Below are 115,343 nucleotides of genomic sequence, written 5' to 3'. Positions count from 1 at the left end.
CTGCAAATCAATCAGACTTTGAATGGGGCTCCGTTCCAGACGCTGCGGTTCCCCTGGGCGCGGATCGGGTATAACGCCCGGGCGATGCTCAAGGGGAAATTCGAACCCCGCGAGGTGGTGATCGCGCAGCCCACCCTGCGGCTCAAACAGCGGAAGGATGGGACCTGGAATCTCCAAGGGTTGCTCGCCGATCCCTGGCCGGGCCCGATGATGAAGACCCCGCCGATCCGGATCCAGAACGGGACTGTCGAACTGATCGACGGCGACGTCACCCGGTCTCCCGTGATCCTTCGCGACGTGGCGATTGACATCAAGTCACCCGGCGGCAAGCTCCTCGAGTTCGAGGGCTCGGCCAAGGGAGACGCGTTCAGCCGCCTCGCCCTCAAGGGGACGATCGACCTGGCCACCGGCAAGCTCAGCCTTGGCGGTGACGTTTCCCGACTGGCGATCTCCGCGACCCTCCGAAGCCGGCTTCCCGCCGAGCTTCGCTCGGCGTTCGAGCAGGTGGGGATGACCGGCGGCGAGATCGACTTGCGCGTTGGCCAGGTGTCCTATGACCCGACCGCCAACCCTTTGATTCGTTACGACGTCGGGATTCAGATTCGCTCGGGGGTGTGGGACTGCGCCCATCTCCCGTTCACGATCAACGACGTCGCGGCCAATCTCTCGGCACGCGACGGCGTGATCCGGATCGACCAAGCCACGGGGGCGAACGGACGGACGAAGTTCACGATCGAGGAGAGCTTGATCGTGCTCGGCGATCCCGAACGCGCTCCGCTCAGTCTTCTGCTCCGCGTCGACGAACTCGAGCTCGACAAGCGGCTCCGCGCCTGGACTCCGTCCGAGTTTCTCCCGCTCTGGAAGGACTTTTCCCCCTCGGGACGGATCAAGGCGGCGGTCCATCTCGTCCGCGAGCGCGAAGGGGGACCGCTCGGGTTTGGCTGGACCGTGGATTGTATCGATGCGTCCATGATCTATCGCTTCTTTAAGTACCCGCTCGATCATATCCGAGGAAGGCTGGTCTGCGAGAACAACCAGATTCGCGTCAACTTGCAGACCTTGGTCGGAGGGAAGCCGCTCAAGGCGACCGGCACGATCGATAACCCGGGTGACGACGCCCACGTCAAGCTCCATTTCGAGGGGGAGGCGATGCCGATCGACCAGGCCCTCTTCGACGCGATGCCTCCCGAGATCAATAAAGTGGTCGGCGAGTTCCATCCGACCGGCTCGGTCCGCGGCAAGGCCGACGTCGAGCGAACGCGCCGGACCAGTCCGGACGATCCGCCCGAGGGCAAGGTGACGGTCGATGCGTTCCTGAGCCTCAATGAAAACTGCTCGATCAGGTGGGACGGTCTGCCGTATCCCGTGTCGAACCTGACCGGCGACCTTGAGCTCCACCCGGACAAGTGGATCTTCCGTAAGATGAAAGGCCGCAACGGGCAAGCGGAGATCACCGGCAGCGGGGACGTCGAGAAGCTGCCAGGTCCCGGCCCCGGTGATCGGTTGGCCGTCAAGCTGAAGATGAGAGCCGAGAAGCTCCCGTTCGACGAACAGTTATATGATGCGCTGCCGCCGGCCTGGCGGAAGTCGTGGGAGACGCTCAATCCCAACGGATCGAGCAACGTGGAGGCGGAAATCCTCGTTCATCCCGACCGGCGCGAGCAGTATCACCTTGTGATCGATCCCCGGCCCGAGACGGCCGTCCAACTCAAGTTTGGTCCGCCCCGCCAGCCGGGGGGGAAGGACACCAGCGGGATCTACTCACTCCGTATGGATAAGGTCAAGGGGCGGTTCGTCTCCGACAACGGCGTGGTCAAGATGGAGGACGTGGGCTTCATGTTTTACGGCTCGCCCGTGAAGTTCGCGAGCGGCCAGGTCCTGGTCGCGGACAGCGGCCAGTTCAAGCTCAACGTCGAGCAGGTCACGGTCGAAAAACTCCGGCTCGACCACGAAGAGCTGGTCACGATCATGCCGCCGGTGATGAAGGATTTTGCGCGGCGGCTCGATCAGGGGCGGCCGATTGCCAAGATCAATGGGGACCTCGGTCTGAGCTGGTCGGGCAGGCCTCAGGATTCCGTCCTCTGCGACTGGAAGAACGTGCTCGTGGTGCTCAACGACAACACGATCCAGGCCGGAATTCCGCTGGAGCACCTCCAGGGGCAGCTCGACAACGTCCACGGTCGGTTCGACGGCCAGAGCCTCGAGGTCGGAGGCGCGTTGAACCTCGCCAGCGTCAGGGTGCTCGGCCAGCAGATTACCTCGCTCGAGTCGCCGTTCACGGTGCACCATGGCAAGGCCGAGCTCACGAATATTCGCGGCAAGCTTCTCGGTGGCGTCGTGAGCGGCCGGTTCGGGGTCACCCTCGATGCCACGCCCCAATACGAGACCGAGCTGGTCGTTCAGGAGGCCGACCTCTTGCGCTATGCCGAGACGCTGAGTGGCCACCAGACTTACCGTGGCCTGGTTTCCGGTCAGCTCTCGCTTAACGGCATGGGCAACGACCTGAAGACCCTGCAAGGCCATGGCGAGGCCCACGTCGTGCGCGGAAACCTTGGCGAGCTGCCGCTCGTGTTCCAGCTGGTCAACGACCTCAAGAGGCTCAAGTTCTCACCAGGGAACAAGGATGCCTTGTTCGACTCGGCCGACGTCGCCTGGAACATCGAGAACGGCGACTCGAGGCTCGACGCGATCAAGCTGACCGGCAATGTCATCAGTTTTAAGGGCCGAGGGACGATGGACGTCCAGGGCCGCCTCAACCTGGCACTCAATCCCCTGGCCGGCCGTGACCGATTTCATGTGCCGTTTCTCAGCGATGCCATCCGCGAAGCGAGCGGCCAACTCTTCGTCGTCAGCGTCCGAGGCCCACTCGCCTCCCCGAAGTTCGAGTTCACGGCCCTTCCCAGAGTCGCCGACAGCGTCCGTTCGATCTCGGTCGGCAAGGGCCGAAACAGTCGCGAGGAATCCGACGTGCGGTAGCGCGGTCGGATTGAAGCTTCGAGGCGAGCGAAAACTCTTTGGTGGGCCGTGCCCACTCGACAAAATCTTGGGATATGTGGTGTTGACGGTTACGGGTGGACGCCCCGGTCACCGGGGGGGGCGGCGCCCCAGCCGAGCTTGTCGCGGAGGGTCCGGTAGAAGCTGTGGCCGGGAAGGCGGACCATCGGGAACGGAGTCTGGCCGCGGCGGACGATCACGCGGTCGCCGCTGCTGACCGGGAGCTGGACCTGGCCGTCGATGACCAGGACGGTCGCGACTCCGGTGGCCAACGGGATCATCTCGTAGACCTTGTGGGTGCTGTCGACCAGCGGGCGCTGGGTCAGGGTGTGGGCACAAAGCGGTGTGACCACGAACATGTGAGCATTCGGAGGGAGGATCGGCCCCCCCGCCGAGAGGCTGTGCCCCGTCGAGCCGACCGGCGTGGCGAGGATCAGGCCGTCGCCCCGGTAGGTCATGACGCTCTCGCCGTCGATCGAGAGGCCGATCTCGAGCAGGTGAAAGACCGGCGCGGCCCGGAGCACGACGTCGTTGAGGCCGCGGAACTCCCGGGTCGGGCCCGACCGAGGCGCCAGCGTGCAGGCCAGGGTCATCAGGTTCTCGACCGTGTACCGCCGCTCGGCCAGGTCGCCGAGCCGTTCCAGGAACGCTTCGGGAGTCAGCTCGGCCAGGAAGCCGAGCCGGCCCACGTTGATGCCGAGCACCGGCGTGGGCCGATCGCCCATGCGTCGGGCGGTGTGCAGGACCGTCCCGTCCCCGCCCAGCACCAAGGCCACGTCGGCCGAGAGGCCGGACAGGTCGGTGTCGGGGGCCAGGTCGAGGCCGACGAGATGGAGCGTGGGATGCTGCTCGATCGCGCCGGCCAGTCGCTTGGCCTCGATGTGGACCTCCGGCTTCGTGCCGTTGCCCAGAATCACCACGTTCAAGACGGGCAAGGACAAGGGGCTCGCAGTCGTTCCCGGCGAGGCGGGGTGATTCCCCATAGAGAATGGCCTTCTTTTTGCCCGTTACGGAGAGGAGGGACCCCAGGCCGGGCGTCAGGTGGCGCAGGCCTGGCCATTCTCGGCGAGCACGGCGGGCAGGCCGGCCGCGCGGGCCAGTTCGAGCGCGGCCCGGGCGATTCCGTCGACGTCGAGGCCGACCTCGGCGAGCTGCTCGTCGCGTTCGGCGTGAAGGATATAGTGGTCGGGCAGGCCGAGCCGCCGCACGTTGGCCGTCGAGAGGCCGGCGTCGCTGGCCACTTCGAGGACCGCCGAGCCGAAGCCGCCCGCCAGACAACCTTCTTCAACCGTGATGACGAAGCCGCATTCCTCGACCGCCTTGAGCACGACCGTCTTATCGAGCGGCTTGGCGAATCGGGCGTTGACCACGCCGATCCGGAGGCCGTACTGCTGCCGGAGCCGCTCGGCCGCCCGCAGGCAGGAGCTGACCAGGGTCCCGCAGGCGAGGAAGATGCCGTCGGTCTCCCACTCGAGGACTTCGGCCTGTCCCAGCTCGATCGGCTGCGCCTCACGCTCGATCGTCTCCAGGTTCGCCTTGGGGTAGCGAATCGAGACCGGCGCGTTGTGCCCGAGCGCGAACTCGAGCATCGGCGCGACGTCTTTCTCGTCGCCCGGGGCCATGACGACCATGTTCGGGAACATCCGCATGTAGGCCAGGTCATAAGACCCGTGATGCGTCGGCCCGTCGGACCCGACCAGGCCCGCCCGGTCGAGCGTGAATACGACCGGCAGGTTCTGGAGCGAGACTTCCTGGAAGATCTGGTCGAACGAGCGCTGAAGGAACGTGCTGTAGATATCAACAATCGGCCGGGCCCCGGCCTTGGCCATGCCGGCGGCGAAGGCGACGGCGTGGCTCTCGCAGATCCCGGTGTCGAAGAAGCGATCGGGGAAGACCTCGCGGATCTTCTGAAGCTTGTTCCCTTCGCACATCGCGGCGGTCAGGACGGCCACCTTCGAGTCACGCTCCATGGCGGCGAAGATCGCCGCGCTGACGGCGTCGGTGAACGCCTTGTGGCTCGACGTCTTGAGCGGGATGATCCCGTCCTCGACCCGCTGAAACGGCGCGGGGGCGTGGTACTTGACCGGATCCTTGACGGCCGGCTCGAACCCGTGCCCCTTGTCGGTCAGGACGTGGAGCAGGACCGGGCCGTCCATCGCCTTGACCTTCTCGAGGTAGGTCCGCAACGTCTTCAGGTCGTGGCCGTCGATCGGGCCGATGTAGGTGAAGCCGAGCTCCTCGAAGAGCATGCCGCCGTGGACCGACGCCTTGATCGCGTCCTTCATCTGCTGGAGCCAGCGGTCGGCCTGGTCACCGACCAGCGGGATCGCCGGCAGGAGCTTGCGGACCCGCCGGTTCCAGTCACTGTACATCGGCGTCATTCGGGCTTTGTCGAAGTAGTAGCCCAGTCCGCCGACCCGTGGGCAGATCGACATCTGATTGTCATTCAGGACGACCAGGAACTTCTTGCGGAGCCCCCCCGCGTTGTTCAAGGCCTCGAAGACGATGCCCGAAGGGAATGCGCCGTCGCCGATGACCGCGACCGAGTGCCGCTCGGGATGGCCGACCAGGTCGTCCCCCGCCTTCAGTCCCAGGGCGGTCGACGGAGCGCAGCCGGCGTGGCCGGTCATGAACAGGTCGTACAGGCTCTCAGCCGGGTTGGGGTAGCCCATCAGGCCCCCCTTGGTCCGGATCGAGTGCAGCTCGGCCGCACGTCCGGTGATCAGCTTATGCGGATAGATCTGGTGCCCGGTATCCCAGATCAGGCGGTCCTGGGAAAAGTCGAACGCCAGGTGGAGGGCCAGGCAGAGTTCGACCACACCGAGGTTGCTTGCGAAGTGCGCGGATCGTCGGCCGACGATTCCGATCAACTCCTCGCGCATTTCCGCCGCCAGCCTCTCGAGGTCCTTCTCGGAGAGCGAGTGTAGGTCGGCCGGCGACTCGATCTTGGGCAACATCGTGCTGCTCATCAGCAGTCCCTTTCCAATAGATCCAGGGCCAGAGCCCGCAACCGATCACCGCAATCTCCCAAGGGGGCCAGAGCCGCGACGGCTTCGTCGGCCAGTTGCCTGGCACGCTGGCGACTCCCCTCGATTCCTAATAAACCGGGGTAAGTCCACTTTCCTAACCCGGAATCTTTGCCGACCCGCTTGCCCAGCTTGGTTTCGTCGCCCTGGACATCGAGCAGGTCATCAATAATTTGGAACGCCAAGCCCACAGCGCCGCCGTAGACATCCAGGGCGTGCAGCTTCGTCGCATCGGCGCCGGCGACCAGGCCCCCCATCCGGAGCGAGGCACGGAGCAGGGCCCCCGTCTTGCGGCGGTGGATCGACTCCAGCGCCTCAAGGCTCGCGTCGGTCCGCCCTTCGGCCTCAAGGTCGGCCATCTGGCCCCCGACCATGCCGCTCGGCCCCGACCCCTCGGCCAACGCCCGCACACAGGCGACCGCCGCTTCGGCGGGCCGGATGTGCTGGGCCAGGATCTCGAAGGCAAGCGTCAGGAGACCGTCACCCGCCAGGACCGCCGTTGCCTCGTCGAACGCCTTGTGGCAGGTCGGTCGCCCGCGCCTCAAGTCGTCGTCGTCCATGGCCGGCAGATCGTCATGGATCAGGGAATAAGTATGCACTAGTTCGAGAGCGCAGGCTGCGGGGAGCGCGGCCGAAGGTTTGGCCCCACACGCCTCGGCTGCGAGCAGGCAGAGGATCGGCCGGAGCCGCTTGCCGCCGCCCAGTACGCTGTAGCGCATCGCCTCGGCCAGCCGAGGGGGGCAGAGCGCGCCCGCGTCCTCACCGGCCGGTAGGTAACCCCTGAGTGCTTCATCGACCTGACGCCGAGCCTCCTCGATTAACGAGGCGGGCGGGGAACTCTCGACTGACCTAGAAGTCATCATGGGCAAGTGATTTCGAGCAGCGAGCCGATGGCGGGGCGGCACGCCGTCCATGCGCACCCCTGAACATCCCACCACGGGGGCCACTTAAGCCGGACAGTGCTCATTGTTGACAAACTTTTCGAGATTGTCCACATGGCTCCGTCAAAAACTTTGCAACGCAAAGTGAGGGGAGAATCAGAAGGGAATTCCGTCATTCGGTTTGGGGGTTTTAGGTGTTTTGGGGCCTGGGGAGTCGCCCCGGTCGCGGTCGGCGGTGGCGGTGGTGTCGAAGGGGGTGGTCAGGGGTTGACCGTTGCCGTCGACGCCGGTGAGCAAGGCGACGGTCCGATCGGCGCCATCGAGCAGGTTCTGGCAGTGGGCCAGGAGGTGAATCCCCCGTTCGTACCTGGCCAGGGCCTCGGCCAGGGCGGGCTCGCCGCCTTCGAGTTGGCCGACGATTTGCTCGAGCTCGACCAGGGCGGCTTCGAATTCCAGCTCAGGTTCCACGATCAGGATCTCCCTTCGACACGGCTGGTGATTTGTTGGCCCGAGGCGAGCCGGGTTTGCAACTGGTCGCCGACCTGGACGTCGTCGGCCGAGCGCACCAGGGTGATGCCGTCGGCCTGGAAGGTCAGGCTATAGCCGCGGGCGAGGACGGCGAGCGGGCTGAGTGCCTCGAGGGCGGTGGCGAGCCGGCCGAGCCGGTGCCGGCGGCCGTCGAGGTCGCGGCGGACGGCGCGGTCGAGTCCCTTGGAGGCGGCGTCGACCTGGGAGCGCGCCTCTTGCAGCCGGAGCCGGGCCGACAACGCGATCCGATCGGCCAGGCGGCCGAGGGTCCGGCGAATCTCGACCGCATCGGGCACGCAGAGCTCGCCCGCCTCGCTCGGCGTGAGGGCGCGGCGGTCGGCGGCGAGGTCGGCGATCGTCAGGTCGACCTCGTGGCCGATCGCCGTCATGACCGGCAGGGCGGAGCCGACGATGGCTCGCGCCACGACTTCTTCATTGAACGCCCAGAGGTCCTCAAGGCTCCCGCCCCCTCGGGCGAGGATGACCAGATCGGCGCCGGCGACGCGGTTGGCCAGGGCGATCGCCTCGGCGACCTCTTCGGCGGCGCCGACGCCCTGGACCCGGGCCGGTGCGATCAGAATGTCCGAGGCCCGCCAGCGCCGGCTGATGACTTGCAGCAAGTCGCGGACCGCCGCGCCGCTCGGGCTGGTGACGACCACGATCCGCCGCGGGAACCGGGGTAGAGGGCGCTTCCGCTCGGGGTCGAACAGCCCCTCGGCCGCGAGCCGGGCCACCGTCTGGCGGAACGCCAGCTCGAGCGCCCCGATCCCTTCGGGCTCGATCTTGCGGATCGTGACCTGGTACTCGCCCCGGGGCGCGTAGACCGCCAGCTTGCCCCAGACCGTGACGGCCAGGCCGTCGACCAGGTCGAAGACGAGCCGCTGGGCCTCGGCCTTCCAGAGCACCGCGCGCACCTGCGCCCCGTCGTCCTTGAGCACGAGGTAGATATGCCCCGACCTCGGCCGCGCGACGTTGGAGACCTCGGCCCTGAGTGCGACCTCGGAGAATCGCCGCTCCAGGGTCGATTTGATCCGACCCGTGAGCTCCGACACCGTTTCGAGCGGTGGCCCAGACGGTTCATCGTCGCCGAGGTCAAACAGTGACAAGCTGGTCATGAGGCGAGAATTCCGGGCCACGCGGGAGGTCGGGACGGTTCCTTACGCCTTTTGCGTCGCCTGTCCCGCAGCCCTATCCTACTCTCCGCCGGCGATCTCAGCAATTCGGGCAGTGAACATCCCGAGGCCACGTCGCCCGGCTGGAATGAACCTTGTATTGGTAAAAAAGCCATGGATGTCGATATTTCGTAGGGTGGGCACGGCCCACCAGCCTTTCCCACAAAACCTGGTGGGCCGTGCCCACTATACGAAACAGCGACATGTTTGTGAGAGAGAATGAGTTGCCCGCTCACATGTCCAGCCGACGAACCGGGCGTTACGGAGTCGTTGCTCGTGGGGTGGATTCACTCGCCGCTGGGTTTGGCTCGGCATCGTTTGGTTGGTTGTCATCGGGCGCGTCGATAATCGCGCGGAGATCGACATCGCTCCACTTGCCAGTGTCGTTGTCGAAGGTGTAAACGTGGCCGTCGCCCTCAATGGAAGCCATTCCGATGGCGGCGAGCGGACTCCCTTTTGTGCCATTGGGAAGTTCCACGACGTCCCAACGCTGCAGCTTGGGGCTGAAGCCATAAGCGTATCGACCGAGAAGGTAGACGACGATATCGGTGCCACCGAGCGGTGATACAACACCATTAACGGGTTCGCGTAGGTCCTGCGTGATCCACTTTCCGTCGAGAGAACGGGAGGCGGCGATGCGAATGATATTCGACCCCTTCAACCTGAGGGCTCCAGCACCCGGTGAGGCAATGGGAATGACCTCGAGTGGAAATTCCTTCGAGGCGGATAACTGGAGTGACTGAGTCTTGTTGGTTCTCGTGTTATAGATCTTGATTTTATCCCCCAGGGGAGACACAACGATCACTGAGTTTTTGAAGGTGTGATGTTTGTATTGATTCGAACCTCCCTGGAGGGCAAAACCTGTGTGAGCGTTCATGCCGAAACCCTCGGCGGGCAGCCTGATTGGCGTCGCCGTTGCGGCTTGATTAGGCTTGGCTTCTTTGGTTGAGGCTGGTGTCGGGTTGGCCTGCAAGGTCTTCAACTCGGCCTGGATCGCTTGCAACTGCTTTTGCAACTCGGCATTCCGCCGATTCGCCTCGTCGAGTTCCGTCTGAATCTTGGCCACGGATCGGGTCAGGGCCGCTTGCCGATCGTCGGCGACCGGCTTGACTGCGGGGGCCTCGTCGGTCCCACCGATGCCGCCGAACTGAGCGAAGGCGCGGAGGCTTCCCATGGCGAGGACGCAGGCGAGTGTCGCCGCGCCGAAGGTTTTCCACTGTGAGAGAGTCATGGCGTAAAGTACCCCCCGTGCCAGGCCGACCGCCGTGGTCGAGGCCAGCGCGGCCCCGGCTGCTTGTCGCGCCGTGAAATTCAAAGACGCCCGCACCGTCGTTTCGAGCAAGGCCGCCGGCACCGCCAACGCCACGTCCGAACCCCACTCCGCCGCGAGCACGCCGGCGGGCACGGCGACGCCGCGGCGGGTCAAACTCCTTCGCAATCGTTCCTTCGCCCGTGAGAGCCGGGAGAGGATCGTCCCCTGGGGACAGCCCAGCCGTTGCGCGGCCGCCTCGGTGGTCAGTCCTTCGAGGTAACAGAGCACGACCGGCTCACGGTATCGCTCCGGCAATCGAGCGATCTCCTCGTGGAGCTCGGGCCAGGATTCGCTCTGGCCCTGGTTGTCCTCAGGGGAATGGGCCGCGGCGACGATCGCGGCTTGGCGTTCTTTGATCCGCCGCCGGGTGGCGTCGGCCTTGGACCTGAGCGCGACGCGGCGGGCGACGCCGTGGAGCCAGCCGGCCACCGAGTCTTGATTACGGATCGCATGGGCCTTGCTGGCCAGGACGAGGAAAGTGGCCTGAAACGCATCCTCGGCCTCGTGGCGATCGTGGAGCATTTGCCGACAGACGCGGAGGACCATCGGTCCGTGCCGCTCGGCCAGGCACGTGAACGCGGCCTCGGCGGTGTCGTCCCGCCCGGCCACGACGCGTTCCCCGAGTTCGCTGTCCGACAGCCCTCCGATCGCCCCCACGCTGTAGAGCGTTTGGAGATGCTTCAAGATGATGCCGTCGGTTGATTCGCCCATCGTTCGATCCCCTCGTGCTCTTGCTTCTCAATAAAGTGCCGGGAAGCGAGTGGGCGATTCCAACTTTTCTCCGAACGCGTCCCCTTTTCTTGGCCCTGGCATTATCAACGGCCCACGCGACCCTGTACTGCGTCCTCGCCTTAGAAAGACAGGACGCTGACGCTCCTCGCGACTCGTTCCCACGGTCCCCCGTGGGAACGAGGGTGATTCCTCGCTCGATGGCGGGTCGTGGTTTTCATGAGGCCCCTCGTGCCTCAAAACAACGTGTAAATGAACGGTGCCGCCGCGGTGGACGCCATCGCCAGCAGGACGCCGAACACGCCGAGCACCAGCAGGATCGGCAGCAGCCACCACTTCTTGTTGTACTTCAGGAAATCGAGCAGTTCGGCCGCCAGGCCTGGCTGCGAGGACTGGGCCAATTCGTCGAGACTGTCGGTTTTCGGGTTCTCGATCCGGTCGTTTGCCATCGTCTTGTCCCGAGCGGAGAGGGTCTGCGCTGTCGCCCCGATAAAAAATTAGAATTGACGCAAGTATTGATCGGTTCCGCGGTCAGGGTCGTACGGTTCCCAGTAGGTTGTGGCGTCGCGGTCGAAGCGCCGGGTCAGCGGGTCGCGGCCGAGCAGGCGGAAGACGAGGGCGATTGGCGTGATGACTCCATAATAGACGACGGCCAGGGCGAGGTGCGAGACCACCCAGCCGATCGGCCAGGTGGCCAGGGTCAGGCCGAGGTAGACCGGCTTCAACGCGGTCGGCCGCCAGGCGCCGACGATTCGGCAGGCCACCGCCGCGACCCAGAAAGTGGCCGCGAGCGTCGGTTGCCCGCGCAGGGAGGCCAGCGGGGCGGCGACCATCCCCAGGAAGAACAGGCTGATTTCGGAGAACTGGGCGAGCGTCTTCGGTTCGGGCCGCCAGTCGATCGGGGTCAGGGACATCGCCGGGGTCCTTTTCTTGTTTTCTTTCTTCGGTTCGTTCAGTCGAGCGGGAATCGCGCCAGGTGAGCGACGACTTCGGCCTGGGTGAGCGGGCGCTGGCCGGCTTTGCGGACCACGCAACGGCCCAGGGCCAGAAGGTCGATGTGGGTGGCGACGAAGCCGCGATAGGCGTCCGCCGGCGTGCAGACGACGGGTTCGCCGCGGACGTTGAAGCTGGTGTTGATGAGTGCCGGGCAGCTCGTTTGCGTCGCGAAGGCGCGGAGAAGTTGGTGGAAGAGTGGGTTCCGTTCGGGATCGACCGTCTGGATTCGCGCGGACCGGTCGACGTGAGTGACGGCCGGAAGCTCGGTCTCGGGGCGAGCCGCGAAGGTGAGAAGCATGTAAGGACTCTCATCTTCTGGGCGCATGTCAAACAAGTCGGCGGCTCGGTCGCGGAGCACGGCGGGTCCGAACGGGCGGAACGACTCGCGGAACTTGACCTTGAGATTCATGACCGCCTGCATCTCGGGGTTGCGGGGGTCGCCCAGCAGGCTCCGTGCGCCCAAGGAGCGGGGGCCGAACTCCATCCTTCCCTGGAACCAGCCGACAACCTGGCCACCAGCCAGCGCTTCGGCGACCGCCTGGCAGAGTTCCTCGTCCGACCCGTACCGGGTGTATTCCGCCCCTTGCTCCTGGAGGAACCGCTCGATGGTGGCGTCGGAGAAGGCGGGGCCGAGCAATGACCCCTGTTGTGAGTCCGTCGGCTGAGGGGTCCTGGGGTGCCCGAGGAGTTGATGCTCGATGAACAGGGCGATGCCGAGGGCTCCGCCCGCGTCGCCGGCCGCGGGCTGGATCCAGATCTCCTCGAACGGCCCTTCGCGGAGGATCCGGCCGTTGGCGACGCAGTTCAGGGCGACACCTCCGGCCAGGCAGAGTTGCTTCGCTCCGGTTGCCTTGTGAACGTGCCGAGCCATCCGGAGGAGAATCTCCTCGGTGACGGCCTGGAGCGACGCGGCCAGGTCCATCTCGCGCGGGGTGACCGGCGACTCCGGGCGGCGGGGCGGTCCGCCGAAGAGCCGGTGGAACTTCGCCGAGGTCATCGTCAGACCATGCGTATAGTTGAAGTACGACATGTCCATGCGAAACGAGCCGTCGTCCTTCAGGTCGAGCAAGTGCTTCAAAATGAGGTCGGCGTAGACGGGCCGGCCGTACGGGGCCAGTCCCATGACCTTATGTTCGCCGCTATTGACGCGGAACCCGGTGTAATAGGTCAGGGCCGAGTAGAGCAGGCCGAGCGAGTGGGGAAAGCGGAGCTGGTGCGTCAAGCCAATCCGATGGCCTTGGCCCATCCCAAAGCTGGCGGTCGTCCACTCGCCGACCCCGTCGACGGTCAGGATCGCCGCCTCCTCGAACGGCGACGGGAAGAATGCGCTGGCCGCGTGGGACTCGTGGTGCTCGGCGAAGACGAAGCGACGGTGGTAGCCGCCGAGTCCCCGGGCCATCGCCTTCGGCAGGAAGAGCTTGGTGCGGAGCCAGACGGGCATCGCCCGGCGGAACGACCGAAACCCGCGTGGTGCGTAGGCGATGTAGGTCTCGAGCAACCGCTCAAACTTCAGAAGCGGCTTATCGTAGAATCCCACCCAGTCGAGGTCGGCCGGTGTCAGTCCCGCTTCGCCCAGGCAGTAGGCCACCGCGCCGGCGGGGAAGCCGGCGTCATGCTTCTTGCGGCTGAATCGCTCCTCCTGCGCGGCGGCCACGATCCGGCCGTCAACCACGACCACCGCGGCCGAGTCGTGATAGAACGCGGAGAGCCCGAGGATTGCGGTCATGCGTCGGCTGTCACGGTGACCGTGGATTGGGAAATCAAGCGAGTCTGTCGCCAGGAAACCGGGCCGTCTGTCTGTCCCAGAGGCCGAAATTCGCGGGAGAAACTCGTTCCCAGGCTCGGCGTGGGAATGCCGTTCTGGCCGCTCTGCGACCCCACCTGCCGGAGAAGACGACGCGGAGCGTCGCAGACGGCATTCCCACGCAGAGCGTAGGAACGAGATTCCAATATCCTTGCTACAGTCTCAATAAAGCTCATGGTTTGGGTTGCAGTTGATTTATTGTTCAAGTGGTGGTGGATCCGTTGACATGATCGCCGTCCCATTGGTCTACATCGCCCTCCCCCCCTTAGTTATACGGATCGCAGGTGCCAGGTGATACAATGATCGTGCCATTGCGGTTGTCTCATGCATGAGGGACGGTGAGATTCCGCGTTGGCATTCTCGAGGTTTGGATTTGCGGAGGAGACGCCCTCTCCTTGAACTCTCGGGGCGACCATCCCGATACGTACCATTGGATTCGAACGCCAGCCCACTCGACGAGTCGTTTCGATGAACATGATGCCTGCGATGGTCCGCACACCCTGGTGGTTCGTCGGACTGACCCTGTTGATTCTGGCCGGCGCCGACGGATGGGTTCACGGGGGTGAGCCTGAACCTGAATCCGAGCCGCAACAACCGCTGGTCTGCCAGGTTCGCCAGCCGGTCGGCCTCTGCCTTTCCCCGGACGGAAGCCGATTGTACGTCGCCAATCGGCGGAGCGGCAGCCTCTCGATCGTCGCGACGCAATCGGGTCGGGTGGTGGCCGAGCCGCAGGTCGGCCGCGGACTGGCCGACGTCGTGGCGGTTGCCGACGGGCGCCTGCTGGCCGTCGACCGGGTTGGCAACGCGCTGCTCTTGCTGGAACCGAGCGGGGACACGGTTCGGGTCGTCGCCCGCCAGGCCGTCGCGGCCGACCCGGTCAGTCTTGTGGTTACGCCCGATGGCGGCTCGTGTGTCGTCGCTTCACTCGAGTCCCGCCGGCTGACCTTTTTCGACTTGCCCCGCCATGAGGATCACGGTCAGGGACGTGTGACCGGCGAGCGAACCCTCGACTTGCCCTTCAGTCCCCGCAACATGGTCTTGGTGAACGCCGGCTCCAAGCTGGTGGTGGCCGACGCGTTCGGCGGCAAGCTTGCCGTGGTCGACCGCGAGCGGGCCACGTTGGATTCGGTCCGCAATCTGCCCGCGCACAATCTCCGGGGTTTCGCCCTGACGGCTGACGGCCGGACCCTCATCGTCGCGCACCAGCGGCTCCATCGTCAGGCCCGGACCGACTTCGAAGATGTGTTTTGGGGACGGTTTGTGACGAGTCACGTTCGTTACCTGAACGTCGACGCCGTGCTGGCGCTCGGATCCGACGAGGACCTGCTTCGCGACAGTGACCTCATGAATCTCGGCGAGCCGTACAGCGGCGCCGGCGACCCGGCCAGCCTTGTCTGCGGCCCGGGCGGTTCCGTGGTGGTGGCGCTCGGCGGTGTGGGCGAGGTTGCCGTCGAACGGAGCCGGCTCGGCCAGTTCCGGAGGTACGGCGTCGGCACGAGGCCCTCGGCCCTGGCCTTGACGCCTGGCGGCAACGCCGTCTATGTCGCCGACGCGGTCGGCGATCAGGTGGCCCTGGTCGACCTTTTCTCCGGTAAGACGCTCAAGACGATCCCCCTTGGCCCTCGTCCCGATCCGACACAGGTCGAGCGGGGCGAACGGTTGTTCCACGACGCGACCCTTTCGCTCGACGGCTGGATGAGCTGTCACAGTTGCCACACCGACGGCCACAGTAATGGCCAACTCGGCGACACCTTGGGAGACGGAGCCTACGGCGCACCCAAGCGGGTCCCCTCGCTCCGAGGCGTCCACGCGACCGGCCCGTGGACCTGGACCGGGTCGATCGATCGGCTCGAGGACCAGATTCAAAAGTCGGTCCAGCGAACGATGCGTGGATCGGAGCTTACTGGCAATCAGGTCGAGTCATTGACCGCCTATTTGCGTTCACTGCCGCCCCTCCAGGCGATCGCGGCGCCAAGCCGGCACGACGCCGTCGATCGTGGTCGCGACCTGTTCCGTTCGCAGGGCTGCACGAAGTGCCACACGCCCCCCGCTTACACCTCAACGGGTCGGTACGACGTGGGTCTCATGGATGAGGCAGGCAATCGCAAGTTCAATCCCCCCTCGTTGCTCGGCGTCGGCCATCGTGAGCCGTTGCTGCACGACGGTCGGGCCAAGACGCTTGAAGACGTGTTTCTTCAGCACCGGCACCCTCAAGAGACCGAGCTGACGCCGGAAGAGGTCTCCGACCTGTCCGCGTTTCTCAAGACCTTGTAACGGCGGGAAGCACCGCGTTCTGGTTGCGCTCGCCCTTGGGGCGAGCGAACTGATGGAGGCTTGTCAGGGAACCGCGGCTACGCGCCGGCTGGGGCGGGCGGTCGAGTTGGTGACGGCCTGGTCCGTTGAAGGGCCGTAGCAGGGCCAGAGCAGGTGGGCGACGGCGTCGGCGGGGTGGGCCTTGATCTCGGTTTCGAGACGGGTGAGGTAGCGGGTCAGGGCGGCCGACTCTTCGCCAGCGGCGAGGGTCCAGGGGGCTTCGATCGTCAGGGCGTAGCGGCCGCCGGGACGATGGGTGCAGAAGAGGAGGAAGACCGGGACGCGGGTCAGGACGGCCAGGTCGGCCCAGACCGAGAGGAACGTTCGCGTTTGGCCGAGCAACTGGCCGGACCGGGTGTTCGGGCCGTTCCACGGGATATCGCCCGAGAGGTATACGGCCAGACCGTCCCGAAGCGCGGCACGGGCGTGGAGCAAACGCTCGGCCGCCACGGCGGGGGACAAGTCCCGGCGCAGGAAGAAGTCGGATTGCGGGTGCGGTTCGTCACGGTCGAAACGACGGTCGAGCTCGCGCGAGACGTGCCGGGGCCGCTGGACCAAAAGGCGGAGCGGAACTCCGCGGCGGTAGAGCCAGTGCAAGGCCGCGATGTGCCCCCCCAGGTGGCAGCCGACCACGATCGCTCCCCGGCCCCCGTCGAGCGCGGCTTGAAGGCCCTCGAACCCATTGACGTCGAACCGGGCGAGGATTTCCTCGTCAGGAGCCGAGTCGAGCGGGTAGTCGCGGGCCGCGAACCGGAGCATGTTGGCCGCCAGGGCAGGGTGGACCGTTGTCGGGTTCCAGTCGGCCTGGAGGGCCGTCCCCGCGCGATCGATCGCCTTGGCAAGCAGCTTGCGCCTCGGGGGCCAGGCCGCGGCGGACAGCCGCCCCAGGCCGCCGATGATCGCATCGCAGCGCGCCGGGCCGAGGCGGCGGAGCGTCGGCAGGAGCATCTCGTAGAAGCAGGTCTTCCAACTCATGAGGTGGCGGAAAGTCACGATGGCTCCGAGGACGGAGGAAGACGATTCAATTCAAGATGCGATAAAATGGACGCGTTTAGTGGTTTTGCGTTGTGTGGATTTTTGTAGGGTGGGCATGGCCCACCATCTTCATCGTTGCGCTCACCGCCGCTCGCTCCCAGGTTCCCGGACGCGGTCATCCCGGTCTCACGCATTGGCCGAGGCCAGCCGTTTCAAACCTTGGTAATCGACCTTGTCGGTCGAGGTCGTCGGCAGGGCCGAGACGAAGGTGATCGAGTCGGGCACCATGTAGTGGGGCAGATGGGTGGTGCAGTGCCGCTTCATGGCGATGATCGACTGCTTCTGCTCGGGCTTCATGGCGATGAACGCGGCGATCGAGACGCCCGCGTCGTCGGCCTTGGCGATCACCGCCGCGCGATCGACACCCTCGTGGCGGTAAAGCGCTGACTCGATCTCCCCCAGCTCGATCCGGTAGCCACGCTTCTTGACCATCCGGTCGCGGCGGCCGTGGAACGCGAAGCAGCCGTCGCCGTCGTCAACCACGAGGTCGCCCGTGTGGTACCACGAAACGCCGTCAGCGCCCTGGAGGAAGGCCAGTCGGGTGAGCTCGGGCTGACCGAAGTAGCCGCGCATCACGCCGGGGCCGGCGATGACCAGCTCGCCGACCGACCCGGGAGCGACGTCGTTCCCTTGTTCATCGACCACCCGCGCCTCGAGCGGCGGGCAGACGTTGCCGATCGGGAACGGTCCGGTGCGGTCGTCGGGGATGGTCGCCGGGATCCGATGCGCGGTGCAGACGTTGGTCTCGGTCGGCCCGTAGAGGTTCCAGAGGGTCGCGTTCGGCCAGCACTCCCTGAGCCGCCGCAAGGGCGTGATCGGGAAGACCTCGCCGGCGAACAGGACGAGCCGAGGGGCCGGGTAACCGGGGGCCTCGATGCCGCCGTGCCTGGCCAGGAGAGTCAGGATCGATGGGGCCGAGTACCAGACGCTGATCCGCCGCTCGGCGATGAACGCGCCCAGTCGCGCGGGCTCCTTGCTGAGCGTCTCGCCGATCACGACCAGGGTCGCCGCGTTCCGGCACGAGACGAAGAGGTCGAAGACGGACAAGTCGAAGTGGAACGGGGCATGCGAGGAGAATCGGTCGTCGGTCGAGGTGCCGAGGTCGTGATCGCACCAGTCGAGGAAGGTGAAGGCGTTGGTGTGCGAGAGCATCACCCCCTTGGGCTGGCCGGTCGACCCCGAGGTGTAGAGGATGTAGGCGAGGTCGTCCGAACCGCGAGGAGGGGCGAGCGGAGTCGGGGCGTCGTCCTGGTTGACTTCGTCCCAGGACGCGTCGCACGGGGCCGATTCGCCGGTCGCTCCCACCACGATCAGGCGAGGCGCTGGGCCGGGCCCTGGCCATGTCTTCTGGAGTTCACCGGCAAGCTCGGCGGCGACGACCACGGCCTTGACGCCGCCGCTGGCGAAGATGCCGGCTCCGCGAGTGACGGGCGCGGTGGGATCGACCGGAACGTAGGCCGCGCCGGCGCGGAGGATCCCGTGGATCGCCGCGACGGCCTCGAGCCCTTTGGGCAGGAACAGGCCGACCCGGTCGCCTCGGCCGACGCCCCAGCGGGCCAGGCGAGTGGCGAGGCGGTCGGCCGTTCGGGCCAATTCTGCATAGGTCAGCGATCGGCCGAGCTCGTCTTCAACGGCGGGGTGGTCGGGGCGCCTGGTGGCGGCCTCGTCGAGTAACTGACTGAGGTGGTTTCCATCCATGGTTGTGCTCGAATCTAAGTCATTCAGGGTTGGTCGTGACCAACGTCCTTCGGAGCGGGCGACTGAGAAGGCAGTCCGGCCGGTCCATGTTCATCGAAGTCGGGACGTCGGGCCGATTCAAAAAGAAGTTCATACAAATCGTCGTTGACTAAAGCTCGGGCCAGCGCCCGGAACAGGCGGTGATGGCCCAAGGCGTTGGGATGGTCGTCGAGGGGGCCGATCTCGAGGTCGGCCGGGTCGAGGTCGTCGAACGTGCCCGACAGGTCGAAAAGGGGCTTGGTGTGCGGGGTGAGGACCGCCCGTAGCGCCGCGAGGGTCTCGTCGCGGGCGATGGGAGCGTCGGCCTTGCCGACCCGGGGGATAATCATGCTGGCCAGCGGGATGCCCGCCGAGCGGCATTCCGCGGCCAGGGCGGTCATGGTGGCGTTGTAGATCGACCAGTAGTGCGGGCGCAACTTCGCTTTGATCACGTCCTTGTCACGCAGCTTCTCGTCGGCATTGAGCCGGAGGTCGCGCTCGGTGATCCCCGCCTTGGCCACCGCCTCGCGGAGGAAGTCGTAGGTCATGTCCACCCGGCACTGAAACATGTCGCAGAGGTGGATCTCGATCAACCGGATATCAAGCATCGTGGCCGAGTAGAGCACCAGGTCGGGATCAAACTCGACGGCCTTGCGCCGGAACGACTCGAACCGTTGCATCGGGCTGTACGCCGGGACCGCGAAGTTGAGGACCTCGAACCGGCGCTTGAGGCCGAGCTTCAGAGCGTGGTCATTGAGCCACTTTTCCAGCTCGTTGACGTACATGGTTTCGGAACCGACTCCCCAGCCCATGTCGATGGATGAGCCGAGCACGGCGATCCGGAAGGTCTCCGGAGGCTTTTGATGCGGATGGGAACGGCCCCGCATGCCGAAGCCGTTGGTGATGAACGGCTCGCCGTAGAGCGTCTGTTTCACGTTCGGCCGGAGCTCGAACATGAGGAAGTCGCCGTCCAGGCTCCGCTTGAGGTCGGTAGCCCGCGGCCGTCCCCAGCCTCTCGGCTTGCCGATCAGGCAGAGCGTCAGCTCGCTCGGCCCGCCTTGCGGCGCATCGGTTCCAATCAAGCCTTCGTAATAACCGCCTGCGTTGATCTCGCGGTCGGTCCGATTCATCTCGTTGGATCGGGCGCTATCCACCGCCGATCGGGCGCGGACCCACCCCGCGGGGAGCGGGAGCAAGCCGAGCAGGAGGATGGCGAGGGTCTTCGCGAAGCAGGTGTGCGCGGATCGCATCTTGGGTTCGTGGTTCGTCATTGTCGGCCACCCTTCTCACCAGGTCCGAGCTTTGGGGGCCGAAGCAAGTTGGTCTGCGTCTGTAAGGCGGCGTCGAGCCGTTGGGCCAGCATGGCATGGCCTTTGGCGTTGGGGTGGTAGTCGTTCGGGCCGACCGCCAGGCTTTTGGGGTCGATGCCGTTGTAAGTGTCCGAGAGGTCGACGATCGCCGTGAACCCGGCGTCACGCGCCAGGGCGATCAGCCGTTGGATCTCGGCCTGATCGGCCGTTTTGCCCACGCGCGGGACCATCACCAGGACGATCGGCACACCCCGGGCGCGGCAATCGGCGGCGGCGGTTCGGAAGACGCCGGCCGCGAATTCTTCACGATAGGGCCGAAGCACTTGCTTATAACTCTCAATCGTCCCGCCCGGCCGGGCGTGGGCCCGCGTCAGGACGTCGCGATACATCGGTGAGTCCCAACCGATCCCGCGCGGTAAGAGCCCGCGGAGCCGACGCTCGTCCCAGCCCGAGTCGGCCTGGGTGGATTCAAACAAGACGAGGTCGGGTTCGGTGGCCCAGCCCACGCGTTTGAAGTGTTCCCACCGCTGGCCGGGGCCGTGCCCCGGGATCGCGAAGTTGAGGATTTCCACCGCGGAACCCCCGCCTGCTTTCGATCGTCCGTCGAGCTGACGCTCCAACACGGCTTCGAATGCCTGGCCATCGCCCACTCCCCAGCCGGCGCCGATCGAGTCACCCACGAAGGCGATCCGGAGCGTGTTGGGCGGCTTGGTCGATTCGTAGGGGCGGTCGCGCATCCCCAGCGCGTTGGTCGTCCAGCGCGCCCCGGCATGGTCGACCGACAGGTTCGGCTTCAGCACGAATTCCCGGAGGTCGTCAACGCCTTGCGCCAGGGGCCCTCCCTCGAACGGCACCGACTTGGCCTGGGACCGGTTGTGGCGTGGCGACTCCGGTTCGACCGCGTCCGAAGCGCCGAGCTTGCGCCCCGCGTCGAGGATCTGCTCGTAATAGCCCCGTTCCATCTTTTCGTAGTCGGCCTGGCTCAACTGGTCGTTGCGCAGCGTCTCGCGGAGCCGCCCCGGCGTCCCCAACGCCAGACGACCGGGCGCCAACCCCCAGGCGAGGATCGCCGCCGTCGCTACGATCTGAACGGTCTGCGACGAGCAACGGGCCATGATACGCTTACCTCTTGAACAATCCGTCGGCCAAGCGACCCAGAATCAGGTTCAGACTCAGATTCCGGTCCCGCGACGCATCAGGTCCACCCATGCCCCGATGGTCGGGCTCGACCAGAGCGACCAGAGCAGTGCGATCGTCGTGAACGTGGCCGCAACCTTCGCCCCACGCACCAGATGCCCCCGCGCTGTCAACGGACCCTTGCCTGCCCGAGTGCGGGCCCGCGACCGACGCGCGTCCAACTGCACGTTGACCAGCACCAAAGCTCCCAGGATTCCCCAGAACAGGGCGTCCGGACCACTGATCCCCCATGAACCCCGCAGCCAGTACGATTGATACGCGTGCAACGCCCAGGTCGCCACGAACACCACCACCGTCGCGATCGCAAGCGCCGCCGGTTGCGGCCACCGCTTCAACCGAAACACCACCGGGTTGAACACCAGGCGGACCATGAAGTCTTTCCAGTAAATGTTGATCCGACGCCAGTAGTCGGTGAACCCGGTCGCCAGCAAGTAGTGATGATGCGTCGGGGGAAGCTGGAACCCGAACAGGTGGAGCATCCCGCAAGCCATGTGGAACTGGCCCGAGACGCGAAGATAGAGCAGGTAGTTGCAGACGAGGTATCGCACCAGGCTGGTGGCGCCCTGGACCTCTTCGGCCGGGATCAGCCACTCGTGGTAGACCAGGCGGTAAAGGAGCAGGTGGATCGTGCCGTCGAAGATCATCTGGAGACCGGCACGCTGGGTGACGTGGATCTCGCGGGAGAAATAGCCGCGGTGCAACGTCCGGTAGTCGACCACCGGAAAGTGGAGGAAGCAGTAGTTGGGTAAGAGGAAGAAGTAGCTGAGCGTGTCGACGATCGTCTCGGGGGCCTTGGCGTGCTTCAATTCATAGAGATAAATCAGGATTCGGAACATGAACATCGTGGCCAGGATGGGCCAGACGCTCTCGGGGACTGCCGACGCCAGGCTTTCGGGCCGGATCCGGGCGATGGCGACGGCCACGACCGCCAGCGTCGTGACTCGAGTCCACCAGGGGATCGGCAGGCGGCAGACGCCGATCAGGAGCAGCGAGAGTGCGACGACGTATGAGGCGGCCAAGGGGCCGAAGACGAGGGCCAGGCCGGTGATCGAGACGGCGACGAAGAGGGGTTTCTTCCACCGATAAGGGAGCAGGTAGTGAACGGGCAGGGCGGCCAAGGCGACGGTGACCAGGATCTGGAACGCCCGACCCTCGACGCGAAAGACCTTGAAGACCGCGAGAAAGAGGCCGAGATGGGCGAGGATCGGCAAGAACTGCCGGTAGTCGCGGCGGCAGGCCTCGGGCTCGCCGGGATAAAGTCCGGGCCGAGCCGGCTCGGCCGCCGCCGGGGCCGGGTTGGACCCTGGCTCCGGCGCGGTGTATTGGCGATGAGGTGTGGGCCGCAAAGCGGTCGGGCGTTGAGTCTCAGGCCGCATGCGCCTGCCCCTTCGTTTGTGGCATGCCGGATCAGTTGCATTCGACCTATGTCGCGATTTAAGCGATAGGCCGGGCAACCGGCGGCGGGTCTCGATTCGCGTCAAACTGGGGAAGACGTGGGCGCCGGGGAGGAATCGACCCGGAAAAAAAATGAGTGCGGGGGCTAGCCCATCCTTGAGCCAGTTGCCCCCCCGCGGCGGCCGCGACATCCCTGTTTCGCTACGTGTTCCGCTGAGAGTCAAATGCGTTCGTCGCAGAAGAAGGGGAGCGACTTCGTGGCTTGGAAAAAGCCTTCGGAGTCTTCCCTCCCTCAGAGGACGCCAGGGTATACCCGATCTTCCGAGGAACTGTCAACGCGAATGATCGAACCCCAAACGGCCGGTTTCGGAGGGTCTCATGGGGCGGCATCCACGCCGACCGGGATCCGATTTTGCTCGTGACCCGAGGGCAAACGGCGTATCCTTTGAGGGAGCGAAACGCCTCGAAGTCGTTCCCGTCGGTCCGTACCGCTGAGGCGAGGGCCAACCATGATCCGACCGCACGACGGAGGGCTCGGAGCCGCGTTCGCCTGGTTCCTCTTTCCGCTGGCTCCGGCCTTTTTGGGACGCACCTACTACGAGACCTGTCACCTCTCGTTTGGCTCCACGAGTGCTCCCGATCCTCGCGATTGGGAGTGGCTCACCTGGGTGATCCTCGTGGGCCCGCTCTTGGGTTATGGCTTTCTCGCGGGAGCCACGCTTGATCTCCCGGAAGACTCGGGGCGTCGAGGGTTCCGGGGGTGGATGTCCCATCGGGCGATCTGGGTCGGAATCGGCCCTTGGTCGGGGTTCCTGGTCGCGGGGGCACTCCTCTTTCTGCTTGGCGCAGTTGACAAGCTGTTGCCCGGGGTCCGGCAAGCCATCCCGTCACCTCCGCCTCAGTGGGGGCAGACCTGGTGGTGGGGGATTCTCATGGGAGCTGGGGTTATTGGGATGGTTGGGTTCGTTGGCTATGGGTGGTTATTTGTAGCATTGGCGGCGCTTCGCCGCGCTCGGCGGCTGGGGCGGTGCCGCCGGGTGATCGAGCGCGGACTGGCGGGAGCGTTGGCGTTCGTCGGCTCGCTCTTCGGCAGCTTCTGGGCGATCACCGAGGTCTGGCGGAGCTACTTCTTTGATTCCCGGCTTGTCCCGTTGCTGATGGTGTGTCTGGGCCTGGCGTTACTCAGTCTGAGTGGCTGTGCGTCGCAACTGACCTACGGAGAGGTCCGTCGCCGCGAGCTCTTCAGCGCCATGCTGATGGCCTGGCTGGTGGGCCTGGCCTTTGCCTGGCGGTGGTGGAGTCGGCCTCGCGGCAAGACGTAGAACGGAGGCCTCGGCTTGTCGGATCGGGCCATCTCGGGTATTTTCCCGCGCCGTCTCAACCGAGATGGTGCCGCGATGGAGTACGAAACCGTCGGCCCAAAGCTGCGAGGCGAGGCGATTCTCAGGGAGGGGACGATGCCGACGTTGGCCATAAAGGGGTGGACTCAGCGCTGGGGAATGGAGGCCGTGCTGGCCGTCCTGGCGGGCTTGGTATTCCTGGGTTGCCTTGGCGCGGTGGACATCTGGGGCAAGCGGGAGCAACGCGCCTCGGCCGAAGCGCTCGACACGGTCGACCACAATCACTGGCGGATCGCGCAGATCCAGGGGCGGCCCCGGCTCGAGAAGCCCCCGCTGCCGCGCTGGACGATCGCGTCGTTGATCACCTTGACTGGCCGGCGTGACGAATGGATCGTTCGCCTGCCCAGCGCCCTGGCGGCGATTGGGACGGTGGCCTTGGTCTACGGCCTGGGCTGCCGGCTCGGGGGCCGCGCGGTCGGTCTCTCGGCGGGCCTGGTGCTTACGTCGATCGGCTTTTTCATCAGCGAGCTCCGGCAGGCGGGCAACGACGGGCCGCTCGCCTTCTTCACGACGCTCGCCCTGTACGCGGCCTGGCGGCGCCTGAACGGGAATGCCCCGGAAATGGGCGAGAGCCCTGACCCGGCCCCGGAGGGGCTCGAGGCTGAGGTTGAGGCCGTTGGGTCGCCCGTGGGGGGGCGAAACTGGAACTTGCTGTTCTACGCGGCGCTCGGACTTGGGTTTCTGACCAAGGGCCCGATCATCCTGATCCTGGCCGCCTTGGCGTTGGCCCCTTACATGGTGGTCTCGGGTCGATTCCGCGAGAGCCTTGGCCTTCTGACCGACTGGCGGGGCGTCCTGGTGTTCCTGGTGCTGGCCTTGAGCTGGCCGGTGCCGGTCTTGCTCAATGATCCGCTCGCCGCGCGGGTCTGGTATCTGGAGATGGGCCAGAAGGCGGGGACAGCCGGGGTCACGCATCACCGGCACCACGAGATCCTGGCCGTCGAGTGGCCGATGATGACCGCGCCCTGGGTCGTGCTCGCGACGACGGGGTTGCTGTTGCCATTCCTGCCTCGAGGGCGACAGTATCGACCGCGGATCTGGTTCCCCTGGTCCTGGGCGGTCAGCAACCTGGCGATGTTCTGCCTCTGGTCGGTCGCCAAGCCGAACTACTATCTTCCTTGTCTCCCGGGGGTGGCGCTCCTGGTGGGAGTGGAGTGGGTTCGCCTCACGCGAGCGGCCCGCGACCTCGCGTCGAAGCGAGTGGGGGCCCGGCGGTTCCTCCAGGTGCACTGGGTGGGAATGTTCGTGGCGGCGGCCATCGCCCCTGTGATCGCAAGGCAAGTCGCTCCTCCCTACTTTGCGCCGATCGCGGTTTTCTCCGTCGTGGCCATGGTCGGCGTGGTGCTGAGCGCCTGGGCCTGGCGGCGCGGGGCCGACGCCGGAGCCCTGGCTCCGTTGGTCGGGGCCTGGGCGATCGGCGTCCTGATCATCTACGGCGCGATCGCTCCGCGACATAATGCCGCACGCAGTCACCGCGCCCTGGCCGCCTCACTCCAGAAGATCCTGCCGCCGAGCGAGCGGACGATCATGTTCTTCGAGGAACTCGACGAGGGCCTCTGGTTCTATCTGAGCGACCGTGCCCTGGTCCCGGTACCGGGCAGCCAGCCCCGGTACAACAAAGGGTTCGACCTCGACAACGATTTCCGCAACGGGCAGCTCGAGCTCGACCCGCTCAAGCGGCAAGAGGCCGAGAAGAAACTGCTCGTGGCGTGGATGACCTCCCCCGACCGGACGTCTCCTTACGTCTTGATTCGTAAGAAGCTTTATGACTCGTTCGCCCCGGCCCTGGCCGGCCTGGCGACGCCGGCCTATATCGAGGAGGGCCTGGTCCGCAACGAACTCGTCCTGCTCCGCGCGACCCAGCCCTCGGGCATCGCCACCAAGCCCGACGAGGCGCGTCGACGATAAGGCCGTTTGCGTTCGTACGGAGCAGAGGCCGAGCCCTCTGTGTCACTGGGGCGCTCGGGCTCCGGTCCTTAATCTCACGAGTGATAACCCTGAGTCGTTAGCCTATTTTTCCTAACCCGTTCAAACTCCGCTGCCCGAGGGGCGTTGACGATGTCGACGCCCCTCGGGCGGTTTTTTTTCGAAGTCAGGGACCCGGGAATGACCGCCCTGACCGTACGAATCGGGCAAACCTTCTGTATTGGGAAAACTAGGCCTGGCGCGACAAATCGGATTATCCGGAATGGGTGGCCCCACCTGTTTCTGTAGATTGCCAGGATTGCCCGACCGGGACGATCGTCAAGGATGATCGCCGTAACTCGTTGCTACAAAACGCGAAGCGACCTCAAGGGAGAACCCTGGCATGACGATACAAAGGTTGGCTCGCCAAGGTTAGCCACGGCGAGGACTCGGGAGCACCGAAATGGGTGGTATCGCCTGGAAGGTTGGGCCGCAAGGCCTCGGGTTCGGGAAAACCCGCTGACAGGAGATACCGTGACTCGGCCAAACAATAAAGCGAAGAGTGGACCGGCTGGCCGGATTCACCTTCTCTTGATCGAAACGAATGCTAAGGAGATCTGTCTCCCATGTTGAAGCCCTTGACTTTGAGCCTCGGTCTGGCCCTCGCCCTTGGTTTCGGTAGCGTGAGCCAGGCGGGCCTGTTCGGACACGACACCGGCCTTGCCTCGCCCCAGGGTGTGGCCCCCAGCCCCCAGTACGCTCCCGTCGTTGCCTCGGCTCAGTGCGACACCGGCTGTGCACCCGCCAAGAGCTGCGGCCTGAAGAATCTGTTCAGCGGCCTGCACAAGCCCAAGGTTTACAGCTACGAATGGGTCCTGAAGAAGAAGCGGGTTTGGGGTCATAAGAGCAACGCTTGCGGCACCCCGAGCTGCGACACCTGCGGCCCGACGGTTTTCCCCTCGAGCCAGGGTTACGCCAGCCCCCAGGGTTACACCAGCCCCCAGAGCTACAGCAGCCCCCAGGCCTACGGTAGCGGCCAGGCCTACGCTGCTCCCCAGGCGACCTCGGTTGTGACCCCGGCCCCGGCGAGCGACGAAGCCCCGCCCGCCCCGGAAGTCGCCCCCACCCCGGCTCCGGCTCCCCCGGCTCCGGCCAACGCCCCCCAGAGCAGCCTGCTCTTCTCGACCCCCTCGGGTAACTGAGCTGGCTCTCGCCTCGACTGCTTCCTGAGATCAGTCGTCCAAACGATTGAGTCTTAGACCCCAGCGGCCGGCACATCTCTGGATGTGCCGGCCGTTTTTTTTTCGTTCGAAACGGCGCAGGTTCGCCAAGCGGGTCGCACGCCCTTTGAAAACGTGAGGGCGAGGACGTTGAATCCTCGGCGCTTCATCAATGCGTTCGACAGACCACACGCGATTGACAAACCAGGCTGATTGTGGATAACACTCCCCTCGCAGGATGCGACAGACTCCGTGATCCCATGGAAGGGATAGCGGCCGCTTGGTGAAGGGGCGTGGGGACTCGTTCCACTCGTTCGCTTCGTTTCGTGGGCCGTTCGGGTCTATCCCATTCGCTTTCCCCGTCCCCGCTGCTTGTTGTTGCGCCGTGGCGGGCCGGTGGATCTCCCCGGGGTGATGGTTCGGGTCGGGTTTACCCGTCCTTGTTCCATCGCGGTGGAGGTCGCCAAGGGCCCGAACCTCGACGCGATCGAGTCGCTCGGAGGAGAGTCGATGCGGACCGAGAGTCCACCCTCAGTTGCCCCGACGGTCAAACGGATCTTGAGCCGGCTGGCCGTGGCCCAACGCTCGGTCTGGGCCCGAGGCCCCGTCGTGCGCTGGGTCGCGGTTCTCGGCATTGTGGCCACGATCGCCGGGTTCGGTTATTTCGCGGCCATCCCTTCGCCGGGCAAGAACCTGGGCGAGGGCCGCCAGTATCCGTCCGACGCCGTCACCCGGATCACCCGCGCCCTCGAGGCGGCGCATATCCCGCACAGCGTCGAAGACCGACGGATCGGTGTGGCCACCGACCGCTACGAAGAAGCCACCGACGTCCTGTCCAAACTCGATATCAACGCACGCTCGATCTCCGAGATCCGCAAGGACCTGCTCGTCTCGAGAGCTTGGGAATTGCCCAAGGATAAAGACCAGCGCGAGCTTCGAGCGAAGGCGGAAATCCTCGAGATCCTCATCGGCGAACTCGACGGGATCGTCTCGGCGTCGGTGGACATCTATAAGACCCCCACCAAGACGGGGGGCCGTCCCACGACGACGACGACTGCCTTCGTGATGCTCGAGACCAAAGACTCGCGGAAGATCGGCCCCAAGACCGTCCAGAGCATCAAGGCCTTCATGGTGGGCAACGAGCCCGAACTGAAGGAGGATGCCGTGTCGGTGATGGATCGGGAAGGGAACCGATATCTTGATCCGAGCAAGCCCTCACTTGATGTGATCTCGCGGACCCAGGCCCGTGAAGAGGATCTCAAGCAGGAGATCTTGCAACAACTCGATTGGATCAACGACGTGCGGGTCACCGTTCAGATGGTCGCCCCGCCCGCCCCGGAACCGGTGGTCGTCGCGGAGCCGCCGCGCCACTCCCTCGAGCCAAGCGTGGGAGTGAATCAACCGCTGGACACGGAATCGCCCCCGGCGCCTCCGACTGAGCCGGCCCCCTCCGCCAACCCGCACACGCCCGTCGAGACCGAGTTCGCCCGGATCTGGGTTCGAGTCCCGCGCAGCTTCTACTATCGCAAGGCACTGCCCAGCCGCCACCTGTCCCAGGAGGATCTCCAGGCGCTCCAGGGACGGACCGAAACGACCATCAAAACGGCCGTGGGGTACGTGGTGCCCACCGGGACGTTCGAGCTCATGGTCGACACGATCCCCGATGAGGTGGTGATCCGAGACCCGATGGTCGCCCCCGCCGTGCCCGAGACGAGACGGATCCCCTCCTGGTGGATCCCGGCCGGAGTGGGCGGAGGGGTGGCCGGACTGCTCCTGATCGTCGGCCTTCGCCTGCTGGCGACAAGGCGACCGCGGCGGGCCGTTGCGGCGGAGCCGGCGCGGATCCGGTTTGCCGTGGACGCCGCTTCGGAGACCACCCCGGGCGCCTCGGAGCGGGTCCGTGAGTTGATCCGGCATAACCCCGAGGCCGCCGCAAGCGTTCTGAATCGCTGGATCGGCCAGGGAGGACACGCGGCATGACACGCCTGGAAACGCTTCGCGCAGCACCGGCTTCAGCGTCCGCCATGGGAGTGGCCGCGGCGGGCTCCAATGACCAGGACGCGGACCTCAGCGACGAGTCGGCCCCGATTCGCAAGGCGGCCATTCTTTTGGTGAGTTTGGAGCAACCGCTCGCTTCGCAATTATTGGCACAACTCGATCGATCGGCCGTCGAAGCGGTGACTTTGGAGATTGCACGGCTCGAGCGGATTGCGCCGGCGGAACAGCAGGCTGTCCTTGAGGAATTTTACGGCTTGGGTTTGCGAAGACTCCGCTTTGTGTTCGAAGACTTGGTCAAGATGGACGATACAGACATCAGGGAGGCGTACCACGACGAGGACGTGACGACCTGGGCTTTGGCCCTGGGTGGCGCGGCTCGCCCGGTTCGCGCCAAGGTCCTTCGAGCGCTGTCGGCTCTTGCAGCCGGCGGACTCAGTCGGGCCTTGGATCAGTTGGGCCCTTTTCGGCTCGACGATGCCGAAGCCGCCCAGATGGACGTTGCCGAGCGGCTTCGACGTCTCCATGACCACGGACGACTCACCCTTCCCGACCCCAACGGTCAGGAGGCCATCCTTGTCTGACCTCGTCGACTTCGAAGACCTGGGGGATCTTGACGGATCCGACCTACGCGCGGTCCTCGACCAAGTTTCTACCGAGCAGCTCCTCTCGGCAATGGCGGGGACTCCGCCTGGCCTGAGGCGGCTGCTGCTCACCAAGCTCTCGTCCTCCTCGGCGGTTCAGCTCGAGGCCCAGATCAACGCATACGGGACCGTCTCGTTCGAGTCGGCGAAGAATGCCCAGCGTGCTCTGGTCGACGCCCTCTGTCGACTCAGTCGAGCCGGGCAAGTCGCCTTTGACGATCCTGAAGATATGGTAGCCTAGGTCGAGACCACCCCCCACACACACGAGGTTGGCCTCGTGGGGTGGGGAGGACTCAACCGTGAGCATTCGAAGCGACCCAGGATGGGGAATCGCGACGATTCTCGGGCGAGCCAGACCCAGGGCCAGTTCGCAAAGGATTTGCGGATGCCGAGCGTGCAACTTCGCCACCACATTTACGCCGGGGCCATCGTGGTCTTAGGACCGCTGGCCTCGGCGTTTCTTTGCTCTCCGACGCGGGCCGATCACGTCCCTCCCACGGCCGCGATTCGCCCCGCTTCCTCTTCCACGACCACATCCGCAGCCTCGTCCGATCGCCAGCCGTTCGCGCCCCGAGGCGCGACCAGTCGGCGCGGAGCGAAGGGCCCCGAAGGTTCGAGCGGTTGGTGGCTCGGGACCGGCGGAATCGCCCTGGCGCTGGCCCTCTGCGGCGGGATCAGCGTGGCCTCGAAGCGCTACCTCCCCGCGCGGAACGGCACCGGTTCGATGCGCGTGGTCGGTCGCACGGTGCTTTCTCCCAAACATTCCGTCTACCTCCTTGAGGTGGGCCATCGGGTCTTGATCGTCGGGACCGGAGGGCAAGGGGCGCCATCGCTCCTCGGCGAGCTCACCGACCCCGTCGAGCGTGACGCGTTTCGGACCACGCCCTCGCGGAGTGGCCCGACCGTCTCCGTACCGATCGGACCAGGCTCCTCGGCCGGCCGGTTCGACTGCCGGGTGGGAGACGACGAATGAACACAAGGCGAATCAAGCCGGCCCTGGCCGTTGGGTTCACCACCGCGCTGTTGCTGCTGACCCTCGGCGCCGCCCCGCCGGTCGGTCGCGGTTTGGGCACGCCTCCTCCTGCAACGGCCCCGACGACAACCACGGCGGCCATGGCGAACCGGCCGGTGCCGCCGATCTCGTCCGACCTCCCCCTGGAAGGGGCCGGCTCGGCTGTGAAGGGCGTTGCCTCCTCGATCTCGGCTCCGGCTCCGTCGGGCGATCCCCTAGCGCCTCCCGAGCCCGTACAGGTCATGACGGCCCTCAGGATGGCAGCTCCGCTCCTGATCATGCTGCTGCCGGCGGCCGTGTTGATGTTCACGGCGTTCGTTCGGATCAATATCGTCCTGATCCTCTTGCGGCAGGCGCTCGGGAGCCCGCAGGTGCCGGGCAACCAGGTCCTCTCCGCCTTGGCCCTGCTGCTCACTCTGCTTGTCATGCGGCCCGTCGCCGAGGTGACTTACGTCAACGGGATCGAGCCTTACGCCTCGGGCCGTTTGCCCGCGGCCGCGGCCTGGGATGCAGGCACGAAGCCGATCAAGACCTTCATGATCAAGCAGATCGAGCGAACCAACCACCAGGATTACCTCTGGCAACTCTACGACCTCTCGACCACCGGATCGGCCAACCAGCCCGACCCGGTCAGCGGTGAGGATTTTCCGCTCCAGGTGGTGGCGCCGGCGTTCCTCTTGAGCGAGCTGACCACCGCGCTCGTGATCGGCTTCTACATCTACCTGCCGTTCCTGGTGATCGACCTGGTCGTCTCGTCGGTGCTGGCGGCGATGGGCCTGTTCATGCTTCCCCCCTCGCTGATCGCCATGCCTCTGAAACTGATTCTGTTCGTGCTGGCCGACGGATGGCTGCTGGTCGCGACGATGCTCTTGCAAAGTTTTGCGACTTGAACATGTCTCGTCTTGGACCTATCTCAACGTGGGATCGAATTCCGATGGGGTTTGCCCATTCTCCAAGAGGCGGGGGCCGTCGATGGATCTGACACAAGTGATCGACTGGTCACGCGAGGCGATTCGCCTTGCACTGCAACTGGGAGGGCCGCTCCTGGGAGTGGCCCTGGTGGTCGGCCTGGTGATCGGGATCGGCCAGACGCTCACCCAGTTGCACGAGCCGGTGGTGGGCATGGTCCCGCGCCTGGTGGCGGTGATGCTCGCCTTTCTTTTGATCCTGCCCTGGCTGCTCGGTCGCTGGGTCTCGTTTGAGACCAGCTTGATCGAGTCGATCCCCGGCATGCTTTGATCGCGCTCTCCCCTTTTTTTTCTTTCCGGCGGGGCCTTGTGTTCCCAATGATGTCGAGCGACGCGGTCTGGCTTCTGGGGCATGGTGGGGCGGTGGCCCTGGTCCTGGCGCGCGTGCTCGGGCTGGCCTGGACGGCGCCGTCGCTGGCGACGTCCGGCCTGGACTGGCGGTTCCGCCTGGGCCTGGTCGCCGTTCTCGGGGGGATTATCGTTCCGGTGGTGGTCGGCGAGATCGCCGCTCCGGACCGTTGGCTCGATCTGGGCCGGGTCTGTCTGGCCGAGGCGGCGATTGGGGCCGCGCTCGGCTGGTCGGCCGCCCTGATCGTGGCAGGGGCGCGGCAGGCCGGCGAGATCGTCGGCATCCAGTCCGGGCTCTCCCCCGCGGCCCTGTTTGACCCCGAGGTGGGGGACGAGATGACCCCCTTGGGCCACCTCTACGGCGTGCTTGCCCTGGCGACTTTCCTGGCGCTCGATGGCCCGGTCGTGCTGGTCAAGGCGCTGATCGAGAGCTATCAGGTGGTGCCCGCCGGAACCGCGAGCCTCTCGGTCGAGACCGTGAATCAGGCGTTCGGCCAGGTGGGCCAGGCGCTCGCCTTGACGCTTCGCGCCGCCGCGCCTCCGGCCCTGGCCCTCTGCCTGGCGGGGATGGCGCTGGGCTTGCTGGGCCGTGCGGCCCCCTCGCTGCAACTCGTGACCCTGTCGTTGCCGATCCGCTCGGCGCTCGGCCTGCTCCTGGTCGGGCTTGGCTTGATCACCCTGATCACGACCCTGTCGGTGGCCTGGGGCGTCTGGCCCGGAGGGGGTTGATTCGATGTCGGAAGACCGGACCCAGGAGCCGTCAAAGCTCCGAAGACAGCAAGCCCGCGAGCGCGGCCAGGTCGCGCACAGCGCCGAGCTGACCGGCTCGGTCGGCCTGCTGGCGGCGGTGGTCATGCTCGGGTTCTGGGGCAACGACATCTCGGCGGCTCTGGTGGCGCTCTTGCGCGAGCCCCTGGTGGGAACGCCGATCATCGCCGCCGATCCTTCCGAGGTGGTCACGCGGCTCCGCCAGCTTGCGTTCGGGGTCATCTGGCCACTGTTGCCCGTGGTTGGCAGCTTCGTTCTGGCGGCGATCGGGGCTCACCAGGCGCAGGTGCAAGGACTCTGGGTGCCCGGTCTGCTCGCGCCCGACCCGACGCGGCTCTGGACGCTCGGGCAAGGCCAAGGGTTCGTCAGCCGGGGCGGCCGTGGGGTCTGGTCGTTGCTCAAAGCCGTGGCGATCGTGGCCGTGGCCGCCTGGTCGATCCGGTTCGGCTGGCTCGACTTCCAGAAGTTCGCCGCGATGGACCCACCGGCCCTTGCCCGGGCCATGGGGGGCACCCTCTGGCTGTTGGCGACCTGGCTGGCGACCGCAACTCTCGTGCTCGGCTTGATTGACTTCGCACTCCAGTACCGGCGGTACGAGGATCTCTTGCGGACGACGTCCGAAGAGCACCGCGAGGACCAGCGGTCGGCCGAGGGAGACCCCGCGTTGCGCTCGAAGCGCCGGCGGCTCGTCAAAGCCTGGCGTGGCGACTCGCCCGAGCTGCTGACCGGGGCCTCGCTCATTCTAACCGGCCCCAGTGGCTTGACCCTCGTGCTGGCCGGAGGGCCGCCGCCCCGGTCGGTCTCGCTCCGCTCCGCGGTTCAAGGGGCGTCGGGGCTCCACCTGCGGATGGCGGCCGAAGCGGCCAAGGTCCCTCAGGTCGCGGCCCCGGACCTCGCCCGCCGCCTGATCGGCCGCCGCGCCCCCGCGCTCCCGCTCCCGGCCGAAGCGCTCGCGGAACTGGCCTCGATCTGGCCCACCGATCGCCCGCCGCTCGAACGTTAACAAGGCTGAGTTGGTCAAGAAGTTTTGATGACACGGAAAACGCATCTTTGCCAGCAGCTTAATTAATTTAGGGGGGACGGACCGACTCTTAGGTCAAAATCCGATCATTCGAGTATGATCTGAGGCCGTTGCAGGTAATTCCGCGAACAAAGACGCGATTTGTGTCGAACAAAGGGTTGAGGGGAGTGACTCGGTAACAGAGCTCCCTGAACTCTTGTTCAGATTTAACGAGCCGATGGGAGGAACTGACCCATGGCAATGGTGTCAACTCCGCGCGAGCGTCGAACGTTTTCCACCTGGCATGCAAGCTGGGACGACTACGAGCGATACCGTGATCACGCCATTGACCTCTTGATGGTGCTCACCATGGTCGGCCTGGCCGCGACACTCTATTTGAGGCCCGGTGATTCGAGCGCTCTGAGGCAGGATGAATGGCTGGTCCTCGCCTTCTCCGGGCTGGTCCTCATCCTCTCGCGGCTGCGGAGGTCGATCCGTTCCAAGTAGGACTCGAACGCGGATGGGGTGACCCCAGTTCGGGACCCCCGTATTTCGGTTCATTCTGCCCGGGGCCAGGACGATCGTCCTGGCCCCGTTCGCGTCACCAATCCCGCGCTTTTCCCTCCTCCCCCTCCTGGGACCGCGGGCGCCCCGCCCGCATTGCTTCTCTTTTTAATTAAGAAAGAGCGGCCGGGGCGCCCGCGGTCCCAGGAGGGGGAGGGGCTTCCATGGAGGCGTGAGTTCACTCGCCCTGGATTCCCACCTTGTCGGATGGGCCTGGCCCCGCATTTTTCACTTCCTTCTCCTCCTGGCAGACCCAGGGGGGATCCTCTCCGCTCGCCTTGTTTCGGTCTGGACACTCGGACCGATCGGGGGTATCGTCCCGCCACACGTCCGAGGCTCATCACCCGATGGCTGCCGTCGCTGAAAACCGAGTGCGATCGGCCCGGGATTGCGGGAAAACGCGAGTAAAAAAACGTGGGGACGGGTCGAGCAGGGACGCTCGCCATCTCCGCGATTTCGCGGGACCTGGTCCTGGCCGTTGACCCTTTAACTAACGTCGTGGAGGGGAAGGGATGCCTCCCACACCAACATCGAGAGTTGACGCCACGGGGTGGTCTCGCCTTACCGACGTGATCATGCCGGTCACGATCGTAGGCGCGATCCTCGTCTTCGTGGTGCCGGTGCCACCGGCGGTGCTCGACCTGCTGCTCGCGGCCAACTTGACGCTTGCGGTACTCGTGCTCCTGACCACCTTGACGATCCGGACTCCGCAGGAATTCAGCGTCTTCCCGACCTTGCTCTTGACCACGACTTTGACCCGGTTGGTGCTCAACGTCGCGACGACCCGGTTGATCCTCACCAAGGGGGGAACCGACGGTCTCGACGCGGCGGGAGGCGTGATTCGGGAGTTCGGCGAATTCGTCGCTCGGGACCAGGTGATGGTCGGGGCGATTATCTTCGGCATCCTGGTCGTCATCCAGTTCGTCGTGATTACGAAGGGGGCCACCCGCATCAGTGAAGTGGCCGCCCGGTTCATGCTCGACGGCTTGCCCGGACGGCAGATGGCGATCGACGCCGACCTGCACGCCGGTTTGATCGACCAGCATGAGGCTCACCGACGCCGGGACACGGTCTACCGCCAGGCGGACTTCTTCGGAGCGATGGACGGTGCCGGCAAGTTCGTCCGGGGTGATGCCGTTGCGGGCGTCATCATCATCGCGATCAACATCGGTGCCGGTCTGTTCCTGGGCATGGTCAACCACGGGATGCCCCTGGCCGAAGCGATCAACGTCTACACCAAGCTGACGATCGGCGACGGGCTGGTGAGCCAGATCCCCGCGTTCCTGATCTCGCTGGCGGCGGGCTTGATCGTGACCCGGTCGTCGTCGGAGACGGACCTGGGCAAAGACGTGGTCGGCCAACTCTTCGGCCACCGGAGCGTCCTGGCGACCTCGGCGGCCTTCCTCGGCTTGCTGGCCCTGACGCCGCTGCCCAAGCTTCCCCTTCTGGCATTGGCGGGTGCCCTCGGTGGCGGTGCGTTTCTGATGGGAAATCGGCCTGAGGAGGTTGCTGAGAGCGACGACTCGGGAACGGACGAAGCTAACGAGCCCGCGCCCGCGGCCGAGCACGCCACCGACCGAATGGAGGACTTGCTCCATGTCGATCCGCTCGAGTTGGAGATCGGCTATCGGCTGATCGCCCTGGCCGATCCGACCCGCGGTGGGGATCTGCTCGACCGGCTCCGCACGGTTCGCCATCGGGTCGCTCGCGACCTCGGCTTGATCGTGCCGCAAGTGCGGATCCGCGACGAGATCGGTCTGGGGCCGCACGAGTACCGGCTCAAGATTCGAGGGACGGTGGTGGGGCAGGGGATCGCCTACGTGGGACGGCTCTTGGCGGTTCCTCCGGCTGGGCTGGTCGCTCGTCCCGACGGCCGCGACGGTGTGGAACCGGTCTCGGGGCAACCGGCGGTCTGGATTCATGCCGATGGCCGTGAGGTCGCCGAGCTGGCGGGCTGTCGGATCCTCGAGGCGTCGGCGGCCTTGGCCGGACACTTCGGTGAGATCGTGCTCGGACATGCCGACGAGTTGATGACTCGCGAGCAGACGGGCCGGCTCCTCGAACGGGCTCGAGCCACCGCGCCGGCCCTGGTCGATGAAGTGGTACCGGGCTTGTTGCGGGCTGGCGAGCTCCAACGCGTCCTTCAAAATCTCCTGCGAGAGCGGGTGAGCATCCGCGACCTGGAGACGATCCTCGAGACCGTGGCGGTGCATGCGGGGCGGGTCAAGGATATCGACCTCTTGACCGAGCACGTCCGGTGCGGCCTGGCGCGACGGATCACCGAACAATACAAAGGAACCGATGGCCGGCTTCGCGTGGTCTCGCTGTCGCGGCTGCTCGACGCCCGGCTCGCGGCGGCCGGAGTCCCGCCTGACACCAGGCCGGCCGCGGTCCTCGGGGCCGAGGCGGCGCGAAGCGTCGTCAGGGCGGTCGCTCTTGCGGTGGGGCCGTTGATCGAGGCCAACCTGCCACCGATTGTCTTGGGGTCGGCGGAAGCGCGGCCCGTCCTCAAGGACCTGACCCGCGCGGATCTGCCGCGGCTCGTCGTCCTCAGCCAGCGCGAGATCCCTCGGGACACGCCCGTCGAGACGCTCGGCATCGTGGTCGAGGAGGAACCGGCGGCCCTGACGTCGATCTCCACGGCCGTCACGGTCAATTGAGGAGTTAAGGAAACATCGAAAACTCTGGAAATGAAGAAATTGAGTAGTTTGGTGATGACGAATCGCTCGTAAATTCATAGCTTAGTCCGACCCACTCGCTTGTCGCAGTTGGTCAAGAGTCACAGCCAAGGGGATTGAGTAGGCATGAGCTTCAGAACCTACCGAGCCGGAACGATGAAGGAGGCCCTGGCCCAGGTGCGTCGGGATCTTGGCGGTAGCGCCGTGATCCTGGGCACCCGCGAGGTGCGCCGGCGTCGCCTGTTCGGGCTTGGGTCTCGTGAACTCATTGAGGTGACCGCCTCGAGCGACGCGTCGGCGTCGGTGACGGTCCCCAAGTCGACCGCCTCGCCGTCGGGAGCGCTCCAGGCCCAGTTCGGCGAACAGTTGAGCCGCCTGCATGCGATGGTGGAAGACTTGAGCAAGCACGGCCGGATCGATCACCTGCTCCCCGACTTGCCCAGTGAGCTGGTGCCGACCTACGCCCAGTTGCTCGAAGCCGAGTTGCCCGAGGTGCTGGCCCGCCGCCTGGTTCGCTACGTGGCCGAGCGGCTCGAACCCGAACAAGTCCACCGGCCCGAGATGGTCCGTGACGCGCTGTGCGACGCGGTCGAATCGTGCGTGCCGATCGCGCCTCCGATCGCCGCGGTCTCCGGCACCCGCCGGGTCGTGGCCCTGGTGGGGCCGACCGGGGTCGGTAAGACGACGACGGTCGCCAAGCTCGCGGCCAACTTCAAGCTCGCACACGGCTTCCGGCCCGGCCTGGTCACGGTCGACACCTACCGGATCGCGGCGGTCGAGCAGTTGCGGACTTATGCCGAGATCATCAGTCTTCCCCTGGCCGTGGCCAACGCCCCGAGCGAGATGCGGCGGGCGATCGACGAGCTCGGAGATGTGGATCTCGTGCTGATCGACACGGCGGGCCGGAGCCCGCGTGACGAGGTCAAGATTCGTGAGCTGGCTGACTTCCTGGCCGCCGCCCAGCCCGACGAGGTCCACTTGGTTTTAAGTGCCACCGCGAGTGAACGGAGCCTGCGTGCGGCCGTCGAGCGGTTCGCCTTGGTTCAGGCCGACCGCCTGATCCTGACCAAGCTCGACGAAGCCGACGGACTTGGCGGCGTGCTCTCGGTGCTCGGCCAGGCCGACCGCCCGGTGAGCTATCTGACCACCGGCCAGGCGGTCCCCGACGACATCGAGCCGGCGAACCGAACGCGCCTCGCCCGGTTGATTCTGGGACATGAAGCGGTGACATGATCGGAACGGCGCGGCTCCAAGCACGAGGGTCCCATGAATCGAATCCGGATGCCGGAACGGTGGAGCTTCGGGTTGCTGGCGACGCTGATCAGTCTGACCTTTGCGGGGTGCGCTGAGTTCGACGGCACTCGCGACCGTCAGGGAAACTTTCAATACAAAGACAAGCGAGCGGCGATGGAGGAGCAAGTGGAATTTTATAACAACAATTTCGCGGATAAGACTCATCCGTCGGTCTCGCTTGAGTGAAGACGTTCGACGGAGGGCGGGCCCTGGCTCGTCGTCGGTCGCCAGGCTCTTTCCGGGTAGGTGTCGTCCACGTATCGAGGAACGTTGAGGGATTCATGTCCGATCAAGCTGATGGACTGAGACAGTTAGTCCAGGCGCGGTCGGGGGCGACGGCCCTGGCCGAGCCTCCCGAACCTTGTCGGAGCCTCGAGGCGCCGGTGGGGACCCGGTCGCTGGTCTTGACCAGCGGCAAGGGGGGGGTCGGGACGTCGAACCTCGCGCTGAACCTGGCGATCGCCCTGGGGGAGTACGGCCGTCGGGTGGTCCTGGTGGACGCCGACCTCGGGCTGGCGAACATCGACCTCTTGTGCGGCCTGGCGCCTTCGAGTGACCTGGGCGACGTGCTGGCGGGCGACTGCTCCCTGGCCGACGCGGTCATGGCGGGGCCGGGCGAGATCCGGATCGTCCCCGGAGCGCACGGGATGCGGACTCTACTCGACGTCCTCGGTGACGGCCCGGCCCGGCTCGTCGCCGAACTGGCGGAGCTCGAGGCGGGCGCCGATTTCCTCCTGGTCGACGCCGGCTCGGGTCTTGGCCCGGGGATCGCGACCTTGGCGGCGGCGGCCGAGCAGGTCGTCATCGTCACGACCCCCGAGCCCACCTCCGTGGCCGATGCGCACGCTGTCATTGGCCGGTTCCGCCGGCTGGCGGGACCGTCGCGACTGCGGACCGTGATCAATCAGGCCGTCTCGTCGGCCGAGGCCTCGGACGTCCAGTCCCGCCTCAGCGCGTCGAGCCGGCAGTTCCTGGGGACGGTGGTGACGGGGCTCGGTCACGTCCGGTCCGACCCTCACGTCCCTCTGGCTGTTCGCATGCGTCGGCCGTTCGTGCTCGCTTACCCCGGCTCGATTGCCTCACGAGGAGTACGTCGGTTGGCACGCGACCTGATCGAAGAGCATCAGCCCAGGAGCCTCCGTCCTGGATTCTTTTCCGCCTTGGCGGCGCGCTGGGCTTTGAGCCGGGTGGCCCGCTGAGACCGGTTCGTTTCCCGAAGGCGACGGGCCGGAACTCCGACCGTGCGGCCGAGCGGATTATGAAGAAAGTTTCGACGATGACGCTCAAGCTGATTCTGTCGATTGGACGATAAGTAAGATAGATCCGGTTCCTTGGACCGTGAAGGGTCATGGGGTGGGACGGGTTCTCGAGACTCTCGATCGAGGATCTTGGCTGTGCTCTCGCGATGCCGCGACCGCAGCCCGGCTCACTGTCTCACTCGATGCACATGGATGTGCCCCCCTTCGCGCAGCCGACATGGAGGTCAAGGATGTCAACCAAGCTGGACGTGGACGTGACAGAGCTCTGGCGAGAGTTCAAGGAACAGCCCACCACGCCCTTGCGCAACCGACTGGTGGAACGGTACTTGCCATTGGTCAAGTACAACGCCGAGCGGATCTGGCAGCGCCTGCCCGAAGGGGTCGATCTCGACGACCTGATCTCGGCGGGTGTCTTCGGCCTGATGGATGCGATCGACGCGTTCGACCTGACCCGCGGGGTCAAGTTCGAGACCTACTGCGTCCCTCGAATCCGCGGGGCGATGCTCGACGAGCTGAGGACGATGGACTGGGTCCCCCGTCTCGTTCGCTCGAAGCATACGAAGATGGAAGAGGCCCGCAAGTCGCTCGAGGCCCAGCACGGTCGGCCCCCGACCGATGCCGAGCTCGCCGAACGCCTCGGCCTACCTCCCGAAGAGTATGAGAAGATGGCGATGGATGCCAACGCCGTCGGACTCATCAGTCTGAACAAGAAGTGGTACGAAACCGACAGCTACAAAGACGTCCGCGAGATCGACATTCTCGAGGACAAGAAGGGGGAAGACCCCACCCGCCGGCTTCAGCGCAAAGACCTGATGCGGATGGTGACCAAGGGCCTGAACCGCAACGAACGCCTGATTATCATCCTCTACTACTATGAAGAGCTCACGATGAAAGAGATCGGCGCCACGCTCGACCTGAGCGAGTCGCGGGTTTCCCAGATGCACTCATCGATCATTCAGCGTCTCCAGTCCCAGCTCTCGACTCGCCGCCCCGAATTCGGCACCTGAGCGAGCCTGCTGCTGCCGCCGGGGGCCACCCCACTCGCCCCCCCACCTTCTTCTTTCCGGGCCCGTCCCGGCGTCCCCCACCCAAAACGCGGGGGACGCCGGGACGGGCTCCCGCGCCCGTTTCGAAACCATTCGGCCAAACTTCGTCGCTCGCCTCAGAGCCGAGCCGAGAGCATCAACTCCCTGGCTTCGGGCCGAGTCCAACCCCCGACCGTCAGCGAGCGGACACTCCCCGCCTACCAGAACCAAAGCGGCAACATCCTTGTGTCTTCGTCTTCCTGGGACGGCGGACGGGACGCCCGCGGTCCCAGGAGGGGAGCTTGAATCGGTCGGCGAGGCCATACATGGCCATGTGCTGGAGATCCCAACGATCGTGAATCGTCGGGCCGGGCTCCAATAATCGGAATCGGCTGACGAATCACTCCAAAGGACTCATGGCGTCGGGATGGACATCCGCGAGGGCCCCACGTGACGACCCAGGGCAGCGAGGATCAGGCCATGCTCGATCAATTGGATTCCGCCTTGATGAGGGCGATCAAAGGGGCGATCTGGTTGCCGCTCGTGTACTTCCCTCGGCAACTCCAAAAATCGTTCCCGCTGGTGATGAGGCTTCTCCGAATCGGTCTTTTGCTCACGATCTGGATCGCACTCGTTTTCGGCCCCGCCATGTTCCTGGGTGAGGTCGACGAAGCCGTGGTCGGGGTGATGATCTTGGCCTGGACCGTACTCGCGCTCGCCGGTTCGATTGGGGGCGTTTTGCGGTTCCGAAAGCTCACGCGCGCCATGGCCAGCAGCACACAGAAGCCCCAAGACCTCAAAGAGGCCTTCGTCTGAAGGCTCTGGCTCGCTCCTCGCCCCCCCCCTTGCTCGATACCCGCAAACGCGCTCGTTCCCGCACGCGGGTTGGCAACGTCTTGAAGCGGCAGCCGCGTGCGCATCCCGTTGGTAAGTGAACTGCCGTCGGGCCGCTGTCGCTGTCAGCAACACACCCTCAACCAGCGAAATCCAGAGGGGCGGGAGGGCTTCCTTGCAACGCAAACAAGTTTGGGAGCATTTTATCGGGACGATCCTCGTCGGTGTTTTCGCAGGTTTTCTTGTCGTCTCGGACTTGAACTACAGCCTCCGAGCCAGCATTGGAGAAGCCGTCGTCGTCACCAGCGGGTATCACTATCGCGGTGGTGTGACGATCGCGGAAGCGGTTCACGGTGTGGATGGCAAGCTGGTCAGAGGAACGCTACGAGCCTGGTATGTCTCCTTGAAAAAAGGCCAGGGAGTGAGGGTTCGCTATCTTCCCAACGAACCGGGGGAGTTGGTGTTGGACCGATTCTGGCAACTCCATTTTGCACCCGTCTTGGGAATCGTGATCTTAGGAATCACCGTATTTTGGGAATCGTCGGAATTTGCTGCCTTGGGTCGTCGGAATGGGAGTGGCCTTGGCGGTTAGGCGTCCCGAGGGGCCGAAGCGGCCGATCGGACGAACGCGTTGAGGTCCTCCGCCTCGCGGGTGCCGTCGAGAAAGCGGAGCGGGGTACGGTCAGGATGCCATCCGAAGTGGACCTCGACGCCGGTCCTCTCCACCTGCCGTGAGGGGGGCACTTCGCCCCAATCATCACGTTCGCTGTCTCCCTCGGCGGCGCCGAGCCAGCGGGCGGAGGTATTGATGTAGAGCACGCTGGCCGCGTCGATGACGTAAGCTCCCGCGGCGAGCCAGCTCTTTTTCGGTTCAATCATGACAGCAAGCACCCCCACGTACGATTCCCGGGACAGCGAATTCACCGTCTGAAGACCAAACTCAGCGGACCAGCCCGCCAAGGAGGACTCTTCCGGAGTCAGATCATCCACCCTCAACCGTTTCCCCGGCAGCCATTTGCCGCACCTTGTCCCAGTTCAACAGCCTTGCATGAATCTTCCAAACCCTCGCTTGTTTACGCGCGATTCCCCAATCCCTGAGTAACGCTCCCAGGAAAACGCCGATCATCACGTAAGCCAGTGGCTGGAAATTGATCCAGGAGAACCAGGCAATGGCGATGGAGATCATGATCGCGAGCAACAGGTGGTTTTTGAACTGCCGGCGGTAATGCAGCCCAAGTGAGTTGCCCTTCTCACGCGTTTCGAGCAGCAACACGGCCGGCCGGCGCTCAAGAGTGTTTGATGAAGCCACTGTGCTTTCGGGGGCTTCATAGCGATTGGACTCGAGCATGGCCCCTCTGAGTTTGAGTTCACGAATCGCTTGATTTCCTACCAATGCTCACTGACTTATCGCCGCGTCGCCTGAGAGAGACGGTTCCACTGGCCCTGAGACTTGATGTGTCTGCCCATCCTCACCGAGCCGGACAACCGATCCGTCGATTTCCGTCCAGGTCGTTCCTGGCTTTACCTTTCGGGCGTAGCAATGCGTTTGGTACGGGTAGAAGAGATTGTCGAGCGCTTGCACCGCCAAGCTGGGACTACCATCCGATTGGCAGCCGCAGATTGCCAGAGTCAGGAATGTGAGGAAAGCGCGGACACGCATGGGGGAATTTCCGTCCGGAAGCTTGATCTGACTTGGTGAATGTATCGGTTGGGCGGGTTGGGCGGCCTGAGGGAATATTTGGGAAACGTAAGCGATGATCAATCCCGGCTTCCTGTGACAGGTCAGGCTCTTCATGAGACGCCTCACTCTTCGGTAGCGATCTGGCGGGCGTTGGCGTAGACTTCACTCGGGAGGCTCGCGGTGACGAACTTCCCCCCCGCGATCGATGAGCACCACGAATAATCATAGAATCAGGTGCTTTAATTGGGGTATTTGGTGGATTCGGCAGCGGTGGGGGATGGTCGCGAGACTTGGGAATAGGCCGGGGATAACTTCCGTGGTTGGCATCGGTTAGGATGTCAGACCAGATGTTTGGAGGGAGTATACGGGAGGGTCACATGGAAGCCTACACACCGACAGTCCAACGGATGATGAAACGGCTCTTCGGCTCGTTGAAAGAGAACGACCGGCGGCGGTATGCGGCGATCGAGGCCGCGAAGTTGGGGCACGGCGGGGTCGAATACATCGCGGGTGTCCTGGAGTGCGACCCGAAGACGATCCGGTTAGGCCTCGGGGAGTTGGAAGGCGAGGACGACCTGGACACGGGCCGCACTCGCAAAAAAGGGGCGGCCGGAAACGGTTGATCGAGGTCGACCTGGCCGTCGAAGTGAAGTTTCACAAGGTCCTTGAGGATCACACCGCGGGCGACCCGATGCGACTTGAAGTGAAATGGACCAACTTGTCGCGGCGCCAGATCGCCAAGCGGATGGAGGAATTGGGGACACGCGTCAGTCGCGACATCGTCTCGAAGTTGCTCCGGAAGCATGGTTACCGCAGGCGGAAGGCGGTGAAGAAGAAGACGATGGGGCCGCGCCACCCGGATCGCAACGCCCAGTTCGAGAATATCTCCCGTCTCAAGAAGAGGTACTTGAAGGCCGGCTTGCCGGTAATCAGCATCGACACGAAGAAGAAGGAATTGCTGGGCGATTTCCAACGCGACGGGGTGATCGATACTCAAGAAACGATCGTGGTCAACGACCATGACTTCGGGAGCATGGGCTCGGGTACTGTGATCCCGCACGGGATCTACGACGTGGGGCGGAACCTTGGATTCGTCCACCTCAACACCAGCCACGACACCAGCGAACTGGCCTGTGACAGCATTGCGGCTTGGTGGGAATACCACGGTCGGTTGGCCTATCCCGGGGCAAAGAAACTGCTGGTGCTGTGCGACGGCGGAGGTAGCAATAGTGCGTCGAGATATGTATTCAAGGAGCAACTTCAGAAGTTGGCGAATCGGCTGGGCATCGAGATCCGAATCGCCCATTACCCGCCGTACTGCTCGAAGTACAACCCGATCGAGCACCGCCTCTTCCCGCACGTGACGCGGGCCTGCCGCGGGGTGATCTTTCGAACGTTGGAGACGGTCCAGTACTACATCTCCAAGACCGAGACTGCCACGGGCTTGAAGGTGGCAGTGCGAATCCTTGAGAAGGTGTATCAGACCGGCATGAAGTGCGCCGAGGGATTCAAGGAGGGCATGAAAATTGTCTTCGACAAAGTCCTGCCCAAATGGAACTACCGGGCTCTCCCCAAACCAGCATGAAAACGGGAAGTTATTCCCGGCCTATTCCTTGACGGGCCACCCAAACCTCCGGTCTTATCTCTTTGGGGGCCATGATCCTTCTCCAGGATGGCCTGGACGTACGTTGACTTCTGATTCTGCGAAGTTATTATATCAGTGCAATGGAAAGGCGAATTGGTTCGCTGCGAGGGGCGGGATGCATGTCGTCAGCCGCAAGAAACTGAAGGAGTTCGCCAAGGCCTACCCCGCATCCGAGACGGCTCTTGAATCGTGGTATCGGTTGGTCAAGAACGCACGGTGGAGCAGCTTCGCCGACGTCCGGTCCGACTACCCTTCTGTCGACCAGGTCGGCAGCCTGGCGGTCTTCAATATCGGCGGCAACAAATTTCGCCTGATCGCGGTCGTCATGATCAAGGCGGGTAAGGTTTACATTCGGGCCATCCTGACTCATGCTGAATACGACCGAGGTTCCTGGAAGGGCGACCAGCCGAAGCCGAAGGGCACGAAGAAGCCAAAGGAGAAGGAGTGATGGCAACGCGGGCCGCTCCCCTGACGCGATACATGGAACTGGTGGCGGCCTATCCGCTCCGGCCGATTCGTTCGGAGGCTGAGCTTGACCGGGCTATCACGGTGATCGACTCCCTGATTGATCAGGAGAAACGCACCAAGGACGAGGAGGATTACCTGGACGTCCTGGGAATGCTGGTCGAGCAATACGAAGAGACTCATTACCCGATGGGGAACGTGTCCGGAGTCAATATGCTCATTCACCTGATGGAAGCCAAAGCCGTGACCCAAACCGGCGTGGCTCAGGGGGCTGGGCTTCCGCTCTCGACGGTCTCTGAGATCCTGGCTGGCAAGCGGAAACTCAACGTAAAACACCTCACGGCGCTGTCGCGATTCTTCAAAGTGGATCCGGGACTTTTCATCGACCAGAAGTGAAGTAAGGATTGCGGATTCTGCTTGGGCTCGCGGAATTCACGCTGAGTCGTGACATGAGGACGGTCGGTTCTTACGTGACGAATACGATTGATGTTGCGGACTTCCTACCTCCGCAACGGTCTCCCTTGAATGTTCTCGCCAAGATCAATTCCTATGGTTCAATATTTATCTCTTGCGAAGTTTGTTGCTTTCTCTCGGCGCCCTTTGGTTCTCGTTCTCCTTTCCGGCTTCGGTTGCGCCGTGGCACTCTCCATTCTCTTGCGATTCGCGCAAGAGGATCCGTCGGTTCATGGTCTCATCAAGGCCCTGCATGATGAGAATCAAGAGGTCAGGCTCCGAGCTTTGAATGCGACCCTTCACAGTTTGGAATCGATTCGAGGCTTCGGCAGGGAAGGCGAATTCGAGCCCAAGACGATCGACCAATTTCTTCGGCGATTTGGTTGGGGATCGACGACATTCGTCAAAAGCATCGGCAAGTGTCTGAGCTCGAGGGATCCCGCCGTACGCAAGAAGTCCTCTTACCTGCTCAGGATTTTCGGCGGGAGGGCCAGTCCGGCGTTCGCGTCGCTTGTTCCGGCCCTGGATGATCCCGAGCTCGAGGTTCGGCGGAACGCGATCGGGACGGTCGGTCGAGTGGGACGACCGGAGACGGAAATCGTGCCGATCCTCATCCGAAAGATGAAGGATCCCTTGGAGAACATCCGGGAGGTCGCCGTGTTCGAACTCGTCGAACAGTTCAAGTTCGCCACCCCCGCCATTGACCAAGCAACCGGTAAGTTCCGCCAGACCAATAACGCTCGGGTCGCCTCGACGATCCCGAGCCTGATCGCGGCCTTGAAGGATCCCATCGTCCAGGCCCGGCGCGGCGCAGCTCATTGCCTCTTCAGTCTCGGCGATTCCGCCGAGCCGGCTCGTCGTGATCTCGCCGTCGCCCTAGCGGATCCCGACGACATCGTCCGACTGTTCGCCGCCAAAGCCATGGTCCTCCTCGACCCCAAGAATCAAACAGCCTTCGCGATTTTGATGGATGCGTTTCCCCAGGTCGTTTTCGACCTTCGTGCGCTAAATTACGCGCCACCCGCGGGCGAGGCCCGAGAGGTCATTCTGCGGATCGGTCCAGCCGCGATCCCCCTGTTAATCAAAAATTTAGCAAACAATCAAAATGATAGGAATGGTGTGAATATTGAGATTGCTCACCTCTTGGGGTGGTTCAGGGGGGAGGCCGTCGACGCCATCCCGGCATTGGCCATGGCCTTGAGTCACACGCAAAACACCAATGTTCGTCAGCAGTCCGCTTGGGCCCTCGGTGAAATCGGCGGGGCGGTCAAGATCGACCAGTCACCGCTGATTTCCGCTCTCCGAGACCCTGAGTTCATGGTGCGGTCCACGGCGGTGCGGGCCTTGGGATCACTGCCTCACCTGGATCAGAATGCGGTGGTGGCTCTGGAAGAATCCCGACACGATAAAAATGGTGAGGTCCGTGCCGCAGCCGAGACCGTACTGCAAAGTGCGCGATAAGAGGGCGTGAATCCGTCTCTATGGTCTTGACCAAGAAACGGCGATCCTGTTCCAGTCGGACTGGAATTGGGTGTTGAGTTGGCGGACGAGGGGCCGCTGCCGGAACACGATCCCCAACTCACGGTCCTGGCTCGCCTCGGTCGTGTCGATGTCGATCGACCCGAGGTAGGCCGTCCGGCCGTCGACGATCATCGTCTTGGCGTGCATATACGGCATTGCGTCCGGGGGGGGAGCCTGCTCGGTCGTCACGCGGACGTCGACGCCCTGGCCGGCGAGGAAGGCAATTTGAGGGACGTTGGTCGCGGCCCCGCGGGGGACTGTGGGGGTGATCATGCGGACGTGTACCCCGCGATGCTCTGCGGCGACCAACTGGCCTTCGAGGTAGGGATCGTTGAGCAACTCGGTCGTGACGTCGATCGAGCGTCGGGCCGACTGGATCAAGTGCGAGAGCTTGGCCGTCGCGTCGGTCGGGCCCCAGATCAGGTCGGAGACATGGAGGGCGGGAGTCGGGTTGTACGCGGGGGTCGGCGCGCCCGGAGGCGCGGAGAAGGCCCAGTCGGTGTCGAAGACCGACGTCACTTCGCGGATGATCTTCCGGTTCGATAGGACGAGGCCGTAATCGCGCGTGTCCTGAAACGTCTCCGGCACCAGGCACATCGTCATGATGAGGACCTGGCGCTGGTCGATCACCAACTCCTTCTCGAAGCTCTGGGGGAAGACCGAATTGCTCAGGTGAACCGGCACGTTCCGCGCGAGGAGTGTGGCGATCTCCGCCTGCTCCGGAGGCTTATTGTGGTAGTCGGCCTGATCGACGATGACCTTGACGTCGACCCCGCGCGCGACCGCGGCGGCCAGCGCATCCCCGATTTGCGGGTCGCTGAGGTTGCAGATCCCCAGGCGGATTTCGGTTCGAGCGGAGTTGATCGCCTGGACGATCGGCGCCCGGCCGGCCTGAGGTTCGATGAAGAGCGAAGGGGCACTGAGCAACGGACCCGCCCTGCCGAGACTCCGCGCTTCGGTCGTCGGTCTGAGGGCCGTGAGGAGTGCTCGCTCTTCCAAGGTCTCACACGTCGGCCTGGCAATCACCTGTCTCCGAGATCCGCGCGCGGCCATGGATCGACCCTCCGAGGGATGAGAGTTGCGGGAACGAACACGATCGGCTCAGGGGCGGGTTGTCGCGTCATCCGGACAGGGAGGCGATGTTGTCGGGTAAATTATTTGTGATGTTGTTGTTTTTGGATGAAAACGACCCCTTGTTAAGGATGCCCCCGCCGGGCGCACCCGCCTTGTTCCCGGTCACGAGGGTGTTGTTGATGACGAGGCCGTTCCCGTTCCAGATGCCGCCGCCGCTGCCGGTGGCGGTGTTGCCGCTGATCGTGCTGCCGTCGATCGTGATGGTGCCGAGGTTGGCGAAGACGCCGCCTCCGACCCCGACGGTGGGTTGGCTCGAGTCGACGAACTTGCCGGAGAGGTTGCCGTTCACCTCGCTCCCCCCGCTGATGCTGACCGGTCCGCCCAGCATTTCGGCGATGCCGCCCCCGACGACCGGATTGGGATTCGAGGGGAGGTAGTTGAAGGCTCGGTAAATGGCGGGGGTCCGCTGGATGTTCGCCGAGGCGAATTGCTTGAGCGCCGTCATGAGCAAGGGGTCGCCCCGGCCGGCCGAGAGGAACGCCTTGTAAACGGGGGGCTGAGTGACCTTCACCAACCCGAGGGTCGACGACGAATTCTGCACGTTCGTCGCGGTATTGTTGTTGACCTGGCTCCCTTCGCTGATGGTTACGCCGTACGATTCTGACCAGTTGACGATCCCGCCGCCGACCCCCGCGGAGGTGTTGCCGTTGACCTGGCTCCCTTTCGTCACGACGACCGGCCCGCCGTAGTTGGCGGCGATCCCGCCGCCGGGTCCGTTGTTGGTGTTGCCGTTGACCTGGCTGCCGTCAGTGATGAACGCGCCGCCGATCAGCAGGACGATTCCGCCGCTGTACATCCCGACGGTCTTGTTGTTGTTCACCTGGCTCTCGGAAACGAGGACGTTGCCGATCATGTTGGCAATCCCGCCGCCGCCGAGTTCCCCGGCGTTGAGATTGTTCGCGGTGGAGGAGTTGCCGTTGACCGTGCTGCCGTTGAGGATGTTGACTGCGCCGTTGACGTTGAGGATCCCGCCGAAGTCCCGGGCGGTATTGGCATCGACGCGGCTCGCGTCCAGGATCACGCCGAGATCGGCGTAGATGCCGCCGCCTTCGCCCGAGGCGCTGTTGATCCCGATGGCACTGTTCCCCTGAACGCTGCTATGCTCGAGCGTCACCGTGCCGCTCGAATAGATCCCCCCGCCATTTCCGAACGCCCCGTTCCGGGGGGAGTTGACTTGTGCGGCCGAGTTGCCGACGAGGTTGACATAAGAGAGCGTCAGATTGTTGAGCGAATTGTCCACGAGGATCCCCCCGCCGTTCTTGTTCGCCACGTGCCCGCCGGTGAGGGTCACTGTAGAGGCGGGGTCCAGACCCGTGATGCTCAGCGTCGTGGTCAGGTTGTTGGTGAAGACATGGAAGATCCGCGAGTTCGCCGTCCCCTGCTGGATGGTCAAGGGTTGTCCCGAAGTATTCTCGACCGTCAGGCTCGAGCGGATCGGAAGCTCGCCGGCCCGGAGCGTGATCGTGCTGCCGACGGACGACGTGATCGCCACGACGGACCCTTGATTCTGCGGCTTATTGGCCTGATTGATCGCCCAACGCAACGATCCCGGCACCACCGCCCCCCGCGGATCGACCGCGTTCGTCACCAGGAATGTGGAGGGGGTCGTCCGATCCTCCAGCGCTTCGAGCGAGAGCCGAACGGCTCGCGACCGCGCGCGACTCCGCAGGTTCGCGTCAGGACGGGATGACCTCCAGGTCCATCGACGAAGCGATTCCGCTCCCAAGTTGCGAGTCATTCGGATGCCTCTCCGGGCTCGGGTGTGAACTCGTGTGCAAAAAAAGAACACTCTTGTCGAAGGCGAGGCCTTCGGAACGATGTCCGACGTGCGTCGCGAGTTGGCCCGAACAACGCAACCGGATCAGGGATGCCGTCGGAAATCGATCTTCAGGACGGCTATTTTATGCAGTCTGACTTGTCTTCGTAAACTCCCTCGTTTTTCAAAGGCCGCCGGAGGGCGAGAAACGGAGAATGTCGACGGTGTAATCACCCAGAAGCCGGCGGAGCTTGACCTGGGTGGCGGTGAGCGGTTGACGTAAGCGTTGCCGCTGCCGGACCAGCGAGCGATGTTGCCTTTGCATGGGTGTGGTTCGATGCCGACGAAGTTCATTAAGGCGGCTCCGAGTGGTCGGAAATCTGACTAGACTTTCGGACTTTTTCAGCAGCCCTTGACTATGCAAGACGAGCGGACCAACACTCCGACCTCACGACTCTGGATCAAACCCGAATACTCGAAGCTCCTGATCACAGCGACACGCTTTCGCGATACGTGCGGCCCATGCGATGGCCTCCTTACTTGAAGGCAGCTCAAGTACAGTGAATCCACCATTGAGCGGAGGCGCCCACGGGTAGCCTCCCTCAGCGACTGAGCCATTGGCCGAAACGAGAACGGGCGGTACTGTTTCATCAATACCACCGCCGAAAACGTAGACGCCCGCTTCCTTCGCCTCGCGTATCACGGCATGAGCGTCTCGACCCACCGCCTCCCACTCACTGTCGGGTACATTCATTGCAGCACTGGGGAATGAAATTAGATACTTTGCCATGATCTTCTTTCTCTAAGAATTTTGCGTTTAGTGATACAGGCCGTGCCTGACAGTGGTTTGAGTTGCTCCACCGGGTTGGGAATCCCCCTCATCATCGCGCGAAACTGACCCTCGGAGACGGTGCCATCACGCGCGGGGCCGGTATCCTGGAGGGTGTTCAAGCACACCAGGATCGGGCAACGCACGGAGGTCCGCTCGATGGATCAGCTTATCCCCGGCCTCGCCGCGCTGGTAGAGGCGTTCCGCGATGTCTTCCATCCCCAGGTCTTCTCCACCTTCCAGGCGCTGATCGCCGGTTGGATCGTCTGCCTTGGCCCGCATACCATCAGCGAGGTCTGGCAGGCCACCGGCCTGGCTGCCCGGCGCCACCACGACACCGCCTATGCCGTGTTCCACTCCGCATGCTGGGAGTGGGACGACCTGGGGATCGTCCTGGCCACGCTGATCCTCACCCATCTGGTCCCCGGCGGTGTCGTCTGGGTGGCCGTCGACGACACACTCTGTCACAAGCGCGGCGCCAAGGTCGCCTTCGGCGGGATCTTCCTCGACGCCGTGATGTCGTCGAAGGGGCACAAGACCTTCCGGTTCGGCCTCAACTGGGTCGTGCTCGGCATCGCCGTGCCGATCCCGATGCGCGCCGATCGCTACTACTGCCTGCCGGTGCTCTGGCGGCTCTTCCGCAAGAAGGGCCAGCCGGGATACCAGACCCGCCCCCAGTCGGCCGCGGCGCTGGCGCGGGAGTTGGCCCAGGCCAATCCCGAGCGGACCTTCTGGCTGGTCGGCGACAGTGCCTACGTCAACGCGGCCGTGCTGCGGGATCGGCCTGCGAACCTCCAGGTCATCGGGCCGCTGCACTGGAAGGCCGCGCTGTACGAGCGGCCCGCCCCGCGACAGCCCAAGCAGAGGGGCGCCTCGCGCAAGAAGGGGGATCGCCTCCCGAACCCCAAGGCGATGATCGAGGACACCACGACCTACCCGGCGGAACTCCTGACGATCGACTTCCCGAAGGGGGCACGCGAGCTTCGGGTGTAGGTGATCCGGGACGTACTCTGGTACAAGGGGAGCAAGACCGATCCGGTGATGGTGGTGCTGGTCCGCGACCCGCTGGGCCAATGGCGCGACGAGGCGTTGGTGTCGACGGACACGACGGTCTCGGCAGGTTTCGTGATCCTGGGATACTGCCGAAGATGGAGTGTGGAACTGGCGTTCTTCGACAGCAAGCAGTTCCTCGGGCTGCACGATCCGCGGGTGCGGAGCGTGGAGCGGGCGCACCCGATGGCGTGGTTCGTGGGATCGCTGACGATCCTGTGGTACTGCGTGAAGGGTCATGAGGGATCCCACGTCGAACGGGAACGTCCGTGGTACGAGGACCGAGTGATGCCGACGTTCACGGACATGCTGGGTGCGTTACGCTTGCAGATGTGGGAATTCAAAGTTTACGGAGAGACCGGCGAGGAGCTACCCTCACCAGAATGCATCAGGAAACTACTCCACAAGCTATCAGCCGTGGCCTGAGGTCCGAAAGTCTAGTCTGAGAGAATCGTCCCATTCCAGAGCATCACCGACTCAGAGGGGCGGAACCGGTCGGCTCGACCTCCGCTCCTCTTACATGGCTTTACCCAAGACCGAGCGGAAAACCCGATAATGTGGTGGCAATTTCTGATGAAATTGAGATTTTGTGATAGATAAGAATATTGCATTTTTGCAGATGTAGAGATGAAAATGTGGTAGCCGGACGCGTGCACGGCGAGCTTTTTTGCCGGCCCGTCAACTCTCGACGCACCGGAAAAAAGTCCATTTTCGCACCGCTCAATGGGAGAAAACCCTGAGAAATTCAGTGGGTGCACTCTCTGGTTTCGGACTTTTTGCCGGCCCGTCAACTCTCGCCTTGACCTCTTTGGGGTGCATGGCCCGACTCGGCCCCGTGATGAGCTGATGAACCGGAGGGTGGCATCACCTCGATCCTCACCCGGTCGAGACTGCCCTGAGTTACCCCTTCATCCCAGCACGGCCCAACCACTCCTCGAAGCGCGTCGGTCCAATCCGCGCATTCGCACCCGGATTCAAGCCGCGGGCGTCCAACGCCGCACCGGAGTAAAGGGCCTTTGGGTCCCCTACGACCGTCCGCTTGTCCCCGCTGCCGCTCAGGAATCGGCCTACGAATTCCGCGATGGGCAGCGTCTCGGGTCCGGCCACCTCGATCATCCCGTTCGTCGGCGCTCCCAAGCCAATGTCGGCTAAGGCGGCCGCCACGTCGTCGGCGGCCAGCGGCTGCATGGGAGCTGTGGGAAGTCGGAGGGTGTCACCGTCGCCCCCGAGACTGGCGATCTAGCCCAGGAATTCGAAGAACTGCGTGGCTCGGACGATCGTGTACGGTACTTTGCCCGCCTTGATCAACGCTTCTTGCGCCACCTTCGCCCGCATGTACCCGCTGTCCAGCATACGGTCGGCCCCGACGACCGACAGAGCGACGTGGTGCTTCACCCCGGCTGCGGTCTCAGCCGCCAACAAGTTGCGGGTCGAGGTGTCGAAGAACTCCATGACAGCCGCGTCCTCGAACGACGGCGAATTCGACACGTCCACCACGACGCTCGCACCGGTGAGTGCCCCGGCGAGACCCTCGCCGGTGAGGGCGTTGACGCCCGAGGAGGGTGACGCGACCACCGCGTCATGGCCTTTTTGTCGCAGGATGGGCACGAGCTTCTTCCCGATGAGCCCACTGCCGCCGATCACGACGATCCTCATGACTGGTTCCTCTTGTGAGTTGCTTGTCGATTCGACCTCGGCCGCCGACCAGCGGGCGAGCTTGTCCGGGTTGACGCTGATTTCAACGACCTGCACGTCCTCGCCGAGGGACAGGGCCGTGACTTCTCCCCGTCCTGAGTGTGTCGTACCTGTTGGTCAGCAACAAGGACGTTCAGGTGGGGTGGATTTGTGACAATCCGCGGGGAGGATTCGCCCCGGCGACTCCCGACGCCGGGCGTGGTTGGAGAGAAAAGCCGTTGAGTCGGGAGATACGCATGTTTGGCCCGGGGCGTTACCTGCTTCGGCGCTGTTCGAACTGCAATTTTCGAAGCACCTCCGGCGTGCCGAACCGGGACTTATCGCGGTCAACCTTCGTGATCCATTCGAGCCTGTGGTGAATCAGGTTGATGAGCATCCGGGAGAGGTTGCGCCCCTGGATAACTACCCGTCACTTCTGGGGTTCGTTGAACTCCCGTATGACCTTGAGAGCGTCGGGCGAAAAAAGAAAGAAGAGGCGGTTTTTCGTTGACATGTTTTTTTGCGTTTAGGTGCTTGTGTGATTTTAATAATTATCGCAACGAAAAATGATTTGATTTAACTTATTGCGTTGTCAGAAGTTTATGGGCCAATTCATGGCCGGAGTATGGGAGTCTGTCGCAAGGAAACCGGGCCGTCTGCCTGCCCCGGAGGCAGAAATTCGCGGGAGAAACTCGTTCCCACGCTCGGTGTGGGAATGCCGTTCTGGCCGCTCTGCGGCCCCACCCGCCGGGGAGGACGACGCGGAGCGTCGCGGAGTGCGCCTGTAATTGCATTGAATCCGCAGGGTGTGAGTTCCTGCCGAAGTGTTCTGGCACTTCGTAACCGAGGGTAACTGCGTCGCCGCGAGGCGGGGTGGGAAGCAACCGTAGGTGAACGATCAGTCCGTAACGCAAGTAAACTCGATTCGGCCGACTGTCGTGGCGAGCCTGCTCCTCGATGGCGAAGCCCAATTGACGCATGGCCCCTCAGAAAGGGCGTCCACAGTGATGTGGTCCGGTAAGACCGACGCACAAAACCCCAGAATGGCGTCGGGACGACAGTAGGTTGTTGGAGACGGAATGATCGGAAGGTTCGATGACGAAACACAGGGAGACCTGGACCTCGCCAAAGCCGGTGTTCATTGTCCCTGATAAGGATACGAAGAGCCGGGGGTCCAGGAGTCAGAGCACCCATAGTAGCGCAGAAGCCGGGTAACTCCGGTGGAGCGAAGGGGTGCAGGGAGGTGGAGACGCGATGTCCGATGCGAAGGAATTCCCACTGGAGGCAGTGCCCGCGAGGGCTAGGCGCGCCAGAGAGATCCCGATCCCATGGGTCTGGGTCGAACCGACGGTCTGGACGGAGCGGATGTTGACGGCCCTCATCGAGGGGGTCAAAGGTGGAGTCTGGTATAGCCTGATGGACAAGGTCCACCCGCAACGCGCCCTGTATACGGCATACTCTCGAGTCGCCGCCAACGAGGGTGCCGCGGGCGTGGACCACGTGACCGTGACGATGTTCGAGGACCGCCTGGAAGAGAACCTGAAGGATCTCAGCGACGCCCTGCGTACGGGAACCTACCGTCCGCAAGCGATCCGCCGACACTGGATTCCCAAACCAGGAAACCAGGAGAAGCGTCCGCTCGGGATTCCCACCGTCCGCGACCGGGTGGTCCAGACGGCACTCCGGCAGGTGTTGGAACCGATCTTCGAGCGTGACTTCGCCGCGCACAGCTACGGCTTTCGCCCCGGCAGGGGATGCAAGGACGCGCTGCGGCGGGTGGACGAGCTGCTTAAAGGCGGATTCACCCATGTGGTAGATGCCGACTTGAAGAGCGATTTCGACACGATCCCCCACGACCGCCTGCTGGCGCTGGTCGCCAAGAAGGTAGCGGACGGGAAGGTGCTGAACTTGATCGACGCGTTCCTGCACCAGGGCGTCCTCGACGACCTGGAGGTATCGACGCCCGAACAGGGGACGCCGCAGGGTGCGGTGATCAGCCCGCTGTTGAGCAACATCTACCTTGATCCGCTCGACCACCTGATGGCCGAATCGGGTTTCGAGATGGTGCGCTACGCGGACGACGTCGTGATCCTGTGTCGAAGCTCGGAGGAAGCGGCCCAAGCGATGGCGGTGGTGCAGGAGTGGACGGCCTCGGCCGGCCTGACCCTGCATCCCACCAAGACGCGGATCATCGCCGTCAGGACCGAAAGCTTCGACTTCCTGGGCTACCGGTTTGAGGACGGCACACGCCGCCCGCGACCGAAGAGCCTGGACAAGTTCAAGGAGACGGTCCGGACGAAGACCTCGCGTACGACCGGGGGCAGCCTCTCCGCGATCATCGCTAGCCTCAACCCAACGCTTCGTGGCTGGTTTGAATACTTCAAGCACAGCCACAAGTGGACGTTTGAACGACTCGACGGCTGGATCCGCATGCGTCTGCGGAGTCTGCTCCGTAAACGGATGAAGAAACGAGGCCGCGGTCGTGGCACCGACCATCAACGTTGGCCCAACGCCTTCTTTGCCGACCATGGACTTTTCAGCTTGGAACGAGCCCATGAGTTAGCCAGTCAATCCTCTTTGAGGTAAAACCACCAACGGGAAAGCCGTATGCGGGAGATCCGCCCGTACGGTTTGGAGGGAGGGGGAGCGTAATCCGCTCTCCCTACCCCTATCGGCATACCCACGCAGAGCGTGGGAACGAGATCCCGGTTTCCTTACGACAGTCTCAATCGTCGTCGCCAATAACTCCATGGATGAAATACTTGAATGAATGCTGCTGATTGCTTCTATGTCGGTCGTTAGGGTTGACGCAAGTTTCTGTCAGAACCTAGACGCTCACGAGTGGCCCAGGACAGCGTCTGCTCCACCGACCCGTGAGTCGATGGATTTGTGGTAAATTCGAACGGATCGGAGACTTTCGCTTGAGCAAGCCCGTTGGACGGTATTCCGCCCAGGCGAGTCGTTTCGCGTCATCCTCCGACAATCGGCACGCCGCCGCGGGTCTTGCCGCGATCCGGTGGGTTGGCGTCCCAGATCACGACCGTGCCGTCGGCGGCGGCTGAGATCAGTGAGTCGCCGTCGGGGCTGAAGCTGACCCCCCAGACTCGGCCGGAATGGTTGTGGAGGCTGAGGACTTCCAGCCCGCTCGCGGCTTCCCAGAGCTTAACCGTCCCATCCCACCCCGAGGTGGCGAGCCGGAGGCCGTCGGGGCTGAACGCGACGCGCTCGAGGATTCCGGGGGGATGGTCGATCGCGAGCAACTCCCGGCCGCTGGTGACGTCCCAGATCTTGACGACTCCCGCGCCTCCGCCCGGTGAGCCGCTGGTCGAGGCGATCCGGCGACCGTCCGGGCTGAAGGAAACGCTGAGCACGTGCTCGCTGTGCCCGCGGAACGATTGGATCAGGCGGCCGGTGGCGAATTCCCAGACTTCGGCCACGCTCGAGGTTCCCCCCACCGCGATCCAGGTTCCATCGGGACTGAAGCTGAGCCGGGTGATCTGGCCGGCGCCGGTCGGGATCACCCGGACGGTCTCGCCGGTGCGCGCATCCCAGATCCGGATCGTGTCGTCCCAGCTCCCGGTGGCGATCCAGCGGCCGTTGGGGCTGAACCGGGCGCAGCGCACGTTGTTCTTGTGCCCCTTGAGGAGATGGACTTTCTGCCCGCTCGCCACGTCCCAGACGATCGCCGTTTGATCGGCGCTGGCGGTCACCAGCCGGGCCGCGTCGGGGCTGAACGCCACGCTGTAGAGTCGGGCGGTGTGGCCGCGGAGCGTGTGCCGTTCTCGGCCGGTGGTGGTGTCCCAGACCTTGGCGGTGAGGTCGAAGCTGGCCGAGGCGACGGTCCGGCCGTCGGGGCTGAACGCGGCGTCCCAGACCTCGCCGGTATGGCCGCGAAGGGTGATCGGGCCGACGTTGAGGAACCGCTTGAGAAAGTACCACTCCCAGCCGCGCAAGTCAGAGGGGCATGCGTCGAGGACCTGCTCGGCGCGACCGATCCGGCCGCCGCGGTGCTCGTCTTCGGCCAGCGCGATTCGCTGGAAGTAAGACGCTTGCCGCTCACGAAAGAGGTCGTCGGTCCGCTCCTCGAGCGCCTTGATCTTGCCTTGGAGCGCCACTTCGGTCTGCTGCTGTTGGCGGGCGATCCGATCGTTGGTCATGACGAGCTCTTCCTTGACGAGTCGCTCGCGACCCAGCGATTCGAGAATCTCCCGGCGCTCCTGGCTGATGATGACGTTGGTGATCGCGAGGACGACCGTGAGGAGGACCGTCGACAGGACGCTGGCCGCCGAGAGTGCGGCGATCAAGGGGTGTCGGCGAGCCCACTTGAAGCCGCGTTCGATCGCGCCCACCGGGCGGGCCAGGATCGGCTCGCCGGCCGAGAACCGGCGGAGGTCCTCCGCGAGCGCCTCGGCCTCGGCATAGCGTCTTTGCGGGTCCTTTTGAAGGCATTTCAGGACGATCGTCTCGATGTCGAGCGCGAGCCCCGGCTGAAGCTTCGAGGGGGCGGCCGGCTCGGCCGAGCGGACCTGCTCCAGGGTCTGGAGCACCGTGGCCGCCTTGAACGGCGGGCGACCGGTCAACTGCTCGTAAAGCACCGCCCCGAGCGCGTAGACGTCGACCGCCGGGCCGACCGCGCGCTTCCCCCCCTCGGCCTGCTCGGGAGCCATGTAGCTTGGCGAGCCGATGATCGAGCCGGTCTGCGTCAGGCCGACGTCCGCGCCCAGGCTCTTGGCCAGGCCGAAATCGGTGAGCTTCGGCAGCCCTTCGACCGTCAGGAGAATGTTGGCCGGCTTCAGGTCGCGATGCACGATGCCGAAGCTGTGGGCATGCTGCACCGCACGTGCCAGCGACTCAATCAAGCGGGCCGCGTCGCGGGCGGGCCAGGGGGTGCCGTCGAGGCGGTCCGCCAGACTGCCCCCGGGCACGTACTCCATCTCGAGAAAGGGCCGGCCCCCGTGATCGCCGATCCGGTAGATCTGGACGACTTGCGGGTGCTGAAGCCGGGCCACCGCCTCGGCCTCGGCCAGGAACCGCGCGGCGGCCTCGGGCCCGGCGAGGTCTCCGGCCAGAATCATCTTGAGCGCGACGAGCCGGTTGAGCCCCTGCTGACGCGCTTTGAAGACGACCCCCATCCCCCCTCGGCCCAACTCGCAGAGCACCGTGTAGCCGGGGATCGCCGGCACCGGACCCGGGAAGCCGGTGAACGACGGGGTCTGGCGTTCCTTCGGCTCCATCACTTCCGCGAACGCGGAGGCGATCACCGCCGAGTCGGCTGGGAAGTGCCGCAAGTAATCCTCAGGCGCGGGCTGTTCACCCGCCCGCCGGCGATAGGCCAGGTCCAGAACGAGCAACTCACGGAGCAGGAACGGGTGGGTCAGCCCCTCCTGGTCACTCAGGAAACGCTCGATCGTCGGCCGCTGGCCTGCTTTCCAGGCCTCCTCGAACCTGTCGCAGGCACGCTCCAGTCGGCTGATCTTCGAGGGAGAGGGAGAAGACGTGGGCGTGAACTCGGGTGAAGACGGCTCGATCACAGGGTCTTTCCCCCGGTCCAGAGCACTCGGATCGAGCGGAGCTTGCGCTCGACCGTTTGCTCGATGCAGCCAAGCCGATCGGCGATCTGCTTGTTGGTGTACCCTTCCATCTTCCAGAGCGCGACTTCGCGCAACGAGTCTTCTCTCAGGAGGCCCAGGAGCCTGCGGAATTCCTCGGCGGCCTGCGCGGCGAATTCGGGGCTCGGACCCGGGTCGAATGCCTCGTAGGAGGCGGACCCCAACGACTCGGAGAAGCGGACGACTTTGCCTTCGCCCCGCGACTTTCGCCCTTCGCGGCGCATCAGATCGATGGCCTTGCGTTCGGTGATGACGACCAAGACTTGCCAGAGGTCGTCGCGATCCGAGAGCCGGGCGAACTGCCCGCGCTCGGCACGCCGGCAGAAGCTGTCGAACGCGCTGAGCGCCACGTCCTCCTCGTCGGCCGCGCCGCGCGGCCCCCCCCGATCTTGGCCCGCGCCAGCCCGACCAGCCGTTGGATGTAGGTCGTCCAGAGCCGTTCAGCGGCCCCGTGGTCTCCACGCTTGAGCATTCCAATGCAATGCGTGATTGAGTTCGCGGGCGACAATGTGGGCATCAACTCCATCCTCAGTCAATCGGCCGGATCGGAGGGCTGAACTTATTCTAAAGCTTCAAACGTTGCGCCGCAAACTCCCAGAGCCGTACTAGTTCCAAACCGCCCGGAAAACGCGGGGCCGTCGCAAACTCCCACGGCAAGCGAGAAGGTTACGATCAGGACAGTTCCGCTTCGTTTGGTCCGATGAGGAGCATAGGCGTTAAGCTTCCCCACGGCTAAAGCCGGGGGATTTCCGGTTAGACCGTGAGGTCCACCAGTTCTAGGGCACGCTTAGAAAGTGCCCGAGCCCTGATGTTCAGGGCGGCGTTTTTGTCCGCGTTCATGCCCATCCCGCACGACACGCAGAGAAACTTCGCTTGGCTCGTCCGGTTCTCTCGGCAGCAATGTCCGCATGCCGAACACGTCTGGGACGTGTAGCGGGCATCCACGGCTTCGATGGGCACGCCCGCAAGCGTGGCCTTGTACGTCATGAACGCGACCAGTTGGCCGAACGACCAGCCGGAGAGCCGATTGCGTGCGTCTTTGCCCCAAGCCGGGAGCCGGTCGCGGATGCCGCTGAGATCCTCAACGGCGATGCCGCGTCCGGTGCCTTTGGCAACCTCGACGATCGCTTTGCTGATGACGTGATTCTCGTGTCGCTTGAACCGGGCTTCCTTGCGGGAGACCCGTTGCAACTTCTTCTTCGCCCCTTTGGTTCCCTTCTTCTGGAGGCGTTTGCGTTGGAGGTTGTGCTTGCGGCGGACCCGTTCGGCGGGCTTGCCGCAGTGAGGCTTGGTCGCGGGATCGCTGTCGGTCGCCACATTGGCGAGACCGAGGTCGACCCCGATGAAGTCGGTGACCGGGATCGGCGTGGTCTCGGGTACGTCCACGGTTACAATCAGGAACCACTTACCGTCCTTGCGTCTGACGAGGTCGGCTTGCCCCTTGGGCATCGCCAGCCGATCCGCGCCGTAGGACCCGACGACAAACGGAACGATCACCCGGCCGTCCAGCGTCAGGAGGCTGACGCGGGCGATCCCCTTGAAACTCATCGTCCGCGGGTCGAATGGCATCGCCGCATCCTTGCGGAACGTCGGGCGGATCGTCTTGTCCCGCTTGTAGGCTTCACAAACCCGGCGAATACAGAGGCATGTGGCCTGAGCCGACAGGCTGAACTTGTCGCGAACGTCGCGGTAGGCGATCCGCTGGAGTTCGATCCGATTGGCGACTTGTTTGTCGAACGCCACGCCCGCCCGCCAGCCAGTTGCAGGCCTCGTTAAATCGCTCGACGGCCGAGCGAAGTTTCGCGGAGGCATTAGCGTCCGGCATGAGTTGGATCTGGGCGACAAGTTTCATGTCTGGAATTTAGGCAATTTTAATCTAAAAGCAAGAATATCACGCGATTCCTCCCCACGCCTGAAGGCGGGGGATTCCTCGCTAGATTTGTTGAACTGACTGCGGTGGGGACGGGAATTCGACACGTTCCGAAGGAGTTCGCTGCGCCCGCCCCATTCTTCGGAGGATTGTCCGGGTGCTTCTTGAGAAACCGGGTTTCCAAAAAAAAAGGATGGAATCAGCGTGGGGGGGCAACCACGGTGGGGCGATCGCGGCCTTCAGGGCGATCGTTTGGTCAGCTTGGCGATGTAGTTGGGGTTCGTGACCACCTGCCCGGTCGAGCGGAGCATGAACTCGGCCTGCGGGGCCTTCTCCAGCCAGGAGGGATCGCCGGGGAGCACCAACTGACGGCCGTCGGGCTCGCAACTGACCACGATCCCTTCGTCGAAATCGACCACCATGATCGTTCCGACGACTTGCTCCTGGCGGTGCGGCGTGCCGCTCGGTGTGACGTACGTGATGCCCAACAGCAGGTTGCGGCCGATGTATTGATCGCCGAAGACCTCGATCGTTCGGCGGATCCGCGGCTCGTCGATCCGGTAGGTGAGCTCCCACTCCCTCGGGACTCGAGAATTGGTCAGCGGGGCGAAGTTCGGCTCGGCCTCGTAATACGTCTCCCCCTCCTCGTCCTGCAAGACCGTGAGCATCCATGACGTCAGGAGAAACGGGTCGATGACGACCTGGCCGGTCGATTCCAGGCGGTAGGTGCCGCTGGGGGCGGGACGGAACGCCGCCATCTCGGTCGGCACCCAGCGCGGCTCGCCGCCGCCGGAAGGGCGGACCCAGGTGGTGCTTCCATCCGTCGTTTCAATCCGACCGTGAAACTGCTCCTGCCGGAGAACTTGCCCCTTGGCGTCGAGATAGGTCAGGCCCACGAGAACGTCCAGGCCCACGAGGTCTTGCGGTCGCATTGGACTTCACCTCCTCGGTCCCGACCTCCCCTGGCGGAGCTCGCTCATTGGGTTCAAATATTTCTTTGCGGGTCGAGCTCGCCGGCCCCTTGGGATCGGATTCCATAGCCGAGTCGAAAAGTGTTTTGGATTACGTGGTCATAATGTTAAGTGCGGCCGATCGCCGGGTCGAACCTTCAGGGACTGCGGCTGTCACCGACCGCGGAACAGTGAGTGAGGAACGGCCCCCCAGCGGATCCCCCTTTGGTTCGCGAGGAAGGGGGCATCGGACTGCAAGCGGGGAGCGGCTTCCCACTCTTAAATTGTAGGCGCTCCCGATGACAATCACGTTAACTTGATAAAAGCGATCGGGAAAATCGGCTTGACCCTGGGCGTGATTTGGGAATAATCTCGGCAGTCCGCAGTTTGTGATGCGGAGTGGCTGAACCCCGTGCCTGATATTAGGGCACGGGATTGGGATTGCGATCGTGTTGAGCACGGAGTGGCGGCCACGTCAGGGGTCGCTCCTGACGACGACAGGTCGCACGCTTCAACCTTTCGCCGGATCTCGACCGGGAGCGGATCCGAATGGCCATTCCAGGGCTTTCGGGTCGGTGAGCTGGTCGTGATCCCTTGGGACGGCGTCAACGTCTCGAGTGTAGGAGTCGAGAGTCAGCGGCGTCGCTGAAGTTTTCCTGCTCGCTCGATCCGAGAGAAAGTGGCTGACTCGTTCAACGAGAGGCACGTCGAACTCCTTCCCCCTCTCTTGATTCGAGGTGCCGACTGGTGCAACCAGAGGCGCGCGAAGATTTTTGGAGTCGCGCATGCCAATGCTGGATCAGAAGCACCAGCCCGAGTTGATGTTTCCTCCTTCTCACCTGGTGTCGCCGCGGCAGATCGCCTCGGGCGTTCACCGGCCCCGCTCGGTCACGTTTTGGCGGTGGGGGTTTACCCTCATCGAGTTGTTGGTGGTCATCGCCATCATCGCGGTCCTGATCGGCCTGCTGTTGCCGGCCGTGCAGGCGGCCCGCGAGGCGGCGCGGCGGATGCAGTGCTCGAACAACCTGAAGCAGCTTGGCCTGGCGCTTCATAATTATGAAAGCACTTATGGTTGCTTCCCGCCGGCCGGGCTTCCGGTCTGGTCGGCGACGACCTCCGTCATCCTGGACAATGCCAGCTACAGCGCCCAGGCGCGCCTGCTCCAGTTCATCGAGCAGGGAGCCATCTTCAATTCCATGAACTTTAGTTACGGATGCTTCAACTCGGTGGACACCTATGGCAATGCCGCCAATTCGACCGCGACGGATAAACGGTTGAGCGTGTTCCTATGCCCGTCCGACACGCCGCCAAGCTATAACGTGAACCGGATTGCGGGCCAGAGCTTTCGGGCGCCCGGGACGAACTATTTTACCTCGACCGGGTCGACGCTGGAGCACGATGGGAGGCAGACCGGGGGGCCGCCCAACGGTGTTTTCAAGTATGGCGGGGTGTTCGGTTTCAGTGACATCATTGATGGAACGAGCAACACGATCGCGTTCGGCGAGTGGATCGTCGGCAGTGGGAACGCGAGTGTCCTTTCAATCCCCTCGGACATCATCTGGATGACCTCGTTTCCGGCCGGAGTCACCCGCAACACGGCGACGATGAGTCTCCCCTTGGCGAATGCCAATAACAACCTCTTCACCTGGCTCCAGAGTTGCCGCGACCAGGCAGCGCCCGGGTCCGCAACCCGGAACGCCGGTAGCGTCCAGCTCGGTCAGGCTTGGGCGTTCAACCTGCCGGCCTACAGCATCGGAAATACGGTCTTGCCGCCGAACGCGAAGTACCCCGTGTGCATGACGGCGAAGCCGGGGACGCAGAACTCTCCCGGCGCCTACGGTCTTGCCAGTCGCCACCCCGGCGGCGCCAACATCGTGCTGGGGGACGGCTCGGTCCGGTTCCTCAAGGACAGCACGAATCTCAATGCGTTCTGGGCCCTGGGATCACGGAACGGGGGCGAAATCATTTCGTCCGACTCGTTCTGATCGATCTCCGCTACCGTGGTTTGAGGCAATCAAGCGGGTCGGGAGTCGGTGATTGCACCACTCCTGGCCCGCTTCTCGTTTTCGGTCTGTCAGCGTGCAGGCGCGTGGCCCACCCGGTCTCGCCCTCGAGAAGGAAGGAGGGGGCTCTTCCTCCCCAGGCCTCTTGGTGAAAAGGTATCGAAAGATCGCAATGGTCCGGCTTTGTGCCGTTTGGTGACGGAATGGAGGCGATTTTCGGGATCGTCGCAAAATTTCTCGGATTTCGCGCTGGGTTATGCGGAGGGTTGGCGAGTTCCCCATGGGTGGAAGTGACCCATGAACGGTACTTCCTCTCCCACCACTCGCGGCCGGTATGGATGGCGGCCCGGGCACATTTCCTGCTTTGTCTCTTTTTCTCACGATCGAGGTGGCGGCCATGGGTGCGGGGACCGACGCTTCGCCGGTGTCAGTACGGGGTCGAGGGATTTGGGGGGGGAGCCGGTTTGGTCGTCGGCCCCGATCGAAGGGCTTGCTGGCGCCCGAGTTGTGCATCTTCGCGGCGATTCTCACGATCCTGGTGGTCGGCATCTCGCTTTCGGGGCAGGCCGGGTCGGAGGAGGGCGAGCGCCACGAGTTGGGGGTCCATGCGTCGCCGGTTGAGGGTGTTTCGTTTGCCCCGGACGGGCGGACGGTGGCCTCGGCCAGTCGCGACGGGGCGGTGATGGTCTGGGACCTGGCTTCGAAGAGTGCGCGACGGGTGGTTGGGCGGACCATGGCCGGGTTCTCGTGCGTTGCGTTTTCTCCCGATGGTTCGTTACTCGTGGCGGGGGGGCTGGCTGATGGCGTCTTGATCCTCAATCCCGCCACCGGGGCGATCTTGACCACGCTCGCTCGGTCCTACGGGGCGGTCCGGGACGTGGCGTTCTCACCCGACGGGGCGTCCGTGGCCGCGGCGGGGGATGACGGGGTGATTCGGATCTGGAACGTTGTCTCGGGCCAACAGACCCTGAGCTTGCGGGGGCACACCGGGCTGGTCGCGAGCCTGGCCTTCGCCCCCGACGGCCGAACTCTGGCCTCGGCGGGGACCGAGGACGGGGCGATCCTCTGGGATCTCGGCACGGGCCAGCTTCGCGAGCGGCTTCAGGAGGACCCCGGCTCACTCGCATCCTTGGCGTTTACTCGCGACGGCCGAGCGCTCGCCTTGGGGGGAGTGGGGTGCATCACCCTTCACGAGCTTGCGACCGGCCGGTCGCGCACCTGGAAGAGTCCGCAAGGCCGGGTGACCTCGGTTCGATTCCTCCACGACGGCCTCACCCTGGCTTCCTCCGGCTTGGACGGATCCATCAGCTTCTGGAACCTCTCTCCCACCGAAATCCTCCCTCGGGTCACCCTTCACAGTCACAAGGGAGGGGTGAAATCCATGGCGGTGTCCCCCGATGGAACGACGCTGATCTCCGGCGGCAACGACGACGCCGTGAAAATGTGGCCCCTGCCCGGAGCGGTCGATCGCCTCGAAGCGCTCTCGAGCGGAGAAGCCACGAAAGTCAAAACGAGCTGATGGATTAACAAGAGATTACGATTTTGCGCAAGAATGGATGATGCGTTTGGAAATCAAACGCATTGTGTTTTCACACGATGTCTGGAACTGATCTGGATCGGTAAGTCGGGCTCGGATAGAGTTGCGGACGAGTAACGGCCATATCTCGTTCGAGAGGTTTATCCGACCGGAGCCGTTCCCATGTCCCAAGATTCGACCGAGCACCTCCAACTGACGTTCATCAATGGCGTGGCGGTCATCAGCGTCACGACCCATTACCTGCAAGCGGAAGACCTCATCGAGTCGGTCGGTTCGGAACTCCTCGAACTGGTTGAGAAGTGGGAATGCACCAAGGTGCTCCTCACCCTCGAGGGTGTTCGGTTCGTCTCCAGCTCGATGCTCGCCCAGGTGCTGAAGCTGCACAAGCGGCTCGCCAAGACCAAGGGCCACCTCCGGATCTGCGGGCTGAACCCAACGCTTCGCGACGTCCTTCGGGCCAGTCAGCTCGACCGCCTCCTTGAGGTGTTTGACGACGACAAATTGGCGCTCGCCAAATTCTGATTCGTACTCGCACTCGCGATTGAGACCGAGTCGGTCCCGACTCGTTTTGGCGTTCGCACCGCGTCAGGCCAGCGGGGCTGGCCCGACGCGGGGGGGGGGCGGTTTTCGAACCGGATGCGGATTAAGCCGGCATCACGAGCCGGCTCGTGCCCATCGTTCAGAGCGCGTCGGCTGAGAAGACCTCACCGCCCGCCTTGGAGCCGATGGCGTGCCAAGCTTGGTAGTTGACGCTGTTTTTGATGAACCTGACCGAGCCGTCGAGCATCGACACGTTGACCCCACCCGAATGGTACGAACTGGCGCTGATCAGGTTGGGGAAGTTGGCGACGGTCGAGTAGAGGCACGACCTCTGGTTCGGCGTCATCACGTGAGTGTAGCCCCCGCCTCGGGCCATGTAGAACCGTGCCCACTGCATCCCCTTGGAACCGTCCACCCGTGTGGTCGCCTTGGTCTGGCAGTCTCTGCCCAGGTCTTGGTCGTTCGTGTAAGTGCAGGGGGTTGCGGCGCCTCCGGTGTACGTGACATGTAACCCGTCGTCGGTCGGCGTGACGCCTTTCCCTCGGACGATCTCGGAGAAGATCGCGGTGTTGCTCAGTCCGTCGGTAACGCTTCCCAGTCCCACCGGGGCCACCATGGTGTTGCTGGCGGTGGCGCCGCCGGGACAGACGACGATTTTGCTGGTTCCGATCATGTAGGCAGGGCCGTCGAAAGTGCCTCCCGCATAGCTCGGGCAGTTGCCGGTGTTTTCGCCGTAATTGTGCGAGTTGAAGGTCGAGCTCGGGGTGTTGGGGTCTGAAGGGCAGAGAAATGCGCTGACCTGGACATGCAGGAGGGTCGAATTGGTGTAGGCCGGATCACCCGATTGGGCGCCGGGAGGATCGCTGCTCGGCATTCCGAACGCGTAATTGACCGTATTGAAGAGGTTTTGCTGCTCGAGATAGGGAAGGATTCGCGTGATCAAGGAGAAGTTCTGGATGGCGCCGGCCACGCTCGTCGACCCCGAGGGCGGCAGGCCGCCGTTCGAGCCCTCGTAATTCATGATGGCCAACCCCAGTTGCTTGAGGTTGTTGACGCACTGGGAACGGCGGGCCGCCTCCCGCGCGGCCTGGACGGCAGGCAAGAGTAGCGCGATCAAGACGGCGATAATGGCGATAACGACCAACAATTCGATCAGTGTGAAGCCGCGTCGGACGACTTGCATGATGACCTACCTCCGTTGGTTGCAGGGGAGAAGGGAAGGGCGATAACACTCGGATATCGAACGAGGGATCGATCGTCGGCGGCCGGAGCCCCCCACTACGGAGCCTTGGGGGCCGCCCGCTGCGCCTGGGGAGCAGCCTCTTCGGAGTTGGCCTGGGTGCCGGGAGGTGTCGTGCCGGGATACTTGGCGAATTCATCCTCATTGCCGCCACTTCCTCCGCAACCCGAGGTGGTGCCCAGGCTGAGGACGAGCAACGACAAACCAAGTGACTTGGTGAGTCGAAACATAGTTATGAATCCTGAATGATGAGGTGTCGAGCATAGCGGCGTGTCAGATGGGTGAGTGGCTCCTTCCGAAGACATCACCCAATCTCACACTCTCGATCACGCCGATGATATCGGGGGCGCACTCATAATTCTATAGAGTTCCTCTCGATTCTACAGGATATTGTCTGGTGGGGGACTTCGAGGTCGTGTTATGCTGGGGTCATCCCCCTCGGAATTGGTGATTTTCGACAACCCCAAGGTGTGGGCGGCGGCGATGGAACCGCGGCGAGTTCGTGGCGTCGTCTTCGGTTGCCCTTAGGGTATGATTAGGGAGTGTGGCTCTCCCTCCTTCTCTTCAGACCCGGTTGTTAACCAGACTCATGTCGACACCCGATGGGAACAAGGCATTGAAGTGCGATCACGGCCTGCGGCGCCGGGTGATCGTGCAGTCGTTATTGGTTGAGGTGTTCCAGGGTCGACTCCGCGCAGGGCAGCACCTGGTGACTCAGGAGCTGGCCGACCGGTTTGGGGTCAGCCCCACGCCGATTCGCGAGGCCCTGGTCGCGCTCGAGGGGATTGGAATCGTCGACCTGCTCCCGAACCGGGGGGCGGTGATCCGCCGGGTCACGATGGAGGAAGTGGGGGAGATCTGCCAGGTCCGCCGGGTCCTGGAATGCGAGGCCACGCGGAGCGCCTGCGGCTGGATCGCTCCCGCCGACCTGCGGAACCTTGCGGCGGCCCTCAAGGACCTGCTGGCCAAGGCGAGTGCCCCGGGGCCAGGATTCCTTGATGAAGCGGGGGCCGTCGATAGCCGGCTGCACGACCTGATCGCCTCGTCGTGTCGCAACAGCTTTTTGGCCCATGAGCTGGGCCGGCTGAAAATCCTTTTCCGCGCCTTCCGCGACGTGACTTACGCACGCGACGGTTCGCGGTTTCGCTCGGGCCGGTTCGAAGCCGAGGCCCACGAGCACCTGGCGATTGTCGAGGCGCTCCTGGCCGAGGATCGCAAGGCCTCGGTCCGAGCGATGTCACGCCACATTCGAATGTCGGTCGAGAACTGGAGCAGGACGCTGCCCGACGTCGCCGACAGTGCCCCGACCCCAACCCCGACCCCAACCCCGGTCACGGCGGAGCCGGTCAAGGCGCGATCGAAACGACGCGCCTGACCCCGATCCGCGCAATCAACGCCCGGCCGCCGGAGCGGCCGCGCCCTTGGCGGGGGAGGATTGGTGCGGCCCACTGGTCGGGGCTGGCATGGTCAGCAAGGCCGCCAGGAGGAGGAGCACCACCAGGGCGCCAACCCCCCAGAGCACGGCCTTCTGGCCGGTCGACAGGGGGGTGGCCTCCGTCCTCGCAAGGTAGTCGGCGAACGGCTTCCGAGGGCCGAAACTCTGCTCTTCTTCAAAGATCTCGCGCTTTCGCGCTTTGATCGATTGTTCCTGTTCGCGGGGGGCTTGGGGGGCCATTCGGCCTCCTTTGCGGTGAAGCGGTTCGAGTCGGGTCGGTTGAATTCGCGTTGCGGGTTCCGGTGTCTGGACTAGGGACGAGCCACGAACGACCAATCCCAGCTTCGGGGATGATCGGCAAAATCGGTGCCGCCCGCCATGCTTTCGTCCCACGGGTAAAGGACTTGGCCGAGCTCGACCGACGTGAATCCGGCTTTGGCCATTCGGTGCCGGATCTCGAATGGTTGCCAGAACTTCTGCCGCAAGCCGAGGAACTGGAACCGGCCGAAGGCGAACTCGTAATATTGGTGCTCGGCGTGGAACGCGGCGGACCGCTCGGCCTCCTCGATTTCGAGGCCGCGGTCGAGGGCCTGATCCATCAGTAACATGGTATGGTAGTGAATCGCGTCCATCGACGGCAGAACGCCGAGGAACTGGCCGCCCGGTCGAAGGCTGGCGCGGATGGCGCGGAGGGTTCGGTCGATCTCGCGGACGTCGGGCATGACCAGCGAGTTGATCGCGACCACCACGTCGAACTGGCCGGCGTAGTCGTCGAGGTCGTGCATCGCCCGAGTCTCGAACGTCACCGTGTCGGCATGGCTGTCGTCGATCCGAGTGCGCGCCCGCGCGATCATGGCCGGGGCGAAGTCGAGCGCGACCACCCGGCCGAACCGGCCGACCAGCCGGGGCAGGAGCGGGCCGGTTCCGCAACCGAGATCCGCCACGGTTCGTGACTGGGGATCGGCCACGGCGTCCAGCGCGGCCCAGAGCGGGTTCTCGACGGACGGGTCGAGCGCGTCGAGGAACAATTCGTCATAACGCGCCGCGTGGCGGCTCCACTGGCGATCCTGATCCTGAGTATTTTGCACGGGACGGAGAGTTCTCCGAGGGAGCGAGGCCGATCGATCGATTGATCGATCGGAACTGGCCCCCTGGGGGGGTTATGGGAGCGTTGGCTGCGATTGCGGCGGATTGGGAACGAAGCGGACGACGTCGATGGCGACTGGCAAGATTGCGCCTACGACGTCTCGGCGGTAGCTTTGAGGGTAACCATATTTGGGGTCAGGAGTAAACAGGAGCACAGCCTTGGATCCTTTTGCCTGGCCGAACGGCCGGTCGGTCTCGAGTTGGGCATGCTCCTCGGCCATGGTCAGGAAGAGGCCGTCGACCCCGAAGTATTCCGGTTTCCCGGGATGAAGCTCGACGGTTCGGCCATCCGGAAGCACCTGTTCGAGCCTTCGGACCCGTCCGTCACGTACGATGACGTGATAATAAGCGTTATTCGTTCCTGAGCTGGTCCAATCGAGGTCATAATCGTCGATCCGGGCCCGTGCCCAGACTTTCCGCGCCTGGGCAATCGACTGCTTCGTGACCGGCTCGCCACCGCCGCAACCCGCCAAGGCGAGCAGGGGGATCAGCCAGAGAAGTCGAGTCGAGCACGGGCGTCGGGTTATGGTCAGCATACCGTCCATTGTAGTCGGAACCGCGGGGGCCCGCACTAGGCCAGCTCGGGGCATCGTTTCCGCGGAAGCGTTGCCATTCGGTCAGCGTCGCGGGAGCCGGTCGAGGAACTTGCGATAGGCGGCCAGCGCCGGATGGCTCGCGACCAGGGGCGTTTCGTTGAGCGAGACATCCAGAGCCAGAGCGTTGGCCAGGGCGTGAGGGATCTCGGCCGGGGAGCGACGGTGCGCGTTGGGTTCGTCGTCGAGGTGGAACGACCAGGTGAGGGTGTCGAGCTGCCAGCGGAGCGGCCCGTCCCGGAAATGGGCCGGCAGCGCGCGGTCGGGTGCGAACCGACGCGTTCGCAGGTGCCACTCCCGCGCCAGGGTCCGGTCGTGGCTCGAACCTGGCCTGGCCTCGTCCTCGAACTCGGCCAACTCGGTCGACGACAGCCAAGGGCCTCGATAACGCAACTGGCTGGCCAGCGCCGTCATCAAAGTGGCCGGATCGTCACGTGTCGGGACGTCCGCGCTCCTCATCCCGAATTGCTCGGCCAGGTTGATCAGCCCTTCGATCACCCGACGCTTCTCCTCGGGATCCAGGGCCTCGGCGGGATAGTCCGCGGCGTCGGGAGGGGGACGGTCGAGCGGGAGCGGGAGCGGGGCGGTGACCACCTTGTTGGCCGTCGGTGCCGGCTCGTCATGATCCGGGCGAAGCACGATCCCAAGGGCCGCGCCCACCAGGAGGGCAGTCAGCCCGAGGATTGGCATCGCGCGTTTGAGAACGGTGCCCCAGTGGCCGATTTGACGGTCGGCCGCTCGTCCTTCAGGGTTGGCCTCGACTTGGGATAGGTCGACATAGGAGGAGTCGAACCCGACCCCGGCGAGGCGGGGCAGGGCGATGAGATCGAACTGATTGCCATTGCCGAACGCCCAGGTGGCCACCGAGGCGCGGCAGCGGATCGCGAGCGGCAGCACGCTCCAGACCTCCTGGGCCAGCGCGTCGATCGGGGCGGGGGCCTGGAGCGCAACCCGTCCTCCACGTCCCAGGGCCGTGGCGATCGACTCGGCCAGGGAGCTCACCGGTGGCGGCGAGAGTTCGCCCGGTTCCACCGTCCGGACGCCGGAGGGGAGCGTCTCGGTATCGGCGGTCCAGTCTTGCCGGAGGAGGGAGGCGAAGTCGAACGGGTTCCCCCCCGCCCGGCGATAGTCGTGGGGGTCGAGGAAAAGGGCGTGGAACGCCAAGGCGCCCGGTCGGCCGCGGTCGTCTTCCCCCTGAGGGCTAACACCCACGATCAGCCAGGGGCCTGCCTCGAGCGGGAGTGCAAACAAGGCCGAGGCCTCGCTCGCGCCGGCCGGCCGTTCGCCGAAGTGCTGGCAGGCCGCGCGGAGGCCAACCAGCCACTCGGGCCGGCATCCCGGCGAGTGCGCCAGGATCGAATAGCCTCGGTCCCAGAACGGGAAGCTTCCGTAGACCGCCTGCTCGTAACCGATTTCAACGGGTCTGGCTATCCGATTCGCGATCGTCGTTTCGCTCCCAAAAGAATCAAGAATTGTCATATGGGGTTATTGATTCTTGGAGGGTGGGCACGGCCCACCAGGTTTTGCCCCCGGAAGCCGAAGCGGCCTCTGCCTCGCCGATCCGCCTGGTTCAATCGGGCTTACTCAGCCGGGGCATCGAGAAGCTCGAGGTGAAGACGAGGCTGGTTTTGCCGCCCTTGGCCGGCTTGAGCGTCCCCGACAGGTTGCGCATTGCGAGGGGGTCGCCCTTGCGGCTGTTGAGCGTGAAGACGGTGGAGTCGGACCAGTCGTAGTCGAGGATCCGGACCGTGACCGGGTCGCCCAGCTTCCAGCGGATCGGCCGCGAGAAGGTATAGTCCCAGATCGGCTGGTGGGTGTTGCGGACGACCGGGGAGGGGCCGTAAGTGACTCCGGCGACCTCAATGACGACCCCGAGGTCGGGACCGCCGCCGAGATATTTGCCGACATCAGGGTCGACCGTCCCCCGGCGCAGGGTGACGCGGTATTCGCCGGGGACCGAGACCTTGTCCCACCAGGCGAGGTACTGGTGCGCGTCGGTCGCATAGCGGCCTTCGCGATGGTCGCGCAAGTAGTCGCGGAGCCGGCGGGCCACCTCGGCCACGTCGTCCGGGTGGGCGAGCAGGTGGTCGTAGGCCTGGCGGTAGGTGTAGGTGTCCCACTCGCGGAGGACCCGGTCGCGGGCTTCGGTCGCCTCGCTGATGTACCGGCCGCCCCCCTGGTGCGCTTTGAGGTAATCCTGGTAGCGCTCGATTCGGGTCGCGAAGTTGGTCGGATATTGCTTGGAATATTGCCGGGCGCGGTCGATGTCGCGGCCATCGAGCCGGGCGACGTAGCCGTCGAGCCGGCGCTCGACTTCTCCCCGCCACTCACTCTGGGGGTGATCGGCCAGGAACTGGCGGGCCCGCTCGATCAGGTCGCGGACGTCGGCGTTGGGAAGCAGCTCGGCCCGGGCCAGCTCATCCAGGAAATGGCGGTCGGCCGCCGACGCCCGCGCGGTCATGCGTGCCTTGAGCGCGTCGGTCAGGGCGAGGGCTTCCGCGCGGTGAGGCGTGTCGGCGAAGTCGCGCAGGAACGTGCGGAGCGCGTTCAGGGGCGTGTCCAGGTCGTCTCCCGGCGCGAGCGCTTCGGCCCTGACCTCATTCCAGACCCGGTCGTGCCGCACCTGGTCCTGGGCCTGCTCCACTTTGCGGATGGCCGAGACGAGTTGAGGGACCCGCTCCTTGACGCCGGCCAGCTTGCCGCGGAGCTCGGGGCCGTCGGTGCCGAGCGCGACCTGGACCTCGGCCGCCTTGACCGTCCACTCGGCTTCCTTGAGCCGGGCCCGGCGGTCGAGACCGGGCCAGATCCAGGGGAGGGTGGGGTGCCAGGTGAGGAGCTCGGTCCAGCGTCGGGCCACCGCCGGCGCGGGTTGACTGCGTTCGAAGGCCAGGGCGTTGCGGAAGCCGAATGCATCGTATGCGGCCAGGCCCACGGCCCCGATCGCCGCGGCGGCCGTCGCCCGCAAGGCGAGCCGGCGGAACCGGCGGCGGCGGAGCGTTTTGAGCCGGGCTCGAAACCCGGCCGCGCTGGTGGATTTCGGATAGCGCCGGCTGAAGGCGTCCACGCACCGCGCGAGCCGAGGCAGGTCGTCGGGGACGAGGTCCCAGAGCCATTCGAGCTGATCGCGGTCGACGGCTTCGAGCTGTTCGGCGAGCCAGCCGAGCGGGCGCTCCAGGCCGAGCGGATGCAGCTCAGCGGGAGGCCGCCCCCCTTCGGCGCCTCGGCCGTAAGAACTGACCGCGAAGATCGCTCCTCCAGGCGCGTGCTGCGCCAGGGCATGCCGGGTCATGCCATAGCGCGCCTCGACGAGCCGCTCGACCCCCCAGGTCGCGGGATCGTCGCTCGAGCCCGGACCGTGTTCCCCCGGCCCGGCTTGGACGCTCGCCAGCACCCGGTCGAACTTGGTCAGCAAGAGGGCGACCGGGCGTCCCGTGGTCCCGTCCTCGGAGCGATCGATGTAGCGCTCCAGCAGGTTCTCGATCTCCTGCTGCCGGCGGCGACGCTCGGCTGGGCTGGCCGGTCCGTCAGGGTCGAGGCAGAGCAGCACGGCGTCGCAGTCGGCAAAGAACGCCTGGATCGGCTCGTCGGAGCCGAGCGTGACGTGCTCCCCTTGGTAGTCCTTGATGATCAGGTCGAACCGGGCCGCCCCCTGGTAGAGGTGCAACCGCAGCTCGGTCTCGGCCAGGGTTCCCGCCGGCGGTTCTCCCGACTCGATCTGGCCGATCTTCTCGGCCAGATACTCCGCGCTCGCCGGGTTGGCCGCCGCCATCCGCAAGCCCGGCACCTGCCCGGTTGAGGCCTGGCGATAAAACATCGCCAAGAGCGTCGTCTTGCCCACGTTCCGGTGGCCGAACAAACCGATCCGCTTCGGACCGGTCAGCCGACGCTCCAGGGCATCAAGATGCGTCTTGCGACGGTTCGCCATGGTTCCCTTCCTCGCCCCTCAATCCGTTCGCCGCTCGCTCCGCAAACCAAGATTCCCACAATCGGACGACGCTTTACTTCTCTATCTGACGGGTGGACTTCCTCTTCAGTCGGACTCTCACACAGGTTTTGGAGACCGTTTCCGATTCAGGACGAAGCGAATCGGCCAGGTCAAGGGTCGAAAGAGCCAGCGGATCGGCAGGCCGAGGATCACCATCACGGCGAGGATGACGACCAGGCCGGCGGCCGCCATGCCGAGTTGGCGGAGCAGGGGGGCGTTGAGGCCGTAGGTGGCGAGGGCCTGGCCGATCGACGATTCGAGGCCTCGGGCCGCTCCGCCTCCCAAGGCGCTGGCGAGCTGGACGCCCGCTTTGGCGAACTCGCGGACGGCGAACTCCGTGGCGCGGCCGGCGGAGTCGACGAACTGGTCCGGGTCGGCCAGGAAGGCACCCAGGACGCCCGCGGCGAGGAGCTTCTTCTTGTGGGGGAGGACGGTGTCGGTGAAGAACGTCCAGCCGCCCCGACCGGTCTTCCGCAGGACGCCCAGGCTCTCCGGCCCTTCCTTGGCGAGCACTTCGGCGACGTCGTCGCCATAGACGCGGACGGCGGAGAGCCCCTCGGTGCCAAGGCGACGGATCATCGTTTCCGCCTGGTCGGGGTAGCGGCGGGCGAGCCGTTGGGCCGTCTCCCCCATCTCGACGACGAGCCGCTTCTCGGCCGGGGCGAGCGCGGAGAAGGTGCGCGCAGCCTCGGGGTCGCGCGGCAGGAGCCGGGCGAACTTCGTGCGGAGCAAGGCTTCGGAGGGTTGGTCGACCCGCCGGCCGGCCCGAGCGAGGTCGTCGGAGCGGCGGGCTACGACCTCGAGTCCTTCGTCGGCCTCATGGACGAACAGTCGGCCCACGCTTCGGGTCGCGGTCGCTTCAGCTCCCGAGGCGACTCGCCCTCCGGCCTTCGCCTCGAGCACGACTTCCTGGACGACCTCGTCAAGCCAGGAAAGTTTGCCGGCTTGGGCGGATTGGAGGGGAGCCAAGGCCGCCACGAACGAAATCACAACGAATGCCAGGGAGGGCATCGTTGGTCTGTGACGTTTGCGGGAGAAAGACATCGTGGAAGTCCTCTTTATCTTCGGCCGTGCAGGGAGGCGCCCCGCCGCGGTTCACCAGTATCATTCGTATTTCGGAGCGAACTTATTCGACAAGAATCGGGGAATCGGATTGGCGATCGCGATCGATCGTGCCTGCCGTCGCCCATTGCGAGGGGGAGGCTCGGGGGAGAGATGTCGAAACGCAAGTGGCTGGAAAACCTACGGTTACGGGGATTCCATCCCCTCCCTCACGCGTGCTGGAACGCCCTGGAACAATCGCTCGTCTCACTCCTTGACTTGTCGGATCGCACGATTTGGTTGCGAACATCTCGTGGTGGAGCCAGGCCCACTCAGACGAGGATCGTCGTTGCGCAAACCATCACACCTTGATTATACCGCACGAGTGTCCGACCGGCCACTTGAGTCGTGTTGCACGCCTCTGAATTGGGGGGAGTCGACCTCGGTGGACGAATGCCGTTTTTTTTCTCGATGAGTTTCCGGGCGAGCGAAATGAAGGAAAAAGCGGGGAGCGTGAGCTCCTGTCTGGTTTGGGGCACGCCCTTGCGAATCACCAAAAGACAGGGAGCTTACGCTCCCCGCTCGCCCTATCAGGCGAGCGAAGAGAGGGGGTGTCACTGGGTGGCGGAGTAGCGATCAACACGGACCCGCGCGGTGATCGCGTGGGCGAGCATTCGCTCGATCTCGCATTGGCGTTCGGTCACGGCCCCCACTTCGCGGCTGGCTTCGGGGTTCATGCGTTGATAGGTGCACGTCTTGAGGAATTTGCCGACCCAGACCCCGCCGGTGTAGCGCGCGGCCCGGCTCGTGGGCAGGATGTGGTTGGTGCCGATCGACTTGTCGCCGTAGGCCACGGTCGTCTCTTCGCCGATGAACAACGAGCCGTAGTTGGAGAGGTTCGCCAGGGCGTACGCGGGATCTTCCAGGTGTAGCTCGAGGTGTTCGGGGGCGTAGTCGTCGCTCAAGGCGACGGCTTCGGCCGGGCTGTCCGCCACGGTGACGATCCCGTTGTCGCGCCAGGAGAGAGCGGCGATCTCACGGGTCGGCAGGACGGCGAGCTGTTTCTCGACCTCGGCGATGGTCTTCTGAGCGAACGCTTCGCTCATGCAGATCAAGTAGATCCCGCTGTTCGGGTCGTGCTCGGCCTGGCCCAGGAGGTCGCAGGCGACCAGGGCCGGGTCGGCCGCATCGTCGGCGATGATCGCGATTTCGGTCGGGCCGGCAAGCAGGTCGATCCCGCAACGGCCGAACAACTGCCGCTTCGCCTCGGCGACGAACCGGTTCCCCGCGCCCACGAGCAGATCCACCGGCTCGACCCCGCCGAGGCCGAACGCCATCATCGCCAGGGCGGGAACACCTCCAAGAATGAAGATCCGATCAGCCCCTGCCTTTTTCATGGCGTTGATCGTCGCGGGATAGTACCCTTCCCCTTTAACCGGGGGCGTACACGCGACCACCGTTTTTACCCCCGCGACCTTCGCCGGGATGATGCTCATCTGGGCCGAGCCGAACATCGGGTAGCGCCCGCCCGGGATGTAGCTTCCCACCGAGTTGACCGGGATGTGCCGGTGTCCCAGGATCACGCCGGGCCGGATCTCGACCTCGAGCGGGAGCATCGTCGCGAGTTGCGCCTGGGCGAACTTGCGGACGTTCCCTTGGCAATAGTCGGTGTCTTCAATCAATTGCGCAGGCAACTTCGCGAGGATCGACGCCACTTCGCGGTCGTCCAGCTCGAACTGATCCGGGTTCCAGTCATCGAACCGCTGACTGTACTTGCGGACGGCGTCCATGCCGCCGCGCTCGAGGTCGATGAGCATTTCGGAGACGACTTTCGCGGTCTCCTGATCGTTCTCGAAGAGCCTGTGCCCGCCGTTCTTGATGACCTTCATCGGCAAACTCACTCCACGCGTCGCGTCGTTTTTGGGGGAAGAGTCAGAGGACCCCGAACTCGTCGAAGACCGCACGCAGGCTGCGCCCGTTGAGCAGCGCGCGACGCGAGTCATTCTCCTTGCCGATCTTCTCGGCCGCCAGTCGGATCACCTCGTCTTCGATCGGGCGCGGGATGACGACGACGCCGTCGAAGTCGGCGAAAACGAGCTCGCCGGGATGGACGAGCACGTCGCCGCACCGCACGGGGACGTCGTAGGCCATCACCCGGCCCCGTCCTTTGCTGTCGACGGGCCGGATTCCAGCCTGGAACACGGGAAACTTCATGGCGATGATCTGCCGACAGTCGCGGATCAGGCTGTCGCAGACACAGCCGGCGACCCCTTGGCGCTTGGCCAAGGTGCTCATCAGCTCACCCCAGGGCGCGTTCGTGCCCCCGGGATCGGTCGAGTGGACGACGACGTCCCCCGGTTTGAGCGAATCCATTGCGTCGATCTCGAGGCCGTACGGGTCGTCCTCGACCACGTAGTCGGTCTCCATCCAGCGAAAAGTCCGGGCGCGGCCGACGATCCGGGCGTTATCGGGATCGAGCGGTCGAAGCCGCTGATGCATGGCCTGGCGGCGATAGCCGAGGTCATCGAGAATGTCGCAGACGGCCGCGACGTGGAGCGTCTCTCCGATCCAATCCATTCGCTTCGAGTCATCGGTCTCAGCCTGCATGCGTCCTCCGCGTCACGTTTTGGACATTCCACCGAGCGCCCCGGCTTACTTTTTCTTGCCGGTCGCCTTGAGGTCGAAGTCAAAGACCGCGCCCTTGCTGGTCACATCTCGGTCGAACGAACTGCTGACATTAAACGAAGCGGTCGTTCTTCCACCACTTTTTGCTTTTTGGGTGATCAAGGCCTCTTGTTTCTCCATGGCGGCCAGCACCGGATCATCTTTGAATTCGTCGGAGATTTTCAGGGCGGCGGGATCGACCGTCTTCGCCACGAAGACCTGATAGCTTCCGGGCGCGACTCCCGATCGGCCGCGGTACATCAATTGATAGTTGCCTTCTTGTCCCGTGACGTCGACGCCCGGGGTGTTCGGCCGATTCGCCTCGCTGGGGGTGAAAAGCACCTTGGCTCCCTCAAGGGGCTTGCCGTCCAGGGTCACGTGGCCGCTGACTGGGACAAGCCTGTAGGAGTCGGTCTCGTCTCCCGTGCCGCATCCGGCCAGGAACGCGGTCACCAGGGCGAGGGATGAGACTGGGCGGGCCATCGTCGGAGTTCTCCTCAAATCGATGTGGCTTCGGCGTGAATCGGTCCCAGGCGTTTACTTGGATTGGCGAATTCGGACCAACGAGGATTCGGCGGACCGAGAGCGGCCCGCCGAATCGGACTTCAATATTATGATGTGAAGTCAGTATGCATCTGAACTGATGATTTCGCCGCCGTGGATGGTGTTGAGCGCCCACCACGTATTACCGCTGATGCTGTTCTTGATGAAGTGGACGCTGCCGTCGGCGAAGACCAGGTTGAGGCCGCCGGGATGCTTGCTTCCCATGATGTTCGCATAAGAAAGCTTGTTATTGCCACACGGGCCGCCGCACTGCGTGCTATTGGGGAATGCGTTGGGCAAGGTCGTCGTGTAGTCGCGCCATTCCGGCCCCAGGCCGAGACTGGCGGCGACCGATGTGATGAGCGGAGGGGGGGGATAGACATTGCCGTTCGTGGATGTATGCACGCCCGACCCCCAATAGGGACCCCAGACCGAGGCCAGGTGGATCTGGGGCGACTCGCCGACCATCGCGGTGTTGCTCAGGCCGTCGCTGATCTCACTTAGCTTCGTCGACGTGTCGGTGATGAAGGCGCCTCGGGTCGACTGGACGTAGTCGGGCAGCGATCCGCCCCAGGCGTAGGGGCCGTAATATTCCATCCAGAGCGTGGAGCAGAAGAAGTAATTACTTCGTCGCGCCTGGGTGCGGGCATAGGGCCCGTTGCCCGCCTCATTCTGGATGTCCGGCGGCTGGTCGGAGGGACAGGCATAGACGGCGACGAGCGCGGAGACGACCGTTGAGTTGACGATCGGGTTGCCAATGACGTTGTTGTTGGGCCCGTTGACCGAGCTGCTTGAGGCCTGACTGAAGTTGTAGGCGTTGGAGAGAGTGGTTTGCTCCAGAAAGCTCAGGATCATGGTGAATCCCGTGGTGTTCAGCACCCCTTTGATCCCGCCGTTGTTGCCGATGCCCGACCCCGAGAAAATTTTGGGAGGGGGAAAGCCGCCGTTGGCACCCTCGTAGTTCATGAGCGCCAGGCCAATCTGTTTCAAATTGTTCACGCATTGACTGCGCCGGGCTGCCTCACGCGCCTGCTGCACCGCCGGCAGCAAGAGGGCGATCAACACGGCAATGATCGCGATCACGACCAGTAACTCAATGAGCGTGAATCCGCGACTCGAACCTCGGCGGGAGTGGGCCTTCATGATATGTCCCCGACGACAGAGAAAGGAAAATCGCCATGAATCAACGACCTGACTCTGAGAATTTCGTCATCGCGAACCGGTGAAGTGGTTCGCGATCCGGCGCCGCGGGAGAGGTGACAGGAAGAGGGAACGCCACATGCGGTACGCCGAGCTGGAACGCTTGATCGAGAGTATATTTCAGTTTTGGAATTAATGTCAACGGCCCCGAAAACAAATCTTCACGATTTCCAGCGGCGAGGATTGGCTTCCTTGAGATGGTTCCGAGTGGATCATGCCAGCAACGAGAAGCGCGGAGGAATTGCGGGGGACCCTCTTGCTCGACGGTGACGCGGCGGATATATTCCAGTCTTGGAAGTAAATCGGCCGATCTCCCCTCGCGGCAGATACGCTGGAAGAGTTCCGGAACAAGAGTGACCGCAGTAATATGCGAAATGGGTGATGAATTGAGACTGTAGCAAGGATACCGGGATCTCGTTCCCACGCTCTGCGTGGGAACGAGTTTCTCCCGCGAATTTCGGCCTCCGGGGCAGACTGACGGCCCGGTTTCCTTGCGACAGACTCCGATTTTTTGGGGGAGGGGTGGACCTTAATGGGGCGAGCGAAGGATTTGGATGCAGAGCCGTTGAAGGAGCCCGGGCTCGCCTGGTTTCCCAATGGAAAGCAAATCACGAAGCCGGCGTACAATCGGTTGCTTGTCTGTGCTTCACTGTTTCATGAGGGGGCGGAGTCACGCGTGGGCCTGCACCGGCGGACGGGCCTGCCGCTTTCGCGGCTGTCGGACCTTTGCGGCGACCTGCTTCGGGACGGCCTGATTCGGGAGAGTGTGGTGACGCCCGCCGGGGGGACGGGGCAGGGGCGTCCGCAGACCCTCTTGGAGATCGACCTCCGAGGCTTGGGCGTGGCGTGTGTGCGGTACGATCGAAACCATGTGGTCTCGGCGGTGGCCGACCTCGCGGGCACCGTGCGCTGGCAGCGGCGATGGGATGGCCCGTTCAGCGACGACGCGGATCGGCTGCTCCGGCGGATTGCCGACGCGTTGCGGCTCGCGGTGGCGGCCGCCCCCAAGGCGGGCGTTCGGTTGGTGGCGGCGGGCGCGGCCGACCCGGGCACGGTCAACATTGCGTCGGGACGGGCCGTTCGGGCGGTGAATGTCCCGGGGTGGCAGAACATTCCGGTGGTCGAGCGGCTGAGCGGGGCGACGGGCCTGCCTGTCGTCATCGAACGCGGCGATGGCTGGCAGGCCCTGGGGGAGGTTGCCTTCGGCGCGGGGCGCGGCTCGGCGCACGCGGTCTTCGTCACCCTGCTGGACGGGATCGGCGGTGGTATCGTCGAGAACGGGCAATTGCTTACGGGCCGCGATGGGTCCGCCGGCGAAATCGGTCATACCCGAGTCTCCGAGGAGGGCCCGCTTTGTGGTTGCGGCGGGAGCGGCTGCCTGGAAGCGCACCTTGCCCCCGCGCGGCTGGCGGCCCTCTGGCGCGGGGATCCATCCCCGTCCGACCGTCCGGCCGGTTCCCTGGGCGAGTCGCCCGACGACGAGTTCGCCCGAATGCTTCGCGCCGCCCGCGACGGGGACAGCCACGCTCGCGCGATCCTGGCTGACGCTGGACTTGCCCTGGCACGCGGACTGGGCAACGTGGTGAGCCTGCTCAATCCCGAGCGGATCATCCTCGGCGGTCGGTTCGTCGAGGCCGGCGACCTCTTGCTGGAACCTCTGAAGCAGGCCCTGCCACGCTACACGCTCCGCGAATTGCTTCAAGGTATTGAGGTCCGCTTGGCCGAGGTGGGAGAATCGTCGACCTTCCTCGGGATCGCCGCCTATGTCCGCGAGCGTCTCTTCGCGTATCCGTCGGTCGGGGCCCGGTTCGAGGGGAACGGGACGAAGACGCCGTCTCTCATGGAATCGGAAACCAAATCATGAGCTTGCTTGTTCGCCGGATCACCGCCAAAGTTGTTGATCATTCCGTACGTTCGCAAGGAGCGATCATCTCGTTTCTCGGGCGGCACGAAGCGTCCCACTACGTCACCCTGACTGTCACCGGAGAGGACGGCCAGCACGGCTACGCCGAAGCCGCGACCGCCCCGATCTGGAGCGGCGAGGCGGCCGAGACCGCGGTCTGGATGCTCGAAAACTATATCGCTCCCCAACTCGTCGGCGCCCGGTTCGACCATCCGTCCGAGGCGGTCGCGATCCTCGATCGCAGTCTGCACGGCAACTCGTTCATCAAGTCGGCCGTGGACATCGCGCTCTGGGATCTCTGGGCGCGCTCTCAAGGTGTCTCGGTCGCAAGCCTGGTTGCCGACCGTGAGCCAATCCCGCGGATCCCGACCCGCGTCAGCATCGGCTGCTACCCGCCGGAAGAAACGGTGCAGCTCGCCGTTGAGTTCTGGGAGGCGGGGGTCCGCACCCTCAAGTTCAAGACGGGCAAGCCCGGGATCGACGACGTGGCCCGGCTGCGGGCGGTCCGGGACCGACTCGGTTCCGAGCCTGTTTTCACGATCGACTATAACGGGGCGTATGCGACCGCCGACGACGCGGTCCGCTCGATCGAGGCGTTGGCCCCCTTCAATCTCTCACTTGCCGAACAGCCCACGCCGCGGGATCGGATTGGCCTTTTGGCCGAGGTCCGCAAACGCGTCGCGGTGCCGATCCTTGCCGACGAGGCGGTCTTCACCCCCGATCACCTCAAGGAGGCGCTCGACCGCGACGCCTTCGACGTCCTCTCGATCTATCCGGGCAAGAACGGTGGGTTCACCCACTCGCTCGCGATGGCGAAGCAGGTCCACGCCGCGGGCAAGGCGTGCGCGATCGGGTCGAACCTTGAAACCGACCTCGGCCAGGCGGCGATGGCCTGCCTTGCCTCCAGCCTGACCGTCTTCCCGGTCGAGCGGTATGCCTGTGACCTGATGGCGGCCTTGTTCTACGACGCGTCGTCGGTCACTCCGCCCATTGCGTTCCGCGACGGGCGGGTCGAAGTGCCGACAGGCCACGGATTCGGAGTGGTGCCTCATGGCCGAACGGGATCGAGTGATTGATGCCCATGCGATGCTGGGCCGCGAAACCTACCTTGTTTTGGATCCGGGTGAGTTGCTCCGGCGGATGGATGCCGCCGGGGTCGCCACGGCCATCGCCCGCCCCATGGGGGCGGGCCTGGTCGTCGACCATCGGGCCGGCAACGACCTGGTCCTGAAGGCCGGGCCAAGGATTCGAGGCCTGGCGACGGCCAATCCTTGGTGGGGCGCCCCCGCGCTCGACGAACTGGCCAGGGCCCGCGACCTGGGCGCGGTCGGGCTCTTCCTCGACCCTGCCCGCCAAGGCTTCTTCCCCACCGAGGACCTGGCCTTTCCCCTCTTCGAACGGGCCGCGAAGTATGGCTGGCCCGTGATGGTTCGTACCGGCCTTTATACGTTCGCCGACATCCTGGCGCTGGTCGAGGTCGCTCGGAAATTCCCCGAGACGGCGTTCATCGCCGGCTTCGGCGGCTATGCTGACATGTGGTTCGAGCTCCCGGAATCGTTCAAGACGATCGCAAATTTGTATCTCGATGCCTCGATGATGTGGGGCGATGCGATCCGCGAGATCGTCAATACCTATGGCGCATCGCGAGTTCTATTCGGTGGCGCCGAGCCTCGGAACCGGTACGCCGTGAACCTGCGGACCCTGGAGCGACTCGAGTTCGACGAGCCCGCGCTGCGGGCGATCTTGCACGATAACGCAGTCCGGATCTTTAGTCTCTAAGCAGGTGAACCTGTTCTTCCTTGATATTGAATGATGTGCAAGCTCTGGGTGCCACGGGTTGTACTCAACCCGTGAGCCAAAAACCTGGGCGATCGCTCACGGGTTGAGTACAACCCGTGGCACCCAAAGGCCTTGCAGCTCCGCGGTTGCCCATCAGAAAATCAAAGAAAACCGAGTCCAACGGCTTTGGGGTGAGGGGACGACCTTCCATGCGGATCATCGATTTTCACGCCCATCTCGACGGTTGCTGGCTCGACAAACCGTTGCCGACGGCGGCCGACCTGGTCGCCACTCTCGACCGTTGCGACGTCGAGGCCGCCTGCGTCTACACCGTCATGGGTTTTTATGGCGACTGTCCGCGGCACAACGATGCGCTCGCCGAGCGTTGCCTGAGCCAGCCGGGCCGGCTCATCCCGTTCGTGACGGTCGACCCGAAACTGGGGCCGGCCGCGGTCGAGGAGCTCGAGCGCTGTCTGGCCGATCCGTTCTTTCGAGGGGTCAAGTTTCACCCCTGGCTCCAGGCGTTCGCCTGCAGCATGGTGAAAGAGACGATGGTCGCCATCCTCCGCGCGGCCGCGCGCCACAACGTGCCGGTCCTCTTTCATGACGGCACCCCGCCCTACTCGACAACCTTTCAGATCGCCGACGTCGCCCGCTGGGTCCCCGAGGCGGTCGTCGTCCTCGGCCATGCCGGTTCGGCCGACTACACCGACCCGGCCGCCCAGCTCATCCGGGACATCCCCAACCTCTACGGCTGCTTCTGCGGCTCGCGCCCGGGGGACTTGCTCCATCTCGTCGCGACAGCCGGAGCCGACAAGATCCTCTTCGGCTCCGACTTCGGCGCGGGGGGAGGCTGGGAGTTGCTCCCCGAACGCATCGACAACGTGACTGAGGCCGGCCTGAGCCCCGACGACCTCGCCAAGATCCTCCACGCCAATTCCGATCGCTTGTTGAAGCTCCGAGAGCAACCGCTCGCGCGGCTGCCTGTACTTCAGTAAATCGAAGCATGTGTTGCTTTGTAGGGTGGGCACGGCCCACCATGCGAATGACCCCGGTCGATGCCCATTCATGAGGCCGGTGGGCCGTGCCCAATCTACAAGACGTCGTTCCTGGCCGATCTGAGCCGAATCCGGGTGGCGGAGGTGACTCGATGACGATTCCGGGGATCCTGTTGGCTTCGACGGTCGCCCTCCACCTCGGGGGGTGGAATGGGGGGTGATCGCCCTCTACGGGGCCATGATGATCGGGCTGGGGCTCTACTTCTCGAGAGCGGCGACCAAGTCGGCCGACGGCTTCCTGATCGGGGAACGGAGCCTCCCCTGGTGGGTGATCGGGTTCGCGAACGTGGCCACCTACTCCGACTCGGGGGGCGGCTGGGTCTGGCTCTTCTATGTTGGCGGGTTCATGTACTTGAACCAGATCGCCTGGATTGCCTGGCCGATCTGGATGCCGCTGGTCGGGATTTTCTGGGCGAAGATGTGGCGACGGAGCGGCCTGGTGACGACCGGCGAGTTGATCGAGCTCCGGTACTCGGGGCGGGGGGCGTCGGCCTTTCGCGGCTTCTATGGCGTTTACGCCTGTGTGGGGTGGGCGACCGTCTTTCTCGGCTACGGGACGGCCATGCTCGCGCAGATCCTGGCGCCGATGATCGGTTGGTCTCCCTTGGCGGTCGTTCTGGTCTTCGGAGCGGTGACCCTGGCCTATACCTTGATGGGGGGCCTGCTCGGTGCCGCCTACATCGACGTGCCCCAGTTCGCCATCTTCTTCCTCGCGGCGGTCATCGTCTGGTACTTCGGTGTTCAAGAGTTCGGCAGCTACTCGGCGATGCTCGACAAAGCGATGGTCCAGCGGGACGCCAACTTCTGGCAGATTTTTCCGCCATCGTCAGGCACGAACACGTATGTGGATCCGGCGACCCTGGGCGCCCTGGTGCTGATCGGCTTCTTCCTCGCGGGTAGTCCGTGCGCGGGGGAGGGGTGGACCGCCCAGCGCTGCCTTGCGGCCAAGGACGAACGGCATGCGGTCTTCGGCCAGATGTTCAACTGCGTGTTGAGCCTGGTCGTGCGCATGGTCCCCTTGCTGCCGCTCGGGATCCTCGCGATCGCGATCTATCCGCCCGCGGATCGGGCGCATGATTTGATGAGCATGCCCGACGGGACGACCGCGGCTTCGATCGGGGTCTGGTCGCAGCTCGTCGTGCGCTACGCCGACAAGCTTCCTGGGTTTGGCGGGCTGCTGATCGCGGCCGTTCTGGCCGGTTATATGTCCACGGTCGGCACGCTCTTGCAGTGGGGCTCATCCTTCGTGGTCAACGACCTCTATCGCCGGCACATCCGCCCAAACGCTCCGGAGTATGAGCATATTCGTGTCGCCCGGATCGTAATGGTCGCGATGATGGTCCTCTCCACATTGCTCGCCTTGGGGATCAAGGACATTGGCCCCTGGGTCTTCTTCATCAACGCGGCGATGATTGCCCCCGCCTTGCCGTTGTCGTGGCTCCGCTGGTTCTGGTGGCGGCTCAACGTCTGGGGCGAGGTGTTCGGAATCCTGGTCTCGGTCCCGCTCTCGGCCTTGGTCTGGTTCGGCCTGGACTGGAAGAGCCGACCCGCCTGGCAGCCGACCCTCTTGCTCCTGGGCATCGGCATGGCGGGAAGCGTCTTGATCTCGCTCCTGACCCCCGCCGAGTCGCGCGAGACCCTGCGTCGGTTCTACCTCAAGGTTCGCCCCCCCGGAGCCTGGGGACCGATCCGCCGCGAGTTAGAAGCGGAGGGACTCGTTGACCCGGCCCGGCAGCGGCGGGAACTGCTCTGGGACTTGCGGGCGGCCGCCTGCGGGATCCTCTTCTGCTTCACGATCACATGGGCCTTGTTCACGTCAATCATGCTCCGCTGGACTGAGGCGGTCGCCTATGCACTGGTGGGCCTGGCAAGCGGCTGGGCCTATTACGCCTGCTGGATCCGCAGTCACCGGGAGTCGAGCGAACCGATCGAGGACCGCGGGCTTGTGGTGGTCCCCGTCGGAGCGGTCGCGGAAGCGGGTGTGAACCCGTGAATGGATACCGAGTTGCCTTGATCGGCTGTGGCGCCATCGCCGAGAGCGGCCACCTTCCGGCCCTCGTGCGCCATCCGCGTCTCAAAGTCGCCGCCGTCTGCGACTCGCGGCTCGATCGCGCGGCGCTCCTGGCCGCCCAGGCGGAGAACGTTCCGGTTTATGCCGACTGGCGTGAATTGCTTGTTCGTGAACCGGTCGATGCGGCCGTCCTGACGCTCCCCCCCGAGGTGAGCCCGGACGTCGCCATCGGCTGCCTTCAGCGCGGGCTCCACGTCCTCGACGAGAAGCCGCTGGCCGCGACCGTTGAAGATGGCCGGCGGGTGGCACGCGCCGTGGTGGAGTCGGGCCGCGTCTTCCAGGTTGGGTTCGTCTTGCGGTACGGCGACCTGGTGCGGCATGTTGCGCCACTGGCGAACGCCATCGGTGTGCCGTCACGGACCCGGGTTTCGATCCACGACGAGCGACTCGATCGGTCCAACGTCGAGCATCTCGAACGGATCCAGGGATTCTTGCGTCATAGCACGGCGATGACCCACGAGGGGTCGCACGTGATGGATTACGCCGCGCTTTGGAACCCTTCCCCCTGGACCAAGATTCGCGCGGAGGCCGTGCGGACCGCCCCCGACTTCGCCGGTCCCAATCATTGGCAGGCCGCTGTCAGCCTCGCCGACGGCTCATTGCTCGAACTTGAGATCGGCTGGCTCTTGGCCGATCTTTCCCCTTCGACGGTCACGATCGAAGGACCGAACGGCCGCCTGGCGCTGGACCTCTTCAGTGGCGTGGGACATTGCATGATCGCGGGGGATGAGAAGCGGCTCGCCTTGCCGCCGATGGCCCCGGAGTGGGACCGGCAGTACAACGCCTTCGTGGCGGCGATCGACCGAGGCGTGGCGACCGAGGCGACGATCGAGGATGGACTCCGGGCCTTGGAAGTCACCGTGGCCTGCGAGGAGTCGCGCTGCGCGAACTCGATGGTCGCTCGACGCGATTCTTCAGTCAACTTGATGAAATAAAAGACATTGATGCACGTCTTGTAGGGTGGGCATGGCCCACCAGAGCCACAATCCGGTGGGCCGTGCCCCACCCTACGAATGAGGAAAAAGCGATGCGAGAATGGGTTTCCCGAGGGTTTCTGGCCATTGCCACGCTTGTCGTGGCGGGCGTCCCCGTTCCTGGACGTGCCGACGAGGTGTCGACCGCCAAGACGGTTGGCGCCGCGGACTCACGCGTCTCGTTCTGGCTGGAGACTTCGCTCAAGCGGATCTTCACCAACACGGCGCCGGGGTCGGCTGACCTTTCACTCATCGCCGCGCGGAACGGCAAGATCGCCTTCCAGGTCGGCTTCCGAAACGATCGTCTTCAGCCCGTGCATGTCGAGTGCAAGCTCGAAGGGGCGGACGACCTCAAGCCGCAGGTCCGATTCGTCGGCCTGGTGCCGATGCCTCACTTCACGCCGAACACCCCGCGATCGGATCTGGAAGGACTGGGGAGTCTCCCGGGCCTGGTCCCCGACCCGCTCTGGCCGCTGTCGAACGTCGAGATCGGCCCGCTGGAGAGCCGTTCCTTCTGGGTGACTCTGAACGTGCCGGCCGATGCCAAGCCCGGTCCGCGCGCGATCAAGGTCCAACTCGGGCTCGCGGAAGACAAGGCGAAGGTGGAACTACCGGTGACGCTGGAGATCAGCGAAGTCGTCATCAAGCCCCGCCGCGACTTCCCGGTGATCCACTGGTGGCGAGGCGAGGCGACCTGGGACTACTACAAGACCGGGATGTTCGAGGATGAGCGGTGGTGGAAGCTGACCCGCGACCAACTCAAAAACATGCTCGACCACGGGTCCGACGTTGCTTATATGCCGGTTTTCTTCAATCGCCGCGAAACGTTCAAGCATCCGTGTCAATTGCTGATCGTGAACGAGCCCAGGCCGGGGGTTTACGAATTCGACTGGTCGCTCGTGAAGCGGTTCAGCGACATGGTCAAGGAGATCGGCTTTACCCAGTTCGAGTGGTCTCACCTCTGGATCTACTGGGGCGTCGAGCACCCGATGCGGATCTACAAGAAGGAGGGCGACAACTACGTCATGCTCTGGGATCCGAATATCAGCGGATTCTCGGACACGTATGTCAACTTTCTCAAGCAGTTCCTGCCCGAGTTCAAGAAGTTTCTGGCCGACGAAAAAATGCTCGAAACGTCCTATTTTCACCTCTCGGACGAACCCGGTCCAGGTCAGCACGTCAAGAATTATCGCCGGGCCCGCCAGATCCTCCGGGAGATCGCCCCTTGGATGAAAGTGATGGATGCGCTCAGTAACATCATACGTTCCGCACATCTCGCCTGCAATTTCTCGGAATTTTCACCTCCTGCTATTTCTGGCATACGCTGATGTATTGGCTCCCGCGACCCGCTCCTTCCATGATCTCCGCCACTGACTTGCTCACATCACGCCTCCTCGTCCCGCCAACCCATCGTGATCGTTCCCCATCGATTCTTCGCTTGTTTCCCATGCAAGGCAATGTCCCAACCGTTCCCTGCCTCCTTTCGGAGTCAAACTTGAGGATTCGCTTTTGACGTAAGTCTTGCGGGCCTAGACTTACGTCAAGGCGTAATTATTTCTGCAAGTCAACAAAATTTTCCACCTTGACCCGCTCGACTCTCGGACAATCATGCCGACGGGAATCACAACCCGACGCCTGTCGCCAATCGCGGGCATGTCGAGGACGATTTGATCCCTCTCGAGGCCATGGTCCATGCCAGAACAAAAACGACCGCGCCAGTCGAATCCCGCTCCCGATCTCAGTCCCGGCGAGGCGGCCCACACCGGCGGTCAGTCCCTCAAGTCCTTCCGGCTCGGCGCCCTTCCCATCCTCGATCGGATCATCCGCCGACTTCGACTGGATGACTTCCTCCGCCAATACCTTCCCCCCGAGGATGCCCGCCAAAAGATCGCCACCTCCACCGGCCTCCTTCTCTTGCTCAAGAACCTTCTCGTCTCCCGTGAACCCATGTATGGCGTCGGCCAATGGGCGAGTCGCCACCCCGCCGAGTGGTTCGCTCTGACCCCGGCCCAACTGCCCCACTGGAACGACGACCGCGTCGGACGTTGTCTCGACCGACTCTTCGACGCCAATGTCCCCTCGTTCACCCTGGCCGTCGCCACCCATGCCGTGGCGGAGTTCAACGTCGCATTGGACGAACTCCATAACGACTCGACCACAATCACCTTCCACGGCGACTATCGCGAGGCGGCCCAAGAGGACCTGATGCGGGGCCAGAAGACCCAGGCCATTACCTGGGGGCACAACAAGGATCATCGCCCTGACCTCAAACAACTGCTCTACGTCCTGACCGTCACTCGCGATGGCGGCGTACCGGTTCACTTCCGCGTCGAAAGCGGGAATACCACCGACGACCGCACTCATCGTGCCACCTGGGACCTGCTGTGCCAGTTGACCGGGCGACGGGACTTTCTCTATGTGGCCGACTGCAAGCTCGCCACCGCCGAGAACATGGCTTACCTGCACCAGCACGGCGGCCGATTCCTGAGCATCCTGCCTCGTACCCGCTCCGAAGATGGCGAATTCCGCGCGTTGTTGTACCAGGACCAGGTGACCTGGAAGCCGATCCATGAGAAGCGGGATGAGAAGGGAGTTCTCCTGGAACGCTACAGCGTGGCCGACCAGGCGACCCTCAGTGCCGAGGGCTACCGTCTGATCTGGTGTCACAGCACACGGAAAGCGGAAGTCGACGCATCATCACGTCATCAGCAAGTGGAGCGTGCGTTGCTGGCGTTGTCGGAACTGCGGTTAAAACTCAGCTCGCCGCGTAGCCGCTATCGCCAACTCGGAAAGGTCAAGGAGGCGGTCGCGGCCATCCTGGAGCCGCGGGACTTGGCCCGGTGGATCACAGTCGAAGTCGTGGAAAAACGGGAGGAAACTTACCGTCAGGAGGGGCGTGGCCGTCCCAACGACAAGACGCGCTACGTGAAAGAGGAGACCGTTCGCATCGCATTGACTTACCGCATCGACCATGTTGCTCTCGCGGCGGAAATGTGCGTCGACGGTGTCTTTCCCCTAATCACCAACGAGTTATTGCTTACTGAGGAAGAATTGCTATTAGCATACAAGCGTCAGCCGGTAATCGAGAAGCGGTTTTCGCAACTCAAGACAGACTTCGAAGTGGCTCCCGTGTACCTGCAGAACGTGGGGCGGATCCAGTCGCTGCTTTGCGTCTATTTCTTGGCCCTGTTGACCGAGGCGCTGCTGGAGCGGGAACTGCGTGCGGCGATGAAACGCGATGGTGTGAAGAGTGTGCCTCTGTACCCGGAAGGTCGAGCGTGCCATCGCCCGACGGCACGTCGGGTGATTGATTTGTTCGAGGAGGTGCAGCGTCATCAGCTGATCGTGGAGGGGCAAGCGCCAGTGGAATTCACGACCGAGCTCTCCAAGTTGCAACGCCAGATTCTGAACCTGCTTGGCATGGCGACGGCCTACGATCGCTGAAATTGCAGGCCGCCGGAAATTCGGAGATAATGAACCAGAGATGTGCGGAACGTAGGTAACATCGAATACGGCAAGGAAGGGCTGACGGACATTCCGATCCCGCTCGTATCCGCGGCGCAGGCGTACATGGACGCCAAGATCCCGCATTGGGTCTACTATTGTTGCGCACCCACAGGGCCGTGGCTGAACCGGTTCATGGACACCCCCTTATCGAAAATCAGGATGTCGGGGTGGCTATTCTACCGTCACCAAGCCAACGGCTTTCTGCACTGGGGATTCAACTACTGGGACAAGATGGAGAAGGAAGAGGCGGGCGACCCGTTCCACGACGGCTCGAACGCAAGCTATCCGGGGATTCCGTTCGGCGACCCGTTCATGATCTATCCGGGCCCCGACGGTCCGATCGACTCGATTCGCTGGGAAGTGTTCGCCGAATCCTTGCAGGATTACGCGATCCTGCAAACGGCCGGCATTGCGCCGGGCGACGCGATGCTCTCCGATATCAAGACGTATGCCGACTTCCCCAAGGATCCGGAGTGGCTCGCCAAGACGCTGAGGAAGGTTCTGAAGTCGCCCGTGGGCGTCGCGGACCGTTGAATTGTCGAACGCCCCGGTGGCAAGCCAAGCCACCGGGGTCGCGCAACACCCAGAGTTCATCGCAGAGCCATCAAAGTTCGGCCGTCCATGGACTTGCCTTTCCTGGGAACGCGGGCGTACCGTCGCCATTGCGAGGGCGTCCTCGCCTATTGACGACCGGACATCACGACGTCATGATGTCCGTATGAGCCCGAACCCTCAGAGCGCGATCCCGCTCTACTATCAGATCGAGCAGGAATTGGCGTCATTGATTGCCAAGGGGACCCTTGCGCCCGGCAGTCGGCTCCCTTCGGAAGAGGAGTTGGTCCAGAAGTACGGCGTCAGTCGCACCACGATCCGGAAAGCGATTCAGGAGCTGGAACGTCTCGAGCTGATTGAGATCAGGCGCGGGAAGGGAACGTTCGTACGGTCGGAGAAGATTACCCAGGAGTTGACCGGCCTGACCGGGTTCGTGGAAGACATGGTGGCGATTGGTTTGCGGCCCTCGGCCAAGCTGCTCGGGAAGGCGACGGTCGAAGCCACCGAAGAGGTTGCGCGGCAGCTCCGCGTGCCGATCGGCACGGAGCTCATGCAGATCAGGCGGGTCAGGTTGGCCGATGACGTGGCGATCTCCTTGGATGAAACCTATTTGCCAATGGACCTCGGGCAAAAGGTTGTGGAAAACGACCTGGAGATCGCCCCGATCTTCTCCCTGCTGGAGGGGAAGTACGACACGCCCCTCCTGGAAGCCGATTATCGGCTCGAGGCGATCTCGGCCGCCCCGTTCGTTGCGGAGGCGCTCGGGATCGAGGTGAATGCGCCCATCCTGCTCATCGAACGGGTTTCGTATTCCCTCGATCAACGCCCGGTGGATTACGAGAAGTTGTACTATCGGGGCGACAAAATCCGGCTCTCCACCCGCCTGCGAAGACGCCAGTCTCCGCTTCCGCTCGAGGTCTTGCCGCGGCTCGACGCGAAGAATGAATGATGGAAAATCATGGATGTGAACAGCGTTATGTTTTCCGGGTTAGTCTGCCTGATGTCCTTGGCGGCGGGCATGCTCGGCGGGATGTTGGGAATGGCGGCGGGGATCTTCGTCGTCCCCGCTTTGACCCTGATGTTCGGCGTGAGCATCCGTCACGCCGTCGGTGCCAGCCTGGTCTCGGTCATCGCCTGTTCCTGCGGCAGCGCGGCCAGCGCGATGGAAAACCGGCTCACGAACGTGAGGTTGGCGATCCTGCTCGAAATCGGCACGACGCTCGGGGCGCTCACGGGCGTGGTTCTGGGCGGCCTCTTCCCTTCGTCGGCCCTCTATCTCTTGTTCTCGGTGATCCTGTTGATTTCCGCCCAGCAGATGTTCCGCAAGCGGAAGGCGGCCGATGATTCTGCCGAACGACTCGAGATTCGGCCCGACCGCTGGGCGGCCCGCTTGCGGCTCCATTCGAGTTATCCCGATCCGATGACCCAGCAAGAGATCGCGTACAACGTCAGTCGCGTCTGGCTGGGATTGATCCTGATGTATGCCGCGGGCGCGGTGTCCTCGTTGCTCGGGATTGGGAGTGGCGTGCTGAAGGTCCCCGCGATGGACTCGGCGCTCCGCCTGCCGATCAAGGTCTCGTCGGCGACCTCCAACTTCATGATCGGCGTCACGGCCGCCGCGAGCGCGGGCATCTATTACGTCCGGGGCGATATCCTCCCCAAACTTGCCGCCCCGGTTGCCCTGGGGTCGATCTGCGGTGCTTACCTGGGGACGAAGATCCTCATGCGGACGTCCAATGAACGCATCCGCACGTTGTTCATCGTCGTGCTGTTGGCCCTGGCGGTCAAGATGTTCCTCGCCGCCCTTCGGGGCGATCATTCGGTCGGTGGAATCTAGCAATGAGCGAGTCATCCGACGATCGACAGCAACTTCTTCGCATGGAAGCAATCCTCACCGGACTGCTCCGATACGGGGCACTCGTTGCTTCCGGCTGGCTTGCACTCGGAATGACGTTGAGTCTGTTTCAGGGTGCCTTTCCGCTTGCTCAGAGCCTTGTTGCGATTTCGGATCGATGTCTTGCGATCGGCATCGTGCTGCTGATTGCGCTACCGGTGCTGAGGGTCGCACTGATGACGGCCGTCTTCTTGTTGGAGAGGGATTACCACTTCGCCGCGATCTCGGGGGCGGTCCTTGTCATCATTACTCTCGGATTCCTTCTGGGGACGCTCCATTCGGATATTGAATATTTATAGTGGTTTGCGGTTGTGAATATGCGTATTGTTGTTTATAATAATTGATTTATGTTCAAGTGTGCGGTTTCGGCGATGTCGCCACGTTGCCGGGTCTTCCGCCCGGATCCATCCACCCTGTGCCGTAGCCCCAGTGTCAAAAGAACCAGCCCATGTGAAGGCCCAAAGACAGGGAGCTCACGCTCCCCGCTCGCCTTTAAGAGGCGAGCGAAATCCCTGGAACCACGATCGGTGTCGACTCTTGGTTATTGGTCTTCGCTCACCTGAACGGCGAGCGGGGAGCGTGAGCTCCCTGTCTTCCGACGGATGAAGAACCCCCGGAAACGTGGCGACAGTCTCAAACTCGACACTGTCGCCATGTTGCCGGGTTTGTTGGAGGTCGCAACCCTTTACTCCGCTCGGTTTTGCGGGCGGCGTGAGGCCAGGTGCTCTTCCATCTTGTGGAACGCGACGACCCCCACTCCGGCCTGGACGGCCTGGACACCGAGGTATTTCAGGCCGCGTTCGGGGGGGATCCGGAGGAGGATTTCCTGGCCGTTCTTGAGGAGTCGCAAGGGGGCCCAGGTGCTGAGCCGGAACCCGGCCTTGGCGCAGAGGGGGCGGCCGAGGTCGGTGATTTCGGCGATGCTCAGACGGGGCAAGGCTTCGGGGAGGCGGCGGAGGACGCGGTAGGTGCCGCCGGCGAGGCGGACGGTCCACCAGCGCGAGAGGCGCTCGGTGCTGGACTCGACGCCTTGCTCGATGGCGCGGCGGGTCAGGGCGCGGCCCGCGGATTCGGTTCCTTCCTGGACGGCTTCGCGGCTGATTCCCTTGACCGCTTCACGCGTCATCGTTCGAAGCTCGGCGCGGGCCGCTTCGGCGACGACGACCCCTTCGGGCTGGAGGGCGACCAGGCTCAGGGCGTCGACCACAACGAAGCAGCCGTCGACCAGGGCCCAGGTCATCTCGCCGGACGTCGGCGCTTGCCCGTGGCCCATGACCCGCCCCAGGTGGAGCAAGTCGTACATCGGCAGGAACTGGTAGAACTTCAGCTCGGACGAGTTCAACTCGGCGACCCGCTCGAGGCCGTCTTTCTTGATCGTCTTGATCGTCGCCTGGCCATTGTCGCCCGAGAGGAAGAGGACCGATGCGGCCACCGACTCCGTGAACGATCGCTTGGACTTGGAGCGGAGGTAAGCGAGGGTTTCCGGCCCCGGGTCGGTCTGCGCGATCGGGGGGATGATCGCCGCGCCGTAGGTGCGGAGGATCTCGCGGAAGTCGGGGTCGGTGGCGTACTTGTCGAGCATCGCCAGGGCCATCGTGCCATGCTCGGCCAGGGCGTCGACCGCCTGGTTGCGGAGGGCTGGGTCCGAGTAGTCGTCGTAGACGACGTCGGCCGCGTCCGCCCCCGCCTGGGTCAGGGCCTGTTCGCCCCGTTCGCCGAACTCGACGACCAGCCGCAAGGCGTGCGGGCTGCCGCCGACCGCCTCGACCAGGCCGGCCGCGGCGACGTGCCGCAGGTGTCCCGCCACCGTCTCGGCCGGGTGCGTCTGCAACAGCTCATCGACGTATTCGCTGTTGACGCGCAGCAGAATCAGGGTCTGGTCCAGGGGCATCGCGTCGTTCAGGGCGTGGAGCACCGGGCCGTACAGGCTCGCCAGCGCGAACCCGCCGAGACCCTGCTGCCGGAACGCGTCGAGCGCCACGATGCCGTGGTCGTCGATCGTCCGCAAGGCCGCGCGAAGGTCGGCCGCGCCGCGGTCGAGGCTGACGAAGTCGAGGATCACCAAGGCGTCTTCGAGGTCCTTCGGGTCTCCCGACCAACGCTCGATCAGCTCGGTCACGGCCGACGGATCGGCCAGGAGGAGCGGCAGGGCGCTGGGGTATCGCGAGGCGAGCCGACGTTGCGAGGGGGTGAGCCGCCCGATCTCGGCGATCAGGATCCCGCGGTCGGTGTCATCGGCCCGCTTCAGGCCGAAATACTCGCGCCAGTGCAAGAGGAGGTCGGCCGCCGCGTCGTCGGTCAGACTCTCGCTTAAACGGCGGAAGTCATTCGGATGCTTTTCGTAGAGGAAGATGGCTTCCAGGTCGAGCCGGTCCAGCAGGGTGAGGCCGCGAAGGCCGTCGGTTCGCTCGATCGCCAGGGCCGTCTGGCGATACTTCCGCAAGACGCGGTCGGCCAGTTCACGATCACTGGGCCGAGGATAACGCGCCAGCAACTCCGCCTCCGGGTCGGCCGATGGGGAACTCACGAGTGCGCCGGCGGGGGCGGTGCCCGGTCGAGCGGTCGGGCGCTCGGGAAGCTCCTTCATGGAGAGCTTGAACAGGACCCCGAGTGCGGCCAGCAGGGCGACGACGGCAAAGGTTCGCTTCATCGGTGAGGAGTCCCCGGTCGAGCCGACGGCTGGAGCGCGACGATCCGTTCATTCGCGAGATCAGGAAGGACGATCGGTGGACCTTGGCCCGGCGGAGACCCCCACAATTTCCATCCCCTCATCATGTTGATTATCCGATCGGAGTGCCGGCCCGTCAATTCAGGTTGTAAGGCCATGGCCGGCTGGAGCTTTGGATGGTCGGTGGGGCGTGGCGCGGGGCGGCTGGAAATACCCTTTTCCTCGGTCCTCAAGATGATCATCGGATCTTCGAACAGAAAAACTGGGTCTTTTTGGAAAATTCGGGGAACTGGGCGAAATTTTCCAGCAGGCCATGCCGGTCGACACGATTCCCCCATGGGCCCTGGGAAGGGTAGACTACCGGGGCCTGCTTCGCCTCGCTCTCTAAGGTGATTAGGACTGTCGGACCGCGACGATCTCCCTGCCAACGGAAAAAAAGAACGAGGATCAACTCCATCATGGCGACTCCGTTTCTCGAACCGCTAGGCAAGGTGCGGACCAAGATCGTGGCGACGCTTGGTCCGGCGACGCGTGGCAAAGTCATGATCCGCCAGCTCGTCGAGGCGGGGGTGGACGTCTTCCGGCTCAATTTTTCGCACGGGACGCATGAGGAGCACTCCGGTGCGCTCGCGGACATCCGGGCGGTTGGCGACGAGACCGGGCGGCGGCTGGCGGTCTTGCAAGACCTGGGAGGGCCCAAGATTCGCCTTGGGCCGATTCCGGGCGACGCGGTTGACTGCCGGCTGGGCGACGCGTTCACCCTGGTCGTCGAACGGACCTCCGACGATCCTCACCAGCTTACCTGCACCTATCGCGACTTGCCCCGCGACCTGAAGCCCGAGGATCTGGTGCTGTTCGCCGACGGCACGGTGGCGATGGTCGTCACCGCCAGCGACGACCAGGGCGCCCGGCTTCAGGTGACGCTGCCGGGCCTGCTCCGATCGCACCAAGGAGTGAACCTGCCGGGGGCGGCGCTCAACCTCAACGCCTTGACCGAAAAGGACCTGCGCGATCTGGAATGGACGGCGCAGAATGAGGTTGAGTACGTCGGTCTCTCGTTCGTGCGGCGGGCGTCCGACGTCGTGAGGCTCCGTGAGGAACTCCAGCGGCGCGGGAGTCGGGCGAGAATCGTCGCCAAGATCGAGAAGCCGCAGGCGCTCGATGACCTCGACGCGATCATCGCCGAGACCGATGCGGTGATGGTCGCCCGCGGCGACCTTGGCGTCGAGATCGACGTGGCCCGGGTGCCGGCGATCCAGAAACAGGTGATCGCCGCCTGTAACCGGGCCCGGGTCCCTGTGATCACGGCGACTCAGATGCTCAACAGTATGGAACAGTCGAGCCGCCCCACCCGCGCGGAGGCGAGCGATGTCTTCAACGCCGTGCTCGACGGGACCGACGCCGTGATGCTCTCGGGTGAGTCGGCTGTCGGCAAATACCCGATCGAGGCGGTCTCGGCGATGAGTCGGATCGCGGCCGAGGCCGAGTCGCTTCTCTTCGGGAGCGCGACCGCGGGGGGACTGGCCGTTTCACTCCAGGCGCCGAGCCCGGCGCCTGGTCGAGGGGGCTGGGTTTCGCCGATCACCGAAGGGGTTGTCGAAGCGGCCAGCGTGCTCAGCCGGCGCGTCGGGGCCGCGCTTTTGGTGGTCGCGACCCATTCAGGCCGCACGGCCCTGGCCCTCTCCAAGCAGCGGCACTCGACCCGTACGCTCGCCCTGGCCGACGACCCCGAGACCGCCCGCGCCATGGCCCTCTACTGGGGGGTGACTCCGATCCACGACCCTGAGATCAGCAACGCCGAGCACGCCCTCGACCACGCCCTGGCCTGGGCCCGCGCCCGCGAACTCGTCGCCCACGGAGACCGCGTCGTCCTGGTCTCGGGAACCATGCCCGGCAATCCGACCCACAACGCCTTGCTCGTCCGCGAGGTGGAATAGCCCACGCATTGTGGACGCCTCGGCGGGAGGTTGATGCTCTCGCCGAGCCTTTGATGACGGTGCCCCATCATTTAACCACGGCATCAATCGATGCCGAAACCGATTGGCTGGCGATCCTGCAGCTCTACGACGCCCTCCGATTCCATTCCGACTCGAGCGGGTGGCCGGGCGCTGAACGAGGAATAAATCGGCCTTGCCAGAGTTGTCGAAAATGGACAAGATGCCCGGCCGGCCAAAATCCCGGGGCATTGACGCCCCCACACGTCGCAAGGTTTGGCTGGTCCGGCCTCTTGATCGATCCCGTCTTGGCCGTAGGATGCGTCCCAGGGGACGAAATGATGATCATGCGTCTCAGGATGTTCGCGGCCTGTCTCGTGGCGGCCGCCGCAATCGGCCAGGCCGGCTGTTCGATCGTTGCGCCTCGACCGGTCGCGGAGAACCCGCTGCTCGTGCCCTCGGCCGACTTCGAGACGGTCTGGAAAACGACCGTCGCGGTCCTCGACGAGTACTTCGACATCGCCACGGAAAACCGGCTCTCGCATACGATCGTGACTCAGCCCAAGCTCGGCGCGACCCTGCTAGAACCTTGGAACGGGGATTCGGTCGGGTTCGACGAGCGGTTGGAATCCACGATGCAGACGATCCGCCGGTTCGCTCGGGCGACCGTCACCCAGGCGCCTGGCGGTGGCTTTGTCGTCAAGATCGAGGTTCACAAGGAGCTGGAAGACCTGGCCAGGCCCGATCGCGCGGCCGCGGGTCGCTCCGTGTTCAATAACGACTTCCCGATTAACCGGAGCCGCGAGATCGTCGGCCCGGTGCCGGTTCCCAACGGTTGGATCCGCTTGAATCGGGACTCGAAGCTGGAGCAGGTGATTCTCCAGCGGATCCGCGACGCCCTGTTTTTGTAAGGCCCCGACTCGACGCGTCCCCGCCCGTTCGGATTTCATCCAGGCAAGCGGGGAGCTGATCGCTCCCTGGCTGCAATCGGCTTGGCCTGGCAGGGCAGGGCAGGGCAGGGGACTCAGCCGGTTCGCTCGCCTCGTAACCGAAAACGCGAAGTCACGAGTGGCCCACCCCCGTCAATCGCGATCGACGATCGGGCCGTGGTGCGGCGCGATCGTCGATCACGTGTTATCGGCCTGAAGCGGACGATCCCGCTCGGGTTGTCGAACCTCAAGGGTCTTCGACCGAGCCCGGCCACTCCGTTGGCCGGATCAAGGGCGTTGGTGCGCCTCGGTCCTCGCGAGGAACGCCTTCAGGATCCCCAACGAATTCAATAGGCGTTGAAGGTCCAGTAGGCACCGAGGCCGGCGATCCCGATCCAACGGATCGAGGGGTCGAGCAGGGCCGCGCGGTGCGCTGGGGAATTCATCCACATCGCGCCGATGCTGGCGTACTGACCCATGGCGGCGTTCTGCCGACGGGCGGGGCCCATGACGTGATGGCCCATCCCCCGCGACTGCTGCTGGCCGTTGTTCATCGACGCCCAGTTCGACAGGTTCGGGTCGTAGCCCACCGGGGCCAGTCCATAGCTCGCCCGAGTGGCGTTCAGCCAGGCGGTGAAGCCGTACGGATCACCGGTCGGTGCAACCGGCGCGGCCTGAACTTGCCGGGCGACCGGCGTGGCCTGGACGGCGCGAGCGACGGCGACGGTTGCGGGTTTTGGGGCGACTGCGGTTGCGGGAGGGGTGGAGGCTTGCTGGGCCCGGGCCGGCTGCGTCGCCGACAGTGCGAGGGTCAGGATTCCGAGCGAAAACACGGTGCTCGTCTTCAGGAGGGTGACAAACGGCAATGGACAAACTCCTTTGGAAACACACGGGTTGCGACTGCTCCAGCGCAGCCGCCTTTCCCCCGCCACGGGCTCTCGACAACGAGTGGCGTAACCACGCGTCCTCTCCCGTAGCTTTCCGTGGTGCATTGCCAGAATGGGATGGATCTTCTGGAAATGCAACCCTTTTCTTCGGCGACGGCAAATAAAGCGGCGGAACCGGGAGTGCAAAAGATGGCTTATATTTCGTTGAATTTTGCAATTGCTGATGGGTTTGAGGCCGGTGGAGAGGGTGGGTTTAGGTGATTGGAAATGAGTAAAATCGAAATACGAGTAAGTGCTGTCGATTGACTGGTTTTGTAGGAATGTGTGCGTTGATTGGTGCTTGGATTCAGGCGGTTCGGTGAACCAATTCGACCTGGCTTCGAGCGGAATCGGGATGGCGCTTCGCCGCCGTTCCGTCTTGGAGGGAAGGCGTCGAAATGACCGTTTTTTTCGCGTTGGTGGCAGGTGGAAGCCTTGGTTCCCAGTCAGGCCGAGAGGGGACGGGCCGCGACCAGCTTACGGGAGGATTGTGAGCGGGAAGACTTCAACGCGCACGCCCCGGGAGAAGTGGGCGAGGGGGGGGACGTCGGGACGCACGATCCCGGCCGCGGCGAGGAGCGACTCATCGAGTGCGGTGACGTCGGCCTGTTGAAGCGGATAGGGTGTGTGGTGGACCTGGCCGCGATGGAGCCGGCCCCGATGGGCGGCGTACAGCAGGTAACGCTCGACCAGGAAGTGCTCCAGAGTGCCGGACTCGGCGGGGGTGATCGGCCCTTTCGGCATGCACCGGATCGTGTGAGTGGCCGGCTTCGGGCCGGGCCAGAGCCGTTCCGAAGAATAGGAAATCGCGCCGGGCGTTGTCCCCGCGCCGGGAGATTCGTGGGTTAGACGCATCCGAGCGTGATGGTAGGGGAGGTGGAACCAGGCCCGCGCGGCGATGACGGCCAGCGGGTTGGCTGCGTCCAGACTGAAGAACCAGACGCCTGGGTCACGGCCGTCGACGTGGACGTACGTTCGAACGTTGGTCTCATGGTACCGCGACAACCACGGGAAGGGGGGAATGCCGACGGGGCGGACGCCGCTCATTGTGAAGGGCACGAGTCCAACGTACGCTCTGCCCTGGTAGAGGTCGAGTTCCAGGCCCGGGGGCAGGAGGGGGCGAAGCGATTCCGCCGGAACCTCCCAGTGGAGAAAAAGCAGAAAACTCCAGTCCTGTCTCATCACGGCGCGTCGAACCGGCCGTAGGGTTGGTGTGTCTCGATTGATGGGACCTGGGAATCCAGTGAATTTAGGAACCATTGGTCCCCCTTTCGGTCCGACGGCATGGTTGTTGCTTAGTTGTTGCTTGTTTGTTTCGATGGTGATGGAATCTCCGGTGAAGGACGATTCCAGAGAGTGGGGGAGGTTCTCATTCGAGCGCATTTCCCCCAGCATCAGCGCCGCTCGCCGCGGCGTCCAGGATACCCGGGAGGCAGTTCTTCATGATGACCTTGACGCGCCAGGAGATCGAGGTCCTGCTCGATTCCCCGAAGCAACGGCACTATGTCGTTAGCGCGTACGCTGATATGACCGTCCAGGACGGCTTCTCGCGACACGTCGAAACCCACCTCCGGAACCAGGCAAGGGCGGCCGAGGTCGCCCTTGGCAAGGCCGAGGCCCGCAAGAGCCTCGAGGCCAATATCGAGGTCATTCGCAAGGCCATCGCTGCCGCCGACCACTCGGCCAAGGGCCTGGCGGTCTTCTCCAGCATCGATCAGGGCCTTCGCCACGTGGTGCCGCTTGGCTTCCCGGTCGAGAACCACCTGATCATTGACGAGGAGCCCTTCGTCCTCCCGTTGCTCGAGTGCTGGTACGCCGAGCCCAACTATTTGATCGTGCTGGTCGACTCGGACCAGGCCCATCTCTTCGAGGCCCATCACGGCCTGCCCGAGCGGGTCCGCGACCTCCACCGTGAGGATGCGCATGAACAGATCCAGCGCGACAAGCCGCGCTTCACTTACAAGAAGCGGTTCACCAAGACCGACCATGAGCACTTGCACGGGACCGAACAGGACAAGTTCCTCCACGCCGTCGCCAACGCGGTCACCGAGCATGCGCGGGGCGGGCCGTTCACGGGCCTGATTCTGCTCGGGCATTCCTCGATCACGCAACCGTTGCGCCGGCTGCTCCCGCGTGAGTTGGAAGCGAGCGTGACGGGCGAGGCGGCCCATGCGATGACGACGCGTCCCGAGGACCTGGCCGACGACGTGAGCCGGCTCATCGAGGACGACCGGGGCGTGCGCGAGGCCCGGAACCTCGCCGAGCTCCGCGATCGCTGGAAGCAGAAGCATCTCGTGGCCAACGGCACGACCGACGTCCTCGATGCGCTCCAGCAAGGGCGCGCGACGCAGATCTTCCTGGGCCGCCGCCGTGACTTGTCCGGGGCGATCTGCCGCGATTGCCACTATCGGCTGGGCGCGGCGACCGGGGTCTGCCCGTATTGCCAGGGGATGTGCCGGCCGGTGAACGCCGCCCAGGAAATCCTCCGGATGGCGATGCGACACCGCGTGCCCGTCCGTCTCTTCAAGGGGAACGGCACCAAGGTCGATCCGTTTGCGGTCGTCGGCGGCGTGTCCGCCTTTTTGCGTGCCGAGGCGAACTGGACCCCAGCCTCCCACGGCTCGGCCAACGGAGCGGCCTGAGCCGGCGTAGGACCGGCCCTTCCTCAACACTCCGGCGGCGGGAAGCTTCGTCCCCGAGGCTTTCCGCCCCCCGGAGCGGGCTCACTCCCACTCCGGGCACTGGCCTCGAGGTCTTGATCCCCTGGTTCCGGGACCTTATCTTCGTCAGGCCGCCGCGCGGGTCGGTGACGACCTGGTTCGGATCGCCTGGCGGCTCCCGGGATGCTCGGAATTGTTGGGGATATGATTGATTATCATAAGCGAGAGTGGACTCACAGCCTATTCACTCTCCGGGGATCGATGGTCCGCGAGATCAGCGGCCGGGTCTCCGCGTGTGCGACCTGGGCCGTGGCGGTAGTTGCGGTCCATCACCTGATCCGGTCGATGGCGATCCAGCCCACAATCCATATGCTGGTGGGCGTGGCGCTTGGGCTTCTGCTCGTCTTTCGCACCAACGCCTCCTACGACCGCTACTGGGAGGGGAGGCGGCAGTGGGGAAGCATCATCAACGAGACGCGGAACCTGGGCCGCGCCGCTCGCACGTTTCTGAGCCGCGATCGTGCGCTCCTTGAGGAAATGATGCTCTGGACGATCGCGTTTTCCCAGGCCGCGATGAACTCGCTCCGGGGTTCCTCAGGGCTGGGCGCCATCGCCCAGCGACTCCCCGCCGCCGAGGTCGAGGCCGTGCTTCGGTCCGGCAATCTCCCGTTGGCGATCGCCGTGCAGATCAGCGAGCGCCTGGTGCGGGCCCGCGATCGGGGGATCATCTCCGACTACGTCACCATCAGCCTCGATCAGAACGTCCAACTCCTCATCGACTACTTCGGCGCCTGCGAGCGAATCCACAAGACACCGCTCCCGTTCGTCTACGTCGTCCACCTGAGGCGGTCCCTGGTCCTCTACTGCTTCACCTTGCCGTTTGCCCTCGTCGATCCCTACGGCTGGTGGGCGATCCCCGCGTCTTTGCTGGTCGCCTACACCTACTTCGGGATCGAGGAGATCGGCGTCGAGATCGAGAACCCGTTCGGGCTCGATGACAACGACCTCCCACTCGAGCGTTTCTGCGAGACGATCGAACGCGACCTGCTCGAACTCTGCGACGGTTTAGGCCCGCGCGAAGCCGCGTCGGCGAATTCCCCTCGACCCATCCCGGGAGCGGCGTCACAATGATCTCAAGTCCCCCCCACACTCCGGTCCAGAACATCCTGCTTTTAAGCTGCATGGATCTTCGGCTTCTCGACGAAACCGTGGCATTCATGGACCGCATCGGGATGACCAACCGCTACGATCACGTCATCCTCGCGGGCGCATCCCTGGGCGCGAGCTATGACGGCTTGCCCCACTGGGGCCAGACCTTCTGGGATCACGTCGACATCGCCAGGGAACTTCACGACATCAGAGAAATTTATATTCTTGAGCATAGCCAGTGCGGAGCCTACCGCAAATTGCTCGGCTTGGTGTTCGGTGAGCACGATGAAACCGAGGCCCTGGCGCACGCCGAGGTCGCCTCTCGGCTCAAGTCGCAGATCCGGGACCGCCATCCCGACCTCGGGGTCCGGGCGTTCCTGATGGACCTTTCCGGGGGAGTGACCGAACTGGCGATTTAGCCGCTCCGCGCGAGTCAAGCCGCGGCGAAACCGTTTTGTATGAAGTTGTGATTGATTCACGGAGAACGTCGAACCCCTCCGGTAGAGCCCGCTCTTGCGGACCATCTTCGTTTGCAGTTTCGTTGAAGGTGGGGTCCGCGATGATGACCCATGACGGATGGTCCGCAAGGATGGTCGAGGTGATCAGCGCCGATCGCTCTTGAGGTACGATGACCCGGGCGTGAGCCGCTCCGGAGACGAGTCAACCGATGAATATCGCGCACCACGCCCCGCCTCGTGATTCCCAGCCCTGGTGGCTCCGGCTGGCCCTCTTTGCCTCGGTACTCCTGGCCGGGTCGCCGGCCGTGGCCGCCGACCGGCCGAACATCATCGTGATCCTCGCCGACGACCTGGGCTATTCGGATCTAGGCTGCTTCGGCGGCGAGATCCGCACGCCCAACATCGACGCCCTGGCCGCCGACGGCCTGCGGTTCACCCAGTTCTACAACGCCACGCGCTGCTGTCCGTCGAGGGCGTCGCTGCTCACGGGCCTTTATCCCCACCAGGCGGGGGTCGGCAGCATGACGCACGACGAAGGCCCGCAGCGGCCGGGCTACCGCGGCCACCTGACCGAGCGCTGCGTGACCATCCCCGAGGTCCTCCGGTCGGCCGGATATCGCACGTCCATGGTGGGCAAGTGGCACCTTGGCGCCAACCCCGGGCCGATCCGCCGCGGCTTCGACGACTTCTACGGGATGATCGGCGGTTTCAATAGCTTCTGGCAGGAAGACCCGTTCTACACCCGGCTCCCGGCGGGCCGGCCCAAGCGCACCTATCCGCCGGGCCAGTTCTATTCGACCGACGCCTTCGCCGACTACGCCCTCGACTTCCTCGCCGAATCCCGACGCGACTCGTCCCGCCCTTGGTTCCTCTACCTCGCCTTCAACGCCCCTCACTTCCCGCTCCACGCCCCCAAGGCGGAGGTCGACCGCTACGCTTCGATCTACGAGAAAGGCTGGGACGCGATCCGAGAGGAGCGGCTCGCCCGGATGAAACGGCTCGGGATCGTGGCCGCCGACGTGCCGCTCACGCCCCGCTCCGACTGGGACCACCCGTTCCACCACAAGGAGGGGGTCAATCCCGCCTGGGAAACGCTGCCGGCCGACCGCCGCGTCGACCTCGCCCGGCGGATGGCGATCTACGCGGCCATGGTCGAGCACATGGACAGCGCAATCGGCCGGGTGGTCGCCTCGCTGAAGGAGCACGGCCAGCTCGACAACACCCTGATCCTGTTCCTGTCCGACAACGGCGGCTGCGCGGAGTGGGACCCGCTCGGGTTCGACGTCAACACCGGCCCGAAGACCACGAACATTCTCCATAAAGGGGCGGAGGACCTCGCGACGATGGGAGGCCCCGACACCTACATCAGCTACGGCTCCGGCTGGGCGAACGCGAGCAACACCCCCTGGCGGCTCTACAAACACTATGCCCACGAGGGGGGCATCAGCACCCCGCTCGTCGTCCACTGGCCGGCCGGCCTGAAGCGGAAGGGCGAGATGGATGGTCGGGTGGGGCACATCGTGGACGTCATGGCCACATGTGTGGACGTCTCGGGCGCCCGCCACCCGGCCGGGGCCGAACGTCGTGATGTCCTGCCGCTGGAAGGTCGGAGCCTCGTGCCGGCCCTCCGCGGTGAGCCCGAGCCAGCGCCTCGCACCCTGTTCTGGGAGCACGAGGGCCATCGAGCCGTTCGGGACGGCCGCTGGAAGCTGGTCGCCCGCAAGGGGCAAGCCTGGGAGTTGTACGACATCGAGGTCGACCGCTCGGAGCTGCACGACCTCGCGGCCCGTGAACCCAGGCGCGTCGCCCGCCTGGCCACCGCCTGGGACGAATGGGCCGCCCGCTGCTTCGTCTTCCGGGAAACCGCCCCGTCCGGGGCTGCAAAGGCCTCCCCGAAGCCGGAGGGAGCCGGCGGAACCCGGCCATGACGTCCCGGCGGTGTGGGGGTGCAAGAGCGACGACCGAACGTCCCTCTTCACGGAATCTCCCCGGTGCTCCCACTGAAGTGTCTGGCTACCATTTTGCTCGCACCCGTCGGCTGAGCCGCTGGGCTTTCCGGGATTGACCATGAATCATAACCGCAAGCGTCGAGAGGCGGAGAATCGAGAAAGGCGACGCAGGGAGGATGCGTTGAAAACCGCCGTCCTCGTCGATCCCACGGCGCTCGTCTCGACCGACAGCTATGGGTCGCCCGACTTCATCGAGCGCGGCTATTACCTCGACTTCCCCTTCACCTGCGTCTCTTGCGGGTCGGAGGAGGTCTGGACAGCCACCCAGCAGAAGTGGTGGTACGAGGTGGCGAAGGGCGCGCTCGATTCGGGCGCCAAGCACTGCCGGACGTGCCGGCGTGATGCCCGGCAGCAGAAGGGGATAGCCCACCCGTTGCAAAACATCCAGAACTGGTTCAGCCTGGTCCGCGACGACCTCGGGCCCGCCCTGCTCACTGCCGGTTGGCACCCCGTGGTCGGCGATGGTGAGTCGCGTCCGACCCTCTTGAGCTACAATCGTGGCGATGTTCTTGTGAGATTCCGTTGGGACTTCAGCTCCCTTCACTCCTCTCGCCCTGCCGTCATCCTCGAATACCGCGCCGCCATTGACGCCGCGTTCCAGACGCTCGTCCAGATTCAATGCGATCTATCCAACATGACGCACGGCGAACTGCAACGGCGTTTCGACAGCCTCCTGGCGGACGCCCGGTACGAGCTGGGGCTGGGAGCGAAGTCATGAAAGCATGAAAAAAACAGTAAATCTATGCGTTATGTTAGTGCTTAGGTTAATTTGTTGGTGGATTTTTCTTGATGTCGTTGTGTGCATTGTCGCCGATGCATTCGCCTCTGGTTGGTCAGGGTGGTGGCGGAAATTGGAGTGTGAGGTGCGGAAGGGAGAGGATGAAGATGTTCATTATCGCTTGCTCATCGACAAATTCTGAGAAGGATCCTCGAGCCAAATGAAGCCGGGCCTGGCGCGGACGTCGCTTTTTCGATGATGGCGGATCGAAGGACTTCCAACGACAGAGACGTTAGTCCCACCAGCATTCCTACGAAGGCAGCCATGAAGAGCCAGGCACAATAGAGGTCCCATCCGGGGCTGAGGCCATTTGACTTGAGATGTTCATCAGATTCCAGGAGAACCCCGAAGAAGACGACTTCGCATACGCCTCCCACCACTCCGCCACAGAGGGAGCCGACGACAAGGTCGCGAACACAAAGCCTCATCAAAAACGAGCCGATCAGGGGGCCGAGGATGAAGGCCCCCATCGCTGGGAAGTTGACGAGCGTCCAACACTCGAATCCCGCGATGACGACGACGATCATGAGCGTCCGGATTTGAAAGCGTGGAATTCCCATCGGTCACTCCGATCGGGCCAACACTTTCAGCACGCGAAGCGATGGAACCGAATCTACCGCACGTGTTAGCCGCATACAAGACGACCCAAGGCGCAGCAAGGGCGAAATCCAGCAAGAGTCGCCAGTGATTCCAGTTGTGAGATCTGGGTAATTTGGTGGAAATGACGATTGGTTTTCGGGCTCGATCAATTCTCCAGATCTCCCACTTTGCCCTCTTTAGGTGCATGGCTACCGATACTGAACTGTGCGATTCCGCGTGCATGACTTTCCTGACTCTTAGTGGTCAAGATAGCGATCGATCCTTGGGCTTGATGAATGCTCCGGATTTCTCATTTTGTTCTCTTTGGGTGCATGAACATCGACCATGGCTTGTTCCTAATTTAGGATTTGTGCGATAGATTTGTGTTGTTTGTAAATGTGTCATTTGTGGTCGAATTGACTTACTTGACCACCGCCCAACCCGCCTAACGAGTTACTCCTTCTCGGGAATCGGGCGGAGATGGTCCTCGCGGTTCAGGTCCCACCATTTGGCAATGGTCTCTGTTGGCTCATGTGCGAATGAGATTCCGATGACGTCACGCAGAGCTTGTCGCGCCTTGGGGCCGACGAGGTCGTTGCGTGTGTTGAGGATGACCTTCACAATCGCCGCGACAGCATCGGGGTGGTGAATCTGGGCGAGTGCGTTGACCGCCTCTCGGAAGCCGTCGGGGCGCATCTCGTCGTTCAGAAGATAATCCGTCAGCGGTTTGATAGCGTGCGGGTCGCGCAGGCGGCCCAGAGCGCGGGCCACTGACGAATGATCGCGACCGGTGCGGAGGAGCGACCTGCACAGTGGTTCGACGGCACGCGGGTCGCCGATCTGTCCTAACGCCTCGGCGGCGGCGAACCGAACCATCTCTTCGGGGTCCTCCAGAAGCGGGAGCAAGCGAGGTACAGCCCGCAGGTCACCAATCTTGCCAAGTGCGATGGCGGCATCGCGGCGGAGGAAGGATTCATTGCCAGACAAGAGCTTGACGAGAGCGGGCGTCGTTCGAAGGTCGCCAATCTCGCCCAAAGAGTTGGCGGCATACATGCGTACGTACCGATCACTATCGCGCAATGCGTCTGTCAGTTGCATCGCGACCTGGTTGTCCTTCAGTTGGCCGAGGGCTCTCGCCACGGCGGAACGGACACTCTTGTCTTCACTCTTGAGTCGTTTGACCAAGGGGAGAGCGGCGATGTTCATCCCGAGTTTCCCCAGCACATCGACGGCGGCGTACTGGGTGGTCGCGTCGTCCAGCAGCGGAATCAGCACGCTGGCAGTGGCGAATCGGATCTGATTGTCCGGTTTCTCCTCGCGCGGCTGTAACGCCATGATAGCGGCATTGCGGACTGCGGGGGCGGGATCTTTGAGCGTCCTGAGCACGGCCTGGCGCGCCTCATCGCTCTTGTAAGTGGGCAGGCCCGCGACCGCCAGCGCGCGGATCTCAGGGTCGGAGTCGGAGACGCTCTTGATCAGCAGGCGAAGTGCCGCTGGCGTGCCGATTTGGCTCAGAACGAACACCGTATTGAGGCGGATGGTGCGATCCTCCGACTCCAACCCTTTGGCGAGGGCGGGGACCGCGTCATCCTTCAGGCTCACGAGCACCTTGGCCGCGTGCCAGCCGGGGGTCTTGGAAATCACTCGCATCTTCGCCGCGGACGGGAGGTGTTCGCCGGCCATGCTAGCGACGAGCTTGTCGGGATTGTTTGGCAACGCCTCGGGGTCAGGCGCCTGTTGCCCAAACCCAGGACTTGTGCTGAGGACGAAGAGGCAGACCGCGAATCGAAGGGAAATGTGATAGGACATGATACCTCAGGATTGACCGCTTCTATCCGATCACAAATCCAAGTTCCGGCCTTCTCGTGGGGAACAGCTCAATGGCCAGAGACTTCAGTGAGGACGGCTTTTCCCGCGGAATGCCCCAGAGCAGTTCAAGGCGAATCTCCGGGGCCGGTCTCCATCCCACCCCCAGATTGTGGAGGATCAAGAGCAGATTATCCAAACGATTTTTCAGGTCCTTCGTCTTCCACGCGTGAGGTGCCTGGCCATCGCCCCGACGCTACAGCCTGTTTGATATGCGCTGTCCCTGCCGTTAGAATCCACCGCAAGACACCGGAGCACGGTCTTCGAGTCCGTCCAATTGCCATGCCAAACCGCACGATCGCTATTGGTGACATCCACGGCTGTTCAATAGCCCTGGGCACCCTGCTCAACGCCATCGCACCCAGGCCCGACGACGTGATCGTCACTCTGGGCGACTACATCAATCGTGGGCCGGACAGTCGGGGCGTACTCGACAAACTGATCGACCTGGGCCGCCGCTGCCGCCTGATCCCGCTTCTGGGCAACCACGACCAGATGCTCCTCGACGTTCGTACGGGGAAATACCCGATCTATTGGCTGTTCGACATCGGGGGCACGGCAACTCTGGACTCCTACGGCCCCGGCCGCGACCTGGGCCTCATCCCCGACGAGCACTTCGAGTTCCTGGAAGGCTGTCTGGACTACCACGAGACCACTCTCCACATCTTCGCCCACGCCAACTATTTTCCAGACATCCCGATGGCCGAGCAGCCGGTTAGTATGCTGCGTTGGGAGTCGCTCCGGGACATGACCCCAGGCCCGCACGACTCAGGCAGGACCGTCATCGTCGGCCACACGTCGCAAAAGGGCGGCGAGATCCTTGACCTGGGCCACCTGAAGTGCATCGACACCTACTGCTATGGGGGTGGCTGGCTGACGGCCCTCGACGTGAACACCGGCCAGGTCTGGCAGGCGAACAGGGAGGGCGAATTACGCGGTCGCCATGATTAGAAGGAAACGGGCGTGGCGGTCGGAATACAAGGTCGGTTAACTTGGCCCAAGGTATGCGAAACGGGGAGGCCAAGCGGCTAGGCATCTCCGTTGGAAAGCGAGGGGAAATTCGCGCCGCAGAGCAGAGAGGGTGCTCATTCGATGTCTTGAGGGGGTGGACCTGATGGGATTCTCACCCAAGGTCGGTATGCCGCATGCAGGTAGTCCTCCCTGAGACGCGAGTGATTGGCGAGGCTGTGGCTGAGGGACTCGGCGGTTTTACGCCAGCCGCGTCCCCAGTATTCCTCGATGTGAGCGGTGAACTCCGCCGGTGAGCAAGACCGTTCCTCGCCCCCCGTGAGCAGTCCCCTCCTGGAGCCCTTTACGAACCAGGCGGTGAGGCCGGGGTCGTGGGAGTCGACGACCATGTCGTCGATGGGGCGGGCTTCCGGCCCCATCCTGGCGAAGCGACGGAGGACTGCATCCAATCGTTCGAGTCGATGAGATGTGTCAGACGTATGCTTCTGTATGTATTTGGCCAAAGCGGCATGCCGTCGGGCCATCTCGTGGCAGTGCCGATACCGCCGAGCGATGCGAGAGACCTCAAGACCAAGCCCCAGCATCACGGCAAATGTCGCAACCGCAACCATCAGACGCCGCACTGTGAATCGCACGTTGGGGAGCTTCATGGCAATGGGTTCTGAACCACGACGATCGAGAAGTCAATCGGGAGTATCGGGGAGATAGCATATCTCCGAGTCGCAAGACTCGCGAAGTTCTTGATGGTGAGCATGGGAGCCCCCATGAGTTCGGTCAGGTGCGGGCGAGTGGAGGGGCCGCGCACGGTCGTAGTGACGGACTCATCCCCCAGGGGCGCCGCCTTGCCCCAGTCAAGGCAGTCATGGCCAGGCATTTCAAAGGGAAGACCTGGGAGATTTAGGGGAAACAGCTGCCGCGCTGCCACCCCCAGTGAACTACCAAGAAACCCGGCTATACCCAGTCGAGGTGCCTGGCCGCCGATCGCTCCCCCGGTTGCTCGATGGACATTAAGGCGAGTTGGACGGACTCGGCGTGTCCATTTTACCCGCCGAAATGGGGGGCGAGGGCGGGTAAGTGGCGGGTGGCTCTGCCCGGCCGGCTCGGTTCCGGCGGGTCGGGCTCGACGCGGAGCCAGGGATAACGGGCGGCATACTGATATTTCTTGGCCATCTCCGAATGCCAGACGCCGACTCTCTTGCCCCAGAGCATGAGACGTTCGCGATCGGGCTCCGATGCCACAATCAGGTCGACAAAGGAAAGCGGCGGGAAAACCCCGGAATGCTGCCGCGCAATCCGAGCGAATCGCTCCTTCCTCTCCATGACGACAACTGTTGCTGCGCAGGCCAGTCCCACGGCCGCCACGACGACCATCCCTCTCCGCGTTGACATCCTGAGCAATCGCATGGCGTGGCCTCCGTGATGATGAAGCCCCTCCAGGTGAAGCCAGTAAAAGGCTCCGGTCTAAAGTGGCGGATGCATGCATTCAGGGAAGAACCTGGGATCGCGCCCAAGGCCGCCGAGCCTTCGGCGACCGCGAAGGATTCCCTCGCCGAGGACTCCCCGAGCTGACGACTCAACGGGAGTTCTCGCGGTACCTCCGCTCAGCGTCCTCAAGGTCCAGCCGCTTCTCCGCCAACAACGCGAACCGGCGGGTGAGATCCTTCTTTTGTTCGGCAATGAACGCCGCTTCCTCCTTCGCCATCTCTTCCACTGCTTTGCGGTTCTCCAGTGCCGCAGCCTGGGCAGCCTTCCTTTTCTCTTGCTTCGCAGCTTTCGCTGCTTCGGTCGCTTTTTTTCGGTCCTGCTCAGATCCTTGCCCTGGAGCTAAGCCGGACGGCTCCACTTGCGATTCGTTGATCGTGACCTGGAGGTCGCCCACAGCTCCCATGACCTGTCCGGCCATCTTCATCGATCTGCTTATCTTCAGCTCCTCCAGCACGCCGTCGCGCGCGAGCTCGTAATCGAACCGGAGCATCTCGGATTCGGTTCGGAGCTCGACGATCTCGGCGCGGAGCTTATCCCGTTCTGTCCGCGCTGGGGCTACGCGCTGGGACTGAGGCGGCTGAGCCCACAGGAACGTTGCCCCTGTCCCGAGGAGGGCCACTCCAGAAAACCACACCGCGAGGTGTCGGAACTTCATCTGAGACTCCTTCCGAGGTTCAGGGTCACCGGCAACGTCCGGTTCGGCCGGACAAGAGTCGTGGCGGCCGGGGTGAGGTTTGAGGCTACAGCAGGACGAGGAGTCTAGACCGACTTTTCGTTTTTGAAGGCTAATGAAGAGGCCAACATCCCGGGGCCTCCCATCTTCTCTGTTTTTACGCCGCTGACTTCATCAGCGGACGACCCGTGTAGGTCCAGCGAAACGGCTTCGCGAATACCTTGTTGAAATAGGTAAGGAAGTTCAACAGCTTTGATTGCAGATCATTCACCGACGTGAACGAACCGCGACGAATCACCTTTCGCATGATCACTCCGAAGATCACCTCGATCTGGTTCAGCCACGAGCTGTGCTTCGGAAGATATACAAATCGAATCCGATGACTTGTGTCCGACAAGAACGCTTGCCGGCTCGCCACCGACTTCAGCACCCCACGTTTACCTTTTTTGCCCAATTCCAGGGGGATTTCACACGCCACGGCAATCTGATTCACCAGGCTTTCCGTGCAATGAATGTTCAAGTTGTCCGCTATAAATACCCACGATCCCTCCGGGTCCAGAGTCAACGTCTGCTCGATGTGACGGACGAAGTCCGCCTCGGTTCGCGTCGGGCCAATCGTTTGAGTGAGCATCTTTCCGGTCGTTACTTCGAAGTTGCCGATCAGGCATAACGTCCCGTGTCGGATATACTCAAACTCGATCCGTTCGCACTTCTCTGCGATCATCCCCTTGGTGGGAGCGATCCGCTCCAGCGCCTGGAGACCGGTCATCTCATCAATGCAAACGGTGTGGGTCGCATCGTTCCGCTCCCGCTCCGACGCCATGAGGTACGTGTCACAGACCGTCTTGACTTGCTCCTCAAAACGTTGAGGATCCTTCTCCGTGGTGTTGAGCCAATACCGGCTCTTGTGGGGCTGCAAGGCGGCCTCATCCAGGTAACGGCTCACCTGGGACGATGAGATCGATACCACAATGCCGCGTTTGACGACCTCATCGGCCAGTTCCCGAGCGGTCCAGTGGGTGATCGGTCGGCCCGACTTCTCAGGCGGCTCACAAGCGATCGCCAAGATCTGGGTGACCTGCTCTGGGGTGAACTTGCTGGGGGCGCCGGGGCGTGGTTCGTCGGTGAGGACGGCTTCAATCGCATGGCGCAGTTTGGCGCGAGTCTCGCAGCATTCGATGTTGATCAGTTTCTCCCAAGCGTTGGCCCAGCGTCGTCGCCAGCGTCCGACCTGGCGGTGGACCAGACCGACCGCCTCGGCGATCTCTTGATTGCGAAGGCCGTCGAAGCCCATCAGGATGATCGAGGCGCGTTGCCGGAGTCGCGAGGGTGCCGTGGTGGCACGGGACAAAGTCCGAAGGATTTCCTGCTGGCACTCGGTAATGGTGATCTTGGCCGCCTGGCCCGGCATGACGTGTGAACTCCTGGTGGCTGGTAAGTTAGTCCATCCAGGTAATTTTGGGGTGTTCGTCAACCCCTTGGGCTATCGAATACGAAAAGTCGGTCTAGCAATGATCCTGGATGCGAGGTGTATTATGACGGCCTTGATTCGTCCGTCTTTTGCCGGCATCCTCAGGCGTTCTCAGCCCATGGCCCTTATCCAGGCTCGTTCGATGCCCTCCATGGATTCCTGGTTGGCGGCCTCCAAGTCCAATCCGTTGTTGGCCAGAATGAACTGTGCTGCCGAGAGAATCACGTCAACTTGCTCTTCTGTGAATCCGTGGTTCTCAGGGGCGGATTCCAGGTCCACCAGGACAAAGGCCGTCGTCTCACTCTGCCGATACTATGTTGGGGAGACGCCATTCCCCGCCGAGCAACCGGCGGATCGAGTCGCGCGATTCGGTCACATCGACTGGTGTGTCGAATCGAAGCGGATAGCACACAACGGACGGTTGCATGATATATTGACGAACTCCGTGGACCACGTCCGGTCCTGGAGTGAACGTCTCCTTCATACGCGTCGACCCCGTTGCACTCATGGGCGCTCGTGCCGCTTGGCGGGTGCGCCAAAGTACGCCTGCGGTCATCATCAGTTCGGCGGCACCGGTTTGCTGCCATGTCGGCCTCCATAAAATGGAGAAGGGGAACCGAGCCCTTAACGACCGACATCGCCAACGCTTCTCGGCTGACAGGGTAATCAGAATCGATGTCTGACTCTCAACGTCTGCTGGATCTGATCGAAAAATCCGTTGTCGAGCATGCTGGTGACCTTGGGGGTTGGAGCCGTCGCATCGACGACGCGCTGCAGCTCTTTGACGGACGTGTGACGCTGTGCGCCGAGTTGAAGGACGCAGGGCCGTCGGCCGCCGATGGCTTAGTCCACGCCCATATCCTTATGAAGTTGCATGATTACGATGACGAAATCCTCGATGCGTGTCTGTTCGGAATCGGCAATGATCGCGACGCGGCACTGGGGCAGGTCGCTCTGATCTGGATGACCGGCGTTGCCGGGCCGATCAAGTCATTCATTGACAACAAGCCGGTCTGCATGACCTGCCAGGCGGGTGTGAAGGGGGGCAACGCCTCAGAGGGCTATTCCGAAAGCGACTACGGTCTGCCCGATCTGCGTGCATTTGTCGGTCCCTCGATCTCGCGCGGATTCGACGACGAGCGGGTTCAATCGGCCATTGACGACAC

General features: G+C 63.9%; 97 protein-coding genes and 1 pseudogene (2 of these 98 cut by a window edge). 54 read left to right on the top strand and 44 right to left on the bottom strand.

What is annotated here, in order from left to right; all coding sequences use genetic code 11:
* Positions 1-2,976 carry the 3' portion of an AsmA-like C-terminal region-containing protein gene (locus tag BUS42_RS17900; RefSeq protein WP_074308438.1) on the top strand. It extends 222 nt beyond the left edge of the window, so only the last 2,976 of its 3,198 coding nucleotides appear in the window; the start codon falls outside the window, past its left edge; its stop codon occupies positions 2,974-2,976.
* Positions 2,977-3,065: 89 nt separating this feature from the next.
* Here BUS42_RS17900 and BUS42_RS17895 read toward each other — a convergent pair whose 3' ends face one another.
* From BUS42_RS17895 to BUS42_RS17855, 9 genes are all read right to left on the bottom strand, one after another.
* The gene (locus BUS42_RS17895) at positions 3,066-3,977 is read right to left on the bottom strand and encodes an NAD(+)/NADH kinase (RefSeq protein ID WP_074308436.1); all 912 of its coding nucleotides are present in this window, start codon (positions 3,975-3,977) and stop codon (positions 3,066-3,068) included.
* A 54-nt stretch (positions 3,978-4,031) separates the two neighbouring features.
* Positions 4,032-5,963 carry a 1-deoxy-D-xylulose-5-phosphate synthase gene (dxs, locus tag BUS42_RS17890; protein ID WP_074308433.1) on the bottom strand — a complete coding sequence of 644 codons (1,932 nt, stop codon included), beginning with the start codon at positions 5,961-5,963 and terminating at the stop codon, positions 4,032-4,034.
* Positions 5,963-6,883, bottom strand: coding sequence for a polyprenyl synthetase family protein (locus BUS42_RS17885; protein ID WP_254053589.1), 921 nt, complete (start codon positions 6,881-6,883; stop codon positions 5,963-5,965). The genes dxs and BUS42_RS17885 overlap by 1 nt, the downstream gene beginning before the upstream one ends.
* A 174-nt stretch (positions 6,884-7,057) precedes the next feature.
* Entirely contained in the window at positions 7,058-7,369 is a 312-nt protein-coding gene (xseB, locus tag BUS42_RS17880) for an exodeoxyribonuclease VII small subunit (RefSeq protein ID WP_410001687.1), read from the bottom strand.
* Between the two features lie 2 nt (positions 7,370-7,371).
* Complete coding sequence (gene xseA, locus BUS42_RS17875) at positions 7,372-8,544, bottom strand: exodeoxyribonuclease VII large subunit (protein ID WP_074308431.1); 1,173 nt, start codon at positions 8,542-8,544, stop codon at positions 7,372-7,374.
* Positions 8,545-8,860: 316 nt separating this feature from the next.
* Entirely contained in the window at positions 8,861-10,624 is a 1,764-nt protein-coding gene (locus BUS42_RS17870) for a sigma-70 family RNA polymerase sigma factor (RefSeq protein ID WP_074308429.1), read from the bottom strand.
* A gap of 254 nt (positions 10,625-10,878) precedes the next feature.
* Positions 10,879-11,091, bottom strand: a complete 213-nt coding sequence (locus tag BUS42_RS17865) for a DUF5989 family protein (protein ID WP_074308427.1) — start codon at positions 11,089-11,091, stop codon at positions 10,879-10,881.
* 48 nt (positions 11,092-11,139) lie between these two features.
* Positions 11,140-11,556, bottom strand: a complete 417-nt coding sequence (locus BUS42_RS17860; RefSeq protein WP_074308426.1) for an SxtJ family membrane protein — start codon at positions 11,554-11,556, stop codon at positions 11,140-11,142.
* Positions 11,557-11,594: 38 nt separating this feature from the next.
* Positions 11,595-13,364, bottom strand: coding sequence for a carbamoyltransferase family protein (locus BUS42_RS17855; protein WP_074308425.1), 1,770 nt, complete (start codon positions 13,362-13,364; stop codon positions 11,595-11,597).
* Between the two features lie 546 nt (positions 13,365-13,910).
* On the opposite strand from BUS42_RS17855, the gene BUS42_RS17850 reads away from it, so the two are divergent.
* Positions 13,911-15,716 (top strand): cytochrome c peroxidase, encoded by a 1,806-nt coding sequence (locus BUS42_RS17850; RefSeq protein ID WP_074308423.1) that lies wholly within the window; start codon positions 13,911-13,913, stop codon positions 15,714-15,716.
* Between the two features lie 63 nt (positions 15,717-15,779).
* On the opposite strand, the gene BUS42_RS17845 is transcribed toward BUS42_RS17850, so the two are convergent.
* From BUS42_RS17845 to BUS42_RS17825, 5 genes are all read right to left on the bottom strand, one after another.
* On the bottom strand, positions 15,780-16,748 hold the full coding sequence (locus BUS42_RS17845) for a lysophospholipid acyltransferase family protein (protein WP_143206362.1): 969 nt from the start codon (positions 16,746-16,748) through the stop codon (positions 15,780-15,782).
* Positions 16,749-16,916: 168 nt separating this feature from the next.
* Complete coding sequence (locus tag BUS42_RS17840) at positions 16,917-18,488, bottom strand: amino acid adenylation domain-containing protein (protein WP_074308419.1); 1,572 nt, start codon at positions 18,486-18,488, stop codon at positions 16,917-16,919.
* 23 nt (positions 18,489-18,511) lie between these two features.
* Positions 18,512-19,777 (bottom strand): hypothetical protein, encoded by a 1,266-nt coding sequence (locus BUS42_RS17835; RefSeq protein WP_074308417.1) that lies wholly within the window; start codon positions 19,775-19,777, stop codon positions 18,512-18,514.
* Positions 19,774-20,931, bottom strand: coding sequence for an SGNH/GDSL hydrolase family protein (locus BUS42_RS17830; protein WP_074308415.1), 1,158 nt, complete (start codon positions 20,929-20,931; stop codon positions 19,774-19,776). Before BUS42_RS17830 ends, BUS42_RS17835 begins: the two co-directional genes overlap by 4 nt.
* Positions 20,932-20,988: 57 nt before the next feature.
* On the bottom strand, positions 20,989-22,389 hold the full coding sequence (locus tag BUS42_RS17825; RefSeq protein WP_074308413.1) for a hypothetical protein: 1,401 nt from the start codon (positions 22,387-22,389) through the stop codon (positions 20,989-20,991).
* Between the two features lie 528 nt (positions 22,390-22,917).
* Between BUS42_RS17825 and BUS42_RS17820 the strand changes: the two genes are divergently transcribed.
* From BUS42_RS17820 to BUS42_RS17730, 19 genes are all read left to right on the top strand, one after another.
* Complete coding sequence (locus BUS42_RS17820; protein WP_074308411.1) at positions 22,918-23,730, top strand: hypothetical protein; 813 nt, start codon at positions 22,918-22,920, stop codon at positions 23,728-23,730.
* A 135-nt stretch (positions 23,731-23,865) separates the two neighbouring features.
* A complete protein-coding gene (locus tag BUS42_RS17815; protein ID WP_254053588.1) occupies positions 23,866-25,716 on the top strand; it encodes an ArnT family glycosyltransferase in 1,851 nt (616 codons plus the stop codon).
* A gap of 623 nt (positions 25,717-26,339) precedes the next feature.
* Positions 26,340-26,915, top strand: coding sequence for a hypothetical protein (locus BUS42_RS17810; protein WP_074308410.1), 576 nt, complete (start codon positions 26,340-26,342; stop codon positions 26,913-26,915).
* 432 nt (positions 26,916-27,347) lie between these two features.
* Positions 27,348-28,913, top strand: coding sequence for a flagellar biosynthesis/type III secretory pathway lipoprotein (locus BUS42_RS17805; protein ID WP_254053757.1), 1,566 nt, complete (start codon positions 27,348-27,350; stop codon positions 28,911-28,913).
* Positions 28,910-29,512, top strand: a complete 603-nt coding sequence (locus BUS42_RS17800; RefSeq protein ID WP_074308409.1) for a FliG C-terminal domain-containing protein — start codon at positions 28,910-28,912, stop codon at positions 29,510-29,512. Before BUS42_RS17805 ends, BUS42_RS17800 begins: the two co-directional genes overlap by 4 nt.
* Complete coding sequence (locus tag BUS42_RS17795; protein WP_020467705.1) at positions 29,505-29,813, top strand: FliG C-terminal domain-containing protein; 309 nt, start codon at positions 29,505-29,507, stop codon at positions 29,811-29,813. The genes BUS42_RS17800 and BUS42_RS17795 overlap by 8 nt, the downstream gene beginning before the upstream one ends.
* 144 nt (positions 29,814-29,957) lie before the next feature.
* Complete coding sequence (locus BUS42_RS17790) at positions 29,958-30,545, top strand: FliO/MopB family protein (RefSeq protein ID WP_074311180.1); 588 nt, start codon at positions 29,958-29,960, stop codon at positions 30,543-30,545.
* Positions 30,542-31,474, top strand: coding sequence for a flagellar type III secretion system pore protein FliP (locus BUS42_RS17785; protein ID WP_074308408.1), 933 nt, complete (start codon positions 30,542-30,544; stop codon positions 31,472-31,474). The genes BUS42_RS17790 and BUS42_RS17785 overlap by 4 nt, the downstream gene beginning before the upstream one ends.
* Before the next feature lie 82 nt (positions 31,475-31,556).
* Positions 31,557-31,823 (top strand): flagellar biosynthetic protein FliQ, encoded by a 267-nt coding sequence (locus BUS42_RS17780; RefSeq protein ID WP_074308406.1) that lies wholly within the window; start codon positions 31,557-31,559, stop codon positions 31,821-31,823.
* Between the two features lie 47 nt (positions 31,824-31,870).
* Positions 31,871-32,629 carry a flagellar biosynthetic protein FliR gene (locus BUS42_RS17775; protein WP_143206361.1) on the top strand — a complete coding sequence of 253 codons (759 nt, stop codon included), beginning with the start codon at positions 31,871-31,873 and terminating at the stop codon, positions 32,627-32,629.
* A 4-nt stretch (positions 32,630-32,633) separates the two neighbouring features.
* Entirely contained in the window at positions 32,634-33,671 is a 1,038-nt protein-coding gene (locus BUS42_RS17770; RefSeq protein ID WP_074308403.1) for an EscU/YscU/HrcU family type III secretion system export apparatus switch protein, read from the top strand.
* 252 nt (positions 33,672-33,923) lie between these two features.
* The gene (locus tag BUS42_RS17765) at positions 33,924-34,175 is read left to right on the top strand and encodes a hypothetical protein (RefSeq protein ID WP_074308401.1); all 252 of its coding nucleotides are present in this window, start codon (positions 33,924-33,926) and stop codon (positions 34,173-34,175) included.
* A gap of 632 nt (positions 34,176-34,807) precedes the next feature.
* A complete protein-coding gene (locus tag BUS42_RS17760; RefSeq protein ID WP_254053587.1) occupies positions 34,808-36,892 on the top strand; it encodes a flagellar biosynthesis protein FlhA in 2,085 nt (694 codons plus the stop codon).
* Positions 36,893-37,036: 144 nt separating this feature from the next.
* Positions 37,037-38,143 (top strand): flagellar biosynthesis protein FlhF, encoded by a 1,107-nt coding sequence (locus tag BUS42_RS17755; RefSeq protein ID WP_074308398.1) that lies wholly within the window; start codon positions 37,037-37,039, stop codon positions 38,141-38,143.
* A gap of 33 nt (positions 38,144-38,176) precedes the next feature.
* Entirely contained in the window at positions 38,177-38,389 is a 213-nt protein-coding gene (locus tag BUS42_RS17750; protein ID WP_074308397.1) for a hypothetical protein, read from the top strand.
* Positions 38,390-38,484: 95 nt separating this feature from the next.
* A complete protein-coding gene (locus BUS42_RS17745; protein WP_074308395.1) occupies positions 38,485-39,402 on the top strand; it encodes a P-loop NTPase in 918 nt (305 codons plus the stop codon).
* A gap of 290 nt (positions 39,403-39,692) precedes the next feature.
* Positions 39,693-40,469 carry a FliA/WhiG family RNA polymerase sigma factor gene (locus BUS42_RS17740; RefSeq protein ID WP_015250513.1) on the top strand — a complete coding sequence of 259 codons (777 nt, stop codon included), beginning with the start codon at positions 39,693-39,695 and terminating at the stop codon, positions 40,467-40,469.
* Between the two features lie 498 nt (positions 40,470-40,967).
* Entirely contained in the window at positions 40,968-41,303 is a 336-nt protein-coding gene (locus BUS42_RS17735) for a hypothetical protein (protein ID WP_254053586.1), read from the top strand.
* Positions 41,304-41,496: 193 nt separating this feature from the next.
* Positions 41,497-41,913, top strand: a complete 417-nt coding sequence (locus tag BUS42_RS17730; RefSeq protein WP_074308391.1) for a hypothetical protein — start codon at positions 41,497-41,499, stop codon at positions 41,911-41,913.
* On the opposite strand, the gene BUS42_RS17725 is transcribed toward BUS42_RS17730, so the two are convergent.
* Entirely contained in the window at positions 41,910-42,200 is a 291-nt protein-coding gene (locus BUS42_RS17725; protein WP_143206360.1) for a hypothetical protein, read from the bottom strand. The genes BUS42_RS17730 and BUS42_RS17725 overlap by 4 nt on opposite strands.
* 103 nt (positions 42,201-42,303) lie before the next feature.
* The gene (locus BUS42_RS17720; protein WP_074308388.1) at positions 42,304-42,669 is read right to left on the bottom strand and encodes a hypothetical protein; all 366 of its coding nucleotides are present in this window, start codon (positions 42,667-42,669) and stop codon (positions 42,304-42,306) included.
* A 710-nt stretch (positions 42,670-43,379) separates the two neighbouring features.
* Here BUS42_RS17720 and BUS42_RS44385 point away from each other — a divergent pair.
* From BUS42_RS44385 to BUS42_RS17695, 5 genes are all read left to right on the top strand, one after another.
* Positions 43,380-43,625: a hypothetical protein gene (locus BUS42_RS44385; protein WP_074306014.1), complete on the top strand. Its 246-nt coding sequence runs from the start codon at positions 43,380-43,382 to the stop codon at positions 43,623-43,625.
* The gene (locus tag BUS42_RS17710) at positions 43,622-44,587 is read left to right on the top strand and encodes an ISAzo13 family transposase (protein WP_074308387.1); all 966 of its coding nucleotides are present in this window, start codon (positions 43,622-43,624) and stop codon (positions 44,585-44,587) included. Before BUS42_RS44385 ends, BUS42_RS17710 begins: the two co-directional genes overlap by 4 nt.
* A gap of 175 nt (positions 44,588-44,762) precedes the next feature.
* Positions 44,763-45,095, top strand: coding sequence for a type II toxin-antitoxin system HigB family toxin (locus BUS42_RS17705; protein ID WP_074308385.1), 333 nt, complete (start codon positions 44,763-44,765; stop codon positions 45,093-45,095).
* Positions 45,095-45,508: a helix-turn-helix domain-containing protein gene (locus BUS42_RS17700; protein ID WP_074308383.1), complete on the top strand. Its 414-nt coding sequence runs from the start codon at positions 45,095-45,097 to the stop codon at positions 45,506-45,508. Before BUS42_RS17705 ends, BUS42_RS17700 begins: the two co-directional genes overlap by 1 nt.
* A gap of 657 nt (positions 45,509-46,165) precedes the next feature.
* Positions 46,166-47,026 carry a HEAT repeat domain-containing protein gene (locus tag BUS42_RS17695; protein ID WP_254053585.1) on the top strand — a complete coding sequence of 287 codons (861 nt, stop codon included), beginning with the start codon at positions 46,166-46,168 and terminating at the stop codon, positions 47,024-47,026.
* An 18-nt stretch (positions 47,027-47,044) separates the two neighbouring features.
* Here the strand turns inward: BUS42_RS17695 and BUS42_RS17690 are convergent, their stop codons facing one another.
* The 4 genes from BUS42_RS17690 to BUS42_RS46525 form a co-directional block, all read right to left on the bottom strand.
* Positions 47,045-48,139, bottom strand: coding sequence for a phospholipase D-like domain-containing protein (locus tag BUS42_RS17690; RefSeq protein WP_074308379.1), 1,095 nt, complete (start codon positions 48,137-48,139; stop codon positions 47,045-47,047).
* 67 nt (positions 48,140-48,206) lie between these two features.
* Positions 48,207-49,958, bottom strand: a complete 1,752-nt coding sequence (locus tag BUS42_RS17685; RefSeq protein WP_074308377.1) for a hypothetical protein — start codon at positions 49,956-49,958, stop codon at positions 48,207-48,209.
* A gap of 202 nt (positions 49,959-50,160) precedes the next feature.
* Positions 50,161-50,301: a hypothetical protein gene (locus BUS42_RS43680; RefSeq protein ID WP_159452246.1), complete on the bottom strand. Its 141-nt coding sequence runs from the start codon at positions 50,299-50,301 to the stop codon at positions 50,161-50,163.
* Positions 50,302-50,424: 123 nt separating this feature from the next.
* The gene (locus tag BUS42_RS46525; RefSeq protein WP_074308375.1) at positions 50,425-50,766 is read right to left on the bottom strand and encodes a YciI family protein; all 342 of its coding nucleotides are present in this window, start codon (positions 50,764-50,766) and stop codon (positions 50,425-50,427) included.
* Between the two features lie 198 nt (positions 50,767-50,964).
* Here BUS42_RS46525 and BUS42_RS45165 point away from each other — a divergent pair, with 198 nt between their 5' ends.
* The gene (locus tag BUS42_RS45165; RefSeq protein WP_254053584.1) at positions 50,965-51,798 is read left to right on the top strand and encodes an IS701 family transposase; all 834 of its coding nucleotides are present in this window, start codon (positions 50,965-50,967) and stop codon (positions 51,796-51,798) included.
* Entirely contained in the window at positions 51,799-52,281 is a 483-nt protein-coding gene (locus BUS42_RS45160; RefSeq protein WP_254053583.1) for a hypothetical protein, read from the top strand.
* Positions 52,282-52,755: 474 nt separating this feature from the next.
* Here the strand turns inward: BUS42_RS45160 and BUS42_RS46520 are convergent.
* Positions 52,756-53,511, bottom strand: a pseudogene (locus BUS42_RS46520) (SDR family oxidoreductase).
* Between the two features lie 1,272 nt (positions 53,512-54,783).
* On the opposite strand from BUS42_RS46520, the gene ltrA reads away from it, so the two are divergent.
* The gene (ltrA, locus tag BUS42_RS17665) at positions 54,784-56,115 is read left to right on the top strand and encodes a group II intron reverse transcriptase/maturase (protein ID WP_074308373.1); all 1,332 of its coding nucleotides are present in this window, start codon (positions 54,784-54,786) and stop codon (positions 56,113-56,115) included.
* A 383-nt stretch (positions 56,116-56,498) separates the two neighbouring features.
* Here ltrA and BUS42_RS17660 read toward each other — a convergent pair whose 3' ends face one another.
* The 4 genes from BUS42_RS17660 to BUS42_RS17645 all read right to left on the bottom strand — a co-directional run bounded on the left by BUS42_RS17660 (position 56,499) and on the right by BUS42_RS17645 (position 61,940).
* The gene (locus BUS42_RS17660; protein WP_074308371.1) at positions 56,499-59,060 is read right to left on the bottom strand and encodes a WD40 repeat domain-containing serine/threonine protein kinase; all 2,562 of its coding nucleotides are present in this window, start codon (positions 59,058-59,060) and stop codon (positions 56,499-56,501) included.
* Positions 59,057-59,488, bottom strand: a complete 432-nt coding sequence (locus BUS42_RS17655) for an ECF-type sigma factor (protein WP_254053582.1) — start codon at positions 59,486-59,488, stop codon at positions 59,057-59,059. The genes BUS42_RS17660 and BUS42_RS17655 overlap by 4 nt, the downstream gene beginning before the upstream one ends.
* 403 nt (positions 59,489-59,891) lie before the next feature.
* Positions 59,892-60,881 (bottom strand): RNA-guided endonuclease InsQ/TnpB family protein, encoded by a 990-nt coding sequence (locus BUS42_RS17650; RefSeq protein WP_159452245.1) that lies wholly within the window; start codon positions 60,879-60,881, stop codon positions 59,892-59,894.
* Positions 60,882-61,247: 366 nt separating this feature from the next.
* On the bottom strand, positions 61,248-61,940 hold the full coding sequence (locus BUS42_RS17645) for a hypothetical protein (protein ID WP_074308369.1): 693 nt from the start codon (positions 61,938-61,940) through the stop codon (positions 61,248-61,250).
* 803 nt (positions 61,941-62,743) lie between these two features.
* Between BUS42_RS17645 and BUS42_RS17640 the strand changes: the two genes are divergently transcribed.
* The 3 genes from BUS42_RS17640 to BUS42_RS17630 all read left to right on the top strand — a co-directional run bounded on the left by BUS42_RS17640 (position 62,744) and on the right by BUS42_RS17630 (position 66,020).
* Positions 62,744-63,943, top strand: a complete 1,200-nt coding sequence (locus BUS42_RS17640; protein ID WP_083670275.1) for a DUF1559 domain-containing protein — start codon at positions 62,744-62,746, stop codon at positions 63,941-63,943.
* 508 nt (positions 63,944-64,451) lie between these two features.
* On the top strand, positions 64,452-65,480 hold the full coding sequence (locus tag BUS42_RS17635) for a WD40 repeat domain-containing protein (RefSeq protein WP_254053581.1): 1,029 nt from the start codon (positions 64,452-64,454) through the stop codon (positions 65,478-65,480).
* Positions 65,481-65,660: 180 nt separating this feature from the next.
* Positions 65,661-66,020 carry an STAS domain-containing protein gene (locus BUS42_RS17630; RefSeq protein WP_074308365.1) on the top strand — a complete coding sequence of 120 codons (360 nt, stop codon included), beginning with the start codon at positions 65,661-65,663 and terminating at the stop codon, positions 66,018-66,020.
* 157 nt (positions 66,021-66,177) lie between these two features.
* On the opposite strand, the gene BUS42_RS17625 is transcribed toward BUS42_RS17630, so the two are convergent.
* Positions 66,178-67,221, bottom strand: coding sequence for a DUF1559 domain-containing protein (locus BUS42_RS17625; RefSeq protein ID WP_074308363.1), 1,044 nt, complete (start codon positions 67,219-67,221; stop codon positions 66,178-66,180).
* Between the two features lie 95 nt (positions 67,222-67,316).
* Positions 67,317-67,508, bottom strand: a complete 192-nt coding sequence (locus BUS42_RS17620; protein ID WP_074308361.1) for a hypothetical protein — start codon at positions 67,506-67,508, stop codon at positions 67,317-67,319.
* 359 nt (positions 67,509-67,867) lie between these two features.
* On the opposite strand from BUS42_RS17620, the gene BUS42_RS17615 reads away from it, so the two are divergent.
* Positions 67,868-68,653 carry a GntR family transcriptional regulator gene (locus tag BUS42_RS17615; RefSeq protein ID WP_074311176.1) on the top strand — a complete coding sequence of 262 codons (786 nt, stop codon included), beginning with the start codon at positions 67,868-67,870 and terminating at the stop codon, positions 68,651-68,653.
* A gap of 15 nt (positions 68,654-68,668) precedes the next feature.
* Here the strand turns inward: BUS42_RS17615 and BUS42_RS17610 are convergent, their stop codons facing one another.
* The 10 genes from BUS42_RS17610 to BUS42_RS17565 all read right to left on the bottom strand — a co-directional run bounded on the left by BUS42_RS17610 (position 68,669) and on the right by BUS42_RS17565 (position 79,828).
* Entirely contained in the window at positions 68,669-68,953 is a 285-nt protein-coding gene (locus BUS42_RS17610; protein ID WP_074308359.1) for a hypothetical protein, read from the bottom strand.
* A gap of 71 nt (positions 68,954-69,024) precedes the next feature.
* A complete protein-coding gene (locus tag BUS42_RS17605) occupies positions 69,025-69,801 on the bottom strand; it encodes a class I SAM-dependent methyltransferase (protein WP_074308357.1) in 777 nt (258 codons plus the stop codon).
* A 72-nt stretch (positions 69,802-69,873) separates the two neighbouring features.
* Positions 69,874-70,395, bottom strand: coding sequence for a hypothetical protein (locus tag BUS42_RS17600; RefSeq protein ID WP_074308354.1), 522 nt, complete (start codon positions 70,393-70,395; stop codon positions 69,874-69,876).
* Between the two features lie 81 nt (positions 70,396-70,476).
* Positions 70,477-71,931 carry a hypothetical protein gene (locus BUS42_RS17595; protein WP_254053580.1) on the bottom strand — a complete coding sequence of 485 codons (1,455 nt, stop codon included), beginning with the start codon at positions 71,929-71,931 and terminating at the stop codon, positions 70,477-70,479.
* Between the two features lie 91 nt (positions 71,932-72,022).
* Positions 72,023-74,377, bottom strand: coding sequence for a TRAFAC clade GTPase domain-containing protein (locus BUS42_RS17590; protein WP_074308352.1), 2,355 nt, complete (start codon positions 74,375-74,377; stop codon positions 72,023-72,025).
* A gap of 117 nt (positions 74,378-74,494) precedes the next feature.
* On the bottom strand, positions 74,495-75,448 hold the full coding sequence (locus BUS42_RS17585; protein ID WP_254053579.1) for a hypothetical protein: 954 nt from the start codon (positions 75,446-75,448) through the stop codon (positions 74,495-74,497).
* 644 nt (positions 75,449-76,092) lie between these two features.
* Positions 76,093-77,367, bottom strand: coding sequence for a histidinol dehydrogenase (hisD, locus tag BUS42_RS17580; protein WP_074308348.1), 1,275 nt, complete (start codon positions 77,365-77,367; stop codon positions 76,093-76,095).
* Positions 77,368-77,410: 43 nt separating this feature from the next.
* Entirely contained in the window at positions 77,411-78,085 is a 675-nt protein-coding gene (locus BUS42_RS17575) for an RraA family protein (protein WP_074308346.1), read from the bottom strand.
* A gap of 45 nt (positions 78,086-78,130) precedes the next feature.
* Positions 78,131-78,625, bottom strand: coding sequence for a hypothetical protein (locus BUS42_RS17570; RefSeq protein ID WP_074308344.1), 495 nt, complete (start codon positions 78,623-78,625; stop codon positions 78,131-78,133).
* Between the two features lie 141 nt (positions 78,626-78,766).
* Complete coding sequence (locus BUS42_RS17565) at positions 78,767-79,828, bottom strand: DUF1559 domain-containing protein (protein ID WP_074308342.1); 1,062 nt, start codon at positions 79,826-79,828, stop codon at positions 78,767-78,769.
* Positions 79,829-80,435: 607 nt separating this feature from the next.
* Between BUS42_RS17565 and BUS42_RS17560 the strand changes: the two genes are divergently transcribed.
* From BUS42_RS17560 to BUS42_RS17505, 12 genes are all read left to right on the top strand, one after another.
* Positions 80,436-81,749, top strand: coding sequence for an ROK family protein (locus tag BUS42_RS17560; RefSeq protein ID WP_159452244.1), 1,314 nt, complete (start codon positions 80,436-80,438; stop codon positions 81,747-81,749).
* Positions 81,746-82,864, top strand: a complete 1,119-nt coding sequence (locus BUS42_RS17555; protein ID WP_074308339.1) for a mandelate racemase/muconate lactonizing enzyme family protein — start codon at positions 81,746-81,748, stop codon at positions 82,862-82,864. The genes BUS42_RS17560 and BUS42_RS17555 overlap by 4 nt, the downstream gene beginning before the upstream one ends.
* Positions 82,839-83,567, top strand: coding sequence for an amidohydrolase family protein (locus tag BUS42_RS17550; protein ID WP_074308337.1), 729 nt, complete (start codon positions 82,839-82,841; stop codon positions 83,565-83,567). Before BUS42_RS17555 ends, BUS42_RS17550 begins: the two co-directional genes overlap by 26 nt.
* Before the next feature lie 209 nt (positions 83,568-83,776).
* A complete protein-coding gene (locus BUS42_RS17545; RefSeq protein WP_074308335.1) occupies positions 83,777-84,565 on the top strand; it encodes an amidohydrolase family protein in 789 nt (262 codons plus the stop codon).
* A 217-nt stretch (positions 84,566-84,782) separates the two neighbouring features.
* A complete protein-coding gene (locus tag BUS42_RS17540; protein WP_254053578.1) occupies positions 84,783-86,618 on the top strand; it encodes a sodium:solute symporter family transporter in 1,836 nt (611 codons plus the stop codon).
* Positions 86,615-87,631 carry a Gfo/Idh/MocA family protein gene (locus BUS42_RS17535; protein WP_074308333.1) on the top strand — a complete coding sequence of 339 codons (1,017 nt, stop codon included), beginning with the start codon at positions 86,615-86,617 and terminating at the stop codon, positions 87,629-87,631. The genes BUS42_RS17540 and BUS42_RS17535 overlap by 4 nt, the downstream gene beginning before the upstream one ends.
* A 92-nt stretch (positions 87,632-87,723) precedes the next feature.
* A complete protein-coding gene (locus tag BUS42_RS17530) occupies positions 87,724-88,998 on the top strand; it encodes a COG1470 family protein (protein WP_254053577.1) in 1,275 nt (424 codons plus the stop codon).
* 364 nt (positions 88,999-89,362) lie between these two features.
* Entirely contained in the window at positions 89,363-91,114 is a 1,752-nt protein-coding gene (locus tag BUS42_RS17525) for an IS1634 family transposase (protein WP_083670021.1), read from the top strand.
* Positions 91,115-91,156: 42 nt separating this feature from the next.
* A complete protein-coding gene (locus tag BUS42_RS17520) occupies positions 91,157-91,711 on the top strand; it encodes a DUF4091 domain-containing protein (protein WP_074308331.1) in 555 nt (184 codons plus the stop codon).
* A 184-nt stretch (positions 91,712-91,895) separates the two neighbouring features.
* Positions 91,896-92,678, top strand: a complete 783-nt coding sequence (locus BUS42_RS17515) for a GntR family transcriptional regulator (protein WP_074308329.1) — start codon at positions 91,896-91,898, stop codon at positions 92,676-92,678.
* Between the two features lie 9 nt (positions 92,679-92,687).
* On the top strand, positions 92,688-93,566 hold the full coding sequence (locus BUS42_RS17510; RefSeq protein ID WP_074308327.1) for a sulfite exporter TauE/SafE family protein: 879 nt from the start codon (positions 92,688-92,690) through the stop codon (positions 93,564-93,566).
* A gap of 2 nt (positions 93,567-93,568) precedes the next feature.
* Positions 93,569-93,922 (top strand): DUF1634 domain-containing protein, encoded by a 354-nt coding sequence (locus BUS42_RS17505; RefSeq protein WP_074308325.1) that lies wholly within the window; start codon positions 93,569-93,571, stop codon positions 93,920-93,922.
* Positions 93,923-94,308: 386 nt separating this feature from the next.
* Here BUS42_RS17505 and BUS42_RS17500 read toward each other — a convergent pair whose 3' ends face one another.
* Positions 94,309-96,273, bottom strand: a complete 1,965-nt coding sequence (locus tag BUS42_RS17500) for a hypothetical protein (protein WP_074308323.1) — start codon at positions 96,271-96,273, stop codon at positions 94,309-94,311.
* Positions 96,274-96,749: 476 nt separating this feature from the next.
* Here BUS42_RS17500 and pyk point away from each other — a divergent pair, with 476 nt between their 5' ends.
* The gene (pyk, locus tag BUS42_RS17490; protein ID WP_074308319.1) at positions 96,750-98,228 is read left to right on the top strand and encodes a pyruvate kinase; all 1,479 of its coding nucleotides are present in this window, start codon (positions 96,750-96,752) and stop codon (positions 98,226-98,228) included.
* Between the two features lie 344 nt (positions 98,229-98,572).
* On the top strand, positions 98,573-99,136 hold the full coding sequence (locus BUS42_RS17485) for a hypothetical protein (RefSeq protein ID WP_254053576.1): 564 nt from the start codon (positions 98,573-98,575) through the stop codon (positions 99,134-99,136).
* 365 nt (positions 99,137-99,501) lie between these two features.
* On the opposite strand, the gene BUS42_RS17475 is transcribed toward BUS42_RS17485, so the two are convergent.
* The gene (locus BUS42_RS17475; RefSeq protein ID WP_074308314.1) at positions 99,502-100,020 is read right to left on the bottom strand and encodes a CAP domain-containing protein; all 519 of its coding nucleotides are present in this window, start codon (positions 100,018-100,020) and stop codon (positions 99,502-99,504) included.
* A gap of 537 nt (positions 100,021-100,557) precedes the next feature.
* Positions 100,558-101,262: a YqjF family protein gene (locus BUS42_RS17470; protein WP_254053575.1), complete on the bottom strand. Its 705-nt coding sequence runs from the start codon at positions 101,260-101,262 to the stop codon at positions 100,558-100,560.
* 260 nt (positions 101,263-101,522) lie between these two features.
* Here BUS42_RS17470 and BUS42_RS17465 point away from each other — a divergent pair, with 260 nt between their 5' ends.
* From BUS42_RS17465 to BUS42_RS17445, 5 genes are all read left to right on the top strand, one after another.
* Positions 101,523-102,722 carry a baeRF10 domain-containing protein gene (locus tag BUS42_RS17465; RefSeq protein WP_074308312.1) on the top strand — a complete coding sequence of 400 codons (1,200 nt, stop codon included), beginning with the start codon at positions 101,523-101,525 and terminating at the stop codon, positions 102,720-102,722.
* 222 nt (positions 102,723-102,944) lie between these two features.
* Positions 102,945-103,871 carry a bestrophin family protein gene (locus BUS42_RS17460; RefSeq protein WP_074308310.1) on the top strand — a complete coding sequence of 309 codons (927 nt, stop codon included), beginning with the start codon at positions 102,945-102,947 and terminating at the stop codon, positions 103,869-103,871.
* Entirely contained in the window at positions 103,868-104,308 is a 441-nt protein-coding gene (locus tag BUS42_RS17455; RefSeq protein ID WP_074308309.1) for a hypothetical protein, read from the top strand. Before BUS42_RS17460 ends, BUS42_RS17455 begins: the two co-directional genes overlap by 4 nt.
* A gap of 248 nt (positions 104,309-104,556) precedes the next feature.
* A complete protein-coding gene (locus BUS42_RS17450; RefSeq protein WP_074308307.1) occupies positions 104,557-106,275 on the top strand; it encodes an arylsulfatase in 1,719 nt (572 codons plus the stop codon).
* A 202-nt stretch (positions 106,276-106,477) separates the two neighbouring features.
* Entirely contained in the window at positions 106,478-107,074 is a 597-nt protein-coding gene (locus BUS42_RS17445) for a zinc-ribbon domain-containing protein (protein WP_254053574.1), read from the top strand.
* 1,092 nt (positions 107,075-108,166) lie between these two features.
* Here the strand turns inward: BUS42_RS17445 and BUS42_RS17435 are convergent.
* On the bottom strand, positions 108,167-109,522 hold the full coding sequence (locus BUS42_RS17435; protein ID WP_074308301.1) for a HEAT repeat domain-containing protein: 1,356 nt from the start codon (positions 109,520-109,522) through the stop codon (positions 108,167-108,169).
* A 339-nt stretch (positions 109,523-109,861) separates the two neighbouring features.
* On the opposite strand from BUS42_RS17435, the gene BUS42_RS17430 reads away from it, so the two are divergent.
* Positions 109,862-110,530, top strand: coding sequence for a metallophosphoesterase family protein (locus BUS42_RS17430; RefSeq protein WP_074308299.1), 669 nt, complete (start codon positions 109,862-109,864; stop codon positions 110,528-110,530).
* A gap of 1,059 nt (positions 110,531-111,589) precedes the next feature.
* On the opposite strand, the gene BUS42_RS17415 is transcribed toward BUS42_RS17430, so the two are convergent.
* From BUS42_RS17415 to BUS42_RS17405, 3 genes are all read right to left on the bottom strand, one after another.
* Positions 111,590-111,937, bottom strand: coding sequence for a hypothetical protein (locus BUS42_RS17415; protein ID WP_143206359.1), 348 nt, complete (start codon positions 111,935-111,937; stop codon positions 111,590-111,592).
* Between the two features lie 184 nt (positions 111,938-112,121).
* On the bottom strand, positions 112,122-112,688 hold the full coding sequence (locus BUS42_RS17410; RefSeq protein ID WP_254053573.1) for a hypothetical protein: 567 nt from the start codon (positions 112,686-112,688) through the stop codon (positions 112,122-112,124).
* 175 nt (positions 112,689-112,863) lie between these two features.
* Entirely contained in the window at positions 112,864-114,117 is a 1,254-nt protein-coding gene (locus BUS42_RS17405) for an IS630 family transposase (protein ID WP_074306086.1), read from the bottom strand.
* A 735-nt stretch (positions 114,118-114,852) separates the two neighbouring features.
* Here BUS42_RS17405 and BUS42_RS17400 point away from each other — a divergent pair.
* Positions 114,853-115,343: the 5' portion of a hypothetical protein gene (locus tag BUS42_RS17400; RefSeq protein WP_074308291.1), read on the top strand. 769 nt of this gene lie beyond the right edge of the window; only the first 491 of its 1,260 coding nucleotides appear in the window; its start codon is at positions 114,853-114,855; its stop codon lies off the right edge, out of view.

The sequence above is a fragment of the Singulisphaera sp. GP187 genome (assembly GCF_900129635.1).
Taxonomy (GTDB): domain Bacteria; phylum Planctomycetota; class Planctomycetia; order Isosphaerales; family Isosphaeraceae; genus Singulisphaera.
Note: the sequence above shows the minus strand (reverse complement) of the source record. Positions and strands in the feature narration are given on the sequence as shown.

What these genes read in the sequence shown, in the direction of transcription:
- BUS42_RS17755 (WP_074308398.1), top strand. Translation starts at nt 37,037, where the DNA reads ATGAGCTTCAGAACCTACCGAGCCGGAACGATGAAGGAGGCCCTGGCC.
- BUS42_RS17690 (WP_074308379.1), bottom strand. Translation starts at nt 48,139, where the DNA reads ATGGCCGCGCGCGGATCTCGGAGACAGGTGATTGCCAGGCCGACGTGT.
- BUS42_RS17640 (WP_083670275.1), top strand. Translation starts at nt 62,744, where the DNA reads ATGCCAATGCTGGATCAGAAGCACCAGCCCGAGTTGATGTTTCCTCCT.
- BUS42_RS17555 (WP_074308339.1), top strand. Translation starts at nt 81,746, where the DNA reads ATGAGCTTGCTTGTTCGCCGGATCACCGCCAAAGTTGTTGATCATTCC.
- BUS42_RS17810 (WP_074308410.1), top strand. Translation starts at nt 26,340, where the DNA reads ATGTTGAAGCCCTTGACTTTGAGCCTCGGTCTGGCCCTCGCCCTTGGT.
- ltrA (WP_074308373.1), top strand. Translation starts at nt 54,784, where the DNA reads ATGTCCGATGCGAAGGAATTCCCACTGGAGGCAGTGCCCGCGAGGGCT.
- BUS42_RS17405 (WP_074306086.1), bottom strand. Translation starts at nt 114,117, where the DNA reads ATGCCGGGCCAGGCGGCCAAGATCACCATTACCGAGTGCCAGCAGGAA.
- BUS42_RS17855 (WP_074308425.1), bottom strand. Translation starts at nt 13,364, where the DNA reads ATGACCGCAATCCTCGGGCTCTCCGCGTTCTATCACGACTCGGCCGCG.
- BUS42_RS17510 (WP_074308327.1), top strand. Translation starts at nt 92,688, where the DNA reads ATGGATGTGAACAGCGTTATGTTTTCCGGGTTAGTCTGCCTGATGTCC.
- BUS42_RS17500 (WP_074308323.1), bottom strand. Translation starts at nt 96,273, where the DNA reads ATGAAGCGAACCTTTGCCGTCGTCGCCCTGCTGGCCGCACTCGGGGTC.
- BUS42_RS17865 (WP_074308427.1), bottom strand. Translation starts at nt 11,091, where the DNA reads ATGGCAAACGACCGGATCGAGAACCCGAAAACCGACAGTCTCGACGAA.
- BUS42_RS17860 (WP_074308426.1), bottom strand. Translation starts at nt 11,556, where the DNA reads ATGTCCCTGACCCCGATCGACTGGCGGCCCGAACCGAAGACGCTCGCC.
- BUS42_RS17775 (WP_143206361.1), top strand. Translation starts at nt 31,871, where the DNA reads ATGATGTCGAGCGACGCGGTCTGGCTTCTGGGGCATGGTGGGGCGGTG.
- BUS42_RS46525 (WP_074308375.1), bottom strand. Translation starts at nt 50,766, where the DNA reads ATGGCAAAGTATCTAATTTCATTCCCCAGTGCTGCAATGAATGTACCC.
- BUS42_RS17770 (WP_074308403.1), top strand. Translation starts at nt 32,634, where the DNA reads ATGTCGGAAGACCGGACCCAGGAGCCGTCAAAGCTCCGAAGACAGCAA.
- BUS42_RS17645 (WP_074308369.1), bottom strand. Translation starts at nt 61,940, where the DNA reads ATGCGACCGCAAGACCTCGTGGGCCTGGACGTTCTCGTGGGCCTGACC.
- hisD (WP_074308348.1), bottom strand. Translation starts at nt 77,367, where the DNA reads ATGAAGGTCATCAAGAACGGCGGGCACAGGCTCTTCGAGAACGATCAG.
- pyk (WP_074308319.1), top strand. Translation starts at nt 96,750, where the DNA reads ATGGCGACTCCGTTTCTCGAACCGCTAGGCAAGGTGCGGACCAAGATC.
- BUS42_RS17825 (WP_074308413.1), bottom strand. Translation starts at nt 22,389, where the DNA reads ATGCGGCCTGAGACTCAACGCCCGACCGCTTTGCGGCCCACACCTCAT.
- BUS42_RS17735 (WP_254053586.1), top strand. Translation starts at nt 40,968, where the DNA reads ATGCTCGATCAATTGGATTCCGCCTTGATGAGGGCGATCAAAGGGGCG.
- BUS42_RS17545 (WP_074308335.1), top strand. Translation starts at nt 83,777, where the DNA reads ATGCGGATCATCGATTTTCACGCCCATCTCGACGGTTGCTGGCTCGAC.
- BUS42_RS17465 (WP_074308312.1), top strand. Translation starts at nt 101,523, where the DNA reads ATGATGACCTTGACGCGCCAGGAGATCGAGGTCCTGCTCGATTCCCCG.
- BUS42_RS17410 (WP_254053573.1), bottom strand. Translation starts at nt 112,688, where the DNA reads ATGAAGTTCCGACACCTCGCGGTGTGGTTTTCTGGAGTGGCCCTCCTC.
- BUS42_RS45165 (WP_254053584.1), top strand. Translation starts at nt 50,965, where the DNA reads ATGGATCAGCTTATCCCCGGCCTCGCCGCGCTGGTAGAGGCGTTCCGC.
- BUS42_RS17415 (WP_143206359.1), bottom strand. Translation starts at nt 111,937, where the DNA reads ATGTCAACGCGGAGAGGGATGGTCGTCGTGGCGGCCGTGGGACTGGCC.
- dxs (WP_074308433.1), bottom strand. Translation starts at nt 5,963, where the DNA reads ATGAGCAGCACGATGTTGCCCAAGATCGAGTCGCCGGCCGACCTACAC.
- BUS42_RS17870 (WP_074308429.1), bottom strand. Translation starts at nt 10,624, where the DNA reads ATGGGCGAATCAACCGACGGCATCATCTTGAAGCATCTCCAAACGCTC.
- BUS42_RS17620 (WP_074308361.1), bottom strand. Translation starts at nt 67,508, where the DNA reads ATGTTTCGACTCACCAAGTCACTTGGTTTGTCGTTGCTCGTCCTCAGC.
- BUS42_RS17630 (WP_074308365.1), top strand. Translation starts at nt 65,661, where the DNA reads ATGTCCCAAGATTCGACCGAGCACCTCCAACTGACGTTCATCAATGGC.
- BUS42_RS17430 (WP_074308299.1), top strand. Translation starts at nt 109,862, where the DNA reads ATGCCAAACCGCACGATCGCTATTGGTGACATCCACGGCTGTTCAATA.
- BUS42_RS17815 (WP_254053588.1), top strand. Translation starts at nt 23,866, where the DNA reads ATGCCGACGTTGGCCATAAAGGGGTGGACTCAGCGCTGGGGAATGGAG.
- BUS42_RS17515 (WP_074308329.1), top strand. Translation starts at nt 91,896, where the DNA reads ATGAGCCCGAACCCTCAGAGCGCGATCCCGCTCTACTATCAGATCGAG.
- BUS42_RS17800 (WP_074308409.1), top strand. Translation starts at nt 28,910, where the DNA reads ATGACACGCCTGGAAACGCTTCGCGCAGCACCGGCTTCAGCGTCCGCC.
- BUS42_RS17600 (WP_074308354.1), bottom strand. Translation starts at nt 70,395, where the DNA reads ATGCTGACCATAACCCGACGCCCGTGCTCGACTCGACTTCTCTGGCTG.
- BUS42_RS17625 (WP_074308363.1), bottom strand. Translation starts at nt 67,221, where the DNA reads ATGCAAGTCGTCCGACGCGGCTTCACACTGATCGAATTGTTGGTCGTT.
- BUS42_RS17565 (WP_074308342.1), bottom strand. Translation starts at nt 79,828, where the DNA reads ATGAAGGCCCACTCCCGCCGAGGTTCGAGTCGCGGATTCACGCTCATT.
- BUS42_RS17835 (WP_074308417.1), bottom strand. Translation starts at nt 19,777, where the DNA reads ATGACGAACCACGAACCCAAGATGCGATCCGCGCACACCTGCTTCGCG.
- BUS42_RS17780 (WP_074308406.1), top strand. Translation starts at nt 31,557, where the DNA reads ATGGATCTGACACAAGTGATCGACTGGTCACGCGAGGCGATTCGCCTT.
- BUS42_RS17765 (WP_074308401.1), top strand. Translation starts at nt 33,924, where the DNA reads ATGGCAATGGTGTCAACTCCGCGCGAGCGTCGAACGTTTTCCACCTGG.
- BUS42_RS17740 (WP_015250513.1), top strand. Translation starts at nt 39,693, where the DNA reads ATGTCAACCAAGCTGGACGTGGACGTGACAGAGCTCTGGCGAGAGTTC.
- BUS42_RS17575 (WP_074308346.1), bottom strand. Translation starts at nt 78,085, where the DNA reads ATGCAGGCTGAGACCGATGACTCGAAGCGAATGGATTGGATCGGAGAG.
- BUS42_RS17830 (WP_074308415.1), bottom strand. Translation starts at nt 20,931, where the DNA reads ATGGCCCGTTGCTCGTCGCAGACCGTTCAGATCGTAGCGACGGCGGCG.
- BUS42_RS17525 (WP_083670021.1), top strand. Translation starts at nt 89,363, where the DNA reads ATGCCAGAACAAAAACGACCGCGCCAGTCGAATCCCGCTCCCGATCTC.
- BUS42_RS17685 (WP_074308377.1), bottom strand. Translation starts at nt 49,958, where the DNA reads ATGACTCGCAACTTGGGAGCGGAATCGCTTCGTCGATGGACCTGGAGG.
- BUS42_RS17805 (WP_254053757.1), top strand. Translation starts at nt 27,348, where the DNA reads ATGGTTCGGGTCGGGTTTACCCGTCCTTGTTCCATCGCGGTGGAGGTC.
- BUS42_RS17455 (WP_074308309.1), top strand. Translation starts at nt 103,868, where the DNA reads ATGATCTCAAGTCCCCCCCACACTCCGGTCCAGAACATCCTGCTTTTA.
- BUS42_RS17590 (WP_074308352.1), bottom strand. Translation starts at nt 74,377, where the DNA reads ATGGCGAACCGTCGCAAGACGCATCTTGATGCCCTGGAGCGTCGGCTG.
- BUS42_RS17615 (WP_074311176.1), top strand. Translation starts at nt 67,868, where the DNA reads ATGTCGACACCCGATGGGAACAAGGCATTGAAGTGCGATCACGGCCTG.
- BUS42_RS17725 (WP_143206360.1), bottom strand. Translation starts at nt 42,200, where the DNA reads ATGATTGAACCGAAAAAGAGCTGGCTCGCCGCGGGAGCTTACGTCATC.
- BUS42_RS17820 (WP_074308411.1), top strand. Translation starts at nt 22,918, where the DNA reads ATGATCCGACCGCACGACGGAGGGCTCGGAGCCGCGTTCGCCTGGTTC.
- BUS42_RS17790 (WP_074311180.1), top strand. Translation starts at nt 29,958, where the DNA reads ATGCCGAGCGTGCAACTTCGCCACCACATTTACGCCGGGGCCATCGTG.
- BUS42_RS17550 (WP_074308337.1), top strand. Translation starts at nt 82,839, where the DNA reads ATGGCCGAACGGGATCGAGTGATTGATGCCCATGCGATGCTGGGCCGC.
- BUS42_RS17505 (WP_074308325.1), top strand. Translation starts at nt 93,569, where the DNA reads ATGAGCGAGTCATCCGACGATCGACAGCAACTTCTTCGCATGGAAGCA.
- BUS42_RS17450 (WP_074308307.1), top strand. Translation starts at nt 104,557, where the DNA reads ATGAATATCGCGCACCACGCCCCGCCTCGTGATTCCCAGCCCTGGTGG.
- BUS42_RS17530 (WP_254053577.1), top strand. Translation starts at nt 87,724, where the DNA reads ATGCGAGAATGGGTTTCCCGAGGGTTTCTGGCCATTGCCACGCTTGTC.
- BUS42_RS17895 (WP_074308436.1), bottom strand. Translation starts at nt 3,977, where the DNA reads ATGGGGAATCACCCCGCCTCGCCGGGAACGACTGCGAGCCCCTTGTCC.
- BUS42_RS17760 (WP_254053587.1), top strand. Translation starts at nt 34,808, where the DNA reads ATGCCGGTCACGATCGTAGGCGCGATCCTCGTCTTCGTGGTGCCGGTG.
- BUS42_RS17885 (WP_254053589.1), bottom strand. Translation starts at nt 6,883, where the DNA reads ATGATGACTTCTAGGTCAGTCGAGAGTTCCCCGCCCGCCTCGTTAATC.
- BUS42_RS17470 (WP_254053575.1), bottom strand. Translation starts at nt 101,262, where the DNA reads ATGAGACAGGACTGGAGTTTTCTGCTTTTTCTCCACTGGGAGGTTCCG.
- BUS42_RS44385 (WP_074306014.1), top strand. Translation starts at nt 43,380, where the DNA reads ATGGAAGCCTACACACCGACAGTCCAACGGATGATGAAACGGCTCTTC.
- BUS42_RS43680 (WP_159452246.1), bottom strand. Translation starts at nt 50,301, where the DNA reads ATGCAAAGGCAACATCGCTCGCTGGTCCGGCAGCGGCAACGCTTACGT.
- xseA (WP_074308431.1), bottom strand. Translation starts at nt 8,544, where the DNA reads ATGACCAGCTTGTCACTGTTTGACCTCGGCGACGATGAACCGTCTGGG.
- BUS42_RS17435 (WP_074308301.1), bottom strand. Translation starts at nt 109,522, where the DNA reads ATGTCCTATCACATTTCCCTTCGATTCGCGGTCTGCCTCTTCGTCCTC.
- BUS42_RS17585 (WP_254053579.1), bottom strand. Translation starts at nt 75,448, where the DNA reads ATGCCCTCCCTGGCATTCGTTGTGATTTCGTTCGTGGCGGCCTTGGCT.
- BUS42_RS17705 (WP_074308385.1), top strand. Translation starts at nt 44,763, where the DNA reads ATGCATGTCGTCAGCCGCAAGAAACTGAAGGAGTTCGCCAAGGCCTAC.
- BUS42_RS17460 (WP_074308310.1), top strand. Translation starts at nt 102,945, where the DNA reads ATGATTGATTATCATAAGCGAGAGTGGACTCACAGCCTATTCACTCTC.
- BUS42_RS17850 (WP_074308423.1), top strand. Translation starts at nt 13,911, where the DNA reads ATGAACATGATGCCTGCGATGGTCCGCACACCCTGGTGGTTCGTCGGA.
- BUS42_RS17700 (WP_074308383.1), top strand. Translation starts at nt 45,095, where the DNA reads ATGGCAACGCGGGCCGCTCCCCTGACGCGATACATGGAACTGGTGGCG.
- BUS42_RS17610 (WP_074308359.1), bottom strand. Translation starts at nt 68,953, where the DNA reads ATGGCCCCCCAAGCCCCCCGCGAACAGGAACAATCGATCAAAGCGCGA.
- BUS42_RS17485 (WP_254053576.1), top strand. Translation starts at nt 98,573, where the DNA reads ATGCGTCTCAGGATGTTCGCGGCCTGTCTCGTGGCGGCCGCCGCAATC.
- BUS42_RS17750 (WP_074308397.1), top strand. Translation starts at nt 38,177, where the DNA reads ATGAATCGAATCCGGATGCCGGAACGGTGGAGCTTCGGGTTGCTGGCG.
- BUS42_RS17745 (WP_074308395.1), top strand. Translation starts at nt 38,485, where the DNA reads ATGTCCGATCAAGCTGATGGACTGAGACAGTTAGTCCAGGCGCGGTCG.
- BUS42_RS17785 (WP_074308408.1), top strand. Translation starts at nt 30,542, where the DNA reads ATGAACACAAGGCGAATCAAGCCGGCCCTGGCCGTTGGGTTCACCACC.
- BUS42_RS17570 (WP_074308344.1), bottom strand. Translation starts at nt 78,625, where the DNA reads ATGGCCCGCCCAGTCTCATCCCTCGCCCTGGTGACCGCGTTCCTGGCC.
- BUS42_RS17840 (WP_074308419.1), bottom strand. Translation starts at nt 18,488, where the DNA reads ATGGATGGAAACCACCTCAGTCAGTTACTCGACGAGGCCGCCACCAGG.
- BUS42_RS17595 (WP_254053580.1), bottom strand. Translation starts at nt 71,931, where the DNA reads ATGACAATTCTTGATTCTTTTGGGAGCGAAACGACGATCGCGAATCGG.
- BUS42_RS17720 (WP_074308388.1), bottom strand. Translation starts at nt 42,669, where the DNA reads ATGCTCGAGTCCAATCGCTATGAAGCCCCCGAAAGCACAGTGGCTTCA.